This is a genomic window from Pigmentiphaga sp., assembly GCF_033795525.1.
Lineage (GTDB): Bacteria > Pseudomonadota > Gammaproteobacteria > Burkholderiales > Burkholderiaceae_B > Pigmentiphaga.
Map to the genome: position 1 here is coordinate 676,269 of NZ_JARYGM010000001.1, position 113,859 is coordinate 790,127.

100 protein-coding genes and 1 tRNA gene (2 of these 101 running past the window's edge) are annotated in these 113,859 nt (G+C 66.6%); 40 read left to right on the top strand and 61 right to left on the bottom strand.

Going from position 1 to position 113,859, the window contains the following annotated elements:
• The 7 genes from QHC78_RS03255 to QHC78_RS03285 all read right to left on the bottom strand — a co-directional run.
• Positions 1-402: the 5' portion of an ABC transporter ATP-binding protein gene (locus tag QHC78_RS03255; protein ID WP_319742426.1), read on the bottom strand. 312 nt of this gene lie to the left of the window's left edge; only the first 402 of its 714 coding nucleotides appear in the window; the start codon lies at positions 400-402; its stop codon lies beyond the left edge, outside the window.
• The gene (locus QHC78_RS03260) at positions 402-1,184 is read right to left on the bottom strand and encodes an ABC transporter ATP-binding protein (protein ID WP_319742427.1); all 783 of its coding nucleotides are present in this window, start codon (positions 1,182-1,184) and stop codon (positions 402-404) included. The genes QHC78_RS03255 and QHC78_RS03260 overlap by 1 nt, the downstream gene beginning before the upstream one ends.
• Positions 1,185-1,196: 12 nt before the next feature.
• Complete coding sequence (locus tag QHC78_RS03265) at positions 1,197-1,874, bottom strand: DUF2848 domain-containing protein (protein WP_319742428.1); 678 nt, start codon at positions 1,872-1,874, stop codon at positions 1,197-1,199.
• Between the two features lie 18 nt (positions 1,875-1,892).
• Positions 1,893-3,125 (bottom strand): ABC transporter substrate-binding protein, encoded by a 1,233-nt coding sequence (locus QHC78_RS03270; protein ID WP_319742429.1) that lies wholly within the window; start codon positions 3,123-3,125, stop codon positions 1,893-1,895.
• An 80-nt stretch (positions 3,126-3,205) separates the two neighbouring features.
• Positions 3,206-3,592, bottom strand: a complete 387-nt coding sequence (locus tag QHC78_RS03275) for a cupin domain-containing protein (RefSeq protein ID WP_319742369.1) — start codon at positions 3,590-3,592, stop codon at positions 3,206-3,208.
• Between the two features lie 27 nt (positions 3,593-3,619).
• On the bottom strand, positions 3,620-5,098 hold the full coding sequence (locus QHC78_RS03280) for a 4-hydroxyphenylacetate 3-hydroxylase family protein (protein WP_319742430.1): 1,479 nt from the start codon (positions 5,096-5,098) through the stop codon (positions 3,620-3,622).
• A gap of 31 nt (positions 5,099-5,129) precedes the next feature.
• Positions 5,130-5,639, bottom strand: a complete 510-nt coding sequence (locus QHC78_RS03285; protein ID WP_319742431.1) for a flavin reductase family protein — start codon at positions 5,637-5,639, stop codon at positions 5,130-5,132.
• 493 nt (positions 5,640-6,132) lie between these two features.
• On the opposite strand from QHC78_RS03285, the gene aqpZ reads away from it, so the two are divergent.
• The 3 genes from aqpZ (at position 6,133) to ada (ending at position 8,468) form a co-directional block, all read left to right on the top strand.
• Positions 6,133-6,822 (top strand): aquaporin Z, encoded by a 690-nt coding sequence (gene aqpZ, locus QHC78_RS03290; protein ID WP_319742432.1) that lies wholly within the window; start codon positions 6,133-6,135, stop codon positions 6,820-6,822.
• Between the two features lie 108 nt (positions 6,823-6,930).
• Positions 6,931-7,290 carry a VanZ family protein gene (locus tag QHC78_RS03295; protein ID WP_319742433.1) on the top strand — a complete coding sequence of 120 codons (360 nt, stop codon included), beginning with the start codon at positions 6,931-6,933 and terminating at the stop codon, positions 7,288-7,290.
• A 98-nt stretch (positions 7,291-7,388) separates the two neighbouring features.
• Complete coding sequence (gene ada / locus QHC78_RS03300; RefSeq protein ID WP_319742434.1) at positions 7,389-8,468, top strand: bifunctional DNA-binding transcriptional regulator/O6-methylguanine-DNA methyltransferase Ada; 1,080 nt, start codon at positions 7,389-7,391, stop codon at positions 8,466-8,468.
• An 82-nt stretch (positions 8,469-8,550) separates the two neighbouring features.
• On the opposite strand, the gene QHC78_RS03305 is transcribed toward ada, so the two are convergent.
• The 11 genes from QHC78_RS03305 to QHC78_RS03355 all read right to left on the bottom strand — a co-directional run bounded on the left by QHC78_RS03305 (position 8,551) and on the right by QHC78_RS03355 (position 21,403).
• Positions 8,551-8,625: transfer RNA gene (locus QHC78_RS03305), tRNA-Val, on the bottom strand.
• 75 nt (positions 8,626-8,700) lie between these two features.
• Positions 8,701-9,414: a DNA polymerase III subunit epsilon gene (gene dnaQ, locus QHC78_RS03310; protein WP_319742435.1), complete on the bottom strand. Its 714-nt coding sequence runs from the start codon at positions 9,412-9,414 to the stop codon at positions 8,701-8,703.
• Positions 9,415-9,759: 345 nt separating this feature from the next.
• Complete coding sequence (locus QHC78_RS03315; protein WP_319742436.1) at positions 9,760-12,867, bottom strand: efflux RND transporter permease subunit; 3,108 nt, start codon at positions 12,865-12,867, stop codon at positions 9,760-9,762.
• Positions 12,868-12,877: 10 nt separating this feature from the next.
• Positions 12,878-13,984 carry an efflux RND transporter periplasmic adaptor subunit gene (locus QHC78_RS03320; protein ID WP_319742437.1) on the bottom strand — a complete coding sequence of 369 codons (1,107 nt, stop codon included), beginning with the start codon at positions 13,982-13,984 and terminating at the stop codon, positions 12,878-12,880.
• A gap of 288 nt (positions 13,985-14,272) precedes the next feature.
• Positions 14,273-16,639: a xanthine dehydrogenase family protein molybdopterin-binding subunit gene (locus QHC78_RS03325; RefSeq protein WP_319742438.1), complete on the bottom strand. Its 2,367-nt coding sequence runs from the start codon at positions 16,637-16,639 to the stop codon at positions 14,273-14,275.
• Entirely contained in the window at positions 16,632-17,120 is a 489-nt protein-coding gene (locus QHC78_RS03330) for a (2Fe-2S)-binding protein (protein ID WP_319742439.1), read from the bottom strand. Before QHC78_RS03330 ends, QHC78_RS03325 begins: the two co-directional genes overlap by 8 nt.
• Complete coding sequence (locus QHC78_RS03335) at positions 17,117-18,001, bottom strand: FAD binding domain-containing protein (RefSeq protein ID WP_319742440.1); 885 nt, start codon at positions 17,999-18,001, stop codon at positions 17,117-17,119. Before QHC78_RS03335 ends, QHC78_RS03330 begins: the two co-directional genes overlap by 4 nt.
• 18 nt (positions 18,002-18,019) lie before the next feature.
• Complete coding sequence (locus QHC78_RS03340; RefSeq protein WP_319742441.1) at positions 18,020-18,763, bottom strand: ABC transporter permease; 744 nt, start codon at positions 18,761-18,763, stop codon at positions 18,020-18,022.
• Positions 18,764-18,766: 3 nt separating this feature from the next.
• Positions 18,767-19,576, bottom strand: a complete 810-nt coding sequence (locus QHC78_RS03345; protein ID WP_319742442.1) for an ABC transporter ATP-binding protein — start codon at positions 19,574-19,576, stop codon at positions 18,767-18,769.
• The gene (locus tag QHC78_RS03350; protein WP_319742443.1) at positions 19,573-20,412 is read right to left on the bottom strand and encodes an ABC transporter permease; all 840 of its coding nucleotides are present in this window, start codon (positions 20,410-20,412) and stop codon (positions 19,573-19,575) included. The genes QHC78_RS03345 and QHC78_RS03350 overlap by 4 nt, the downstream gene beginning before the upstream one ends.
• A gap of 16 nt (positions 20,413-20,428) precedes the next feature.
• Positions 20,429-21,403: an ABC transporter substrate-binding protein gene (locus tag QHC78_RS03355; RefSeq protein WP_319742444.1), complete on the bottom strand. Its 975-nt coding sequence runs from the start codon at positions 21,401-21,403 to the stop codon at positions 20,429-20,431.
• 426 nt (positions 21,404-21,829) lie between these two features.
• On the opposite strand from QHC78_RS03355, the gene QHC78_RS03360 reads away from it, so the two are divergent.
• The 3 genes from QHC78_RS03360 to QHC78_RS03370 are packed head-to-tail and all read left to right on the top strand — an operon-like array spanning position 21,830 to position 25,301.
• The gene (locus QHC78_RS03360; protein ID WP_319742445.1) at positions 21,830-23,368 is read left to right on the top strand and encodes an amidohydrolase family protein; all 1,539 of its coding nucleotides are present in this window, start codon (positions 21,830-21,832) and stop codon (positions 23,366-23,368) included.
• The gene (locus QHC78_RS03365) at positions 23,365-24,084 is read left to right on the top strand and encodes a GntR family transcriptional regulator (protein ID WP_319742446.1); all 720 of its coding nucleotides are present in this window, start codon (positions 23,365-23,367) and stop codon (positions 24,082-24,084) included. The genes QHC78_RS03360 and QHC78_RS03365 overlap by 4 nt, the downstream gene beginning before the upstream one ends.
• 44 nt (positions 24,085-24,128) lie before the next feature.
• Entirely contained in the window at positions 24,129-25,301 is a 1,173-nt protein-coding gene (locus QHC78_RS03370) for an NADH:flavin oxidoreductase/NADH oxidase (RefSeq protein ID WP_319742447.1), read from the top strand.
• Between the two features lie 61 nt (positions 25,302-25,362).
• On the opposite strand, the gene QHC78_RS03375 is transcribed toward QHC78_RS03370, so the two are convergent.
• On the bottom strand, positions 25,363-26,241 hold the full coding sequence (locus QHC78_RS03375; protein WP_319742448.1) for a fumarylacetoacetate hydrolase family protein: 879 nt from the start codon (positions 26,239-26,241) through the stop codon (positions 25,363-25,365).
• Positions 26,242-26,380: 139 nt separating this feature from the next.
• On the opposite strand from QHC78_RS03375, the gene QHC78_RS03380 reads away from it, so the two are divergent.
• Entirely contained in the window at positions 26,381-27,082 is a 702-nt protein-coding gene (locus QHC78_RS03380; RefSeq protein ID WP_319742449.1) for a FadR/GntR family transcriptional regulator, read from the top strand.
• Positions 27,083-27,139: 57 nt separating this feature from the next.
• Here the strand turns inward: QHC78_RS03380 and QHC78_RS03385 are convergent, their stop codons facing one another.
• Positions 27,140-27,946: a class I SAM-dependent methyltransferase gene (locus QHC78_RS03385; RefSeq protein ID WP_319742450.1), complete on the bottom strand. Its 807-nt coding sequence runs from the start codon at positions 27,944-27,946 to the stop codon at positions 27,140-27,142.
• A 4-nt stretch (positions 27,947-27,950) separates the two neighbouring features.
• On the opposite strand from QHC78_RS03385, the gene gloB reads away from it, so the two are divergent.
• The 3 genes from gloB (at position 27,951) to fabI (ending at position 31,595) form a co-directional block, all read left to right on the top strand.
• On the top strand, positions 27,951-28,790 hold the full coding sequence (gene gloB, locus QHC78_RS03390; protein WP_413816399.1) for a hydroxyacylglutathione hydrolase: 840 nt from the start codon (positions 27,951-27,953) through the stop codon (positions 28,788-28,790).
• 253 nt (positions 28,791-29,043) lie between these two features.
• Positions 29,044-30,585 (top strand): LysM peptidoglycan-binding domain-containing protein, encoded by a 1,542-nt coding sequence (locus tag QHC78_RS03395; protein ID WP_319742451.1) that lies wholly within the window; start codon positions 29,044-29,046, stop codon positions 30,583-30,585.
• Positions 30,586-30,797: 212 nt separating this feature from the next.
• Positions 30,798-31,595 carry an enoyl-ACP reductase FabI gene (gene fabI / locus QHC78_RS03400; RefSeq protein WP_319742452.1) on the top strand — a complete coding sequence of 266 codons (798 nt, stop codon included), beginning with the start codon at positions 30,798-30,800 and terminating at the stop codon, positions 31,593-31,595.
• 19 nt (positions 31,596-31,614) lie between these two features.
• On the opposite strand, the gene QHC78_RS03405 is transcribed toward fabI, so the two are convergent.
• The gene (locus tag QHC78_RS03405) at positions 31,615-33,006 is read right to left on the bottom strand and encodes a sigma-54-dependent transcriptional regulator (RefSeq protein ID WP_319742453.1); all 1,392 of its coding nucleotides are present in this window, start codon (positions 33,004-33,006) and stop codon (positions 31,615-31,617) included.
• Positions 33,003-34,874 (bottom strand): sensor histidine kinase, encoded by a 1,872-nt coding sequence (locus QHC78_RS03410; RefSeq protein WP_319742454.1) that lies wholly within the window; start codon positions 34,872-34,874, stop codon positions 33,003-33,005. Before QHC78_RS03410 ends, QHC78_RS03405 begins: the two co-directional genes overlap by 4 nt.
• Before the next feature lie 273 nt (positions 34,875-35,147).
• Here QHC78_RS03410 and QHC78_RS03415 point away from each other — a divergent pair, with 273 nt between their 5' ends.
• A complete protein-coding gene (locus tag QHC78_RS03415; protein ID WP_319742455.1) occupies positions 35,148-36,500 on the top strand; it encodes a dicarboxylate/amino acid:cation symporter in 1,353 nt (450 codons plus the stop codon).
• 124 nt (positions 36,501-36,624) lie between these two features.
• On the opposite strand, the gene QHC78_RS03420 is transcribed toward QHC78_RS03415, so the two are convergent.
• A complete protein-coding gene (locus QHC78_RS03420; RefSeq protein ID WP_319742751.1) occupies positions 36,625-36,765 on the bottom strand; it encodes a hypothetical protein in 141 nt (46 codons plus the stop codon).
• 60 nt (positions 36,766-36,825) lie between these two features.
• The gene (locus tag QHC78_RS03425; RefSeq protein ID WP_319742456.1) at positions 36,826-37,116 is read right to left on the bottom strand and encodes a hypothetical protein; all 291 of its coding nucleotides are present in this window, start codon (positions 37,114-37,116) and stop codon (positions 36,826-36,828) included.
• Positions 37,117-37,256: 140 nt separating this feature from the next.
• Between QHC78_RS03425 and uvrA the strand changes: the two genes are divergently transcribed.
• Together uvrA and QHC78_RS03435 are read left to right on the top strand one after the other, a co-directional pair.
• Entirely contained in the window at positions 37,257-43,076 is a 5,820-nt protein-coding gene (uvrA, locus tag QHC78_RS03430) for an excinuclease ABC subunit UvrA (protein ID WP_319742457.1), read from the top strand.
• 1 nt (position 43,077) lies between these two features.
• Entirely contained in the window at positions 43,078-43,704 is a 627-nt protein-coding gene (locus QHC78_RS03435; RefSeq protein WP_319742458.1) for an aminotransferase class IV, read from the top strand.
• A 4-nt stretch (positions 43,705-43,708) separates the two neighbouring features.
• Here QHC78_RS03435 and QHC78_RS03440 read toward each other — a convergent pair whose 3' ends face one another.
• Positions 43,709-44,518 (bottom strand): tRNA threonylcarbamoyladenosine dehydratase, encoded by an 810-nt coding sequence (locus QHC78_RS03440; RefSeq protein ID WP_319742459.1) that lies wholly within the window; start codon positions 44,516-44,518, stop codon positions 43,709-43,711.
• Positions 44,519-44,674: 156 nt separating this feature from the next.
• Here QHC78_RS03440 and QHC78_RS03445 point away from each other — a divergent pair, with 156 nt between their 5' ends.
• From QHC78_RS03445 to QHC78_RS03470, 6 genes are all read left to right on the top strand, one after another.
• Positions 44,675-45,874 (top strand): MFS transporter, encoded by a 1,200-nt coding sequence (locus QHC78_RS03445; RefSeq protein WP_319742460.1) that lies wholly within the window; start codon positions 44,675-44,677, stop codon positions 45,872-45,874.
• Between the two features lie 131 nt (positions 45,875-46,005).
• Positions 46,006-46,650, top strand: a complete 645-nt coding sequence (locus QHC78_RS03450) for a gamma-glutamylcyclotransferase (RefSeq protein WP_413816400.1) — start codon at positions 46,006-46,008, stop codon at positions 46,648-46,650.
• 28 nt (positions 46,651-46,678) lie between these two features.
• Positions 46,679-47,317, top strand: a complete 639-nt coding sequence (gene pdxH / locus QHC78_RS03455) for a pyridoxamine 5'-phosphate oxidase (RefSeq protein ID WP_319742740.1) — start codon at positions 46,679-46,681, stop codon at positions 47,315-47,317.
• A 7-nt stretch (positions 47,318-47,324) separates the two neighbouring features.
• The gene (locus tag QHC78_RS03460) at positions 47,325-48,413 is read left to right on the top strand and encodes a DUF72 domain-containing protein (RefSeq protein ID WP_319742461.1); all 1,089 of its coding nucleotides are present in this window, start codon (positions 47,325-47,327) and stop codon (positions 48,411-48,413) included.
• Positions 48,414-48,477: 64 nt separating this feature from the next.
• A complete protein-coding gene (locus QHC78_RS03465) occupies positions 48,478-49,002 on the top strand; it encodes a flavin reductase family protein (protein WP_319742462.1) in 525 nt (174 codons plus the stop codon).
• A 25-nt stretch (positions 49,003-49,027) separates the two neighbouring features.
• A complete protein-coding gene (locus tag QHC78_RS03470) occupies positions 49,028-49,816 on the top strand; it encodes a hypothetical protein (protein WP_319742463.1) in 789 nt (262 codons plus the stop codon).
• Positions 49,817-49,863: 47 nt separating this feature from the next.
• Here the strand turns inward: QHC78_RS03470 and QHC78_RS03475 are convergent, their stop codons facing one another.
• The 4 genes from QHC78_RS03475 to QHC78_RS03490 all read right to left on the bottom strand — a co-directional run bounded on the left by QHC78_RS03475 (position 49,864) and on the right by QHC78_RS03490 (position 53,801).
• Positions 49,864-50,859: an L-threonylcarbamoyladenylate synthase gene (locus QHC78_RS03475; RefSeq protein ID WP_319742464.1), complete on the bottom strand. Its 996-nt coding sequence runs from the start codon at positions 50,857-50,859 to the stop codon at positions 49,864-49,866.
• A 7-nt stretch (positions 50,860-50,866) separates the two neighbouring features.
• Entirely contained in the window at positions 50,867-52,060 is a 1,194-nt protein-coding gene (locus QHC78_RS03480) for a 5-(carboxyamino)imidazole ribonucleotide synthase (RefSeq protein ID WP_319742465.1), read from the bottom strand.
• A complete protein-coding gene (purE, locus tag QHC78_RS03485) occupies positions 52,057-52,593 on the bottom strand; it encodes a 5-(carboxyamino)imidazole ribonucleotide mutase (protein ID WP_319742466.1) in 537 nt (178 codons plus the stop codon). Before purE ends, QHC78_RS03480 begins: the two co-directional genes overlap by 4 nt.
• A gap of 122 nt (positions 52,594-52,715) precedes the next feature.
• On the bottom strand, positions 52,716-53,801 hold the full coding sequence (locus tag QHC78_RS03490; RefSeq protein ID WP_319742467.1) for a YeiH family protein: 1,086 nt from the start codon (positions 53,799-53,801) through the stop codon (positions 52,716-52,718).
• Positions 53,802-53,909: 108 nt separating this feature from the next.
• On the opposite strand from QHC78_RS03490, the gene QHC78_RS03495 reads away from it, so the two are divergent.
• Both QHC78_RS03495 and trxA read left to right on the top strand, forming a co-directional pair.
• Positions 53,910-54,848 (top strand): LysR family transcriptional regulator, encoded by a 939-nt coding sequence (locus QHC78_RS03495; protein WP_319742468.1) that lies wholly within the window; start codon positions 53,910-53,912, stop codon positions 54,846-54,848.
• Between the two features lie 91 nt (positions 54,849-54,939).
• Positions 54,940-55,782 (top strand): thioredoxin, encoded by an 843-nt coding sequence (trxA, locus tag QHC78_RS03500; RefSeq protein ID WP_319742469.1) that lies wholly within the window; start codon positions 54,940-54,942, stop codon positions 55,780-55,782.
• A gap of 58 nt (positions 55,783-55,840) precedes the next feature.
• On the opposite strand, the gene QHC78_RS03505 is transcribed toward trxA, so the two are convergent.
• From QHC78_RS03505 to tkt, 6 genes are read right to left on the bottom strand one after another with little or no spacing between them, the layout of a single operon-like run.
• Positions 55,841-56,725, bottom strand: a complete 885-nt coding sequence (locus tag QHC78_RS03505; protein ID WP_319742470.1) for a phosphoribosylaminoimidazolesuccinocarboxamide synthase — start codon at positions 56,723-56,725, stop codon at positions 55,841-55,843.
• Between the two features lie 28 nt (positions 56,726-56,753).
• Complete coding sequence (gene fba / locus QHC78_RS03510; RefSeq protein ID WP_319742471.1) at positions 56,754-57,818, bottom strand: class II fructose-bisphosphate aldolase; 1,065 nt, start codon at positions 57,816-57,818, stop codon at positions 56,754-56,756.
• 33 nt (positions 57,819-57,851) lie between these two features.
• Positions 57,852-59,300: a pyruvate kinase gene (pyk, locus tag QHC78_RS03515; protein ID WP_319742472.1), complete on the bottom strand. Its 1,449-nt coding sequence runs from the start codon at positions 59,298-59,300 to the stop codon at positions 57,852-57,854.
• Positions 59,301-59,304: 4 nt separating this feature from the next.
• Positions 59,305-60,507, bottom strand: a complete 1,203-nt coding sequence (locus tag QHC78_RS03520; protein ID WP_319742473.1) for a phosphoglycerate kinase — start codon at positions 60,505-60,507, stop codon at positions 59,305-59,307.
• Between the two features lie 2 nt (positions 60,508-60,509).
• On the bottom strand, positions 60,510-61,520 hold the full coding sequence (gene gap / locus QHC78_RS03525) for a type I glyceraldehyde-3-phosphate dehydrogenase (protein WP_319742474.1): 1,011 nt from the start codon (positions 61,518-61,520) through the stop codon (positions 60,510-60,512).
• Between the two features lie 59 nt (positions 61,521-61,579).
• Complete coding sequence (gene tkt, locus QHC78_RS03530) at positions 61,580-63,628, bottom strand: transketolase (protein ID WP_319742475.1); 2,049 nt, start codon at positions 63,626-63,628, stop codon at positions 61,580-61,582.
• 121 nt (positions 63,629-63,749) lie between these two features.
• On the opposite strand from tkt, the gene QHC78_RS03535 reads away from it, so the two are divergent.
• Positions 63,750-64,493, top strand: coding sequence for a 16S rRNA (uracil(1498)-N(3))-methyltransferase (locus QHC78_RS03535; protein WP_319742476.1), 744 nt, complete (start codon positions 63,750-63,752; stop codon positions 64,491-64,493).
• A 24-nt stretch (positions 64,494-64,517) separates the two neighbouring features.
• On the opposite strand, the gene sodC is transcribed toward QHC78_RS03535, so the two are convergent.
• The 6 genes from sodC to QHC78_RS03565 all read right to left on the bottom strand — a co-directional run bounded on the left by sodC (position 64,518) and on the right by QHC78_RS03565 (position 70,502).
• A complete protein-coding gene (gene sodC, locus QHC78_RS03540) occupies positions 64,518-65,045 on the bottom strand; it encodes a superoxide dismutase [Cu-Zn] SodC (RefSeq protein ID WP_319742477.1) in 528 nt (175 codons plus the stop codon).
• A gap of 32 nt (positions 65,046-65,077) precedes the next feature.
• Positions 65,078-65,524, bottom strand: a complete 447-nt coding sequence (locus QHC78_RS03545) for a barstar family protein (protein ID WP_319742478.1) — start codon at positions 65,522-65,524, stop codon at positions 65,078-65,080.
• 3 nt (positions 65,525-65,527) lie between these two features.
• On the bottom strand, positions 65,528-65,950 hold the full coding sequence (locus tag QHC78_RS03550) for a guanyl-specific ribonuclease (protein WP_319742479.1): 423 nt from the start codon (positions 65,948-65,950) through the stop codon (positions 65,528-65,530).
• A gap of 2 nt (positions 65,951-65,952) precedes the next feature.
• The gene (locus QHC78_RS03555; protein ID WP_413816401.1) at positions 65,953-67,203 is read right to left on the bottom strand and encodes a patatin-like phospholipase family protein; all 1,251 of its coding nucleotides are present in this window, start codon (positions 67,201-67,203) and stop codon (positions 65,953-65,955) included.
• Positions 67,184-69,505, bottom strand: a complete 2,322-nt coding sequence (locus QHC78_RS03560) for an NADP-dependent malic enzyme (protein WP_319742481.1) — start codon at positions 69,503-69,505, stop codon at positions 67,184-67,186. Before QHC78_RS03560 ends, QHC78_RS03555 begins: the two co-directional genes overlap by 20 nt.
• A 70-nt stretch (positions 69,506-69,575) precedes the next feature.
• On the bottom strand, positions 69,576-70,502 hold the full coding sequence (locus QHC78_RS03565; RefSeq protein ID WP_319742482.1) for an FAD-binding protein: 927 nt from the start codon (positions 70,500-70,502) through the stop codon (positions 69,576-69,578).
• 247 nt (positions 70,503-70,749) lie between these two features.
• Here QHC78_RS03565 and QHC78_RS03570 point away from each other — a divergent pair, with 247 nt between their 5' ends.
• Entirely contained in the window at positions 70,750-71,916 is a 1,167-nt protein-coding gene (locus QHC78_RS03570) for a pyridoxal phosphate-dependent aminotransferase (RefSeq protein ID WP_319742483.1), read from the top strand.
• Here the strand turns inward: QHC78_RS03570 and QHC78_RS03575 are convergent.
• Positions 71,909-72,889 (bottom strand): lytic transglycosylase domain-containing protein, encoded by a 981-nt coding sequence (locus QHC78_RS03575; protein WP_319742484.1) that lies wholly within the window; start codon positions 72,887-72,889, stop codon positions 71,909-71,911. The genes QHC78_RS03570 and QHC78_RS03575 overlap by 8 nt on opposite strands.
• Before the next feature lie 641 nt (positions 72,890-73,530).
• Between QHC78_RS03575 and QHC78_RS03580 the strand changes: the two genes are divergently transcribed.
• The gene (locus tag QHC78_RS03580) at positions 73,531-75,081 is read left to right on the top strand and encodes a UbiD family decarboxylase (protein WP_319742741.1); all 1,551 of its coding nucleotides are present in this window, start codon (positions 73,531-73,533) and stop codon (positions 75,079-75,081) included.
• Between the two features lie 54 nt (positions 75,082-75,135).
• On the opposite strand, the gene QHC78_RS03585 is transcribed toward QHC78_RS03580, so the two are convergent.
• The 5 genes from QHC78_RS03585 to QHC78_RS03605 all read right to left on the bottom strand — a co-directional run bounded on the left by QHC78_RS03585 (position 75,136) and on the right by QHC78_RS03605 (position 79,524).
• Complete coding sequence (locus QHC78_RS03585; RefSeq protein ID WP_319742485.1) at positions 75,136-75,513, bottom strand: hypothetical protein; 378 nt, start codon at positions 75,511-75,513, stop codon at positions 75,136-75,138.
• Complete coding sequence (locus tag QHC78_RS03590) at positions 75,510-75,917, bottom strand: phage holin family protein (protein WP_319742486.1); 408 nt, start codon at positions 75,915-75,917, stop codon at positions 75,510-75,512. Before QHC78_RS03590 ends, QHC78_RS03585 begins: the two co-directional genes overlap by 4 nt.
• Before the next feature lie 9 nt (positions 75,918-75,926).
• Positions 75,927-76,238, bottom strand: a complete 312-nt coding sequence (locus QHC78_RS03595) for an ElaB/YgaM/YqjD family protein (protein WP_319742487.1) — start codon at positions 76,236-76,238, stop codon at positions 75,927-75,929.
• A gap of 138 nt (positions 76,239-76,376) precedes the next feature.
• Positions 76,377-77,819, bottom strand: a complete 1,443-nt coding sequence (gene dacB / locus QHC78_RS03600; protein WP_413816402.1) for a D-alanyl-D-alanine carboxypeptidase/D-alanyl-D-alanine endopeptidase — start codon at positions 77,817-77,819, stop codon at positions 76,377-76,379.
• A 118-nt stretch (positions 77,820-77,937) separates the two neighbouring features.
• Positions 77,938-79,524, bottom strand: a complete 1,587-nt coding sequence (locus tag QHC78_RS03605; protein ID WP_319742489.1) for a methyl-accepting chemotaxis protein — start codon at positions 79,522-79,524, stop codon at positions 77,938-77,940.
• Positions 79,525-79,663: 139 nt separating this feature from the next.
• Between QHC78_RS03605 and QHC78_RS03610 the strand changes: the two genes are divergently transcribed.
• The gene (locus QHC78_RS03610) at positions 79,664-80,770 is read left to right on the top strand and encodes an S-(hydroxymethyl)glutathione dehydrogenase/class III alcohol dehydrogenase (RefSeq protein ID WP_319742490.1); all 1,107 of its coding nucleotides are present in this window, start codon (positions 79,664-79,666) and stop codon (positions 80,768-80,770) included.
• Between the two features lie 70 nt (positions 80,771-80,840).
• Here the strand turns inward: QHC78_RS03610 and QHC78_RS03615 are convergent, their stop codons facing one another.
• The 5 genes from QHC78_RS03615 to QHC78_RS03635 form a co-directional block, all read right to left on the bottom strand.
• Positions 80,841-82,388, bottom strand: a complete 1,548-nt coding sequence (locus tag QHC78_RS03615; RefSeq protein ID WP_319742742.1) for an acetolactate synthase large subunit — start codon at positions 82,386-82,388, stop codon at positions 80,841-80,843.
• A 140-nt stretch (positions 82,389-82,528) separates the two neighbouring features.
• Positions 82,529-83,686, bottom strand: coding sequence for an alpha-hydroxy-acid oxidizing protein (locus tag QHC78_RS03620; protein ID WP_319742491.1), 1,158 nt, complete (start codon positions 83,684-83,686; stop codon positions 82,529-82,531).
• Complete coding sequence (locus tag QHC78_RS03625; protein WP_319742492.1) at positions 83,683-84,654, bottom strand: Bug family tripartite tricarboxylate transporter substrate binding protein; 972 nt, start codon at positions 84,652-84,654, stop codon at positions 83,683-83,685. Before QHC78_RS03625 ends, QHC78_RS03620 begins: the two co-directional genes overlap by 4 nt.
• A gap of 41 nt (positions 84,655-84,695) precedes the next feature.
• Positions 84,696-85,850 carry a mandelate racemase/muconate lactonizing enzyme family protein gene (locus QHC78_RS03630; RefSeq protein WP_413816403.1) on the bottom strand — a complete coding sequence of 385 codons (1,155 nt, stop codon included), beginning with the start codon at positions 85,848-85,850 and terminating at the stop codon, positions 84,696-84,698.
• A 138-nt stretch (positions 85,851-85,988) separates the two neighbouring features.
• On the bottom strand, positions 85,989-86,924 hold the full coding sequence (locus QHC78_RS03635) for a LysR substrate-binding domain-containing protein (protein WP_319742494.1): 936 nt from the start codon (positions 86,922-86,924) through the stop codon (positions 85,989-85,991).
• A 147-nt stretch (positions 86,925-87,071) separates the two neighbouring features.
• Between QHC78_RS03635 and fghA the strand changes: the two genes are divergently transcribed.
• A complete protein-coding gene (gene fghA, locus QHC78_RS03640; protein ID WP_319742495.1) occupies positions 87,072-87,917 on the top strand; it encodes an S-formylglutathione hydrolase in 846 nt (281 codons plus the stop codon).
• A 20-nt stretch (positions 87,918-87,937) separates the two neighbouring features.
• Here fghA and QHC78_RS03645 read toward each other — a convergent pair whose 3' ends face one another.
• The 3 genes from QHC78_RS03645 to QHC78_RS03655 form a co-directional block, all read right to left on the bottom strand.
• Positions 87,938-89,881 carry an LTA synthase family protein gene (locus QHC78_RS03645; RefSeq protein WP_319742496.1) on the bottom strand — a complete coding sequence of 648 codons (1,944 nt, stop codon included), beginning with the start codon at positions 89,879-89,881 and terminating at the stop codon, positions 87,938-87,940.
• A 102-nt stretch (positions 89,882-89,983) separates the two neighbouring features.
• Entirely contained in the window at positions 89,984-91,273 is a 1,290-nt protein-coding gene (locus QHC78_RS03650) for a sensor histidine kinase (protein ID WP_319742497.1), read from the bottom strand.
• Positions 91,270-91,971: a response regulator transcription factor gene (locus QHC78_RS03655; RefSeq protein ID WP_319742498.1), complete on the bottom strand. Its 702-nt coding sequence runs from the start codon at positions 91,969-91,971 to the stop codon at positions 91,270-91,272. Before QHC78_RS03655 ends, QHC78_RS03650 begins: the two co-directional genes overlap by 4 nt.
• Before the next feature lie 115 nt (positions 91,972-92,086).
• On the opposite strand from QHC78_RS03655, the gene ggt reads away from it, so the two are divergent.
• The 5 genes from ggt to QHC78_RS03680 all read left to right on the top strand — a co-directional run bounded on the left by ggt (position 92,087) and on the right by QHC78_RS03680 (position 99,027).
• Positions 92,087-93,856 carry a gamma-glutamyltransferase gene (gene ggt, locus QHC78_RS03660; protein WP_319742499.1) on the top strand — a complete coding sequence of 590 codons (1,770 nt, stop codon included), beginning with the start codon at positions 92,087-92,089 and terminating at the stop codon, positions 93,854-93,856.
• A gap of 235 nt (positions 93,857-94,091) precedes the next feature.
• Positions 94,092-95,621 (top strand): glucan biosynthesis protein G, encoded by a 1,530-nt coding sequence (locus QHC78_RS03665; RefSeq protein WP_319742743.1) that lies wholly within the window; start codon positions 94,092-94,094, stop codon positions 95,619-95,621.
• A 4-nt stretch (positions 95,622-95,625) separates the two neighbouring features.
• Positions 95,626-97,929 carry a glucans biosynthesis glucosyltransferase MdoH gene (mdoH, locus tag QHC78_RS03670; RefSeq protein WP_319742500.1) on the top strand — a complete coding sequence of 768 codons (2,304 nt, stop codon included), beginning with the start codon at positions 95,626-95,628 and terminating at the stop codon, positions 97,927-97,929.
• 266 nt (positions 97,930-98,195) lie between these two features.
• The gene (locus QHC78_RS03675) at positions 98,196-98,558 is read left to right on the top strand and encodes a hypothetical protein (protein WP_319742501.1); all 363 of its coding nucleotides are present in this window, start codon (positions 98,196-98,198) and stop codon (positions 98,556-98,558) included.
• A gap of 61 nt (positions 98,559-98,619) precedes the next feature.
• Entirely contained in the window at positions 98,620-99,027 is a 408-nt protein-coding gene (locus QHC78_RS03680) for a hypothetical protein (protein WP_319742502.1), read from the top strand.
• 43 nt (positions 99,028-99,070) lie between these two features.
• On the opposite strand, the gene QHC78_RS03685 is transcribed toward QHC78_RS03680, so the two are convergent.
• Positions 99,071-99,949 carry an AraC family transcriptional regulator gene (locus tag QHC78_RS03685; RefSeq protein WP_319742503.1) on the bottom strand — a complete coding sequence of 293 codons (879 nt, stop codon included), beginning with the start codon at positions 99,947-99,949 and terminating at the stop codon, positions 99,071-99,073.
• A 295-nt stretch (positions 99,950-100,244) separates the two neighbouring features.
• Between QHC78_RS03685 and QHC78_RS03690 the strand changes: the two genes are divergently transcribed.
• Positions 100,245-100,487, top strand: a complete 243-nt coding sequence (locus QHC78_RS03690) for a hypothetical protein (RefSeq protein ID WP_319742504.1) — start codon at positions 100,245-100,247, stop codon at positions 100,485-100,487.
• 61 nt (positions 100,488-100,548) lie between these two features.
• Here QHC78_RS03690 and QHC78_RS03695 read toward each other — a convergent pair whose 3' ends face one another.
• A complete protein-coding gene (locus QHC78_RS03695; protein WP_319742505.1) occupies positions 100,549-101,757 on the bottom strand; it encodes a multidrug effflux MFS transporter in 1,209 nt (402 codons plus the stop codon).
• A 251-nt stretch (positions 101,758-102,008) separates the two neighbouring features.
• Between QHC78_RS03695 and QHC78_RS03700 the strand changes: the two genes are divergently transcribed.
• The 4 genes from QHC78_RS03700 (at position 102,009) to pcaG (ending at position 106,922) form a co-directional block, all read left to right on the top strand.
• Complete coding sequence (locus tag QHC78_RS03700) at positions 102,009-104,381, top strand: membrane-bound PQQ-dependent dehydrogenase, glucose/quinate/shikimate family (RefSeq protein ID WP_319742506.1); 2,373 nt, start codon at positions 102,009-102,011, stop codon at positions 104,379-104,381.
• Between the two features lie 91 nt (positions 104,382-104,472).
• Positions 104,473-105,420 (top strand): LysR substrate-binding domain-containing protein, encoded by a 948-nt coding sequence (locus tag QHC78_RS03705; protein ID WP_319742507.1) that lies wholly within the window; start codon positions 104,473-104,475, stop codon positions 105,418-105,420.
• A gap of 114 nt (positions 105,421-105,534) precedes the next feature.
• Positions 105,535-106,266: a protocatechuate 3,4-dioxygenase subunit beta gene (pcaH, locus tag QHC78_RS03710; protein WP_319742508.1), complete on the top strand. Its 732-nt coding sequence runs from the start codon at positions 105,535-105,537 to the stop codon at positions 106,264-106,266.
• Between the two features lie 14 nt (positions 106,267-106,280).
• Complete coding sequence (gene pcaG / locus QHC78_RS03715; protein WP_319742509.1) at positions 106,281-106,922, top strand: protocatechuate 3,4-dioxygenase subunit alpha; 642 nt, start codon at positions 106,281-106,283, stop codon at positions 106,920-106,922.
• A 39-nt stretch (positions 106,923-106,961) separates the two neighbouring features.
• Here the strand turns inward: pcaG and QHC78_RS03720 are convergent, their stop codons facing one another.
• Together QHC78_RS03720 and QHC78_RS03725 are read right to left on the bottom strand one after the other, a co-directional pair.
• Positions 106,962-108,143 (bottom strand): aromatic ring-hydroxylating dioxygenase subunit alpha, encoded by a 1,182-nt coding sequence (locus QHC78_RS03720; RefSeq protein ID WP_319742510.1) that lies wholly within the window; start codon positions 108,141-108,143, stop codon positions 106,962-106,964.
• 88 nt (positions 108,144-108,231) lie between these two features.
• Positions 108,232-109,248 (bottom strand): Bug family tripartite tricarboxylate transporter substrate binding protein, encoded by a 1,017-nt coding sequence (locus tag QHC78_RS03725; protein ID WP_319742511.1) that lies wholly within the window; start codon positions 109,246-109,248, stop codon positions 108,232-108,234.
• Between the two features lie 187 nt (positions 109,249-109,435).
• On the opposite strand from QHC78_RS03725, the gene QHC78_RS03730 reads away from it, so the two are divergent.
• Entirely contained in the window at positions 109,436-110,035 is a 600-nt protein-coding gene (locus QHC78_RS03730; protein ID WP_319742512.1) for a MarR family winged helix-turn-helix transcriptional regulator, read from the top strand.
• Positions 110,036-110,063: 28 nt separating this feature from the next.
• Here QHC78_RS03730 and QHC78_RS03735 read toward each other — a convergent pair whose 3' ends face one another.
• Entirely contained in the window at positions 110,064-110,780 is a 717-nt protein-coding gene (locus QHC78_RS03735; RefSeq protein ID WP_319742513.1) for an alpha/beta fold hydrolase, read from the bottom strand.
• A 3-nt stretch (positions 110,781-110,783) separates the two neighbouring features.
• On the bottom strand, positions 110,784-111,770 hold the full coding sequence (locus tag QHC78_RS03740; RefSeq protein WP_319742514.1) for a Bug family tripartite tricarboxylate transporter substrate binding protein: 987 nt from the start codon (positions 111,768-111,770) through the stop codon (positions 110,784-110,786).
• Between the two features lie 226 nt (positions 111,771-111,996).
• Here QHC78_RS03740 and QHC78_RS03745 point away from each other — a divergent pair, with 226 nt between their 5' ends.
• The 3 genes from QHC78_RS03745 to groL all read left to right on the top strand — a co-directional run.
• Entirely contained in the window at positions 111,997-113,166 is a 1,170-nt protein-coding gene (locus QHC78_RS03745) for a D-alanyl-D-alanine carboxypeptidase family protein (protein ID WP_319742515.1), read from the top strand.
• Between the two features lie 236 nt (positions 113,167-113,402).
• Complete coding sequence (locus tag QHC78_RS03750; protein ID WP_319742516.1) at positions 113,403-113,690, top strand: co-chaperone GroES; 288 nt, start codon at positions 113,403-113,405, stop codon at positions 113,688-113,690.
• Positions 113,691-113,754: 64 nt separating this feature from the next.
• Positions 113,755-113,859, top strand: the 5' portion of a protein-coding gene (groL, locus tag QHC78_RS03755; protein WP_319742517.1) for a chaperonin GroEL. Its footprint extends 1,542 nt past the window's final position; 105 of the gene's 1,647 nt are visible here — the first part of the coding sequence; its start codon is at positions 113,755-113,757; its stop codon lies off the right edge, out of view.

Sequence of the window (113,859 nt, forward strand, 5' to 3'; positions counted from 1 at the left end):
GGGACTCGTGCGCCGCTCGTACAGGTTGGGAAAGATCTCGTAGAGCTCGTCCACGCTCATTCCGGCCCCGGTGCCGCGCAACGCGGGCGGCAGCAGCAGGTTCTCCTCGCACGAAAGGCTCGAGAAGATGGCGCGTTCTTCAGGACAATAGCCGACACCGAAGTGCGCAATCCTGTGCGTAGGCAGATGAATGGTCTCGACGCCACCGATCTTGATCGACCCCTTGCGCGTGACGGCCAAGCCCATGATGGCGCGCAGCGTGGTCGTGCGCCCCGCGCCGTTGCGGCCCAGCAGCGTGACGACTTCGCCCCGTCTGGCCTGGAGATCCACGCCGTGCAGGACGTGGGATTCGCCATACCAGGCCTGCAGGCCGCGAACGTCGAGCGCGACTTCCGCATCCATCAGTGCGCCCCTTTCAATTGGCTGTCGGCGCTGCCCATGTACGCTTCCTTGACCCGGGGATCGGCCGATACCTCTTCATAGCTGCCTTCGGCCAGGATGGCCCCGCGCTGCAGGACCGTGATGCGGTCGGCGACCCGCGATACCACGTTCATATTGTGCTCGACCATCAGGACCGTCCTGCCCGCCGCGACGCGGCGGATCAGCTCGGTAACGAGACCGACGTCTTCGTGGCCCATGCCCTGGGTCGGTTCATCGAGCAACATCAGCTCGGGTTCCATCGCCAGCGTGGTCGCGATTTCCAGCGCCCGCTTGCGCCCGTAGGCCAGATTGGCGGCGCGCTCCGCCGCGAAGGATTCCAATCCCACCTGGCCGAGCAAGGCCATGGCACGGTCATTGAGTACGTCCAGGCTTTTCTCGCTGCGCCAGAAGTGGGTCGACGTGCCCAGTTGACGCTGCAGGCCCACGCGGACGTTCTGCAGTACCGTCAGGTGCGGAAACACCGCCGAAATCTGGAACGAGCGGATCATGCCGCGCCGCGCGACCTGCGCCGGCTTGGCACGCGTGATGTCCAGGCCGTTGAAGAAAATCCTCCCGGCGCTGGGTTCGAGGAACTTGGTCAGCAGGTTGAAGCAGGTCGTCTTGCCAGCGCCGTTGGGACCTATCAACGCATGCACCGAACCGCGCCGCACCGAAAGGTTGACGCGATCGACCGCGGTGAAGCCCTTGAAGGAGCGGGTCAGGTCCTGCGTGCTCAGGATGATGTCGTCGCTCGCGGAAACCATGCTGCCTTCCGTTCAGCCGCGCACCGGCAACACGCGGATGTCATAGGCGGCGGCAATCGTCCGCCCCAGGACCGGGTCGTGGATTTCATACTCGAAACGGTCGCTCGGGCGTATGCCGCCCATGACGGCAAGCGTGCCGCCCAGCATCGCGGTTCCGTCCTCGAAGACTTCGCTGCCCGCCATCTTCTCGAGCAGGTCTGCCGGCGTACGCAACGCCCCGACGCTGCCTTCCTGGTAAGTGACGAGCTTGCCCTGTTCCCGTATGCGCGAACGCAGCTGCAGGCTGTCCCAGTGCCCCTCGACCTCGTCCAGGGGCCAGAGCGTGGCGGCGCACGGCTTGTCGCACATCTGCTTGGAAACGGTCACGCCGTAGGCTTCGACCTCCCGGTCGGTGTGGTCGGAGGCCACGCCGACGTAGATCTTGCCAGCGTGGCGGACCAGCAGGTATTCGACTTCGCCGCTGCTGGCGGGGCCGGTGCTTTCCACGCAGCCCGCCTGCGTCAGGCGCGATGCCGAAACACGATAGAACAGCGGCGTGGACGCCGGCCGCTTGATGCCCAGCGCCTCGAGCTCCTGGATATGGTGCTCGATGGCGGCCATATCGCGGCCGGCCCATCCCGCAATAATGAGGGAATCAATGAGAATGTCGACCTGCTGGCTTCCAGCTTGGCTTTCGATGGTAAATCGCATGGGGGATAGATCCGGAAGTCAGCTCTTGGCAAGCGAGCAGGCGCTCTTGGACAGCGGCATGAAAGCCTTGTCGCCCGGGATGGTCTGCAGCACCTGGTAATAGTCCCAGGCGCCCTTGGACTCGGACGGCTTCTTGACCCGCACCAGGTATACGTCGAACACCATCCGGCCGTCGGCGCGGATGACGCCGTTCTTGGCGAAGAAGTCGTTGACGGGAGTGGACTTCATCTTGGCCAGCACGGCATCCGGCGCATCGGTCCCGGCGGCCTGGACGGCTTTCAAGTAGTGCATGGTCGACGAGTAAACGCCGGCATGGTCCATGGTCGGCATCTTGCCCGCCTTGGCAAAGAAACGCTTGGACCAGGCCCGGGTTTCATCGTTGCGGTCCCAGTAGAAGCTGGTGGTCAGCACCATGTCCTGGGCCGCGTCCAGCCCTGCGCTGTGCACGTCGCTGATGAACAGGTGGTTGCTGGCGAGGACTTGCTTGCCGTCCTTGCCGATCATGAATTGCTTGGCGCTCTTGATGGCATTGATGGCATCGCCGCCAGCGTTGTTCAACGCGATCACCTTGGCGCCCGAGGCCTGGGCCTGCAGCAGGTAGGACGACAGGTCGGCGGTATTCATGGGATGCTTGATGCGGCCGACCAGCTTGCCCTTGTGCTCCTTGATGGCGCTTTCAGCGTCCTGGTCTAGCGAAGCGCCCAGCGCATAGTCGACCGTGACGAAATAGTAGGAATCCTTGCCCATGGCGGACAACGCGCCCACCGTACCGTGCGTCAGCTGGTACGTGTCGTAGGTGTAATGCACCGTATAGGGAGAGCAGTCCTCGTTCGTCAGCCGCGTCGTGCCGCCGCCATTGACGATCACCACGCGCTGCTTCTGCTTGCCGACCTGGGCCACTGCCAGCGCCACGGACGAAGGCAGCAGGTCCGTCACCATATCCACCTGCTGGGTGTCGAACCACTCGCGGGCACGGCTGGCCGCCACGTCCGTCTTGTTCTGGTGATCCGCGGCAACGACCTGGACCGGCTTGCCCAGGACCTTTCCGCCGAAGTCCGCTACCGCCATCTCGGCAGCGATCACCGACCCTTTGCCGCCGATATCGGAGAAGATCGAGGACATGTCGGTCATGACCCCGATCTTGACGACGTCATCGCTGACTTTCTGCTGCTGACCGGCCGCCGGCGCAGCGGCAAATAGCGCGGCAAGCGCGCCTGCAACCATACTGTAGGCAAACGGGTGAATAGCCATGGCATCCTCGATCAATAGGGAAAAATGCGCTGCGTGCGCCGGGCTGCGGCCTGCACCATGGCAAGCCGCCCGGCGCCCCGTCACGCGGGGTCGTAGTAATGGATTTCCAGCAACAGGCATCCGTCGTTGGACTTGAACGGACCGTGCCAGGCACCGGGGGGACGCACGGCGTAGGTGTAGCCGGAGAAGGGCGTGCCGCCTTCGCCGTTCTCGTCATTGCCCACGGTCAGGTCGCCGCTGACCAGGAACACTTCTTCCCAGTAGTCGTGGACGATGGCCTGCTTGGTGTGGAAACCCGGGGGGAAGCGCAGCAGGCGGGTGCGGCTGCCGCGTTTGTTGAGTTCGTCGAGCGAACCGGACAGGATTTTCTCCATCGCCCCGGTGGCCGGGTCGTAGCCCGCGGGCAGTTGCCAGCCGCTCTCCATGTCGAGCGTGTGGAATTCATCGTGTTTCTTGGTGACAGCCATGGAATCCTCTTGCGTCAGGAAGCGGTTTCAAGCGGCGCGGCTGGTGGCCAGCTCGCCTTCCAGGGAATAGCTCTGGAGCAGCCCGTCCACCAGCGCGGTGGACCGCTTCCAGTCGTAGGTGCGGAAAGAATGGCCCTTGACCACGAAGCCCGCGCCCGCGTAGAACATTTCGTACTGCGTATGGCGCGATGCAAATTCCGAGCCAACCGCGTCCCATGCCAGTTTGAAGAATTTCACCCGCTCTTCCGACGATGCAACCGGCGATTGCTGCGTCTTGCCTATCAGTTCGGCCAGCATGGGGTTGCGAAAATCGTCGATGCTCGAGGGCAGCATGATCATGCCGCCGCCCGCGAGATCGCGCAGGCGGGTCAGGATCTGGCCGTAGAGTTGCTGCGTCAGCACCTGGCAGCTGTACAGGATGCTCTTGTTCGGCACGAAATAATCGCCGTACCGTTCGCCCTTTACCTCCATGGCGTCCACCAGGGCAGCCACCATGTTGGCCTCGGCGGCCAGCTGCCCCAACATGTCGCGCACGGGCGGCAACCCGATAATGCCGTTGATCTCGGCGGTCTTGTAGGCGATACCCATCAGGAAGCGCAGCTTGACCGCCAGGCGCACCTGGCACTGGTAGTTCTGGAACACATGCGCGGGCGTGGCATGGAACTGCTTCTGGCACATCGCGACGTCGCCATTGATGAACACGCGGTCCCAGGGCACTTTCACGTCGTCGAAGTAGAGCACCGCGTCGTTCTCGTCGAAACGGCTTGCCATGGGGTTGTCGAAGGATGAAACCGCATGCGCCTCATAGGACTTGCGCGACAAGACCTTCAAGCCCGGGGTGTTCATCGGCACCGCGAACGACAGCGCGTAGCGCTCGTCGCCAGGCTGCAGCGGCTGGATGCAGGACACGAACACCTCGTTCGCCATGATGCCGCTCGTGGCCAGCATCTTCGCGCCGCGCACGGTGATTCCTTCCGCGTCCTCGGAAACCTTGCCCAGCGTCAGGAAGGGATCGGCCTGCTGGTGCGCCGACTTGCTGCGGTCGGCCTGGGGGTTGATGATGACGTAGGTCAGGAACAGGTCGTTATCGCGCGCATGGCGGAAGTAGTTGTCCAGCGCCTCGGCACGTGCCGGGTCGTAGGCGCGGAAGACGTCCAGCCCCATCACCATGCCGCCCAGGCAGGACGCGACGTGATCGGGCGAGCGCCCCATGAATCCGTAGTGCAATTCCGCCCATTGCTCCAGCGCCTGGCGCCGCTCGACCAGCTCGTCGAAGCTCGTGGGCAACTGCCAGCACCGGCTGACCAGCGCGTCCCCGGACGGCGAGGCGAACAGCATCTTCTGCTGATTCTCCGGCCGCGACTGGAAATCGTAGAGAGCGGCATAGCTGCCGATGGAGTTCCGGAAGGCGGGATGCACCGTGACGTCCTCGACGGGCTTTCCGTCGATATAGACAGCCCGGCCATCACGCAACGAAGCAATATGTGCGGCACCGCTCTTGATCATGACTCCGATTCCTCTTTATGCAATGCTTGAACTAGGCGACCTCGGCCAAGGCCGCGTACCGGCCGCCGAAGAAAACAAGGGGACGTCCCGCGCCGCGCTGCTCGACGCGCAGCACGCGGCCCACGAAAATCACGTGGTCCCCGCCGTCGTACTGGGCGAACTGGGCACATTGGAAAGTGGCCAGGCAGTCGTCCAGCGTAAAAGGCAAGTCATCGTGGTTACGGATCGGGACACCCGTCCATTTGTCGCTGCGGGCCTTGGCAAACCGCGCGGAGACATCCTGCTGGCCTTCCGAGAGGACGTTCACGCTGTAGTGGCTGGCGGCCTCGAGCCCCGGCAGGCTGTAGCTGTTGCGCCCTATCGAGAACAACACCAGCGGGGGATCGAGCGACACCGAATTGAAGGATGTCACCGTCATGCCGATGCGGCTTCCATCCGGCGCCTCGGCCGTGACCACCGCGACGCCAGTCGGGAACTGGCCAAGCGCCGACCGGAACTCCAGCTGGTCGATAGGCTTGATCGCTGATGACTCGGTTTGCATTCCATTCCTCTTCTGACCGTGAACGACGGCTCGAGCCATCGCTCCACGCATCAAATTATCTTTATTAAATAGCTTTATTTGCAAGCTATTTTTCAAGCAGAAGAGGAAGGGTTTTCCCTCTGGCGGCAGCAGCCCAAACCATGCCGGTGCAATGCAGCACAAGCCCGGTGCGAAGCGCACCACGCCTGCGCCGGCGGGACCTTCATTTTCGAACATTGCTTTTTAATAAAGCTATTTTTAGAACCTAAGTATTTTCCCGGAAAAGACTGGGCGAAGCGGCCCCGTTCGCGAACCACGCAAAATGCGTACCAGTTTCACCGGCTGGGGGAACCGGCATACCTGCGGGCACGCCGACGCTAAACAATGCCAAACCACTGGGAAGTGTGGCGCAAGAACCTCATAGAATGCCGCGGTCGTTGCGTTCGTAACTATGTAGATGCATGCTCGTCATGCAGCTCAACCATGCAGTCACAACCACAATGAGGGGAGAGGTATGAGTAAGCGGCTTTGTGCTGAATTCCTGGGGACATTCTGGCTGGTGCTGGGCGGATGCGGCAGCGCCGTACTGGCAGCGGCGTTTCCCGAACTGGGCATCGGGTTTGCGGGCGTATCGCTGGCCTTCGGCCTGACGGTCGTCACCATGGCCTACGCGGTGGGCCACATTTCCGGCGGCCACTTCAACCCTGCCGTCACCGTCGGCCTCGTCGCCGGCGGCCGCTTCCCGGCCAAGGACGCCATCCCCTACCTCATCGCGCAGGTAATCGGCGGCCTTGCCGCCGGCGCGGTCCTCTATTTGATCGCCAGCGGCAAGGCCGGCTTCGACGCCGGCGCCGGGTTCGCCTCCAACGGCTACGGGGAGCACTCGCCCGGCGGATATTCGCTCACGGCCGCCATCGTTTGCGAGCTCGTGCTGACGGCCTTCTTCCTGATCGTCATCCACGGCGCCACCGACAAGCGGGCTCCAGCCGGCATGGCCCCATTGGCCATCGGCCTGGCTCTCACGCTGATCCACCTGATCAGCATCCCGGTGACGAATACCTCGGTCAACCCCGCCCGCAGCACCGGCGTCGCGGTGTTCCAGGGAAGCTGGGCGCTGGAGCAGCTCTGGATGTTCTGGGTCGTACCGCTGATCGGCGGCATCGTGGGTGGGCTGATCTACCGCTGCCTGCTCGAAAAGGAATAAGCGCCAGGCGCGCGCCGCTCGCCCCGCCCGGGACGAGCGGCGATAATAGCGGAGGGGTTCTCCCCGCGGCCCGGCCCGGGCCGCGCCATCAGCCTGGATCCGCAGACAATGACTCAACGCTTGACCGCCTTCGGCGGCTGGAAGCCGATGTTCTGGGCGGCCGCGCTCGGCATACTCGTGCTGTCCCTGCTGCCGCCCGCCACGCCCCTGCCCTCTACCGGTTGGGACAAGACCAACCACCTCCTCGGCTTCGGGGTGCTTGCCCTGTTGGCCCGCTTCGCCTATCCCGGTCCCGCGTGGCCCCGGCTGGCAGGCCTGCTGGCCTATGGGGCGCTGGTCGAGGTGCTGCAGTCGCTGACCCCCTACCGATCCGCGGAATGGACAGATCTGATTGCCGACGGCCTGGGCATCCTGATCGGCTGGGGAGGCTCCTGGCTCGCCGCCTACGGTGTCCAGCGCCGCGCCTGAGGCCTGGCAGGCGGCCGGAATTTGAGCGCAAAAGCCGGGGTGCCGGGCGGCGATGGGCCAGCTACATTGGTCACAACTTCCGCTGACGCTCAAGCAACATGAAACTCACTCCTCCTCCCGCCCTCCCAGCCGGTGTCCCGACCGAGCGGGATCCGCGCTGGCAGGCCCTGCTGGCCCGCGACCCGGCGGCCGACGGCCAGTTCGTCTACGGAGTCAAGACGACGGGCGTCTATTGCCGGCCCAGCAGCCCGTCCCGCCGGCCCCGCCCGGAAAACGTCGAGTTCTTCGACACGCCCGAAGCCGCCGAGGCGGCCGGCTACCGCCCCAGCCGCCGGGCAGCCCGCGACCGCACGACGGTAGCGGCTCACCACGCGGCGCTAGCGGCCCAGGCTTGCCAGTTGATCGAAACGGCCGACGCAGTACCTTCCCTGGCCGAACTGGCCGCCCGTGCCGGCCTGAGCATGTACCACTTCCATCGGGTATTCAAGGCCGTGACGGGCTTGACGCCCAAGGCGTACGCCGCGGCCCATCGCGCCCGCAAGCTGCGCCGACAGTTGCACGGCAGCACCACCGTAACCGACGCCATCTACGAAGCAGGCTTCAATGCCAGCAGCCGCTTCTATGAAAGCTCCGACGGCCTGCTCGGCATGCGGCCGACGGACTACCGGGCAGGAGGCGCCAACGCCGTCATCCGCTTCGCGGTCGGCCAGTGTTCATTGGGAGCCATCCTCGTCGCCCAAAGCGAGCGGGGTGTATGCGCCATCCTGCTGGGCGACGACCCCGAGCTGCTGGTGCGCCAGCTGCAGGACCAGTTCCCCCGCGCCACGCTGGTAGGGGGCGACCGCGATTTCGAACAGGTCGTGGCGCGGGTAGTAGGGCTGGTCGAAGCGCCCGCCGTCGGGCTGGACCTGCCCCTGGACGTACGCGGCACCGCCTTCCAGGAGCGCGTCTGGCAGGCGCTGCGCAAGATCCCGCCCGGGACCACTGCCACCTACGCCGAGATCGCTGCCCTGATCGGCATGCCGCGGGCCGTGCGCGCGGTGGCGCGGGCTTGCGGCGCCAACCCGCTGGCGGTCGCCATTCCATGCCACCGGGTCGTGCGTAGCGACGGGGCGCTGTCGGGATACCGCTGGGGCGTCGAACGCAAGCGCGCGCTGCTGGAGCGCGAGGCCGATTAAAGCAAGAAGCGCAGCGGGCAATGGGCGCGCGCGCAAACCGGCCATGCCTGACTGGCATGGAAAAGAAAATGGTAGGGAGGATTGGTGGGCGGTACTGGGTTCGAACCAGTGACCCCTGCCGTGTGAAGGCAGTGCTCTACCACTGAGCTAACCGCCCAAAGACATGGCGAATGCCGGTCTTTGGCCAAAGGCTTCCGCCTTGCGCGCAAGCCCAGCACTATAGCATACTTTCCTATTGGGCGGAAAGCGGCTCCCACTTGCGCCACAGCGTCTGGCCCTTGGACTCCTTGTCCAGCCCCGCCAGGTACGCCTGGTGCGCCGCCAAGTCGGCCTCGCTTACCGCCGCCACCGGCAGGACACCGGGATCAAAGCTGCCGAAGCTGGTCGCAACCTGGCCGCCGGTATCGCCCAGGTCGATCACCAGGCTGTCCTGCCCGCGCGTCATGGCCAGCCAGACTTCGGCCAGCAGCTCGGAGTCCAGCAAGGCCCCGTGTAGCACCCGGTGGGCGTTCGAAATGCCGTAGCGGTCGCACAGCGAGTCGAGGGAGTTGCGCTTGCCGGGGTGCAGCTCACGCGCATGCTGCAACGAATCGACCACGCTGAGGCACAGCCCACGGAAGTCCCCGCGCTGGAGGCGGGCGAGTTCGGCATTCAGGAAGCGGATGTCGAATTCGGCGTTATGAATGATGACGTGGCCGTCCCGCACGAAGTCGAGGAACTCGTCCACCTTGTCCTCGAAGCGCGGCTTGTCGGACAGGAACTCGGTGGTCAGGCCGTGCACTTCCAACGCGCCGGGATCGCTATCTCGATCGGGATTGAGGTAGGTATGGAAGTGCCGCTGCGTGACGCGCCGGTTGACGATTTCCACGCAGCCGATTTCGATGATGCGATGCCCTTGCTGGGGATCGAGGCCGGTGGTTTCCGTATCCAGGACGACGTAGCGCATTGTTGCGAGCACTCAAAGAGAAAAAGCGAAGGCCCAAGTGTAGGGCATTTGGCAGCACCGTCGGCAAGCCGGTTGGGGGGCGGGCAGGCAGGCGGCGCGGCAGGCCCCAACCCGGGCTGGCGAAGCCGGTTCCGGCTGCGCCGGAACTTCCCGCGGCAGGTAGGCAAAACGGGGCGGGCGTGAACTCGCGCGGGGACAGCCCCCCGGGCTGTCCCTAAACCGCGCTCAAACATGCACGCCCTTGCTTCCCCGTTTTGCCTACCCGCCGCGGCGGCTCCGGACAGCCCGGGTTGGGGCCTGCCGCGCCGCCTGCCTGCCCGCCCCCCAACCGGCTTGCCGACTCCCCTACCCCACCGATTCCGGCGCCGGAGCCACCGGGGCCGTGTGCGGATCGGGTTCGACGGGATGGTCACCCACCGGGAGCGGCCGCTTGCGCTTGCCGGCGATCAGCGCGTAGACGCAAGGCACCACGAACAAGGTCAGAAGCGTGCCCAGGCTCATGCCGCCCACGATCACCCACCCGATCTGCACCCGCGACTCGGCGCCCGCGCCGGTGGCGAAGGCCAGCGGCACCGCGCCCAGCACCATGGCGCCGGTAGTCATCAGGATAGGCCGCAGGCGCAGCACGCTGGCCTCGGCCACGGCGTCCAGCAGCTCCTTGCCCTGGTCGCGCAGCTGGTTGGCGAACTCCACGATCAGGATGCCGTGCTTGGTGATGAGGCCCACCAGCGTAATCAGGCCGATCTGGCTGTAGATGGATAGTGTCCCGCCCGAGAACCAAAGCGCCAGCAAGGCACCGGTCATGGACAACGGTACCGACAGCATGATGATCAGCGGATTGCGCCAGCTCTCGAACTGGGCCGCGAGCACCAGGTAGATGAAAGCCACCGCCATGGCGAAGACCAGGTAGATGCTGCCGGACGAATCGCGGAATTCGCGCGACTGGCCGTTGAGGTCGGTCTGGGAGGTGGCGGGAAGCACGCGTGCGGCGATGTCGTTCATGACGTCGAGCGCTTCGCCCAGCGCATAGCCCGGGGCTAGCGAGGCCGAAATAGTGACGGCCCGCATGCGGTTGAAGTGGTTCAGCGTCTGGGGCGACACGCCTTCGCGGACGGACAGCAGGTTGGCCAGCTGCACCATCTCGCCGCTGCGGGCGCGCACGTAGATGTCGGAAATGTCGTCAGGGTTGGAGCGGTCGCGCGGCACGACCTGGACCAGTACGTCGTACTGTTCGCCGTTGTCCTTGAAGCGGGTGACCTGACGGCCGCCCAGCATGGATTCGAGCGTGCGGCCCACGCGGTCGACGTCCACGCCCACGTCGGCCAGCTTGTCGCGGTTGACCAGCACCCGCAGCTCCGGCGTGTTCAGGCGCAGGTCGGTCTGGACGTTCTGCACGCCGGGATACTTGGCCAGCTCGGCCAGGAAAGTGTCCGTCATGGTGGCCAGCTCGGGGTAGGAGACCTGGCTCATGATGACGAACTCGATGGGCGACGATCGCGGCGACTGTCCCAGCGACGGCGGATTCGACGGGAAGGCCTGCACCCCGGGCAGCGCCGCAAAGCGCTGCTGCAGCGAGCGGGCGATTTCCTGCTGAGTACGGGTGCGCTCTTCCCAGGGCTTGAGGCGCAGCACGGCGTTGCCGTCGGTGACCACCGGAAAGCCCGCCACCGACTGGTAAGCGGCCATTTCGGGGATGTCCTTGTAGATGTCTTCCATCCGCTCCAGGTAGCTGGTGGTATAGCCCACCGTCGCCCCTTGCGGTGCGACGACCCGGCCGTAGATGACGCCCCGGTCCTCCACGGGCGACAGCTCGCTCTTGATGGTCTTGAACAACGGCGCGCTGCAGGCGCCCACGGCCAGCCCGAGCACGACCACCCAGCCGCGATGGGCCAGCGCCAGCGACAATGCGCGGCGATAGCCTCGCGTCAACGCTTCCAGCCCGCTTTCGATGAAGTTGTAGACCCGGCCATGGGAGGTCTGGTGGCGCAACATAATGGAGCACATCATGGGCGTAAGGGTCAGCGCGACGAAGCCGGAAACCAGCACGGCGCCGGCCAGCGCCAGCGCGAACTCGATGAACAAGCGGCCGGTACGGCCTGTGGCGAAGGCCAGCGGCGCATAGACGGTGACCAGCGTCAGCGTCATGGCGATGACGGCAAAGCCGATTTCGCGGGAACCGATCAATGCCGCCTGCAGGCGCGACTTTCCTTCCTCGATGTGGCGGAAGATGTTCTCCAGCACGACAATGGCATCGTCCACCACCAGCCCGATGGCGAGCACCATGGCCAGCAGCGTAAGCGTGTTGATCGAAAAGCCGAAGGCATACATCAGCGTGCAGGCGCCGATCAGCGATACCGGAATGGTAACGATGGGAATGAGGCTGGCGCGCAGGTTCCGCAGGAACAGGAAGATCACCAGCACCACCAGCACGATCGCCTCGGCGATGGTGTGAAACACCGACTCGATGGATTTTTCGATGAAGACCGACGTGTCGTAGGACATGTTGAGCTTCATCCCGTAGGGCAGCGTGGTGTTCAGCTGCTCGATCTCGGCGCGTACGGCCTTGGACAGGTCCAGCGGGTTGGCGGTGGACTGCTTGACCACGCCGATGTTGAGCGCCGGCTTGCCGTTGAAACGGGAGGTCACGCGCTCGTCGACAGGCCCCAGGCCGACGGCGGCCACGTCGCCGATACGCACGCTGTAGCCGCCCACATTGGCGATGATGACGTTCTCGAATTGTTCCTTGGTGCGCAGGTTGGTCGCTGCCACTACCGAGAATTCCCGCGCGCTCGACTCGATGCGGCCGGAGGGGATCTCGACGTTCTGCTTGCGCAAGGCGTCTTCGACGTCCTGGACCGTCAGCCGGTAGGCCGCGAGCTTGCTGCGGTCGACGTTGATGCGCATGGCCGGCAGGCGTTCGCCGAATACCCGCACCTCGGCGGCCCCGGGCAGCACCGACAGCCGCGGCTTGATGAAGCGGTTGATGTAGTCGGACGCTTCCATCGAAGAGAGCGAACCGGCCTCCACGGCCAGGTACATGACGGGCTGTGAGTCGGCCTCGACCTTGGCGATGATGGGCTCGTCGATTTCCTCGGGCAGGCGGCCGCGCACCCGCGCTACCTTGTCGCGGACGTCGGCCGCCGCGGCGTCGGGGGACACCGACAGGCGGAAACGGACGTTGATGTTGCTGCGCTCTGCCCGGCTGGTGGAGGTCATGACTTCCACCCCCTCGATGCCGGACAGGGAGTCCTCCAGCGGCTTGGTGATCTGGGATTCGATGACCTCTGCCGATGCCCCCTTGTAGACGGTACTGACCGAAACCACCGGCTCGTCGATCTGCGGATACTCGCGCACCGTGAGGCGGCTATAGGAGATCAGGCCGACCAGCAGGACCAGCAGCGACAGGACGGTGGCGAAGACCGGGCGCTTGATGCAGACTTCCGACAGGACCATGGCGCCGCCTTCAGAGGGTCGAGGCAGCGGTGGCGGCCACTTTCACCGGCACGCCGTCGCGTAGTTTCTGCGTGCCCGCCACCACCACGACATCCCCCTCCGCCAAGCCCGAGGTGATCTCGACCAGGGCGTCGCGCCGCTGGCCGACCTCGACCTGCACGCGCTCGGCCCGCCCTTCCCGCACACGGTAGACGAACTGGTCGTCGCCCACGGGCACCAGCGCCGCCTCGGGCACGGCCAGCGCCTGGGCGGCGGCGTCGAACAGCAGCCGTACGCGGGCGAACATGCCCGGGCGCAATTGCCCGCCCGGGTTCTTGACCTGGGCGCGCATGACGATGGACCGTCCTCCCGTATCGATCAGCGGGCTGATGGCGTAGACCGTGCCATTGAAGGCCTTGTCGGGCAGCGCGTCGAGCGAAATCTCCAGGGTCTGCCCCGTGCGGATCTGCGGCAGGTAGATCTCCGGAATACGGAAATCGACCTTGAGCGGATCGATCGCCTCGAGCGCGACCAGATCCTGCCCCACCGCGACGTAGTCGCCCACCGACACGTTGCGCAGCCCGATCACGCCGCCGAACGGCGCGCGGATGGCGTTCTTGTCGAGGCGGACCTGGGCCAGCACCATGGCGGCCTCCTGCACCTTCATGGCATTGTCGGCTTCGTCCTTGGCCTGCTTGCTGATGAAGCCCTTCTGCTGCAATTCGATGGACCGGTCGTAATTGCTCTTGGCCAGCGAATAGTTGGCCCGTGCCTGCTCGAACTCGGCACGCGGGACGGAATCGTCGAGCCGTATCAACACCTGCCCTTTCTGCACCCGCTGGCCTTCCTTGAACAGGATCTGGCTGATGCGCCCGGCCACCTCGGGCCTGAGCGTGACGGATTCGTCGGACCGCAGGCTCCCCACGGCGGTGATACCGCGCTCGAACGGCCGCCGGGCCACTTTCCGGACCTCAACGGTGATGGCCTGCGGACCTCCGCCCTTGTCCGACGGCGCGGAAGCGGCTGCGCGCGGGGTATCCGGGGGTACGCCCTCTGCCAGGAAGCGCGGGGATAGATAGCCTATCCCGGCCCCGACGGCAAGGGCGAGGACGGCGACGAGGGGAACGGAAGTCTTCATGCTGGCAAGCAGGGAAAGGGCAACAAGGTGTATCGCTCAATGTAGCATCGGACCATGGCGATTGCGCATGTCATGTGCGTCCCGAGGCCCGGAAAATCAGAGAAAAGCTGTTACAGCGCTCGAAGGCGGCCGCTGCCTGCCTGTCGTGCCCGGGTCTTCCCTTAGTCCAGTTTGCCGATGCGGCGGACGATGCCAGCCGTCAGCCGCAAGCCTATGAAAAATACTTGCGGACAACCGGGAGCCAACGGCGCGCCGAAACGCACCAATTGGTATAGAAGACAGACGGCGCTAGCCCAGAACTCCCAATGCGCGCAGCACCCGCTCCGGCGTGAGCGGCAGGCAGTACACGCGCCCGCGGCCCGCCGCCGCCAACGCGTCGTTCAAGGCGTTCATCAAAGCGGCGGCCGCACCCACGGTGCCGGCCTCGCCTACGCCGACAATACCCAGGCCGTCGTCGGTCAAGGGCGGGCTCTCGGCGTGGACGAGTTCTATGTCGGGCAGATCGATGGCCATGGGCATCGGGTAGCTCGACAGCGACGATGCCAGCGCGCGGCCGCGTTCGTCATAGGCACATTCTTCCATCAGCGCCGCGCCCAGGCCCTGGGCCACGCCGCCGCGGATCTGCCCGTCGACCAGCAGCGGATTGACGATGCGCCCGGCTTCGTGCACGACGACGTGGCGCAGCAGCCGGATCTGCCCGGTGTCCGCATCCACCTCGATGCGCGATAGCTGGATGCCGGTACCGCAGCGGTAAGGCTGCGTGAGCGGGCCGTAGGTGGCGCTGGCCACGAGCTGCGGCTGCACACCGCCGAATTCGTAGGGCCGATAGTGAGCAGCCTCGGCCAGGGCTCGCAGTGCGAGCCTCGGCGCACCGTCTTCCCGGCCCACGATGTCGCCGCCGCGGATGGACAACGCGTCGGCGTCGGTGTGGAGCGCGATCGCAGCGAGCTGAAGAATTTCCCGGCGCAGGATCGCCGCCGCTTCCCAGGCGGCTTGGCCGCCTATGGCCATGCCGCGCGACCCCCAGGTGCCGCCACCGTGCGCAGTGGCCGCCGTATCGCCGGTCATCACCTCGACCCGGTCCAACTCGACGCCGAGCGCGTCGGCGACGACCTGGCGCACGCCCATTTCGGTCCCCTGTCCTTGTTCCGTCACACTGGAAATGCAGCGGAACGCGCCGGAGGGCTCCAAGCGCAGCGTGCACCCGTCGCGGCTGGATACCGCCTGCTCGCCCTGGCCATAGAACCATGGACCGCGGGAGGTCTGCTCGACGAAGGCAGCGATGCCCAGGCCCTGGATGCGGCCTTCTTCGCGGGCCTGCGCGATCTCGGCGTGCAAGGCCGGCAGGTCTACCGCGCGCTCCAGCGCTTCCAGGCTCTGGCTGAACGCCAGCCGCTCGAAGCGCGTGCCGGTGGGCGCCACATACGGGAAGTCTCCGGGCCGCAGGAAATTGCGGCGGCGGATCTCGACCGGACCGATGCCGCAGGCCCGGGCGGCTTCGTCCACCAGCGCTTCGGTGACCGCGCACGCCAGCGGATGACCCACGCCGCGATAGTGGCCGGCCATGACCTTGTTCTGGAACACGATGTCGGACGACGCGGCGAAGGCATCGAAACGATACGGCGCCCCGCACAGGCCCATGATTGCGCGCGGCTCACCCAGGCTGGAGCGTGGATACTGCGAATACGGCCCGATGGCATAGAGGTCTTGCACGTCGAAGGCCAGCAGGCAGCCCTCCCCGTCTACCGCCAGCCGGCCTTTCACCTGATGCTCGCGGGCCTGGATGTCGGACAGCATGGATTCGGCGCGATCGGCGATGAAACGCACGGGGCGGCCGAGCAGCACGGACGCGGCGCACACCGCCAGCTCGTCGCCGTACAGCTGCTGCTTGACGCCGAACGCGCCGCCGACGTCGGGGCAGACCACCCGTATCCGGTGGGCGTCGAGCCCGAGCAACTGCGCGAACTCCTGTTGCATCTGGTGGGGGCATTGGTGGCTCAGGTGCACCGTAAGCCGCCGTTCCGACGGTTCGAATTCGGCCACCACGCCGCGCGTTTCCATCGGCACGCCGGTATGGCGGTTGAAACCGAACTCGCACTCGACGACGTGCGCGGCGCCGGCGAACGCGGATTCCACCTCGCCCGAGCGCTGGTCCAGGTGCAGTACCAGATTGTCGGGCAGCCCGGCGTGAATGGCCGGAGCGGTCAGCGCCGCGCGCGGATCGGTCAGCGCCGGCAATTCTTCCCATTCCACGATCACGCGGGCGCAGGCATCTTCGGCGCGTGCGCGGCTATCGGCCACGATCATCGCGACAGGCTCGCCGTTCCACATGGCCTTCTCGATCGCCAGCGGATACTGCACCGGCGCGCGCAGCGCGGGAAACGCCGCCGTCGCGCCCCGGTAGCCGCGGCAGACGGCGGCGATGTCCGCCCCCGTGAACACGGCCTCCACGCCGGGCATTGCCCGCGCGGCCTCGGTGTCGATGCGGACGATGCGGGCGTGCCCGACCGGGCAACGCACGAAAGCGGCATGCAGGCAGGCCAGGAAGGGGAGATCGGCCACGTAGCGGCCCCGGCCGGCCAGCAGCCTGCGATTGCGCGGCGGCGGGACGGCGCCGCCCATGCCTTGGGCCACGGTATGGGAGGCGTCATGCATGGCGGCGCATCCTGGCAGTATCGACGACGGCATCGACGATCGCCTGATAGCCGGTGCAGCGACAGAGGTTACCGGTCAGCGCCCGCCTTACACCGTCACGCGAGATGGACGGCTCCTTACGCAAGGCATCGTCGGCGGTGATCAGCATGCCCGCCGTGCAGAACCCGCATTGCAGGGCGGCGTGGCGGTGAAACGCGTCCTGCAGGTCGGCCAGTTCTCCGCTGGCGGTCAGGCCTTCGATAGTGTCGATGCACATACCCTCGGCCTGGACAGCGAGCATCAAGCAGGCACGGACCACCTTTCCGTCGGCGCGCACCGTGCACGCGCCGCAGGCTCCCTGTTCGCAGCCCAGATGCGTGCCGGTCAGGCCCAGCACCTCGCGCAGGTAGTCGGCCAAGGTCATGCGTACCGGCACATCGTCGGCGCGCGCACGCCCGTTCACAGTACAGCGCAGTCTGAGCGTCATCTCGTCGTAACTCATGGCTGGGGCATTCCGTCCAGGTGCCGGCACAGCGCGGCCCGCGCCCGCTCGAGCAGCGTGGCGGCCAGGTGCAGGCGGTAGGCCGCATCACCGTCGGGCACGAAGCGAGCAAGTTCGGCACGCATGACGGCCCGCGCACCGTCGGCGTCCGTAGGGTGGCGAGCCAGGCCGAGAGCGGTCGTGCCAAGCAGCCGCGGGCGGTCCGACACGCCGCTGAACGCCAGGCGGACCTCGGGCACCTGTCCGGGCCGGCAGCGGGCCAGCAACGCTACGCTGGCGTAGGCCGGCGCGGTCGGCCGGCGGGCGATTTCATCGAAGAAGTGGTAGTCGTGAGGGCCGGCGCAGGGAAGCCGCACTTCGGCCAGATACTCGTCGGAACGGCGCGCGGTGGCGAACGCACCGGTGAAAAAATCTTCTGCCGGCAGGATGCGCTGGCCCTGGCTAGATCTCAGCGTAAAACGTGCATCCAAGGCCACCATTGCCAAGGGAAACTCGCCCGCCGGGTCGGCATGGGCCAAGGCCCCGCAGACCGTGCCACGATTGCGGACCGCGGCGTTGCCGACATGGGCGGCCGCCATGGCCAGCAGCGGCGCATGCGCGCGCACCAGTTCGTGGGTGGCCGCTTCGCCATGCCGCGCCAGCGGGCCGATGCGCAGCTCGAGTCGGTCGCCGCCCTCGCGCGGAGCATGGCCGATACCGCCGGCCCCGGCCAGCTGATTGATGTCGATCACGACGCGCGCCGCACGGCTGCGCAATGCCAGTTCTGGAATCAGGCTCTGGCCCCCGGCCAGGATGGCGGCATCGGTGCCATGCCGCGCCAATGCCGCCAGCAATTCCGTCTCGGTGCGCGGACGCAGATATTCGATGGGTGCGAGCTTCATGCCGAGTCCCGGGCCGCGTCAACGCACCCGGGCGTGACGCGTGAGCCGCCGCTCGGCGGCACCGACCAAGCCCATCATGACCATACCGAGCAGGAACACGATCATGACCAGCGCCCAGAAGCGGGCCATCTCGAAACTATGCAGGTAACTGTCGAAGAGCTCGCCGAAGCCGACCACCGCCACCACGATCTGGCCGATGATCACGCCCTTGATACCCCGCACCACGCTCAGGCGTATGCCGGTCATCACTTCCGGCATCGCGGAAGGCAGCATGATCTTGCTGAACATCTGCCAACGGGTGGCCCCCAGGCTGCGCGCCATTTCGACCAGGGAACGATTGATGCCTATCATCCCTTCGCGCGTGTCGATGATGATCACCCACACCGCGAACAGGAAGACTGTCGCAACTACCGTCGTCTCGCCGATGCCGAGGATAGGCATCAAGGCCGGGACGACGGCGGTGAGCGGCGCCGAGATGAAGACGTTGACCCATACGTTCAGGATGCGGTCGATGGGCTTGAACCGGCCCATCAGCGCGCCGACGGGAATGCCGACCAGGATCGAGAGCAGCATGCCTATCGCAAAGGCGCGGGCGGTAATGACGAGCGCGCTCTTGAACGATTGCAGCCCGGTCAGCTCGAATGCCGTCTGCACCACTGTCGATAGCGGCGGGAACATGTCGTTGGCCGTGTAGCGCGCAGCGAGTTCCCAAAGGATCGCCCAGGCCAGCAGCGACAGCAGAACCGGTTTCTGTTTGGCCATGATTCAAAGAAGATACTGTTTGAGTTGGGACCAGATGTCGTCGACAGCGTCCAGATAGCGCCGGTCGCGGCGGATTTCGTCGGGACTCGCGTCGCGATCCATGCCAGGCCGTACGGTCTTGACGACTTTGCCCGGATGCCGCGTAAGCAGCACGATTTCGTCTGACAGATAAACCGCTTCCTCGATGGAATGGGTGACGAAGATCACCGTTTTTTTCTCGACCCTTAGCAGCGACAGCAAATCCTCCTGCAGCTTGCGGCGCATCTGCTCGTCGATCGCCGAGAAGGGCTCGTCCATCAACAGCACGTCGGCATCCACCGACAGCGCCCGCGCGAGGCCGGCACGCTGGCGCATGCCGCCCGACAGCTCGTTCGGGTATTTGTCCTCGAAACCCGCCAGGCCGACTTCGTGGATGTAGTGGCGCGCAATCTCTTCGCGCTTCTCGCGCGGGGTGCCGCGCAGCTCCAGGCCGAAAGCGACATTGCGCAGCACGGTGGCCCAGGGCATCAGCGCGAAGTCCTGGAACACGAAGGCGCGGTCCGGCCCCGGACCCCGCACGGTCTTGCCGTTCGCGCGGATTTCGCCTGCGGTGGGTTCGATCAGGCCGGCAATGATTTTCAGCAAGGTGGTCTTGCCGCAGCCCGACGGACCCAGCAGCGTGACCAGCTCGCCGCGCGGAATGTCGAGGGAAACGTTCTCGAGCGCCGTGACGCCGTTCGGATAGCACATGCTTATGCCGAGCGCCTTGATGATCGGGTCGGACGCGGGATTGATGACGGCGGGAGCGGCCGCGACGCTGGAATGGGTGGTCATTTCTGGGTATGTAGCTGTCCGAGGGCGGCAAAGATGCGCCGCTCGATGAGTTGCACGGCTGTCAGCACCAGCGTGGCGAGCAGGATGATGGACAGGATGGCGGCGAACATTTCCGGATAGCGCGCAACCGAGCGGTTGTAGCTGATGGTGTCGCCGATTCCGGTGGGCGTGATCAGCAGTTCCGCCAGGACGATGCCGATGAAGCCACCCGAGATGCCGAGACGCAGGCCGGCGAAGATCATGCCGCTCGCATGCGGCAGGATGATCTTGGTCACCTGTTGGCGCCGCGTGCCCATGAAGGATCGGGTCATCTCCAACAGCGAGGCATTGGTCTGCCGGATGCCGCTGTAGCTGTTCATCGCGACCATGGGCAGCGACAAGATCACCACGGCGATGATCTTCGCCGTCACGCCTATGCCGTACAAGAAGGTGATGAGCGGGATGATGGCCGCCATGGGCGCGGTCTGCATGATCACCATCGCGGGATAGAACGCCCATTCGGTGACGCGCGACAAGCCCATCGCGACGCCGCATGCCACGCCGAACACGGCGGTGATGAGCAATCCGGCCAGCAGCGGCGGCAGCGTGTCGGCATAGGCCTTGAACAGTTCGCCGCTGGCCAGCAGCTGGACGAGCGCCACGACCACTTTGGAGAATGGCGGAAACGCCAGGCTGATCGGAATGCGCCCGGCTATTTCCCATAGCCCGAAGAAAAGCGCGAAGGAAGCGAGCTTCCACAGCAACGGGGCATGGCTGCGCCAGCGCGCGATGCGCGCTCCGCCTACGATGTCGGTGGCGGGCGCGATAGCCGCGCCCGCGGTGGTGGTATGCGGCATGATTCCCACGCGTGCTTTATCTGGTTGCAAGAGCCTGCTGCGCCACCTCGAGCGGCTTGAAGTCCCAGAATGTCTCGAGATTGCCGTCCGACTTCAGCTTGCCGGCCTGGCCGAGGAAGTCGATGTCCGCCTGCGCGGCCGTCCTGCCACCGCCGTCCACGGGGAAGATGTTCGCGGCCACGGCGCGCTGGAAGTACGGCGTGATCTCGGCCACTTCCTTGGCCGACAGATCGGGCAACAGGCCCAGTTCCTTGCGCTGCGCGGCCGGCCATGCCGGATCGGCGACGGTGGCCTTGGCAGCCTTCAGCAGCTCCTCGACCAGGATCTGGACGGCACGCTGATTCTTTTGCAGGAATTCGGTGTTGACATAGAAGGTCGAATCCGAGGCGTCCTGGTCCTGCACGGGCAGCGCGCCGAAGCGCTTGGGATCGCTGTCGATCAGCACCTTCGAGCTGGTCAGGTCGAGATAAGTGGCCTTGATGTTGCCGCGCTGCATTGCCACCACGCGCACTTCGGAACCCGGCACGTAGCTGATCTTGCCGAACTTGATGCCGGCCTTCTTTTCCATGATCTGGGCCATCGTCTCCGTACCCGAGCCGCGCGAGTGCACCGCGAAGGTCTGGCCGTTCAGCGACTTCCAGTCGGGGTATACGGTCTTGTCGACCACCGGCACGTAGGCCAGCTTGCGGACCTGGTAGATATTGCGGATAGGCGCCTTCAGATTGGCGATGGCCTCATAGGAATCGCCCACGCCCATGTCCACCTGACCGTTCAGCACGGCCTGGAACGCGATGTCGTCCGACTTCAACGCGGTGACCTGAATATCGACCCCGCGCTGCTTGGCGCGCGCGTACGCGATCAGTTGGGGCAGGTCTTCGGCCGAAAACGAATCGGCCTCGGCAATGCGGATTTTCCCAACGCTTTGCGCGCTGGCAGCGCCCGCGGTGAACGCAATGCCCAGTGCAATACCCACGATATTAAGCAGCTTCATGCATACCTCTCTATGGAATGTTCGTCAGGAAGACGGTGTGGCCGGAATGAGCGAGGGCCGAATCCGGCTACAGGCGAAATACACGACTCGGCTGCCTTGGTACTTGGCATGCAGTTGGTATTCCGGACGTATACCGGTGACATACCTTCGAAAGGCAAGTTGTGTGCCACCGTCGGCGAATCTGCGGCACTCTCTCGTGCAGGGCATGTCGATCGTCTAGAAAATCGATACGGGTCGCATAACGGTGCCTCCATGCACACGTACCGCGCCGCACATGCCCGGAATTGGTGCGTACGTTCCGATTTGTGAGACGAAGCCGTGCGCGACAGCCCGCGCAAGCATTGGCACACGACTTGCATTACGGCGGTATACCAACGGGATACAACCCAGTCCGCCACGCGGCGGCAACTTTGGAGAACCGCGGCGATGGCCGACTCTTTACCCTTGCCAGAAGGCACTACGCTCTGGATCGCGAACGCACGCGTCATGGCCCCGGGCGCCGACTGGCACCAGCCTCCTGTCGCCGACATCGCCATCGCCAATGACGTCATCCTTGGCGTCGCGCCGCGCTATGGCCTGCGGCCCGGCCAGACGCCGCCCGAGAAACTCGACGCAACGGGCCACTTGGTGCTGCCCGGTTTCGTCAACGCCCACTACCACTCGCACGACGTACTGGCGAAAGGTACGCTGGAACAGGTGCCGCTCGAACAATGGCGTCTCTATGCCCTGCCGGCGCAGTACCCGCCACGCTCGAAAGAGGAACTGCGCGCGCGGACCCTGCTGGGCGCGCTGGAGTGCCTGCGCTCGGGCATGACCACGGTGCAGGACATGCTGACCCTGTACCCCTTCGAACCCGAACATCTCGACACGGTGATGCAGGCCTATGAAGACGTTGGCATCCGGGTCGTGTTCGCGCTGCAATACGGCGACCGCAAGGGCCTGGACACGGTCCCCTACTGGAAAGAGGTGTTCCCGCCCGAATACCACCACATGCTGTCGAGCGCGGCCGAGCCCGAAAAGCGGCTGGACCTGCTCGACTACTTCGAACAGGCCTGCCTGAAAGCGCCCGCCAAGGCCCGCCGCCATTGGGCGCTGGGCCCCTCGTCGCCCGAGCGCTGCACCACCGAACTGATGGCGCGCACCATGGACCTGGCCAGACGCTACGACCTGCCGGTGTATTCGCATATCTACGAGTCCAAGGGCATGGCCCTCACCGCGCGCCAGGAGCTGGCGCAGTACGGCGGCTCGCTGATCCGCCGCCTGCATGCCGAAGGCTGCCTCGGCCCCCAGATGAACTTCGCGCACAGCGTATGGCTGGCGCCCGACGAGATCGATCTCCTTGCCCAGACCGGCGCCGGCACGGTGCTGAACCCCCAGGGCAACCTGAAGATGCAATGCGGCCTGCCGCCGATCAAGATGCTGATGCGCGCCGGCGTGCGCATCGGCCTGGGCTGCGACAACTGCAGCTGCTCCGATGCGCAGAACATGTACGCGGCGATGAAGCTCTTCTCGCTGCTGGCGGTCGTCAGCGACCTGCGCAAGGGCCCGCCCCCCGCAATGGAGGCGCTCAAGGCAGCGACCGAAGGCGGCGCTGAAGGCGCGCGGCTGGGCGACACCATCGGCCGCATCGCCCCGGGCTACCAGGCCGACCTGTCCATCGTCGACCTCGCCGACCCGAGCTTCGTGCCGCTCAACAGCGTAGCGCGCCAGCTCGTCAACATCGAGGGAGGACGCGCGGTCAAGCACGTGATGGTCGATGGCCGCTGGGTCATCCGCGACCGCCGCGTCACCACGGTGGACGAGGCTGCCGTGTTCGAGGAAGTCGAAGCCGTCATGCCGACTTTCCGCAAGGACTTCGACGCCATCACCCGGCGCATCGCCACCCTCCAGCCCTGGCTGGACGAGGCACAGGAAAAAATGGATGCGGCCGATGTGGGCATCGAACGCCTGCCGCGCCTGACATGAACGCGGCAATCAAGAGCAAGGATGACGACATGAGCTTTCTGGTCCAGGAGCCCGAACCGCTCGACACCGATGCCGATGCCTCGCCCGAACCGGGCGGCCTGGTGGCGCGCGTACATGCCCAGTTGCACGACATGGTGCTCAAGCACGAAATCCCGCTGGGCACGCCGATCTCCGAGCGCCAGCTCTCGCTGCAGTTGGGCGTCTCCCGCACTCCGCTGCGAGAAGCGCTGCGCCGGCTCGAAGGCGAGGGTTTCATCCGCCGCAGCCGCGGAGTGCTGGAAGTCCGCCGTATTTCGCTGGAAGAATTCCTGGATCTGCTCAAGATCCGCAAGGTGCTGGAAGCCGAGGCGGCCGGTCTTGCAGCCGGGGCCATCGACGCCGCCACGATCGACGACCTGCGCCAGCGCCTGACCGGGCTGGCCGAGGCCGAGCGGCCCGACAACCACGAACGCGTATCGCTCGACCTCGAACTGCACCGCACCATCTGTGCCGCCTGCGGCAACGAGTCCATGGCCAGGCTGATCGAGGAACTGCGCCGCAAGTCGATGCTGTTTGCCGCGCCGCCCCCGCCGCAGGACTTCCGGGCCTCGGTGGCCCAGCACCTGGCCCTGCTCGACGCCCTGGCCGCCGGCGACAGTGCGGGCGCACGCCAGGCCATGGCCGACCACCTCGACAAGACCCTGGCCAACGTTCTTTCCCGTCTTCTCAAGCGCTGAGCGCCCTCGCCCGGCCTCTCCTCCATCCAACCAGCGAATCCATCATGACCGACACCACCACCGAAGCCACCCGGCTTCCCCTGATGTTCCAGCCGATCACGCTTCGCGGCCTCACCGTGAAAAACCGCATCGTCGTCTCGCCCATGTCGCAGTACAGCGCCGTCGACGGCGCCCCGACCGACTGGCACCTGGTCCATCTGGGCAAGTTCGCCTCGGGCGGCGCGGGCATCGTCTTCTGCGAAGAAACCTCCGTCTCGGAACGTTCGCGCAAGACCTATGACTGCCCGGGCATCTACACCGACGCCCAAGCCAAGGCCTGGCGCCGCGTGACCGATTTCATCCGCGGCCAAGGCGCGGCCGCCGCCATCCAGCTCGGGCACGCCGGCCGCAAGGTCGCGACCCGGGCGCCGTGGGACGGCTTCGCGCCGCTTGGTCCGGCCGATGCCGAAGCCGGCCGGCCGCCCTGGTCGGGCCTGGCGCCCAGCCCCATTCCCTTCAAGGAAGGTGCGATGGCGCCCAAGGAAATGGACCGCGACGACATCCGCCACGTGATCCAGCTGCATGTCGATGCCGCCAAGCGTTCGCTCGACGCCGGCTTCGACATCTGCGAGATCCATGGCGCGCACGGCTACATCATCCAGCAGTTCCTGTCGCCGATCACCAACCATCGTACCGACGGCTACGGCGGCGACATCGAAGGCCGCATGCGCTTCGGCCTCGAACTCATCGAAGCCGTGCGCGCAGCCTGGCCCGCCGACCGGCCCCTGTTCTTCCGCGGTTCGTGCGTGGACGGCCGCGGCGGCATCTGGAGCATGGACGACACCGTCGTACTGGCTGGCCGCCTGAAGGAGCGCGGCGTGGACGTGTTCGACTGCTCCTCGGGCGGCATCGAAGGCCCGCTCACGCTGCACGTCGTGCCGCGCGTGCCCGGCTACCATGTTCCCTTCGCGCGCCGCATCCGCAAGGAAGTCGGCATCCAGACCATGGCCGTGGGCCTGATCCGCGAAGCCGAGCAGGCCGAAAGCTACTTGCAGGCCGGCGATTGCGACTTCGTCGCCCTGGCGCGCGAAATGATGTGGGATCCGAACTGGCCCGTGCACGCCGCCGCGGCGCTGGGCGTGCCGAACCCGCACAACCTGCTCCCCCGCAATTATTCGTGGTGGCTGCAAAAGCGCGTGGAAACGCTCGCACTGGCAAGCTCCCAGCAGACGCAGTAAGTGCGCCGCGGCCGGGCCGCCGGCCCTGCCCCTTGCGTACGCGTCAGCGTGCGCGGGGGGCTCAATCCACGGTGTTCTCCAGTGTGCCGATACCGGCGATCTCGATCTTGATCACGTCGCCGCTGCGGACGAACTTCGGCGGATTGAAACCTATCCCCACGCCCGCGGGCGTGCCCGTGGCGATGACGTCGCCGGGCTGCAGCGTAATGCCGGCAGAGATAGTCTCGATCAGGGTCGGGATATCGAAAATCAGCTGGCGGGTGTTGGCCTCTTGCCGCAGCTCGCCGTTGACCCAGCAGCGGACGTCGACGTTGGCGGGATCGATTTCGTCGGCAGTGACCAGCACCGGCCCCATCGGGCAGAAGCCGTCCAGCGACTTGCCCAGGAACCACTGCCGATGGAGCTTTTGCAGGTCCCGCGCGGTGAAGTCGTTGACGATGGTGTAGCCGAACACGTGGTCATAGGCCTGGGCCTTCTTGATGCCTCGCCCCGGCTTGCCGATCACGACGGCGAACTCGGCCTCGTAGTCGAGCTGGGTGGCCACGCCGGAATGCGAGGGAATCGGCACGCCGGGGCCGATGACGGTCGATGCGGGCTTGGTGAATACCACGGGCGCTTCGGGGATGTGTTCGCCTTCCTTTGCGCTGGCATCGAAGCCGGACTTGCTGAACTCGGCGGCATGATCGTGGTAGTTCTTGCCTACGCAGAAAATATTGCGGCGGGGCTGGTCAATCGGCGCCAGCAGCCTGGCCTCGCCCAGGGGCCGGCCTTCTCCCCGCGCCGCCAGGCGCGACTTGATCCCCTCGAAATCCTGCACCAACTGGACCATATCCCCGGCAAAGCCCGGCGCCATTTCGGGCAGCGGCCAGTATCTGCCCTTGTCCGGGTCCACGAGGGCAATGGTCTTGGTATCGGCGGTCTGCACGTTGGCGAATTTCATGATGCTCCGTATGGTCCAATTGGTATTTATATATACCAATATAAAACCAAATTGGATCTACGGCAAGCCTGTACCACCGGCGAATTTGACCAATTGGTACCATTGAATTAAGGTAGCGTCACAACGAGGGACAGCTACCATGGACGACGCAGCGCATAGCCCGATATCACGCGCCCCCGGCGCAAAGGAACTCTTGCAGCACTTGCTGGGGGAGATCTCGAGCGGCAGGCTGCACGTCGGCGTCAAGCTGCCGCCCGAACGGGCGCTCAGCCAGCGCTTTGCCATTTCGCGCGGGTCGGTGCGGCGGGTACTGGCCGATCTCCGCGCCCGCGGCTTGATCGTCCAATCGGTGGGCAGCGGAACCTTCGTGGCCGAAGGGGCGCAGGAACTGGCGGGCGGAGCCGCTCCGGCGCCGGCGATCAACACCAGCCCGGCGGAACTGATGGAAGCACGGCTGCTGATCGAACCGCTGATGCCGGCGCTGATCGCCCGCAATGCCAACGCCGCGGATTTTGCCCGCATGCAGAAATGCGTCGACGAATCGGAAGCCGCGGCAAGCATCGAGGCCTTCGAGCATTGGGACGGCGAGCTGCACAAGTCCTTCGCCGAAGCCACCCACAACGCCTTCTTCCTGCAGATCCTCGAGTTGACGAACCGGATCCGCGAACAAGGCGAATGGGGCCGGCTCAAGCGCCGGTCGCTCACGCCGGAAAGGCGTGCGCAGTACGAGCGCCAGCACCGCGCCATCGTCGAGGCCCTCAAGGACCGCGACGCCGCGCAGGCGCGCGAACTCTTGCTGGCGCATCTACAGCAGATCCGGCACAACCTGTTCGACAACTGAATCAGCGCGGCCGGCGCCTTTTCCGCGGCGGCTCCGCAGGAAGGACTGCGGTGCCGGCTAGCGCCGCCACCGGAGCCACGCGCGGGCAGCACGCAGGGAATGGGCCTCTCGCGAGGCAGCGGCCACGGCGGCGCGCCGGCGGGATGCCTTGCGTTTCTTCCAGGGCGGGACAATGAGCCGCAAGCCGACGGTCCGCTTGATCGCAGACACAATGTACACACCGCCGCATACCGGCCACCAGCGCTCTCCGGCCCGTTCCATGAAAGCATGCCGGCGCAGCCATTTATCGGTGCGACACGGCGGGACGTAGGCACCGAACCGCCCGCTCTCGACCTCGAACGACAAGAGCTTGAGCCAGTCCTTGAGCCGGGCCGGGGACAGCGGTTGTATGCCCGCCGGCAGGAACGGCTCGCGGCGTCCCAGCATGCGACCGGCGCCCCACAGGCTCCAGGGGTTGAATCCGGTGATGACCAGCCGCCCTTCGGGAATCAGCACACGCTCCGCCTCCCGCAGAAGGCGGTGGGGATCGGACGAGCATTCCAGGGTGTGCGGCAAAACCAGCAGGTCCAGGCTTTGCGCGTCGAACGGCAAGGCTTCCAGGTCGGCCACCACGAATGCGTTCCAGTTCGGCCGCAAGCCTTCGGCCGGCAGGGATTCCGCCACATAGCCCTTGAAGGCCATCCGGTTGGCGCGCAGCGCGTCCAGCTGCGGCAAGCCGCCCTGCATGGCGTAGAAGCCGAAGACATCGGACACCGCCTCGTCCAGCCGGGCCTGCTCCCAGGCGAGCGCATAACGGCCGGGATCGGTCGCCAGCCACGCGGCAAGCTCTACAATCGGGGTATCCTGGGCGTCAGATGGCAGCATCGATATGAAAGACTCGGTGAAAGTGAACAAGCGCGCGGCCGGTACGCAGGACGCCGGCACGGCAGCCGGAATAACCGGCATCCCCGCCTTCAATGACAATTACCTGTGGCTGATACGACAAGGTACGCTGGCGGGTGTGGTGGACCCCGGCGACGCCGCGCCGGTCCTGGCGGCGCTGCAGCAGCAACGCCTGCAGCTCCGTGCCATTCTACTGACTCATCACCACAAGGACCATGTGGGCGGGGTTGCCGAGCTGGTCGAGCGCACCGGCGCGACCGTGTTCGGCCCCGCGGGCGAGAAGCTGCCGCACTGCGACCGCCGGCTGGCCCAGGGCGACCGCGTCACGCTGCCTGAACTGGATCTCGATCTGGAAGTCCTCGACGTGCCGGGGCACACAGCGGGCCACATCGCCTACGCCGGCCGCGCGGCCGGGGTCGAGCCGCTGGTCTTCTGCGGCGATACGCTGTTCGCCTCGGGCTGCGGCCGCCTGTTCGAAGGCACGCCGCAGCAGATGAAGGCGTCCTTGGACAAACTCGCGGCGCTGCCCGGCAAGACCCGGGTCTACTGTGCCCACGAATACACCTTGTCGAACCTGGCATGGGCGGTCGCGGTCGAACCGGACAACGCGGCGCTGCAGGTCTGGCACCAGCAGGCGCGCCATCTGCGTGACGAATCCCAGCCTACGGTGCCCACTACGCTGGACCTGGAACGGCAGGTCAACCCGTTCCTGCGCACTGCCGTACCAGAGGTGGCGGCGGCGGCCCAGGCCCACGCCGGCAAGCCGCTGGCAGACGAAATCGAAGTGTTCGCGGCGTTGCGCGAGTGGAAGAACAACTTCCGGTAGAGTAACCGGATCTTGCGCCGATTTCCTTACATAGTCCGGCAAAAGCGCCGAATTTTTGTAAAAGCGGGTTGACGAAAACCGCCCTCGTTCGTACCATCCGGCGCTAAATATGCTGTAAGTCGATCCGGCTTCGAAGCCGCGCTTCTTCCGCCGTTGCCGGGGACTTGCGGCACCCGATTCGAAACTGCCTCGCTTGGCCCCGTCCTCCTCCCGGACGAGGCCAAGCGAGGCACGTGGTCAAGGACATGAAAACATGCAATTGCGCCCCCGCGGCGTCTGGAATCTGCGGGCTGGTGTCCGTATTGGTCGTCCAGCCTTTCCCTGCAAGATTCTGATCGCCGGTTGCGTGATGGTCCTGGCGGGCTGCGCCTCCATGGAGCGCCCCGCCGCCACCGGTCAGAACCAGCACGCAACGACATCCGCCTCCGCCAGCCAGATCGACATCCCGGCCGGCTTCTCTTCTCCCCGAGCTACCCGCGCACCGCAAGCTGTCGTCTCCGGCCGACGGATCGATGCGCCGCTGGCGGTCCAGACGCCCGACGACGGGTTGGAACCGCAGACGGTCGACCTGACCGTGCAGCCGCCCGACATCTGGACGCGTATCCGGCGCGGCTTTGCGGTGCCCAACATCGACACCAGCCTGGTCAAGGAATGGGAGAACTTCTACGCCTCCCGCCCGGACTACCTCCAGCGCACGGCTGAACGCGCCGGGAAATATCTCTACTACATCGTCGAGGAAATCGACCAGCGCGGTATGCCCACCGAGCTGGCGCTCCTGCCTTTCGTGGAGAGCTCCTACGACCCCTGGGCGCTGTCGCGCTCGCAGGCGTCGGGGCTGTGGCAGTTCATTCCCGCCACCGGACGGGGCTTCAACCTGAAGCAGGATTGGTGGCGCGACGAGCGCCGCGACCCCATCGCCTCGACCAAGGCGGCCCTCGACTATCTGCAATATCTGTTCGATTTCCATGGCGACTGGCACCTGGCCCTGGCCTCGTACAACTGGGGCGAAGGCTCGGTCAAGCGGGCCATGGACAAGAACGCGGCGAGAGCCCAGCCGACCGACTATCTGTCGCTCGACATGCCGGACGAAACGCGCAACTACATCCCCAAGCTGCAGGCGATCAAGAACATCATCGCCAACCCGTCGGCGTTCAACATCGCGCTGCCGGCGATCGACAACCAGCCGTATTTCGTCACCATCACCAAGAGCCGCAATATCGACGTCAAGCTGGCCGCGCAGCTCGCCGAAATGCCGCTGGAAGAGTTCAAGGCGCTGAACCCCTCGTTCAACCGCGGCGTCATCCTGGGCAGCCACCAGCCGACGCTGCTGCTGCCGGCTGACCGCATCAGCGTGTTCGAAGCCAACCTGCGCGCCTACAGCGGCTCGCTGTCGTCCTGGCACACCCATGAGATGTCCCGCGGCGAAACGCTGACCAGCGTCGCGAAAAAATACGGCACCTCGGTCGCCACGCTGCGCAAGGCCAATGGCCTGGGCCGGCGCTCCCGCGTGGGCGCGGGAGACATCCTGATGGTGCCCACCGGCAGGCAGCCCGAACCCACGCTGGTCGCCAGCGCCGGGCCCACCCCGGTGCGTACTGCGGCGGAAACCGGCGCCCGCGGCAAGAAACAAGCCCACGTGCGGACGCACAAGGTCCGCAAGGGCGACACCCTGAGTTCGATCGCCCAGCGATACGGCACGTCGGTGCAGCAACTGCGGGCGCTGAACCGGGTCAAGGGTTCTACCCTGAGCATCGGCCGCACGCTGCAGATACCCGGAACGGGCGTAAGGGGCTAGCCGGCCCCGGCCCAGCCGGGCCGCATCGCGCTTCGGTTATAGTCGTGGCCGAACCCCGAGAGTAAGCTTGGGGCAACGCATCAACTCAAGCCTTCCCCCAGCCGCTGCTCCCCTTCCGGGCATGACGGATCCGGCGTCCGCCGATCCGCCACTACCGACGCCGGGAGCGCACGCAGCGTACGAGGAAGGCCCCTTTCTACAGGACCCAACACATGGGCTTTCTCGCCGGTAAACGCATCCTGGTCACCGGGGTGCTGTCCAATCGTTCCATAGCCTACGGCATCGCCAAGGCCTGCCACCGCGAAGGCGCCGAACTTGCCTTCACCTACGTGGGCGACCGCTTCAGGGACCGCATCACCGAGTTCGCGGCCGAGTTCGACAGCCAGCTCATCTTCCCCTGCGACGTGGCCGACGATGCGCAAATCGAAGCCGTGTTTGCCGACCTGGGCAAAAGCTGGACCAAGCTGGATGGCCTCGTGCATGCCATCGGTTTTGCGCCGCGCGAAGCGATCGCAGGCGACTTCCTGGATGGCCTGTCGCGCGAGAATTTCCGCATCGCACACGACATCTCGGCTTACAGCTTCCCCGCCATGGCCAAGGCCGCCCTGCCCCTGCTGCAGGGACCGGACGGCAAGGGTTCCGGTTCGGTACTGACCTTGAGCTACCTGGGCGCCGAACGCGTGGTCGACAACTACAACACCATGGGCGTGGCCAAGGCCGCGCTGGAAGCCGCCACGCGCTACCTGGCGACGTCGCTCGGCCCCAAGGGCATCCGTGCCAATGCCATCTCGGCAGGCCCCATCAAGACGCTGGCCGCCAGCGGCATCAAGGATTTCTCCAAGATCCTGAATTTCGTCGAAACCTATGCGCCGCTGCGCCGCAACGTGACCATCGACGACGTAGGCAACGTCGCTGCCTTCCTGCTGTCGGACCTGGCCGCCGGCGTGACCGGCGAAGTGACCCACGTGGACGCCGGCTTCTCCACCGTGGTCCCCGGCATCGGCGGTTGACGCGCCTGTTCCCGGCGGGCTACCGGGTCCCCACGGAGGCCCTCGCTTCGCCGGGAACGAATTCGCTGCGGTCTATGCCGTGGCGCTGCAGCTTGTCGTAGAACGTCTTCCGGGGAATGCCCAGGGCCTGCAGCGTGGCCTTGACGTCGCCGTGGTGGCGGGCAAGCGCCTCGCGTATCAGGTCGGCTTCGTAACGCTCCACCCGCTGCGGCAGGCTGGCCTCGCCCGGCGGCGCCTCCTGTGCGGCCTCCTCCACGCCCAGCACGACCCTTTCGGCGTAATGCATCAATTCCCGCACGTTGCCGGGCCAGGCATGGGTACGCAAATGCTGCCGGACGGCCGGCGGAACAGGCGGCGTTTCCACCTTGAAGCGCGCCGCGGCGCGGGACAAAAAGTAAGAAAAGAGCAGCGGAATGTCGTCGCGCCGCTCGCGCAGCGGAGGCACGCGTACCGTCACCACGTTCAAGCGATGGAACAGATCTGGCCGGAAGTCGCCGCGTTGGGCCGGATCGCTCAGGTCAATCTTGGTCGCCGCCACCACGCGCAGGTCCACCGGCCGGACTTCGTTGGTGCCCAACGGCGAGATTTCGCGGGTTTCCAGCACGCGCAATAACTTGACCTGGGCCGACAGCGGCATGCTTTCGATTTCGTCCAGGAACAGGGTCCCGCCGCTGGAATGCTCGATGCGCCCGATGCGGCGGCGCTGCGCGCCCGTGAACGCGCCGGCTTCATGGCCGAACAATTCGCTTTCGATGACAGTATCGGGCAACGCGCCGCAATTGAGCCCGACGAAGGCCTGCGCGCGGCGCCCTCCCCAGTCGTGCAGCGCCTGGGCCACCACTTCCTTGCCCGCCCCCGTCTCTCCCAGCACCAGGACATCGACGTCGGCGGTAGCGAGATGCTGTAGCGTTTTGCGCAAGCGCTGCATGACCGGCGTCTCGCCGATCAAGGGCAGGCTCTCGCGCGCCTCTTGTGCCAGCCGCTGCAACCGGCGGTTCTCCAGCACCAGGCGCCGCTTGTCCAGCGCGTTGCGGGCCGCGGTGGCCAGCCGCTCGGCCGGATAGGGCTTGGCCAGGAAGTCGTAGGCACCTTCGTGCATCGCGGAGACGGCCATATCGATGTCGCCATGGCCGGTGATGAGAATGACGGGCAGGTCGGTGTCTTGCTCTCGCAGCCGCCGGAACAACTGCAGCCCGTCCATGATGGGCATGCGCACGTCCGTCACTACGATGCCCGGAAAATCGGCAGGGATGCGTGCCAGCGCGTCGGCCCCGGACGCAGCCACCTCGACCCGGAAGCCGGCCAGCTCCAGCGTCTGGAGGTTGGCCTCTCTCATGGCGGGGTCATCGTCCACGAACAACACGCGGTCGACAGTCGCGGCGGCTGGCGGAAGGGATGGCGATGCGTTCACTTAGCTGCCTCGGAAAGATGAATGATGAATCGCGCGCCGCGGCCGGGTTCGGATTGCACGGCCAGCGTCCCGCCGAACTCGGCGACGATGTCGCGGCTGATGACCAGCCCCAGCCCCAGGCCGCGCGGCTTGGTGGTGACAAACGGGGTATAGAGAGCCGCCATGACGCTCTCGGGCAAGCCGGGCCCGTTGTCGGCGATCTCGATCAGGACCTGCCCTTCGTCGCGCGCGATGCGGATACGAATATGGGGGTCCGGCGTCTGCTCGAGGGCATCGATGGCGTTCTGCAACAGATTGACCAGGACTTGCTCGAGCCGGACGCGCTCGGCCCTGACTTTCAGTCCCGGCTCCGCCGTGACGCGCTCGAGACGGATGCCCTGCCGGCGCAGCGGCGACGCCAGCAGCGTAAGCGCGCCCTCGACGACGGCCTCCACCGGCACGGGACCGATCGGAGCGCCCGCGCTTTTGCGCGAGAACGTGCGCAGCTCGTCGGTAATGACGCCTATGCGCTGCGTGAGCGCAGCGATCGCAGCCATGTTGCCGCGAGCCCGGTCGACCCGGCCGCGATCCAGGTAGGCAGCCGAATTATCGGCATAGCTCCGTATCGCGGCCACGGGTTGGTTGATCTCGTGCGCGACGCCCGCCGTGATCTGCCCCAGGAAAGCCAGCTTGTTCGCTTGCACCAGCTCTTCTTGCAGCTTGTGCAGCTCGGCCTCGGCGCGCCGGCGGTCCTCCATCTCGGCCCGGAGCTGGTCGTTGGCAGTCCGCAGCTCGCTGGTGCGGGCCGCCACCCGTGACTCCAGTTCCTGGCGCGCAGCCTCCTGCGCCAGCACCAGATCATGGGCGCGATGCCGCCGGTGCAGCCAGATGCCGGCAATGAACAAGGCGCCCAGCACCAGCAAGGCGGCGGTGGTACGGGCCGCGGCCGCAGCGCCCGCCATCGCGTCCCGGGTAGCGCCCAACAGGTGGAATTGCCACGAGGTTCCCGGAACCGGCACCTGCACATGGACGAACGATTGCTCCGCGTGGCCCGGCAGGCTGGCCCTGACCCGCTCGCCGGAGGCGTCAGGATCGGGCCGCACCGGCAAGGGCGACAGCGGCGCGTCGCCGAACTGCAAGCTGGCGCGCATCGCTTCCCGCTGTGCCGGGGCCAAGGGCCCGTGGACCAGGAAGCGCCACTCGTTCAGCGACGACAACAGCACGACCCCGGACTCGTCCGTGACGAATACCGGATCGGGAAAGCGCCGCCAGCCGGCTTCCACACCGTCGAATTCGACCTTGACGACGATGACGCCCAGCATGCGGCCGTCCTGCACCAATTGCCGGCTCAGGTACAGGCCGGGGTGATTGCTGACGTTGCCCAGCGCGAAGTACTCCGCCTTGCCGGTCTGCGCCGCACCCTGGAAATAGGGCCTGAACGCGTAGTCCGAACCGACGAAGCTGGTGGGTTGGTTCCAATTGCTGGCCGCGACCCCGCGGCCATGCGTATCCAGCAGATAGATGACGGCCGCCCCCGTGTCCCGGCTGAGGGCCTCGAATTTCACGTTCAAGGCCTGGTAGGCAGCCGCACTGCCCGTAGTCAAGGCGGTCCTGACTTCCGAGTCCTGCGCCAGCACGAAAGGCAGCGACCGCTGCTTGTCCAGCTCGCTGGTCAGCAGCGCCACCTTCAGGGCTGCCGCATTGCGGGCGGCGTCCAGGACGCCGGCATGGGCCTGTTCACGGCCCACTCCTCCCGCCGCCCACCAAGCCGCTGCCAGCAACAGGGCGCCAACCAGGGCGAAGCAAGCCCACGCACGCCGGTGATCCGGGGCGCGCAGCGCGGGGGCCGAGGCCGGCATAACGGTAATTGGCCTAGGAGGGGAAGACATGGCGGGAATCAGGTAGACATGTGCGGATTTTCGCACATCACGCTCGCAAACGAGCGAAAAACCGCACAAACGACGCGTCCATCCGCTGCCGGAGAAAAAATTTCTTTTTACATATCAATGACTTACCCCCCTAACCGGTGACACCCCAAACCGGCACGCCGATTGCATTACCAAGTGCAACGAGGCTCGCCCGAGCCTTGAACCGTTGAAAACGAGGCCTCGTCCCGTCCGCCACGGCCGGGACGAACAGCCGCTGGAAGGGGACATCCCGAAATGATTGACATACCCAGCACGGCGCAGGCGCCGGTGCGCAAGAAGAAGCTCTATCAAATCCTGTACGTGCAGGTGCTGTTCGCCATTGCCGTCGGCATCCTGCTTGGCCACTTCTACCCTCAGCTCGGCGAAGCCATGAAGCCGCTGGGCGATGCCTTCATCAAGCTGGTCAAGATGATCATCGCGCCGGTCATCTTCCTGACCGTCGCCACCGGCATCGCGGGAATGCGCGACTTGCAGAAGGTGGGCCGCGTCGTGGGCAAGGCCATGATTTATTTCCTGACCTTTTCCACGCTGGCCCTGGTCATCGGGATGGTAGTGGCCAACGTGGTGCAGCCCGGTACGGGCCTGCACATCGATCCGGCCACGCTGGACTCCAAGGCCGTCGCGACCTACTCCGCCAAGGCCCATGACCAGACCCTGGTCGGGTTCCTGATGAACATCATTCCCAACACCGTGGTGAGCGCATTCGCCAGCGGCGATATCCTGCAGGTGTTGTTCTTTTCGGTCCTGTTCGGAATCTCGCTCGGTGCGGTAGGCGACAAGGGCACGCCGGTCCTGGATTTCATGCAATCCATCTCGTCCGCCTTCTTCAAGCTGGTCTCCATCCTGATGAAGGCCGCGCCCATCGGCGCGTTCGGCGCCATGGCGTTCACCATCGGCAAATACGGCATCGGCTCCATCGCCAACCTGGCCTTGCTGGTGGGTACGTTCTACGTCACCTCGCTGCTATTCGTGCTGATCGTCCTGGGCGCGGTCGCCCGGTACAACGGGTTTTCTATTCTCAAGCTGATCCGGTATATCCGCGAAGAGCTGCTGCTGGTGCTGGGGACCAGCTCGTCCGAAGCGGCCTTGCCCACGCTGATGGAGAAGATGGAGCGCGCCGGATGCTCCAAGCCCGTCGTGGGCCTGGTCATTCCCACCGGTTATTCGTTCAACCTGGACGGCACCAATATCTACATGACGCTGGCGGCCCTGTTCATCGCCCAGGCCATGGACATCCCGTTGTCGCTGACGGACCAGATCCTGCTGCTGCTCGTGGCGATGCTCAGCTCCAAGGGCGCTGCCGGAATTACCGGCGCCGGCTTCATTACCCTGGCGGCGACCTTGTCGGTGGTGCCGGCGGTCCCGGTGGCCGGCATGGCGCTGATCCTGGGCATCGACCGCTTCATGTCCGAATGCCGCGCCTTGACCAACCTGGTGGGCAATGCGGTGGCCAGCATCGTCGTGGCCCGCTGGGAAGGCGAGCTCGACAAGGACACGCTGAACCAGGCCTTGAACGCCACCCCTGGCGCAAAACCGGCCCAATCGGCGCTGGGCAGAGACAGCGGCCTCGTGGAGATGCAACGGTAGGACAGGACGGGCGCGGATTCCGTGCCCACCACCCGCCGGGGTACCAATAGAAAAGCCACCCATGCGGGTGGCTTTCTTCATTCATGCGTGATGCGCACTGCGCATCACGTCGGGCAAGACGCCATCAGGCGCGCTTGACCTTCTCGAGCATCTTGAAAATGCCCTTGGGCGCCCCAACAAATAGACGTTTGAAGGGCTTGCCAAGGCACCGGCGCTCGAGGGTGTTGCGGCGCGTGCGTTTCTTTTCCGCCATGTCGATCTCCAATCGTTGAATCCGGCAAACCCGGTATTCTAGCCGATATTGGTCCCATGCGGCGATGCCGCGTCACCGCCGGGGAGTGCCGCCCAGTACTTCCGTCGTTTTCTGCTCGGCCATGCCCAGCACCCGGGACAAGGCCTTCTGCGTCTGGTACCAGACTTCGTGCCAGGTGCGGCCGACTTCCGGGACGGTGTGGACCGCCACCGTTCCCGCGAGCAGCGCCAGCGCGATCCCTACCAGCACCGCCACGCGCAGGCTGCGCGGGGGCGGCGGCACGTCCCCCAGGGTGGGCGGCGGGAGGTACATCCCGGCCTCGGCCCCGAGCAGATCGAGAGGGGAGGATTTGCGCTTGCTCATGTCGTTATCCTAACTTGGCGCCCGGGGTACGGCCGGTCTGTCTTGTTACCCACTATTGTCAAACGTTGCGATTTTCGCAGCATCCGCTAAACGGGCTACGATTGAAAGATTGCCGGCCCCTTTCCGGCTGAGAACCCACGATGTCTTCCGCCCCCTCCTCTACCGACCTCCCCCAGGACGCCACCGAACCCGAGATCCGGGTGGTCGGCGCGCGCCAGAACAACCTGAAGAACCTGAGCCTGACCATTCCGACCAACGAACTGGTCGTGGTCACCGGCGTGTCCGGATCGGGCAAGAGCTCGCTCGTCTTCGATACGCTGTATGCCGAAGGCCAGCGGCGTTACGTCGAAACCTTCTCGCCCTATGCGCGCCAGTTCCTGGACCGCATGGACAAACCGCAGGTCGACCGCATCGAAGGCATTCCCCCCGCGATCGCGATCGACCAGACCAATCCGGTACGTACGTCGCGCAGCACGGTCGGCACCATGACCGAGCTCAACGACCACCTCAAGCTGCTGTACGCCCGCGCCGGCCGCCTGTTCTGCCGCCAGTGCGCCCGGTCCGTGCAAAAGGACACGCCCGATTCCATCTATGAATCGCTGGCGCGCCGCTCGGCCCAGGCAGGCGATCCGCGCCTGGTGGTCACCTTCCCGGTGCAGGTCCCGGCCAACTACAGCGAGGACGAGATCCGCGGCTTCCTGGAAAGGCAGGGCTATACCCGCGTGCATGCCCAGCGCAAGGTCGGCTCGGGCAAGAATGCCGTCCAGGTGCTCGACGTCGTGCAAGACCGCTTTCGTTTCGGCAATGCCGAACGGGCGCGCGTGATGGAAGCGCTCGACGCCGGGTTGCGCCTCGGTGCCGGCCGGGTGGACGTGCGCGTGCTCGACGACGAGGGCAACGAGGCAAAGCTCTGGAAATACAGCGACGAGTTGCACTGCGCCGATTGCGACATCGCTTATTCCACGCCTACGCCCAGCTCGTTCTCGTTCAACTCGCCGCTGGGCGCATGCGAAGCGTGCCGCGGATTCGGCCGGGTGATAGGGGTCGACTACGGGCTGATCGTGCCCGACGAAAGCAAGACCTTGCGCGGCGGGGCCATCAAGCCGTGGCAAACGGCAAGCTACAAGGAATGCCAGGACGATCTCGTCAAATACGCCACCCGCGCCGGCATTCCGCTGGACGTCCCTTGGCGCAAGCTGACCGGCGCCCAGCGCGAATGGGTGCTGCAAGGCACGCCGGACTGGAAAGGCGGAAACGAGGCCTGGAAGCACCAATGGTACGGCGTGAAGCGCTTCTTCGACTGGCTCGAGACCAAGGCCTACAAGATGCACATCCGCGTACTTCTGTCGAAGTACCGGGCGTATACGCCCTGCGCGGCGTGCAACGGCGCCCGGCTCAAGCCGGACTCGCTGCTCTGGCGCGTGGGGTCGAAGGCCGAGGCCGACCAGGTGCTGCCCGAGACGGATGACCGCTACATCCGCTTCCGCCCGGTGAACGTATCCTGGAACGAGGAGACGCTGGCCCGGCTGCCGGGGCTCTCCATCCACGACCTGATGCTGCTGCCTATCGAGCGGGTGCGCACCTTCTGCGACGCCCTGCACTTCGACGGCGTCATGGACGCCGCCACCGAACTGCTGCTGCAGGAAGTGCGCGCGCGCCTGAAATTCCTGTGCGACGTCGGGCTGGGATATCTCACCCTGGATCGCCAGAGCCGCACGCTCTCCGGCGGCGAAGTCCAGCGGATCAACCTCACGACGGCGCTCGGCACCTCGCTGGTGAACACGCTGTTCGTGCTGGACGAGCCCTCCATCGGGCTGCACCCCCGCGACATGAACCGCATCGTAGAAGTGATGCACCGGCTGCGCGATGCCGGCAACTCGCTGGTGGTGGTCGAGCACGACCCGCAGGTCATGCTGGCGGCGGACCGCGTGATCGACATCGGACCCGGACCCGGCGAGCGCGGCGGCCATATCGTCTTCAACGGTTCGCCTGCGCAATTGCGGCAGGCGAGCACGCTGACCGGCGACTACCTGTCGGGCCGGCGGCACGTGGCCGCACCGCGGCCCATGCCGGTCAACGGGAATACCCCCCGGCTGATCGTGGAAGGCGCGCGCGAGCACAACCTCAAGAACGTCACGGTCGAATTCCCTCTGGGGCGCCTGGTATGCGTAACCGGTGTGTCGGGCTCGGGCAAGTCCACGCTGGTGCAGGACATCCTGTATCCTGCCCTGCTCAAGCTCAAGGGCAAGCCCACCGAGGCGGCCGGGGCGCACGACCGCCTCCTGGGCGACGACTGGATCGCCGACGTCGTCATGGTCGACCAGTCGCCCATCGGCAAGACGGCGCGCTCCAACCCGGCCAGCTACGTCGGGGCGTTCGACGGCGTGCGCAAGCTTTTCGCGCAGGCACGGCTGTCGAAGGAACGAGGCTACACCGCAGGCATGTTCAGCTTCAATGCGGGCGACGGCCGCTGCCCCACCTGCGGCGGCACCGGTTTCGAACACGTCGAAATGCAGTTCCTGTCGGACGTCTACCTGCGCTGCCCGGATTGCGACGGCACGCGTTTCCGGCCCGAAGTCCGGGAGGTCACCATCGAGCGCAAGGGCCGGGCAGTGTCGATCTCGGACGTGCTGGAGATGACCGTGACCGAGGCGCTCGATTTCTTCGAAGGCGAGCGCGACATCCAATATGGCCTTGCACCGTTGGCCGACGTGGGGCTGGAATACGTGCGCCTGGGCCAGCCCGTCCCGACCCTGTCCGGCGGCGAAGCGCAGCGGCTGAAACTGGCCGGCCACCTGGCCGAGGCAGCGCGATCGGGCATTTCCACCATCGGCGCCAGGCTGTCAAAGAAAGGCAGCCTCTTCCTGTTCGACGAACCCACGACCGGCCTGCACTTCGACGACATCTCGCGGCTGATGGGCGCGTTCCGCAAGCTGCTCGCCGCCGGCCATACGCTCATCGTCATCGAGCACAACCTCGACGTCATCCGCGCGTCGGACTGGTTGATCGACCTTGGCCCGGAAGGCGGGGACGCCGGCGGGGAGATCCTCGCCACCGGCACGCCGCAGGACATCATGCGGCATCCGGCCTCGCACACCGGACAGGCCTTGCGCGAATACGAAGCCCAGATCGGCGGAGCCGCCGATGGGGCGCCGGCCGCGCCGTCCGGAGGCTCGCCCCAGTCCGAAGCCGGCCAGCTCCAGGTGGCCGAACGTTTCGAACCCTACGTGGTGGCCAGCAACGACGCCGATGCCGGCGTGCCGCTGCAGAACCTGCTCTCGCGGCGCCGCCATGCCTCGCGTGCGATCGAGATCAAGAATGCGCGCGAGCACAACCTGAAGAACGTCGACGTCGAGATCCCGCGCAACACCTTCACGGTGATCACCGGCGTCTCGGGCTCGGGCAAGTCCACGCTGGCCTTCGACATCCTGTTCAACGAAGGGCAGCGGCGCTATCTGGAATCGCTGAACGCCTATGCACGCTCCATCGTCCAGCCGGCGGGCAAGCCCGACGTGGATGCCATCTTCGGCATCCCGCCCACCGTGGCGATCGAACAGCGGACCAGCCGCGGCGGGCGCAAGTCCACCGTTGCCACGATGACCGAAACGCACCACTTCATGCGCCTGCTGTACATGAAGCTGGGCACCCAGCATTGTCCGAAGTGCGACATTCCCGTCGAACCGCAGACCTTCGACCTCATCGTGAGCCGGATCATGCGCGAGCTCAAGGGCCAGCACATCGGCGTGCTGGCACCGCTGGTGAGCGCTCGCAAGGGCTACTACACGGACCTGGCGAAATGGGCCGCCAACAAAGGCTATACCCACCTGCGCGTGGATGGCGCCTTCATTCCCACCGCGAAATGGCCGCGGCTGGACCGTTTCAAGGAACATGACATCGATCTGCCGGTCGCCGACTTCGTGGTCGATCCCGCCAACGAGGCGCAACTGCGCGCCGCGGTGCACGAGGCGCTGGAACACGGGCACGGCGTGATGAGCGTGGCCTGGCCGCTGCAGAAGCTCCGGGCCGCGATGGCGGGCGGCGCGGACGCGCCGGCCCCCGAACTCGAACAGCGGGTCTTTTCGGTCAAGCGGGCGTGCCCCTCGTGCGGCCTCAGCTTTCCCGAGCCCGATCCGCGCATGTTCTCGTACAACTCCAAGCATGGCTGGTGTCCCGCGTGCTTCGGTACCGGCGTCAAGCTGCAGGGCTTCGACGCAGAGCAAACGGGCGAGGAAACCGCCTGGAACGCCTGGTACGAAGGCGAGGTTGCGGCGTGCGGCGAATGCCATGGTCAACGATTGAATCGCAACGCGCTGGCCGTGCGCTGGCGCGACCGGTCGATCGCCCAGCTGGCGTCGCTGTCGGTACGCGAGGCGGGCACGTTCTTCCGCGAACTCGAGACCTCGGGCCGCGAGGCCGACATCGCCCGCGACATCCTGGCGGAACTGCGCAGCCGCCTCGAATTCCTGGAGGAAGTCGGCCTGGGTTATCTGGCGCTGGACCGGGCGGCGCCGACGCTGTCCGGCGGCGAGGCACAGCGCATACGGCTGGCGGCGCAACTGGGCTCCAACCTGCAGGGCGTCTGCTATGTGCTGGACGAACCGACCATCGGCCTGCATCCGCGCGACAACCGCATCCTGCTCAACGCCTTGTCCCGGCTGGAAGGCAAGGGCAACACGCTCGTGGTGGTGGAACACGACGAAGACACGATCCGCCGCGCCGAGCACGTGATCGACATCGGTCCCGGCGCCGGCGTGCGAGGCGGCACCGTCGTCGCCCAGGGACGGGTACAGGACATCATCGCCAATCCGGCGTCGTTGACCGGCAAGTATCTCGCCCAGCCCTTGCAGCACCCGCTGCAGCCGCGGCGGCCCGTCACGCCGGATACGCCGCGGATGACGGTGTGCAAGGCGCGGCTTCACAACCTGCGCGACGTCGACGCCAGCTTCCCCATCGGACGGCTGACGGTGGTAACCGGCGTCTCCGGTTCCGGCAAATCGACCCTCGCGCGCGACGTGCTGCTGGACAATCTGCAGCGGCGCCTGGCCAAAGACAGTGCCGGCAAGCCCAACGGCTGGACCGGCTGCGCCGGCATCGAAGGCTGGGAGGGCATAGACCGCGTACTGGAAGTGGACCAGACGCCTATCGGCAAGACGCCGCGGTCTTGTCCCGCCACCTACGTCGGCTTCTGGGACACGATACGCAAGCAGTTCGCCGATACGATGGAAGCACGCATGCGCGGCTGGGCCGCGGGGCGCTTCAGCTTCAACACCGGCGAAGGCCGCTGCCCCGTTTGCGAGGGCCAGGGCATGCGCACCATCGAAATGAACTTCCTGCCCGACGTCAAGGTGCCCTGCGACGCCTGCAACGGCGCGCGCTTCAATCGCGAGACCCTTGCCGTGCACCTGCGCGGCAAGAGCGTGGGCGAAGTGCTGGCCATGGAGATCGACGATGCCGTCGAATACTTCGCGGCCCACCCTTCCATCCTGAATCCGCTGCAATTGCTGCAAAGCGTGGGCCTGGGCTACCTCACGCTGGGCCAGCCCTCGCCGACGCTGTCGGGCGGCGAAGCGCAGCGCATCAAGCTGGTGACGGAGCTGGCCAAGGCCAGGCTGGACGAGGGCACCCTGCGCACCGGCCGCGCCTACAAGATGCCGCACACACTCTATGTGCTGGACGAGCCGACGGTCGGCCTGTCGATGGCGGACGTCGAAAAATTGATCCGGGTCCTGCACCGCCTGGTGGACGCGGGGAACACGGTCGTCGTCATCGAGCACAACCTGGACGTCATTGCCGAAGCCGATTGGCTGATGGACATGGGGCCCGAGGGCGGCGGCGAAGGCGGCCAGCTGGTGGTGCAAGGCACGCCCGAACAGGTCATGGCGCAGCGCGCACGCTCGCATACCGGCCGTGTCCTGGCGGAATTCCTGGCGCCGCACTCCGCCGTGTCCAAGGCGTCCTGACATGCGCCCGGCGCTGATCGAGACCATCCGGGTAGAAACCGACGGCCGCATGCCCTTGCTGCCCTGGCACCTGGAACGGCTTGGCCGCTCGTGCTCGCAACTGGCCTACCGATGGTCCGTGGATGCGATACAGCGGACCATTGCACGGACGGCCGCCGCCTTGCCGGAAGGCGTGGCGCACCGGCTGCGCGTGCAGGTCGCGGACAACGGCGAGGTCGGCATCGAAACCAGCGTGCTTGCCCCCTTGCCCGCCTTGCCCAAGGTCGGCCTCGCGCCGGTTTCGCTGGACTCGGGCGCGCCATTGCTGCGCCACAAGACCAGCTGGCGCCCCTGGTACGAGGAGGCGGCCGGATGGCTGGCCGCCCATCCGGACCACTTCGATCTCCTGTACCTGAATGAACGCGGTGAATGGTGCGAGGGCAGCCGCAGCAATCTCTACCTGCTGCTGGACGGCCGCTGGGTCACGCCTCCGGCCTCGTGCGGCTTGCTGCCCGGCGTGCAACGGGCGGCCCTGCTGGACGACGAACAAGTCGAGGAACGCGTCCTGCGGCGCGAAGACCTGGCGCGCGCCCAGGGGATCCGGCTCTCGAACGCCTTGCGCGGCTGGTTCGACGTCGCGCTCGGATAGTCCTTCAGCGCTCGGCGGGAAAGACCACGCGCAGCACTTCGTGGGCGGCGGCCAGGCCCATGGCCGCCGTCACCGTCACGGCCGAACCATAACCGGCGCAGGACAGTCCCTGGGGCGCCTCGGCCGGCGCCTCCACGTCCTGGGCCCAGGCCGCCGGCAGCCTGGCCGGCTGGTCCACCCATAGCGCGCGTATTTTCATCTTCGGAATGCGCCGCGGCGGCTTGCCGGCCACCGGCGCCGCCTTGGGATAGCCGTGATGGCGCCGCAACTGGTTGCGGATCTTCGCCAGCAAGGCATCGTTGGTGGCTTCCGACAAGTCTCCGGCGCGCAGCGCCAGCGGATCGGTCTTGCCGCCGGCCCCGCCGCAGACCACCAGGGGCGCGCCGGTACGCCGCGCATGCAGAATCATCGCGATCTTGGCGGCCACCTGGTCGGTGCAATCGACCACCACGCTGCCCGGATCTTCCAGCAGCCTCGCCGCATTGTCCGGATCCAGAAAGTCGTCGACCAGGTTCAGGACGCATTGGGGATGGATGTCGCGTATGCGTTCGGCCATGGCGTCCACCTTGGCCTGCCCTACTGTCCGCCCCAGGGCGTGGACCTGGCGGTTGATGTTGGATTCGGCGATGTGGTCCAGGTCGACCAGCGTCAGCGTTCCGATTCCGCAACGCGCCAGGGCTTCCGCAGTCCACGAGCCCACCCCGCCCAACCCCACCACCGTGGCGCGCGCCGCACGCAGGGCGTCGAGGGCGCCCGGCCCGTACAGGCGGTCGAGGCCGCCGAAGCGGCGTTCGGTATCGATGTCGCAACTCATGGCTGGTAGTCGGTGCGGGATCAGGGAAGCGGAATCGCCCCGATAGTAGCAGGCGGCAGGCGGGCCATCGCATTCCCGGCATGCAGCGGTAGAATGGGAACCAACACAAAAAACCATCCGAGACGCCGGCGCCTGCCCCGGTCGCCGCTTCCCATCTTGTCCGACTCGCCCGCGCACCCCGAGATCCCGGTTACCGAGCCGCGCCTTGCGCCGCTCGATGAGCGCGGCGTCGCCATCTTCTGCGTGCTGGCGATCCTGGCCCATCTTGCGCTGACGGGCGGCCGCGTCACCGTCTCGCTCGGTGCGCTGTCGCAGGGCGCGTCCAGCTTCACGGTGGGCGTGCTGATGGCTTTGTTCGCGCTAGTGCCGATGCTGCTGTCGGTCCACGTCGGGCGGTGGGTGGATCATGTCGGGGCGCGGCGGCCCATGCGGATAGCCACGGCCTTCCTGATCTTCGGCAACCTGCTCCCCTTCGCCATGCAGGAAACCGCAGTCTTGTTCGTGTCGAGCGGCCTGACCGGCATAGGTTGCATGGTGTTCCAGATCTCGGTCCAGAACGTCCTCGGCCTGCACGCCACGCCAGACCGGCGCATCCTCAATTTCTCGCGCCTGTCGCTCTCGATGTCGATCTCCGGGTTCGGCGGTCCCCTGGTTGCCGGACTCTCCATCGACCACCTGGGCTTGCGCTGGGCCTTCGGCGTCCTCCTGCTATGCCAGCTGACCGCGCTCGGCGTCCTGCTGCGCAGCCAGCATCTATTGCCGCGTGCCGCCCCGGTGGAGCGCCGGCCGTCCGGCGAACAGGTCGGCGACCTGCTGGCCAGTCCCATCCTGCGGCGGGTGTTGATCGCCACTGGCCTGCTCTCGGGCGCCTGGGACCTGAACTCATTCATGGTGCCCATCTTCGGCGCGTCCATCGGATTGTCCGCGACCACCATAGGTGTCATTCTTTCTTCGTTCGCCGTGGCGACGTTCGTCATCCGCATCCTGCTGCCCTGGATCCAGCGCCGCCTCGCGCCCTGGACGCTGCTTCGCACCGCGATGCTCACCGCCAGCGTGATCTACTTGATATATCCGTTCTTTCGCGACGTCCCCATCCTGATCGCGCTGGGGTTCGTGCTGGGCCTGGCACTGGGCAGCGGGCAACCCAGCCTGATGGCGCTGCTGCATACCCATGCCCCGCCCGGCCGCGCGGCCGAGGCGCTGGGACTGCGCATGGCCACCATCAACGGCGGCCAGTTCGTCCTGCCACTGGCCTTCGGCAGCCTCAGCGCGCTGGCGGGCGTGGGCCTGCCGTTCTGGACCGTGGCAATATGCCTGTTCGCGGGCGGGATATTCAACCGCCCGCCGCGGCCCTAGCCGGGTGCCGGGCAGTAATGGCGTCCGGAGCGGGCAACTTCTACAGCGACGAACCGCACTGAAGACCCGGAGTACACGGGCGGCGACGGGGGCGATAGAATTTCTCCATCGCCCGCTTCCCGCCCCGTACCTTGTCCGCTGCCGCCTACCCCGCCGAATACGCCCCGCTGCTCCTGACCCCCGCCCAGCGCCAGGCCTCGATCGAATCGGCGCTGCGCGGCTGGGACCGGCGGCAAGACGTCTGGCTGTTCGCCTACGGCTCGCTCATCTGGAAGGCCGATTTCCCGCTGCAAGAACGCCGGATGGCGACGGTGCGCGGATACCATCGCTCGCTGTGCCTGTGGTCGCGCATCAACCGGGGCACGCTGGCCGCACCCGGGCTGGTGTTCGGGCTGGACCGCGGCGGCAGTTGCCGCGGGGTGGCGCTGCGTATCGCCGCGGCCGATGTGGAGCCGGTCTTCGTTGCGCTGTGGGAGCGCGAAATGATGATGGGGTCCTACCACCCGCGCTGGTTGCGCTGCGAAACGGCCGGCGGGGCCGTTCACGCCCTGGCCTTCGTCATCGACCGGCGCGGTTCCGGCTACGCCGGCGGCCTGGAGGAACCGGAACTGCTGGGCGCGGTGCGCCGCGGACGGGGCCGCTACGGCGCCTGCCTGGACTATGTGCGCGACACCGCGCATGCGCTGCGCGAGCACGGCATCCGCGACCATCGACTGGAGCGGCTGGTACAACGGCTGGCGGCGCCGCACGAGGCCGGGTCCGACAAACCGTTATAGTGACAGCTGGAATTTCTTCTTCGCGCCGATCATGTCCATTGCCGACATCCGCCAGAATTACCAGCAGGGCGCCTTGCTGGAGGCCGACGCGCCCGCCTCGCCGTTCGAGCTGTTCGGCGCCTGGTTCGGCCGGGCCGTCTCGGATCAATTGCCCGACCCCAATGCGATGGCGCTGGCCACCGTCGACGAACGGGGCCGCCCTGCTGCCCGCACGGTGCTCCTGAAGGGCTACGACGAACGCGGTTTCGTGTTCTACACCAACTACCAGTCCCGCAAAGGGCACGACCTTGCGCACCACCCGTACGCCAGCCTGCTGTTCTTCTGGCCCGCGCACGAACGCCAGGTCCGTATCGAAGGGCGGGTTGAACGTACCTCCGAGCAGGAGTCGGACACCTACTTCCACAGCCGGCCGCTCGGTTCGCGCATAGGAGCGTGGGCCTCGGACCAGAGCATGGAGATCCCCAACCGCGAGGTCCTGCGCGAACGCGAGACCCGACTGCGCGCCGAACTGGGCGAACACCCACCCCGGCCGGCACACTGGGGCGGATACCGGGTCGTACCCGATGCCATCGAGTTCTGGCAGGGCCGCCCGTCGCGCCTGCACGACCGCCTGCTCTATCGTCCGTTGCCGGAGGGCGGCTGGAGCATCGTGCGTCTGGCCCCATGAGCCCGGCATGACCACGCACGGCCGCCCGGGCAAGCGAGAGCCGGCGGCGGATGGCAATGCCACTCCCCCGGCCGGGCAGGGATCGTTTTTCGACGACGCGCCGGCTCCCGTCGCCAAACGCAAGAGCAAGTCCAGCACCGTGCCGGCCGCCGAGCATCCGCCGGCGCTGCGTGAGCTCGCCGCCTCGCTGCCGGGGCGCTTGTACCTCGGCACCTCGTCCTGGGCCTTCTCCGGCTGGAACGGCATGGTTTACGGCGCCAAGGCCAGCGAATCGCTGCTGTCGCGCGAGGGCCTGCCCGCGTATTCCTCGCACCCGCTGCTCAACAGCGTCAGCCTGGACCGGACCTTTTATGCACCCCTGACCGCCGAGCAGTACGCCCACTATGCGAGGCAAGTGCCGGCAGGCTTCCGCTTCGTCGTCAAGGCGCCCAATCTCATTACCGACGCCGTGCTTCGCGATGACCGCGGCGCGCCCACCGGCCCCAACCCGAGCTTTCTGGACCCGGTTCTTGCGAACGACCATTTCGTCGCGCCCTGCCTGGAAGGACTCGGCGACAAGGCCGGGCCGCTGGTGTTCCAGTTCTCGCCCCTACCGGCCGAGATCCTGGCCGATCCGGCGGGATGGGTGGCGCGCCTGTCGGCTTTCCTCGCCGCACTGCCGTCGCTGCCGGCCTCCCGCGGCCACGAACGACCGTTCTACGCGGTGGAGTTCCGCGACCCGCAGGTCGTCACGCCGCGCATGATGAGAATGCTTGCCGAGCGCGAAGTGCGTTATTGCGTCGCCATCCACGCCCGCATGCCCTCCGCCGAGCGCCAGATGCAGGCGGTCGCGGCGACCGGTCCCGGTCCGCTAGTGGTGCGATGGAGCCTGCTGGCGGGACAGCGCTACGAGGCTGCCAAGGCCCGTTTCTCGCCGTTCGACAAGATACAGGTCGAGGACCCCGTGACACGCCGGGTCCTGGCCGAAGCAGCACGCGCGGCGCACGCCGCGGGGCAGCCGGCATGGATCGTCGCCAACAACAAGGCCGAAGGCAGCGCGCCGCTTACGCTCGAGCTGCTCGCGCGGGAAATCGCCGCGCACCGGCCTGCCGGCTAAAATGGAGCTTTACAGCAACATTAGCCGCGCAACCAGCGACCTGGGTGCGTCTGCCCTCCCCTGGATGCCTGCAGCCCTACCGGACTTCGACTCGACCGCCTTCCGCTCCGCCCTTGGCCGCTTCGCCACCGGGGTCACCATCGTCACGGCCATCGGCCCCGAGGGGCGGCCCATCGGCCTGACGGTCAGTTCGTTCAATTCCGTTTCGTTGTCGCCGCCGCTGGTGCTGTGGAGCCTGTCGCTGGCCTCGGGCTCCCTCCCTTCGCTCGAAGGCGCCAAGCACTACACCGTCAACGTACTCGCTGCCGACCAGCTCGACCTGGCCAAGCGTTTCGCCACGCGCGGCAACGCCGCCGACCGCTTCGAGCAGACCCCGTGGCGCCCGGGAAGCAACGGCGCGCCGCTGCTCGAGGGTTGCACGGCCTGGTTCGAGTGCTATAACCGCAGCAGGTACCGCGAAGGCGATCACTGTATTTTCGTAGGCGAGGTCGAGCGTTGCGGCCATACGGATGCCATGCCGCTGGTGTTTCATGCCGGTGGGTTCGACCTCACCCCGCAGCGCTCGCGCAGAACGCCACCCGTTTCCTAATCCGCTACCAGGTCCCAGGCCCGCCATGCACCGCCGCTTCGCACTCGCCCTGATCTGCGCCGTTTCCCTGACCGCCTGCAACGGCTACTTCGGCTCGTCGGAAGGAGACGGCGGCGATGGCGGCGGAGGCGGCGGGGACAACAGTGACGCCCAGGGCATCTGGACCGGCACGGTCACGAGCGACATTCTTTCCCTGCACATGCTCGTGACTCCCACCAATGAACTGTGGGCCATGTCTTGGAACGAAAGCTTCAGCCAAGTGCGGCGGCTCACGCGCGGCACCGGTTCGCTGAACGGCAGGGCCTACTCGGGAACGGGGACGACCTTCGGCACAGGCGACACGACGGCGGAAAACGCCGACATTACCGGCACGGTGACCAGCGCCAGCACCTTCGACGGCAACCTCGGGCAGAACGTGACCTTCACGTCACAATTCGATGGTGTGTATGACCAACCCTTCGACCTGGCGGCGTACGCGGGCAATTGGGTGGGACGGGACAGTGCGAGTGCCAGCGGCGTCAACTTCACGATCCAGTCCAACGGCAATTTCGAGGCCCGCATGACCGTCAGCGGCCGCCCCGATACCTGCAACGTCAGCGGCGCGGTAGCCGAATCCGCGTCCGGCAAGAACTACGCCACCACGACGTTCTCGTTCGGCAATGCGACCAACTGCCTGAGCCAGCACGCCGGCACCAGCATGCAAGGCGTTGCCATCTTGCTGACGCCGCGGGACGAGCCCCCCTTGCTGCTGATGATGGCCACTAACAACGACCAGACCGCGGCCTGGTTCGCCTACGCGCGCAAGCAGCAGTAAGTAGTTTCCCGAGCACGCGAAGGCGTGCCTGCCGGGCGGCCGTCAGGCTAGCGGGTGCCCGACCCCACGCAGGCTCGTCCCAGGCGATCCCGTATGGCGGCCCAGGCCGGCGTTGCGGGCGGGCTCTCGAGCAGCAGCATGTCCAAGCCCTGCCCATCGAGCTCCCGCAGCGTGGCGTACAACGCCTGTGCATACGCCTCCGGCTCGGACGGCGCCGGCAGCCACACAGTGGCACCTGCCGGTTCGCGTGCCGACCAGACGCCTACGGTTGCTCCCTGGCCCCGGGCGGCCGCCACTTCGGCCGCCAGGACATCCGGATCGGCCAGCCGTAGGGCCGTGCGCGGCGCGTAATGCGCCGACAAGGCGCCGGAGACCCGTGGCACTTCACGCCGCGTTTCCATTTGAGCGGGGGTGAGCACCGGGCTGCCCAGCACGGCAGACAACGCCGCTGCCGACACGTGCCCCGGGCGCAGCAGAATGGGAAGCTCGGTAGAGACGTCGACAATGGTGGACTCGATGCCCACGGCGCAGGGCCCGCCGTCCAGGACCAGGGGAACCGTCTGGTCGAACTCCTCGGCCACATGCTGCGCCGTGGTGGGGCTGACCCGGCCGAAGCGATTGGCCGAGGGCGCCGCCAGCCCACCGCCGAAGGCGGACAGCAAGGCTTGCGCCACGGGATGCGACGGGCAGCGCAAACCCACCGTATCCTGTCTGCCGGTCACCGCGTCGAGCACGCCGGGAGCACGCGGGAGGATCAGGGTCAGCGGCCCTGGCCAGAATCCGGCCATGAGCCGACGGGCGGCCTCGGGTATGCGCGCCGCCCACCGCGATAAGTCGGCGCCGGCGGCCACATGGACAATCACGGGGTGGTCGTTCGGCCGGCCCTTGGCAGCGAAAATCCTGGCCACCGCGTCGGCGCTGGAAGCATCGGCCGCCAGGCCGTAGACCGTCTCGGTAGGCATGCCGACCAATTGCCCGGCGCGCAGCAAGGCCGCCGCTTCGGCGATGGCCTCGGTGGAGGGAGGCAGGATGCGGGCGGCCATGTACGTCCTACGGAAAAGCGATGCCCAGCGCGGCCGCTACCTGCGCGGCGCTGCGCTCGGCCTGCGCGCGGTCGGCGCCGAGGCAGGTCACATGGCCCATTTTGCGGCCGCGCCTGGCTTCCGTCTTGCCATAGAGGTGCAGCTTGGCCCACGCGGACTCGAGGGCCCGGCCCCACGGCGGCTCGGCGGCGTGCCCGCCTTGTGCGAACCAGATATCGCCCAAGACGTTGAGCATGACGGCCGGGGCCAGCAGGTCGGTAGCGCCCAGCGGCATGCCGGCCAGCACGCGTACCTGCTGCTCGAACTGGCTGGTGACGCAGGCATCGATGCTGTAGTGGCCGCTGTTGTGCGGGCGCGGCGCGATTTCGTTGACGATGAGGCGGTCGTCCTGCAGGACGAAGAACTCCACGCACAGCACGCCGCAGTAATCCAGGCCGACGGCCACCTGCAGCGCCGCTGCGCTGGCGCGGCGGACGATGTCGGCAGAGGCGCGGGGCGACGGCACGGTGGATACGGCCAGGATACCGTCGCGATGCACATTCTCGGCCACGGGATAGGTGACCACCTCGCCATCGAAGCCGCGCGCCACCACGACCGACACCTCGAACTCCAAGGGCAGCCGCGCCTCCAGTACGCACGGCACATTGCCGAACGATGCGAACGCGGCGCGCGCCTCGGCCGGCGACTCGACCCGGGCCTGTCCCTTGCCGTCGTAGCCCAGTCGCGCCACCTTCAGAATGCCTGGGAACAGCGAAGCCGGCGCACTGGCGATATCGGTCTCGGACCGGATCTCGGCATACGGCGCGACCGGCACGCCGATCGAGGCGATGTAGCTTTTTTCGGCGATGCGATCCTGTGCGATGGCCACCGCACCGGCCGCCGGGCTCACCTGGCAGCGCTGCGCAAGCTTCTCGAGGCTGGCGGCGGGGACGTTCTCGAACTCGGTGGTCACGGCGGTGCAGCGCTCGGCCAACTGCGCCAGGCCTGCCTCGTCATCGTAGGCGGCGCGAATGTGCAGATCGGCCACCGCGCCGGCGGGACAATCGGCAATCGGGTCGAGCACCGCGACGCGATAGCCCATGCCCTGGGCCGCGTGGCAGAACATGCGTCCGAGCTGGCCGCCGCCCAGCAGGCCGAGCCAGCCGCCCGGCTGCACCGTACGCGCTTCGGGCACGCGTATACCCTCTCGCGGTGCGCTCATGCCTGACCTCCCGGCGGCAGCGCCATGGCGCGCGCGGCCGCGGTCTGGCGGGCGCGAAAGGTTTCCAGCTTCTGTCGCAGGCCGGCATCGGTACAAGCCAGCGTGGCCACCACATGCAGCGCGGCATTGGCGGCGCCTGCCTCGCCGATGGCGAACGTGGCGACCGGCACGCCCTTGGGCATCTGGACGATGGAAAGCAGCGAGTCCTCGCCGCGCAGGTATTTGGAGGGCACCGGCACGCCGAACACCGGCACCGGTGTCAGCGCGGCCAGCATGCCGGGTAGGTGGGCGGCGCCGCCCGCCCCGGCGATGATGGCCCGCAAGCCGCGCCGGGTCGCCTCGGCACCGTATTCGACCATGTCGAGCGGCATCCGGTGGGCCGACACGACGCGCGCCTCGTGGCCCACGCCGAATTCATCGAGGATGGCGACGGCGTGCTTCATGATCTCCCAGTCGCTGGAAGACCCCATGACGACGCCGACCTGCACCGCCGCGGAAGAAGGGAGAGGGGAAGAAGAGGAAGGACTGGACATGTATGACCCTGCGAGCGCCCGGTGCGCCGGAGCGCGGGGCGAGCATCTAAAGGCGGGATTTTAACCTGCCGCCCGCCCGGCGGATCGCAGCGCGCCAGCCACGCGCTGCGCCCAGGTCCGCCTTAGCCGAACAGCCGGTTGACCAGCGCGCCGCCGCCCAGCAGCCAGCCGAAGAGGAAAGCGGCGAGCAGCAGCGGCCGCAGGCCGGCCCGGCGAATGGCACCCACGTGAGTCGTGAGCCCCAGCCCTGCCATGGCGATGGCCAACAGCAAGGTGTCGAGATCGAGCGCCAGCGAAACGACCTCCGGGGGCAGCGCGACCAGGGAATTGAATGCGACCATGGCGACGAAGCCCACGGCAAACCACGGGATGCACAAGCCGCCGCGGTCCGCCCCGCGCCCACCCTGCCGCGCGCCGTCCCAGGCCAGCCAGGCCGACAGCGCGAGCAGGAACGGCGCCAGCATCATCACCCGCACCATTTTCGCGATCACCGCCGTATCGGCCGCCTCGGTCCCTACCGCGCGCGCCGCGGCAATCACCTGGGCCACCTCGTGCACGGTCGATCCGACATAGACGCCGAACCCGCGCGCACCGCCGGGCACCAGTTCCCAGGCGGCATTGAGCTGGTACAGGAAGGGGTACAGGAACATGGCCAGCGTCCCGAACACGACTACCGTGGCGACCGCCACGGCCACCTGGTCGGCCTTGGCGCGTACCACGGGGGCCGTGGCCATGACCGCCGCCGCCCCGCAGATGGAGCTGCCGGCGCCGATCAGCCAGGCGGAGGTGCGGTCCAGCTTGAATACACGCGTGCCCACCAGCCAGGCCAGGCCGAAGGTCGATAGCAGCACCACGGCGTCGGTCAGCACGCCTGCCACACCCACGCCGCCTATGTCCTGCCAAGTGAGCCGCAGCCCATACAGCACGACGCCGGCGCGCAGCAGCGTCTGCTTGGCAATGCCCACGCCCGCCGCGCTACGGTCGGCGATGCGGGGATAGACGGTATTGCCGACCAACATGCCAAGCACGATGGCGATGGTCAGGGCGCTGAGGCCCCGGCTGGCGAACGCCTCCCATGTGCCCACGCCCATGGCCACGGCACCGAGCCCACCGGCCAGCAGCAGTCCCGGGCCCGCCTGCCGTAGGAACGCGGCCAGCTTTCCGGAGCCGGCCGAAACCGATGGGGTGGACATAGATGGGTATGGCATAAGCTAATAACTTCCAGCATTAACGCCCTCCACTCTACGCAGCGGCTCCTAACGGGTAAAACGGTTTATTTTTGTATATTCAAACTGCAAAAGTGGTTATTGAGTGATATGGACGCCCTGCGCCTGACCCTACGCCAATTACAGATATTCACCGCCATCGCCGACAGCGGAAGCACCAGCGGGGCGGCGGCGCTTGTGTCCTTGTCGCAATCGGCCACCAGCGCCGCGCTCAATGACCTGGAACGCGCACTCGATATGGCCTTGTTCGACCGGGTCGGCAAACGCCTGGTGCTCAACGACAACGGGCGCGAATTGCTGCCGCAGGCACGCGAGCTGCTGGACCGGGCCGCCGCGATCGAACGATGGGCGCGCGATGGTCCGGGGCATGTCGGCCTGCTCCGGATAGGCGCCAGCACCACCATCGGCAACTATGTGCTGCCCATGCTGCTGGCCGGTTTCAGGCGGGATCTGGAAAGCAGCGGCCAGCCGAGCTGGACCGCCCATGTCGCCATCGCCAATACGCTGACGATCGCCACCCAAGTGGTGAACTTCGAGCTGGACCTCGCGCTGGTCGAAGGCCCCTGCGAACAACCGGAGCTGACGGTCGAACCCTGGCTGGCCGATGAACTGGTCATCGTGGCGGGCGCGCGCGACCCCATCGTGCCGGCGCCGGGCGTCCGCGTCTCCATGGAGCAATTGCGCGCCGCCACGTGGCTGTTGCGCGAGGAAGGCTCAGGCACCCGCGAGACGATTCGGGAGGCGCTGACCCCGCATCTGCTGCACATGAAGTCCGGCATCGAGTTCGGAAACTCCGAAGCCATCAAGCGCGCAGCGGCGGGCGGCCTGGGCATTACCTGTTTGTCGCGCTGGGTCGTGAGCGACATGCTCCAGGCCGGCGAGCTGGTCGAGTTGCCGACCGGCCTTCCCAGGCTGGTCCGGTCGTTCTACCTCATCTCCCATGCGCGCAAGCAGGCAACGCCCGGCGTGCGCCGGCTGAGCGACTACCTGCGGGCGTTTGCCCGGACCTCGCCGCAGCCGGTGCCCTGACCGGGCGACCGGGCGTCCCGCCGCGGCGAGCCGCAAGCCCCAAAATGAAGCACAATCTCCTTTTCGCTTATTGCTTCATAGGATTCCCGGTATGGATGTCACGCTCGCCAATTTCGAGCGCGAGGTATTGTTGGCCTCGCGCGAAAAACCGGTCCTGGTGGATTTCTGGGCGCCCTGGTGCGGCCCCTGCCGCTCGCTCACGCCGGCCCTTGAAAAACTCGAACGCGAGTATGGCGGCCGCTTCAAGCTGGTTAAGGTCAACGTCGACGAAAACCAGCAACTGGCAGCCCATTTCCAGGCGCGCAGCATTCCACTGGTAGTGGCCATCCTCGACGGACGCCCGGTCGACCAGTTCACCGGCGCACTGCCCGAAGGGCAGCTGCGCGCCTTCATCGACCGGCTGCTGCCGCTGCCGCACGAGCAGGAACATCAGCAGGCCCTGGCCGCCATGCAGGCCGGCGACGCCGCGGCCGCCGAGAAACATCTGCGCGCGGCGCTCATGCTGGAAGCCAGCTACGATCCGGCGCGCATGGACTACGTCGAATTGCTGCTCACCACCGGACGGCCGGAAGACGCCAAGGCGCAGTTCGAGCTGCTCACGCCCCAGGCCAAGGCCGATCCCCACTATGCCAACCTGGAAACGGCGCTCAACGCGGTCGAGCAGGCCCAGGACACGCCCGAGGAAACCGAGCTGCTGACTCGCATCCAGCAGAATCCCGACGACCTGCAGGCGCGGCTGGATCTCGCCAACAAGCGCATCGCGCGCCGCGCCTGGGCTGGCGCCATGGACGAACTGCTGGAGATCGTGCGGCGCGACCGCAGCTTCCAGGACGAGATCGGCCGCAAGACCATGATCGCTGTTTTCGACATGGCGTCTGCGCAACCCGAACTGGTCGCGCAGTACCGGCGCAAGCTTTCGTCGTTGCTGTTCTAGCGGGCCGGCGGACCGGACCCGACGCCCGGCCGGCCCCGCGACCTACTTGCGGGGCCGCTCAGGCCCCCACCAACCGGACCTTGGCTTCGCGGTACTTGTCGGAGGTCCGTTCCAGCACGTTCTGCGGCAGCCGCGGCGCAGGCGCGGTCTTGTTCCAGGGCTGGGTTTCCAGCCAGTCGCGCACGAACTGCTTGTCGAACGACGGAGGGCTGGTGCCCGGCACATAGGAGTCCGCCGGCCAGAAGCGCGAGGAATCCGGCGTCAGGACCTCGTCCATCAGGTGCAGCACGCCCTGGTCGTCCAGGCCGAACTCGAACTTGGTGTCGGCGATGATGATGCCGCGCTGGGCGGCGTACTCGGATGCAACCTGGTAGATGCGCAGCGACACGTCGCGGATCTGCTCGGCCAGCTGCGGGCCGACTTCCTTCACGACGTGCTCGAAGCTGACGTTCTCGTCGTGGGCGCCCAGTTCGGCCTTGGCGGCCGGCGTAAAGATCGGGGCGGGCAGCTTCTGCGCCTGCACCAGCCCCTCGGGCAGCTTGATGCCGCAGACGCTGCCGGTTTCCTGGTAATCCTTCCAGCCTGAACCGATCAGGTAGCCGCGCACCACGGCTTCGACCAGCACCGGCTTCAGGCGCTTGACCACGACCGCGCGGCCGGCCACCTGGTCGCGCTCGTCGGCGGCCACCACCGTCTCGGGCGCGATGTCCGTCAGGTGGTTGGGAATGAGATGCCCGAGCCGGTTCAACCAGAAGTTGGTGAGCGAGTTCAGGACCTCGCCCTTGCCCGGTATCGGATCGTCGAGGATGACGTCGAACGCCGACAGGCGGTCGGTCGTGACGATCAGCAGCTTGTCGTCCCCGACAGCGTACATGTCGCGCACTTTGCCGCGACCCAGCAGCGGCAGGGAACGGATGGTGGACTGGTAAAGCGGTGCGGACATGACGCTGCCTTGTGGGGTTGGAGAAGACTCAGTTGACGACTTGGGCCAGCTTGCCGGAAGCGTACTCCGACGCGATCACGGTAAGCGGGATCGGCTTGATCTTGCTGGCGTTGCCGGCCGTGCCGAACTGGGTGTAGCGCTCGACGCAGATCTTCTTGGCGGCCGCGCGCGCCGGCTTGAGGTACTCGCGCGGGTCGAACTTGGAAGGATTCTCGGCCAGGAACTGCCGGATGGCGGCCGTCATCGCGAGCCGGATGTCGGTATCGATGTTGATCTTGCGCACGCCGTGCTTGATCGCTTCCTGGATCTCCTCGACGGGCACGCCGTAGGTTTCCTTCATATCGCCGCCGAACTCGCGGATGACGGCGAGCAGGTCTTGCGGCACGCTGGAGCTGCCATGCATGACCAGGTGAGTGGTCGGCAGGCGGCGATGGATTTCCTTGATGCGATCGATGGCGAGGATGTCGCCGCTCGGCTTGCGGCTGAACTTGTAGGCGCCGTGGCTGGTACCGATGGCAATGGCCAGGGCATCGATCTGGGTGCGTTTGGCGAAGTCGGCGGCCTGCTCCGGATCGGTCAGCAACTGCTCGCGCGTCATGGTGCCCTCGGCGCCGTGGCCGTCTTCCTTGTCGCCTTTCATGGTCTCGAGCGAGCCCAGGCAGCCCAGTTCGCCTTCGACGGAAATGCCTTTCTCATGGGCCATGTCGACCACCTTGCGGGTGACTTCGACGTTGTAGTCGTATTCGGCGATGGTCTTGCCGTCTTCGCGCAGCGAGCCGTCCATCATGACGCTGGAGAAGCCCATGGCGATGGCGCCGCGGCAGACGTCGGGCGACTGGCCGTGGTCCTGGTGCATGACCACGGGAATGTGCGGGTACGACTCGACGGCGGCGGCGATCAGCGCCTTGAGGAAACCTTCGCCGGCATATTTGCGGGCGCCGGCCGAGGCCTGCATGATGACCGGGCTGTTGGTTTCATCGGCGGCCTCCATGATGGCCTGGACCTGCTCCAGGTTGTTGACGTTGAAGGCCGGGATGCCATAGCCATTTTCTGCCGCATGGTCGAGCAGTTGACGCATGGAAACGAGTGCCATTGTGAACTCCTGAAAGAAAAATAGGATGCCGGTTCAGCCGTGCTGGCCTATCCGCACGATTTTTAGAGTATTGGTTCCGCCCGGCGAGCCCATGGGCTCGCCCACCGTGAAAACGACGAGATCGCCAGGACCCGCCACGCCTTTGTCCACCAACAGTTTCTCGGCGGCCAGCAGGGCCGCGTCGCGGTCGCCCGATTCTTCCAGCTGCAGCGTCCGGACGTTGCGGTACAGCGCTACTTTACGCTGGGTCGCCACGCGCGGCGTCAACGCGTAAATAGGTGTTGCACTATCGTGCCGGCTCATCCACAGCGTCGTCGCACCCGAATGGGTCAAGGAACAGATGGCTTTGCATCTCATATGGTGGGCCGTGAACAGCGCCGCATAGGCGATGGACTGGTCCACCCGCTGGAAGGTCTGGTCCAGGAAATCCTTGTCCAGCTCGAAATGCTGGGATTTTTCGGCTTCCAGGCATATCGACGCCATGGCTTCGACCGTCTCCACCGGATAGCGTCCTACCGCCGTCTCGGCCGAAAGCATGACCGCATCCGTGCCATCCAGCACAGCATTGGCCACGTCCGAGACTTCCGCCCGCGTCGGCATGGCGTTGACGATCATGGACTCCATCATCTGGGTGGCGGTGATGACGGTGCGGTTGCGCGAACGCGCGAGCCGGATCATGCGTTTCTGCAGCGCGGGCACCGCTGCAGTGCCGACCTCGACCGCCAGGTCGCCGCGCGCCACCATGATGCCGTCCGAGGCGTCGATGATTTCCTCCAGCACGCCGATGGCCTCGGCCCGCTCGATCTTGGCGATGAGCTGCGGGCGGGCGCCAATGGGGGCGCCGGCGATGGCCACCAGCTGCCGGGCCATCTCCATGTCGGTGCGGTTCTTAGGAAAGCTGATGGCGATGTAGTCCACCCCCATCTGCACCGCGGCGCGGAGATCTTCCATGTCCTTGCCGGTCAAGGCCGGCGCGGTCAAGCCCCCGCCTTGCCGATTGATGCCCTTGTTGTTGGACAGCTCGCCCCCGACCACGACCTCCGTGTGGATCTCGTTGCCGGATACGCGGCTCACCCGCAGGCGGATCAAGCCGTCGTTCAGCAGCAGGATGTCGCCGGCATGCACATCGCGCGGCAGGTCGGGATAGTCCAGGCCGACCCGGCCGGCATCGCCGATATCACACGAGGCATCGAGGATGAACGGCTGGCCGGCCTCGAGCTGGACACGGCCTTCGGCGAATTTGCCGACGCGGATCTTGGGTCCCTGCAGATCGGCCATGATCGCGACCTCGCGGTCGCAAGACAAGGCCGCAGCCCGCACCAGGCCGGCGCGGGCCGCATGGTCTTCCACCGTGCCATGCGAAAAGTTGAGCCGTACTACGTCGACGCCGGCGCGGATCATCCGCGCCAGCGTGTCGGCCGAGCTCGAAGCGGGGCCGAGGGTAGCCACGATCTTCGTGGCCCGGGCGGAAGTAGCGTCCACAGCTTCAGGCGCCGGGCGCGGCGCGCTCCTCCAAAATGGCGACCGCAGGCAAGGCCTTGCCTTCGAGGAACTCCAGGAAGGCACCGCCGCCGGTCGAGATATAGCCCACCTGGTCCGCGATGCCGTACTTGGCGATCGCGGCCAGCGTATCGCCGCCGCCGGCGATCGAGAAAGCCGGCGAGGCCGCGATGGCGCGCGCCAGCGTCTCGGTGCCGTGCGAGAACGCATCGAACTCGAACACGCCCACCGGCCCGTTCCAGACGATGGTGCCGGCCGCCTTGAGCAGCTGCGCCAGGCTGTCGGCCGTGGCGGGCCCGATGTCCAGGATCATGTCGTCGGCCGCGACCGCATCCGCGGACTTGGTCTCGGCCGGCGCGTCGGCGGCAAAGGTCTTGGCGCAGACCACGTCGGTGGGGATGGGCACGGCTGCGCCGCGCTTCTCCATCAACGCGATGATGGCCTTGGCTTCGTCCACCAGGTCGGGCTCGGCCAGCGACTTGCCGATGGGCAGGCCCTTGGCGAGCATGAAGGTATTGGCAATGCCGCCGCCGACGATGAGCTGGTCCACCTTATCGGCCAGGCTCTTGAGGATCGTGAGCTTGGTCGAGACCTTGGAACCGGCCACGATGGCGACCAGCGGCCGCTTGGGCGACTGCAGCGCACGCCCCAGGGCATCCAGCTCGGCTGCCAGCAGCGGGCCGGCGCAGGCCACCGGCGCATGGCGGGCGATGCCATGCGTGGTGGCCTCGGCCCGATGGGCGGTCCCAAAGGCGTCGTTGACGTAGACGTCGCACAGCGCGGCCATCTTGCGCGCCAGCGCGTCGTCGTCCTTTTTCTCGCCCTTGTTGACGCGGCAGTTCTCCAACAGCACCACCTGGCCCGGCTGGACGGACACGCCGTCGACCCAATCGGCCACCAGGGGCACCGGCTGCCCCAGCAGCTCGGCCAGGCGCTTGGCCACGACGGCCAGCGAGTCCGCGGGGGTCAGAACGCCTTCGGTGGGGCGGCCCAGGTGCGAGGTCACCATCACCGCCGCGCCGGCATCCAGCGCCAGGCGTATGCCCGGCACCGACGCGCGGATGCGGGTGTCCTCCGTGATGTTGCCCTGGTCGTCCAGAGGCACGTTCAGATCGGCGCGGATGAACACCCGCTTGCCGGCCAGTTGTCCCTTGGCCGCGAGGTCGGCCAGCGTAATGACCTGGCCCATGCTTATTTCGCCGACATCAGCGCAACGGTGGTGTCCAGCATGCGGTTGCTGAAGCCCCACTCGTTGTCGTACCACGACGAGACCTTGACGAGGTTGCCGTTGACCTTGGTCAGGGTGGCGTCGAAGGTGCTGGAAGCGGGATCGTGGTTGAAGTCCGACGACACCAGCGGCTCGGTCGAGTAGTTCAGGATGCCCTTGAGCGAACCCTCCGAAGCTTCCTTCAGGATGGCGTTGACCTCCTCGACGGTCGTGTCGCGCTTGGCAACGAAGGTCAGGTCGACGATCGAGACGTTGATGGTCGGGACGCGGATGGCGTAGCCGTCGAGCTTGCCGTTGAGCTCCGGCATGACCAGGCCGACCGCGGCGGCGGCGCCGGTCTTGGCCGGGATCATGTTCTGGGTGGCCGAGCGGGCGCGGCGCAGGTCCTCGTGGTAGACGTCGGTCAGCACCTGGTCGTTGGTGTAGGCGTGGACGGTGGTCATCAGGCCCGAGACGATGCCCAGCTTGTCGTGCAGCGGCTTGACCAGCGGGACCAAGCAGTTGGTGGTGCACGAGGCGTTCGAGATGACGGTGTGTTCCGCCTTCAGCACGTCCTGGTTCACGCCGTAGACGATGGTGGCGTCCACGTCCTTGCCGCCGGGGGCGGAAATGACGACCTTCTTGGCGCCACCCTTCAGGTGGGCGCCGGCCTTTTCCTTGCTGGTGAAGAAGCCGGTGCATTCCAGCACCACGTCCACGCCCAGTTCGCCCCAGGGCAGTTCGGCCGGGTTACGGTTGGCCAGCACGCGGATCTTGTCGCCATTGACCACCATGTAGTCGCCCTCGACCGTGACGGTGCCCGGGAACTTGCCGTGGGCCGTATCGAAGCGCGTCAGGTGCGCGTTGGTCTTGGGTGCGCCCAGATCGTTGATCGCAACGATCTCGATGTCGTGCTTCTTGCCGCCTTCGTAATGGGCCCGCAGGACATTGCGGCCGATGCGGCCATAGCCATTGATCGCGACACGGATAGTCATGGTGTTTTCCTTTGACGAGAAGAATTTTTGACGACGTATGGCGGACGGATGCTCCCCGCTCAGCCCACCACCTTCCGGACGGCCTCTACGACCCGTTCGGCGGTAAACCCGAAATGCTTGAACAACACACCGGCCGGCGCGGATTCGCCATAGGTATCGATCCCTACGACCACGCCGTCCAGGCCTACATACTTACGCCAATAGTCGGTGACCCCCGCCTCGACCGCGACGCGCGGCAGGTGGCGCGGCAGTACGGACTGGCGCCAGGCATCGTCCTGCCGGTCGAACGCCTCGGTGCACGGCATCGACACCACACGCACGAAAATGTCTTCCTTGGACAGCGCTTCCTGCGCCGCCAGCGCCAGCGCCACTTCGGAGCCGGTGGCGATAATGATGGCGCGCGGGTTCAGCGCGTCGCGCAGCACATATCCGCCGCGGGCAATGTCCGCGATGGTGGCCTGGTCGCGCTCGACGAAGGGGAGGTTCTGGCGCGACAGCAGCAGCGCGGTCGGACCGCCGGCCTTGACGTCCATGCCCACGCTGGCGGGACGGCTGACCGCCGCCCCCCAGGCCACCGCGGTCTCGGTGGTGTCGCAGGGACGCCAGACGTCGAGGTTGGGGATCAGGCGCAGGCTGGCGGCGTGCTCGACGGACTGGTGGGTGGGTCCGTCTTCGCCCAGGCCGATGGAGTCGTGCGTGAAGACGTGCACCACGCGCTGCTTCATCAGCGCGGCCATGCGCAGCGCGTTGCGCGAATAGTCGGAGAAGGTCAGGAAGGTACCGCCGAACGGCAGGTAGCCGCCATGCAGCGCGATGCCGTTCATGATGGCGCTCATGCCGAACTCGCGCACGCCATAGTTGATATGGCGGCCGAACTCGATGCCGTCCTGGCCGGCGCGTACCGGTGCGACGCCCTTCCAGTCGGTGTAGTTCGAGCCGGTCAGGTCGGCCGAGCCACCCAGCAGCTCGGGCAGCATCCCGGCCAGCGCCGTGATGGCGAACTGCGAGGCCTTGCGGGTAGCGACGGTTTCCTGCTTCTGGTTGGTCTCGGCCACGAACTGCGCGAGCCGGTCGGCGAAGTCCTGCGGCAGCTCGCCGCGCATGCGCCGCTGGAAATCGGCGGCCTGCTCGGGGAATTGCGCGGCGTACTTCTCGAATAGTGCGTTCCACTCGCCCTCGGCCTGGGCGCCCTTGGCCTTGGCGTCCCAGAAGGCATAGACCTCGGCCGGGATCTCGAACGGCGGATAGGGCCAGCCGATGGCAGCGCGGGTAGCAGCGATTTCCTTGTCGCCCAGCGGGGCGCCATGCACCTTGTCGGTACCCTGCACGGTCGGCGCGCCCTTGCCGATGACCGTGCGGCATTCGATCAGCGTCGGTCCGCCATGGCGTCCGGACTGGGCCTTGGCCTGGGCGATGGCGGCTTCGACGGCCTGGGCGTCGTGTCCGTCGACATGGCGGATGACGTTCCAGCCATAGGCTTCGAAACGCTTGGCGGTATCGTCGGCAAACCAGTACTTGATGTCACCGTCGATGGAGATGCCGTTCGAGTCGTACAGCACGATCAGCTTGGACAGCTTGAGGGTGCCGGCCAGCGAGGCGACCTCGTGCGAGACGCCTTCCATCAGGCAGCCGTCGCCGACGAACGCATACGTGTAGTGATCGACGATGGGCAGGCCGGGACGGTTGAATTCGGCCGCCAGCAGCGCTTCGGCCAGGGCCATGCCCACGGCGTTCGAGATGCCCTGGCCCAGCGGGCCGGTGGTGGTTTCGACCCCCGGGGTGATGCCGACTTCGGGGTGGCCCGGCGTCTTGGCGTGCAGCTGGCGGAAATTGCGCAGCTCGTCCATGGGCAGGTCGTAGCCGGTCAGGTGCAGCAGCGAATAGATCAGCATCGAGCCGTGGCCGTTGGACAGCACGAAGCGGTCGCGGTCGGGCCAGGCGGGATTGGCCGGGTTGTGGCGCAGGTGTCCGTGCCAGAGAGCGAGGGCGATTTCAGCCATGCCCATCGGCGCGCCCGGATGGCCCGAGTTGGCTTTCTGGACGGCGTCCATGGACAGGGCGCGGATAGCGTCCGCCATGTTGAGTTGAGGGGCGGCTTGATTGCTCATGAAGACACTCGTTCTGGCGGGAAATCCCGCTGCTACAAAGCTTTCGAGTTTAACATTCGTCCAGGTCCCCCACCCTTCCGAGGGGGCCGGCGCTAGTCAAAAGTTACATCGCTCACGCACCATGCCGCTTCCCCGCTTCCACGTCGACCTTCCGCTGTCCGCCGGCGCCCGTGTGGCGCTGCCCGATTCCATCGCCCATCATGCGCTGCGCGTATTACGCCTGCAAGCGGGAGCAGGGCTGGTCGTGTTCGACGGGCGGGGCGGCCAGTATCCGGCCGTCCTGGAGATCGCCGGCAAGCAAGGCTATGCCGTGCTCGGCCCGCACGATCCTCGCGAGGCCGAGCTTCCGGGACGCATCGTGCTGGCGCAGGCCATCCCGTCCGGCGACAAGATGGACTGGGTGGTCGAAAAAGCGGTCGAGGTAGGCGCCGCGGCCGTGCAGCCCCTCGCGGCGGCCCGCAGCGTGCTCCGGCTGTCGGGAGAGCGGCTGGAGAAACGGCTGCAGCACTGGCGGCGGGTCGCGGTGGCCGCATGCGAGCAATGCGGACGCAACCGCATTCCCGAGGTCGCCGCGCCGCTCACGCTCCAGCAATGGCTGGACCGCCCCGCCGCCGATGGTGCCGTGCGGCTGCTGTGCGACCCGGATGCCGAGACGCGGCTGACCGACTGGGCCGCCGCCCTGCCCGCCGCGCCCGCCGCCCTGGAGCTGCTGGTGGGTCCCGAAGGCGGCTGGTCCGACGCGGAATACGCGCTGGCCCGTCGCTACGGCGTGCGCATGGTCCGCTTCGGCGACCGCATCCTGCGCACCGAGACAGCGGGCACCGCGCTGATCTCCGCGCTCAGCGCCAAGCTCGGCTGGGTCTGACGCTCGTTCGACGGGCGTCCCGGCCTATTGGATGACGCCGCAGGCGGTCCGCGCGCCGCCGCCGCCCAGCGGCGCGGGATGGTCGGCGTGGTTGTCCCCGCCCTGGTGCACCATCAGCGCCCGTCCCTTGATGTCGGACAGGCTTTTCAGCCTCGGCGCCAGCACAGGGTAGTTCGCCTTCCCTTCGGCATCGACGTACAGCGCGGGGAGGTCGCCCAAGTGGGCGCCGTCATCCCACGGCTCGCCATGCTTGCCGGTTTTCTTGGGATCGTAGTGTCCGCCCGCCGCCAGCGCGGCCACGGGCTTGCCATCCTGCTGGCCGGGATCGCAGCTGGGATTGGCGTGCACATGGAAGCCATGCTGGCCCGGCGGCAAGCCCGTGAGCGCCGGCCTGAAGACCAGGCCATAGGCGGTTTCCGTCACCGTGACGGTACCTATGTCGCGCCCCTTGCCCTGGGCGTCGACAGTCGACATGGGGATGGACAGATCGGCGAGCGCCGGAGCGCTGGCCAAGGACGCCGCCAACAACGCGAAACCCACACGGTGCTTCATCGGGGACTCCTCCTGGTTGCGCCAGCCGGTTGTCAGCTGGCGGAAGATGGCCGGGCCGGCGCAGCTGCGCCGTCGGCCCTGTCGAGAACGAACGCGAAGGTCTTGCCGTTCTCGCGCGCGAACTCGACCACGTCCTCGCCTACCTGCGCAATGGCCGGCGCGTGTTCGGCCAGGCCGGGGTCGTCCTGGTGCAGCTGGCGCAGCGCCAGTACCATGCCGACCTTCTGATCCAGGACCGCATCGCACAGGCTGTCGTACAGCGCATCGAGATTGCCGCCGAAATGTTCCGGGAAGTCGAGGGCGTTGGCGATCGCTCGCAGCACGGCCGATTTGCTCTTGGCGCGCGAACAATCCACTTCGAACACGGCCAGCTTCAGGCCCTCGGCAGCACGCCTGAGGGCCTGCGTATCGATACCCTGGCCATGCACGGCGCCCCCGGACTGGAGGCACTCGCTCAAGGTTCTCGAGTTCAAGGACATGGATCACTCCCGTATGCGCCGGAAGGACGCATAGTGATCGGACGTATACCAATATTCGCCGCTGGTGGCCGGATCGCCGGTGTCGCCCTGGCCGGCGACGATGCGCCTGGCCCCGCGATTGCGGGCCCCGGGGGTGGGCACCGTGTACTCGGTATAGTACCCACGAGGACGCAGCGGCAGAAGCCGCTCCCGGTTATAAAACGTCACGCCGTCCCGGGGATGCGTAAACCGGTGGCCCGACTTGATCTGGGCCAGCACTTGCCGGGCCTCGGGCGGCAGGTCGCGCACCGACACCGTTCCGGCTTCGCCCTTGGCACAAGCGGCAGCACCCAGCACCATGGCCAGCAGGCCCCCAGCCAGCCAGGCCACCATCAGGCGGCCGGCGGACCAGGCACGCAGGGATTTTGAAATATTCCTGCAAAACATCGTCATTCCTCGTCGGTGCGGAAGAACGCAAGCACTTCCGCGCTGCGGATGAGCGTATCGCCAAACCCGAGGGCGATCAACTCACGGGTGTATCCCGGCTCGAACAACAAATAAGAGGCCAGGGCCGCGCCCGTCATCCCATCCGGCCCGGACGAGACGCCCATGCTGCGCAGCAACGCCCGCATGGCGCCGGGCAGGCTGGCCAGATGACGGCCGGCGATCTCGTCCAGTCTCTGGCTGGGCGAGATCGAGAGCACCTTGACCGGCCGCAACGGGCCGCGCCAGCGTTCTTCCGGGGACAGGCGCGACAAGGTCTGATTGATGCGCTGGAGGCGCTCGATGTCGGCATCCAGGCTATCCAGAAAAATATTGGAGAGCGCGTGACCGCCGATCTGGGCCAGCGTGGGATAAGTGGCGGCGCCGGCCCGCCGGTCCGGATCGGCTTCCGCGCGGCCTCCGCCTATCACCAGCACCCGCCCGGCTCCCAAGTGGATCGCCGGGCTGATGGGCGCCAGTTGCCGCATGGAGCCGTCGCCGCACCACTCGGGCTCGCCGTGCACGAGCAGCCTGCGCGCGGGAAAGACAAAAGGAATCGCACTGGACGCCAGCAGGTGTTCGACGCCGATGTCGGCCCGCACCGCAATCCGGAGCGAGCGGCGCCACGGCTCGATCTCGTAGGCCGATTGATAAAAGGTGATGTGCTGGCCCGATGTATAGCCGGTGGCGGCGATGGCCAGTGCCTGCACCACGCCATCGGCGAGGTTGGCGCCCAGGCGGTGGAAATCGAGCACGCCGCGCAGCAGCTCGCCCAAGGGCTGATTATCCAGCAGCGAGGGCCGCTTCTTGCGTCCGACGCGTGCCAGCGTCAACCCGAACGACAGCATGGACATCCATCCGCCATTGCCGCGCAAGCCCTCCAGCGTATCGGTGCGGTAGACCTGTTCGGCGTGGAAGTTCTCCCAGACCTGCAGCATGTGTTCGACCGTCGTGGCGAGACGATCGGCGCCGCACGCCAGTACGGCGGCATTGATGGCGCCGGCGGACGTGCCGCACAGGATGTGGAAAGGGTTGGCGGAAAGACCGCCGGGGCGGTCGCTCAGGATACGGACGATGGCCTTGAGCACGCCCACCTGGTAGGCGGCGCGGGCGCCGCCGCCAGCGAGCACGAGGCCGGTGCTGGCTGGCCGCAGCACCGGCAGGGAGGAGACCCCGCGCGAGGGTTCCGGGGAAGGATCAGCGCCCGCCGCCTGCATCCATCCGGGAAGCGTTGGCGTCCATGACGGTCAGCGCCGTCATGTTGATGATGCGCCGGACCGTGGAACTCGCGGTGAGGATGTGGACGGGCGCCTTGCAGCCGAGCAGGATGGGACCGATGGCCACATTGTTGCCGGCCGCCGTCTTGAGCAGGTTGTAGGAAATGTTGGCCGACTCGATGGTGGGGCACACCAGCAGGTTGGCCTCGCCCTTCAACGCGCTGTCGGGCATGATCCGATGGCGGATCGCCTCGTCGATGGCGCAGTCGCCGTGCATTTCGCCGTCGACTTCCAGCCACGGCGCGCGTTCCTGGATCAATGCCAGCGCTTCCCGCATCTTCACCGCGGACGATGCGTTGCTGGAACCGAAATTGGAGTGCGACAGCAGCGCCGCCTTGGGCTCCACGCCCAGGCGCTTCATTTCCTCGGCCGCCATGATCGTGATCTCTGCGAGCTGATCGGCGGTCGGGTTCTCGTTCACGTGGGTATCCACCAACACCACCGTGCGCTGCGGCAGCACGAGGAAGTTCATCGCGGCATACACCTTGGCATTGGGACTGCGGCCGATGACCTCGTCGATGAATTGCAGGTGGTTGCCGTACGGACCCACGGTGCCGCAGATCATGCCGTCGGCGTCGCCCTGGTGCACCATCATCGCACCGATCAGCGTCAGGCGCCGCCGCATTTCGATCTTGGCGTATTCCTTCGTGATGCCCTTGCGCTTGGTCATCTCCCAGTACGCCTGGGAGTAATTGCGGTGGCGCTCGTCGAACTCGGTGTTCGTCACTTCGACGTCCTGGCCCAGGCGCAGCCGCAGGCCGAGCTTCTCGATACGCTTGGCCAGCACGGCCGGCCGGCCCACCAGGATGGGCTTGGCCAAGCCATCGTCGACCACGGCCTGCACCGCGCGCAGCACGCGCTCGTCCTCACCCTCGGTGTAGACGATCCGCGCCTTGCCGCCGTCGCGCACGGTGCGGCGCGCGGCGCCGTACAACGGACGCATGAATGCACCCGAGTGGTAAACGAACTGCTGGAGCTGCTCGACATAGGCGTCCATGTCGACGATCGGCCGCGTGGCCACGCCCGAATCCATGGCGGCGCGAGCCACCGCAGGCGCGATCCGCACGATCAGGCGCGGGTCGAACGGCTTGGGAATCAGGTACTCGGGACCGAAGGAAAGGTCCGACACATCGTAGGCGGCCGCCACGATTTCGCTTTGCTCCTGGCGCGCGAGCTCGGCAATGGCGTGCACCGCCGCGATTTCCATTTCGCGCGTGATCGTGGTGGCACCCACGTCCAGCGCCCCGCGGAAGATGTACGGGAAGCACAGCACGTTGTTGACCTGGTTCGGGTAGTCCGAACGCCCCGTCGCGATGACGGCGTCGTCCCGCACGGACTTGACCACCTCGGGCAGCACTTCCGGCGTGGGATTGGCGAGCGCGAGGATCAGCGGCCGCTTGGCCATCGCAGCGACCATCTCCGGCTTGAGCACGCCGCCGGCCGACAGGCCGAGGAACACGTCCGCGCCTTCTATCACTTCGGCCAGGGTACGCTTGTCGGTCTCCTTGGCGTAGCGTTCCTTGTCGGGGTCCATCAGCGTGGCGCGGCCCTTCCAGACGACGCCGTCGATGTCGGTCACCCAGATGTTGTCGGCGGGCACGCCCAGGTCGACCAGCAGGTTCAGGCAGGCCAGCGCCGCTGCGCCGGCGCCTGAGGTCACGAGCTTGACTTCATTGATCTTCTTGCCGACCACCGCCAGCCCGTTCAGGAAGGCGGCCGCCACCGTGATCGCCGTGCCGTGCTGGTCGTCGTGGAATACGGGGATATTCATGCGCTCGCGCGCCTTGCGCTCGACCACGAAGCACTCGGGCGCCTTGATGTCCTCGAGGTTGATGCCGCCGAAGGTCGGCTCGAGCGCGGCAATGATATCGACCAGTTTTTCCGGGTCGGTTTCGTTGACCTCGATGTCGAAGACGTCGATGCCGGCGAATTTCTTGAACAGGACGGCCTTGCCTTCCATGACCGGCTTGGAGGCCAGCGCGCCGATCGCGCCCAGGCCCAGCACCGCGGTGCCGTTGGAAATCACCCCCACCAGGTTGCCCCGCGCGGTATAGCGGAACGCCGCCGCGGGGTCGTCGACGATGGCCTCGCAGGCCGCGGCTACCCCCGGAGAATAGGCCAGCGCCAGATCGCGCTGGTTGACGAGTTGCTTGGTCGGAGCAATGGAAATCTTGCCCGGACGGCCGGACTCGTGATATTCGAGGGCGGCCTTGCGCAAGTTGGGATCGAGGGGTTGAGCCATTGAAAAATAACGCCCCGGTGGGGGTCACACAAAGTTATGCGAGGGTCGGATTATCCGCTCCCGGCACGGGTTACACAACCGACGAGGGGAAAACGCCCCCTGCGTCGAACGTAGCCTTGACGAAGGCATCGAGCCGGTCGGCGGGAGTCTCCCGCCCCGCGCCGCCGGCTTCCCGAGCCGCCAGCGACAGCGCGGGCGGCGCGATCCCGGCATCCCGCAGCCGCAGCCGGAACCGGGCGGGCCACGCCAGCGTGCCTTCGCTGCCCAGCAGGAAATGCGCGGGATTGGGGACCGGCGTCACGCCCTCCGGGCCCACGCGCGGCGACAGCGCGTCGAGGCGGTATCCCGCCGGCCAGGCCGGCTCCTCCAGCATGGACGCCATGGCCGGATCGCCCGCCAGCTGGAACAACTCGGACACCAGCCGGCTGCCTGCGGCGGAGCGCAGAGGCTGGGTGGAATCGGCCCCGAACGGGCCGAATTGCTCGAACGAGCCGTCGGCCAGCAGCACGAGGGCGGCGTCCAGCCCCGAGTCCGCGCAGCGCCCGGGCAACCAGCCGCGGGTACGCATCAGCCATTCTCCAACCAGTTCCTGATCGTCGGCCGCGTGCCAGCGCCAGGAAGTGCCTGCCAGGCGATCGTGCAATTCCCCCATGGGGCATCCGGCCTGCACCACGGCCAGGCCGCGGCGCTCATCCAGCATTTCGATGGCGGCAAGCCGGGAAAGATCGAGCCGCAGCCAGTCGCGATCCACGGGCAATGCGGCTTCGCGCGCGCCCGGCTGGACCAAGAGGACACCCAGTTCACGGCACAGCGCGGCGGCGTGGTAGACGTCTTCCTCGCGGCCCACGACCAGCCGTGCCCTGCCCGGCACCCCGGGCTCCGCCGTCTCGTCGTGCACCGGGCCTTTCGCCACGCGGGCCAGCCGCTGGCAAAACGCCGGCCACGGCGCATCGGACAGCATGCCGGGGAGTAGGAACGCGCGGCGGCCTGGTTTCATCGCGAGCGGTCCGGCTGGCACCCCGGGGACGCCAAGGACAAAGGCGTCGCCCCCTGCCGCCGCTGGCGGGCACGGTGCAACCGGAAGCAAATCGAGCGTGGCATGCGGCCATTGTAGCGGCCTGGTGCGCAAGCATGGCCACTTGCCCACCCGGCCGCGCCTGCAGTCTGCAGGCGATACGCACTAATATGGAGCCTCTGGCGCCGCCGCCTTCGCTGCCTGCCTCTTTCACTCCGGTTCGTATCCCATGCTACGCCTCTCGCCCCGCGTTGCCCGCATCGCCCCGTTCTATGCCATGGAAGTCGTCAAACAGGCCGCGGCGCTGCAGGCCGCCGGACGGGACATCGTGCAGATGAGCATAGGAGAGCCCGACTTCACCGCCATCCCGGCCGTGGTCGAGGCACTGGAGCGCACCGCGCGCGAGGGCCGGACCCAGTACACGGAAGCCGTGGGCATCGCGCCACTGCGCGAAGCCATTGCCGGTTTCTACCAGACCCGCTTCGGCGTCGGCGTCGACCCCTCCCGCATCATCGTCACTGCCGGCGCGTCGGGCGCACTGCTGCTGGCCTGCGCGGCACTGATCGACACGGGGGCCCAGGTGCTGATGCCCGATCCCACCTACCCTGCCAACCGCCACATCGTCACCGCGGCGGGCGGCGAACCCGTGCTCGTCCCGGCCGGGCCGGCAGATCGCTTCCAGCTCGCCGCCGAACACGTACGGCGGCACTGGACCCCCCGTACTGCCGGGGTCGTGGTGGCGTCGCCCAGCAATCCGACGGGGACCTCGATCGCACCCACTGCCTTGGCCGAGCTGGCCGAGGAAGTACGGCGCCGCCAGGGCTTCGTCATTGTCGACGAGATCTATCTCGGCCTGAGCTACGAAGGCGACCGGCGCTCCGCATTGGCGCTCGGCGACGACCTGGTCATCGTCAACAGTTTCTCCAAGTACTTCCACATGACCGGTTGGCGCCTGGGCTGGCTGGTCGTCCCGCCGCAGCTGGTCTCCGCCTTCGAGAAACTGGCCCAGAACCTCGTGATCTGTCCTTCCACGCTCGCGCAGCACGCGGCGGTGGCCTGCTTTGACCGGGAATCGCTGGAGATTTTCGAGGCGCGCCGCGAAGCGTTCCGGCAGCGGCGCGATTACCTGCTACCCGAGTTCGAGCGCCTGGGCCTGCGCGTTCCGGTCAAGCCGGACGGGGCCTTCTATATATATAGTGATGTAAGCGCGCATGCGCCGGACAGCGCCAGCTTCGCCACCCGGCTGCTGCACGAAGCCGGCGTGTGCGTGGTGCCCGGCCTGGATTTCGGCGCCGCGGACACTGGGTCCTACGTGCGCTTTTCGTATGCCACGGACCTCGCCAGGCTGCAGGAAGCCGTGGCGCGGATGAGCAAGCTGCTCGGTACGGCTACATGACAGCCGGGGCGTCCGGATCCGGGCTCTTCACCGATACCGCCTCGGATGGTTGGGTAGGAATAGGCTGGGCCTTGGCCGAGCGCTCCGCGGCGGCGGGAGCGGCTGGCGCATAACCCGGCAGGTCCGGAGGCAGGCCGGCGGCCGAAGCAAGGCGGCGGCGTTCGGCCAGCACCTTGTCGCCATAGGGACTGGACCCATCCGGCCCTACGCCCACGTACATCCGCAGGCCCGCCGCCAGCGAACCGCCGCGCTCGATGTATTCCTTCAGGATGGAAGCGCCGACGCGAATGTTGGCGACCGGGTTCCAGGCGGCTTGGTCGCCGCCGAAAGGTTCGAATCTTTCGCTATGGACACGCGTCAGCACCTGCATCAGGCCTTGGGCGCCCACGTGGCTTTCCGCGAACGGGTTGAAGCTCGACTCGATGGCAATGATGGCCAGCAACAGAAGCGGGTCCAGCCCCATTTCCTGGCCCACCCCGTACGCGGTAGAGATCAGCATGCGGGTGGCTTCGTTCGACACCCGGTACTTACGGGCGATGTAGCGGCCGAGCGACTCGGTCTGCACCGCGGACACCTTGACCACCGGCAGCTTGCGCGCGACCTGGCCATCGCCCATGGACCCCAGGAAGGCAACCGTGTGGCTGTGGGAATGGACCTGGGTCTTCAGTACGGCAGACTTGGCCGGCACCGGCGAGGCCGCCGGGACAGAGCCGGCCGGTTCGCTGTCGAGCTCGGCCGGAGCGGCGGCCTCTGTCTGGGCCAAGGGCTCGGCCTGCGCCGCCTCGACGCCGACCAGGGCATCGCGGAGTTGAAGGATTTGCGTGCGCGACTGGGGCACGGACACAGCAACGACGGCCGCCACCAGCACGGCCAAACTACCATAACCAATCATTGAGCGAGACCACTTCGCCATACCCTCTCGGACATGAGCGGCAGCCTGCTTGAGCGACGAACGCGACTGCGCGTCGGGCATGCTTACCTCCTTGCATCGGCGGGCCACAAAAAATCCGCATCCGGCGACTGTGTGGAAAACCACTCCGGACGTCAGGCCACGACCTGCTTGGCTGTACATCGCGCCACCGTCAGGACGACGAGCGGCACACCTGCATGATCGCTATCGCAGAGATAGCTCGGGACCATGCCTGTTTCGGGCGGACGGCGCGTTTGCGCCAGAAAGAGAACTCCAGTATGGTGGGCGCCCGATAGCCCGTTGAATCAACCCGGTGGTTTGGTCCGTCCTCAAGGACAGCCAGGGGCATCCTGGACACAACGCGGGTCTACGCTGAAAGTGCCCGGATTGTAGGAATGCGGTTTGGACAGGTCAACCGTAATTCCTCACCATTTTGGTGCATTCCCTGGGAAGCCCCCATTATTGCCATTTTCTATTGGCGATGATGTGACTGTATGCGGAAACATCAGGAAAAGTAAGCGCGTACTACCACGGAGATCGCGTCACAACCTGAAACATGGGTAAAATCTGCCCTATTTCACGGCTGCCGGCGCGTCCGATCGCCGCCGTCCCGCCAGAGCAAAACCCTGCTCGGCCGCCGGCGTACCGCGGCGAGCCGGGTTAAATTGGCGTCCCCTCGTGTTCCCCGAATAGGTGCCGTGCAAGTGAAATACCGCGACCTCCGAGACTTCCTTCGCCAGCTCGAAACCCGGGGCGAACTCAAGCGCATCTCTACCGCGGTATCGACCCACCTCGAAATTACCGAGATCAGCGACCGCGTACTAAGGTCGGGCGGGCCTGCCCTGCTATTCGAGAATGTCTTGCAGCCCGGGCGGGGCAAGGCCGACATGCCCGTGCTCGCCAATCTGTTTGGAACGGCCCGTCGCGTCGCACTGGGCATGGGCGCCGAGGACGTCGGGGCGCTGCGCGAAGTAGGCGAGTTGCTGGCTTCGCTGCGCGAACCGGAGCCGCCGCGCGGGTTGCGGGACGCGCTGGGCAAAGTCGCGATGCTGAAGTCGGCGCTTTGGGACATGGCTCCGCGCGAAGTGCGGGGCGCCGCGTGCCAGGAGGTCGTGCTCGAAGGCGACGAGGTGGATCTGGGCCGGCTGCCTATCCAGCACTGCTGGCCGGGGGACGTCGCGCCGCTGCTGTCATGGGGACTGGTCGTGACCCGCGGTCCCAACCGCAAGCGGCAGAACCTGGGCATCTACCGGCAGCAGCCCCTGGGACGCAATAAACTCATCATGCGCTGGCTGTCGCATCGCGGCGGCGCGCTCGATTTCCGGGACCACATGCTGGCGCATCCCGGCCAGCCCTTTCCGGTTGCCGTCGCGCTGGGAGCCGACCCGGCCACCATCCTGGGAGCCGTCACGCCGGTGCCCGACGCGCTGTCCGAGTTCCAGTTCGCCGGACTGCTGCGAGGCGGCCGCACCGAGGTCACGCGCTGCCTGGGCAGCACCCTGACCGTCCCGGCATCCGCCGAGATGGTGCTCGAAGGCCACCTGCTGCCGCTATCCGATCCGCGCGCCCAAGCGCGGCAAGCCGCGCCTGGCGTCGCGCCCCCGCCCGACAACGGCTACGAAATGGCCCTGGAAGGCCCCTACGGGGACCACACCGGGTACTACAACGAACAAGACTGGTTCCCGGTATTCACCGTCGAGCGCATCACCATGCGGCGCGACCCTATCTATCACTCCACCTATACCGGCAAGCCGCCCGACGAGCCGGCCGTGCTGGGGGTGGCCTTGAACGAAGTGTTCACGCCGCTGCTGCGGCGGCAGTTGCCCGAAATCGTGGATTTCTACCTGCCGCCCGAAGGCTGCAGCTACCGGATGGCCATCGTCTCGATGCGTAAGCAATACCCTGGCCATGCCAAGCGGGTCATGTTCGGCATTTGGAGCGTATTGCGCCAGTTCATGTACACCAAGTTCATCGTGGTGGTGGACGAAGACATCGACATACGCAACTGGCAGGACGTGGTGTGGGCCATTACCACGCGCATGGATCCGGTTCGCGATACCGTCCTGGCGGACCGCACGCCCATCGATTACCTGGACTTCGCCTCCCCGGTATCGGGGTTGGGCGGCAAGATGGGGCTGGACGCCACCAACAAGTGGCCAGGCGAAACCGACCGGGAATGGGGCCGGCCCATCGTCATGGACGCCAATGTGAAAAAGCGGGTGGATGGCCTGTGGAAGGAACTGGGTCTCGATTGAGAACGGCAGGGCGGTCGGCCTCTGGCGGCGCGCGCCGCCATGCCGTACGCGTATCTAGCGCGGACTGCCGCTCCGCGGTGGGCGGTCGTCCTGCTTGAACGCGCGCCAGAGCTTGTACCCCTGGTAAGCGGCGACGGCAACGCCCCCCAGCTTGAGCAGCTTGAAAATACCGCGCCCGCGAACGCGGGCGAGCAGCATTGGCACCGCCGACGATACGATGGGATAACGCCGCAGCATGCGCCACGCGCGCATGGCGGTCGTCACGCCGCCCGCGCCGCCCAGGCGCGGCAAGACCGACTTGAGCATGGCACTGGGCGCAGCCGCCGCCTTGATGCGATGGACATGTGCAGCCAGCTCCATCCGCTCTATGGAGGAGCGGGCGAGCAACAGTTCCTTGCGCGCCTGCATGTCGGTGTGGCGGCCGCGGCTCATGAGCGGTCTCCTCCTCGGTCGGCATCGGCTACCGCGGCCAGCATGTCCCGGTCGCGCTGGAGTTCGGCCAGCGTGTCGTCAAAGGCGATCGGCGCGTGCGAAGCCTGCCGGCGGACCATGAACAGCATGACCAGCCCCACCAGCAGGTAGGCCGCACCGACCAACGCAATGGCGAGATGGCGGTACTCGGTATCCCAGAACACCACCACGATCAGGAACGAGAACATCATCAGGCCGAGCGTCAGGCACAACAGGGCTGCCAGCGCGACCAGCAGCATACCCATCAGCCGCGACTTTTCCTCGGCCAGCTCGATGGCGACGAGCTCGAGCCGCGTGCGAAGGATGCCGACACAGGTGGCAGCCAGCGTGCGCAGCGAGCTCAGCAGGTGCGGCGACTCGGACACGCCGTGCGATCAGCGACGGTTGTTGACCAGGAGGCCGGCGAGAAAGCCGACCGCCGCCGCAATACCGATGGCGCGCCACGGGTTGTCGTGCACGAAATCGTCGGTCGCCCGGGCGGCGGCCTTGCTGCGCTCCAGCATGGAGTCCTGGACGTCGAGCAGCTTCTCGCGCGCACGCTTCAGCGAAGTCAGCGCACGCTCGCGCAGCTCCACGGCGCGGTCGCCGGTGCTGGAGGCAGCTTGCTTGAGCAGGTCTTCCGCGTCGTTCAGCACGACCTTCACGTCGGAGAGAAGTTTTTCTTTGCCTGCGTTGCTGGTATTCATGCTTGCGCTCCCTGCGTTGTTTTTCGGTTGGACGGACCGATCATAGCAGTCGCCCTCGCATATCGAAACCCTTCGGTCGGGCGGGCAGCATCGGGTAACACCTGCAACCGGGTTCTTGCATCCTGCATCACTGCTGCATCACTGGGCGGACAGCCAATCGATCAGTTTGTCGTTGAAACCGTTCGCCTGTTGCGCCCGCTCGTCGTTCACCACGCTGACCACCAAATAGCGATGGCCGCTGGCCGACAGGACGTATCCGGCCAGTGCCCGCACGTCGCGCAGCGACCCGCTCTTCAAATGGGCCAGTCCCGCGGCCTCGGAATCGCGCAGGCGCCGCCGCACGGTCCCGTCGACGCCGGAGATGGCCAGCGACGAGACGAACTCCGGCATCACCGGCGAGCGCCAGGCCGCGGCCAGAAGCCGCGCCAGGCTATCGGCGGAAACCCTGCCGTCGCGCGACAATCCCGAGCCGTTGTCCACCACGAGCTCGGGGAAACGCAGGCCGCGGCCGGCCAGGATGCTTTCCACCGCCCGGCCGCCGCTATCGACCGTTGCCGGCCCCGGTTCATAGTTGGCGCCCAGAGACAGCAGCAACATGCGCGCCATGACGTTATTGCTGAATTTGTTGATATGGCGGACGACTTCCACCAGCGGCGGCGAATCGTGGGTGACGAACAGCACCGCGTCCCCCGGCACGCTGCCCGGACGGATCCGGCCGGTAACGCTGCCTCCCATTTCCTGCCAGAGCACACGGAAAACAGCCTCGGCATGCCGCGGCTGGGACAAGGCCAGCCGGTAGATGCTGAACTCGCCGCAGCCGCCCGACACCGTGCCCGTCAGCCGTAGCGAGACACCCGACGAAGTCAGGAACGGTTCGGTTCCGACCGACGGCGGGCCGGGACACAGGGCGTCGGACCACTTGACGGTACCGTCGACCTCGACGCCAGGCACGGGCGGATCGAGCGTCACCCGCCACCGGCGGGCGCGCGGGTCCGGCGTGAATAGCAGGCGGACGGCACCGAACCCCACCATCCAGGCATCAGGACTGGCGTTGTAGGGCCGCGAGGCATCCCCATCGAAAGCGCCGGGGTCGATGGCAACCGGCCCGAACACCGAGCGGTCCACCACGAGTTCCGGAATCTTGCGCACGCCGCGCAGCCGCAGTTCCCGCAGCAATTGCCAAAGGTCTTCGAGCTTGAACAAGGGATCCCCGCTGGCCCGCAGGTACAGCGGTCCGGACAGCGTGCCGTCGGCAGCAACGGTCGTGCCCGGATCCACGAGCAGCTGGGTGCGCCAGACGTACGCCGGCCCCAGGCTGTCGAGGGCGGCGAAGGTCGTCACCAGCTTCATGACCGAGGCAGGATTGCGCGGCTGGTCGGCGTTGACCGACACCATGCGCGGGCCGTCCACCCGCTCGACGACGACCGACAGCGAGCTCTCGGGCAGGCCGGTGGCGGCCCAGGCGGCCGACAACTCCGGCGGCAAGCCCTGTGCCCATGCCGCCGTGGACACCAGGACCGCCAGGAGCGCCACCGCCGCGTTCCGCGAAAATGACCGCCATTGCCTGCGGAAAACCGTCATTTCCCGACGATCCGTGACCGGACCGGTTTGCTCGCACCCGTGCAGCAACGCTGACTCCCTCTGCCTGTGACGTATTTCGGACAGGCTAGAGCATAACGGTTCCGTGGGCCGGCCTGCCTCAGTGGTAGAGCGAGGTTTCGTAGCGCGCCAGCGATTGCCGCATGTCGCCGACGGTGCTCTTGAGCACATCGGTGGCCTGGGCCAGGGATGCGACCGAGTCGGAAGTGCGTTCCACCTCGCCGGAAATGCCCTCCATGCTTTCCGCCACTTCCTTGGATGCGGAAGACTGCTGCTGCAGCATGCCGGCGATGTTGCGCGCGCGTTCGACCACCAGCGACGAAGAACGGCGCACCCGTTCGAAGAACCCCGCGCTTTCGCGGATCTGCTCGCCGCTGTACTGGACCGAGGTCACGGCCTGCTGCATGGAAGCCGACGTTTCGGTCGCGAACCGGGTAATCGCTTCGAGCGCGTGCCCGATGTCTCCGGTGCTGCCGGCCGTGCGGTCGGACAAGGTCCGGACTTCTTCGGCCACTACGCCGAAGCCCCGGCCGTTCTCGCCGGCGCGGGCGGCTTCGATGGCCGCGTTCAGCGACAGCAGCCGGGTCTGGCTGGCGATCTCACTGATGGCCTGGGTGACGCCCGAAATGGTCGATACCAGGTCGTGCAACGAACCGATCTGTTCGTTCGTGCGGCCGACGGCTTCGGCCACCGAATGCGTTCCCCGCACCGAGTCGCCTATCTTGGCTTCCGCCGTATCGACCTCGTTCAGCGCGGACTCGGACAGCGACAGTGCCGTGCTGGTGTGCTGCGACGCTTCGCGGATGGCCACGCTCATCTGCTCGACGGCCGAGGCAATGCGCCCGAGGCGGTCGCGCTGCTCGTCGATCACTTTGCGGATCGAGGCGATTTCGCCGTCGACGCGGGCGGCGCTGGCTTCGACCTCCCGGGCGACCTGCAGCACGTCGCACAGCGTTGAGCGCAGGTGGATGCGCGTCGACTCGACGCGCATGGGCAATCCGCCGAGGTCGAACTGATGGCGCCCCTCGATAGGGACAGACAGGGTCCCTTCGCCTATGGCCGCCAGCGTTTTCTCGATGCGGCGCAGGGGACCGGCGACCCGCAGCCGCCAGACCGCGACCGCGGCGCCGACCGCTCCGGCCTGGGCGAGCATCCAGCCCCAGTGCGGCAACAGCCATTCGCCCAGGACCGCCCCCAGGGCCACGACCGCCACGCCCGCCCCCCAGGGGGTGGGATGGTGCCACCAGCGCGGGCGGGGCGTCGCGGGAAACGTCGCCTTGCCCTGTGCCACCTCGGCATACAGGGCCTGGGCGGCGGCCACCTCGTCCCGGTCGGGAGCGTTGCGCACCGACATGTAGCCGACGGGCCGGCCGTTCTCGGTCAACGGCGTGACATAGGCCTCGACCCAATAGAAACCGCCGTCCTTGCAGCGATTCTTGACCAGCGCACGCCACGGCTGCCCGCGCTTGAGCGTCTCCCAGAGATCGGCGAAGGCCTCCGGCGGCATGTCGGGATGGCGGACGATGTTGTGCGGCTGCCCGATGAGCTCGTCGCGCGAGAACCCGCTGACTTCGATGAACGCGGGGTTGGCATAGGTGATGCGCCCCTTCAGGTCGGTGGTAGTGACCACTGGACGGTTTTTCTCGACGAACCGCTCGAGCGAAGTAATGGGCAGATTCTTGCGCATGGTTCTTATAATCGACAACGACTCATGACGTTGACGGCAGGAACGCCGCTGACTTGAGGAGTATTTGCCGGATCGTCACCCGCGGCCCGCCGCACTACAATCCCGGGCGAGACCCACGATTGCCAAGGAGCCCCCCCACATGAAGACGAAAGCCGCAATCGCCTGGAAGGCAGGCGCGCCCCTGACCATCGAAGAAGTGGACCTGGAAGGCCCGCGCGCCGGCGAGGTGCTGATCGAGGTCAAGGCCACCGGCATTTGCCACACCGACTACTACACGCTATCGGGCGCCGACCCCGAAGGCATCTTCCCTGCCATCCTCGGCCACGAGGGCGCCGGCATCGTCGTCGACACCGGCGCGGGCGTGACCACCCTCAAGAAGGGGGACCACGTCATCCCCCTCTACACGCCCGAGTGCCGCCAGTGCAAGTTCTGCCTGTCGCGCAAGACCAACCTGTGCCAGGCCATCCGCACCACCCAGGGCAAGGGCCTGATGCCGGACGGCACCAGCCGCTTCTCGCTCGACGGCAAGCCTATCCACCACTACATGGGCACCTCCACGTTCTCCAACTACATCGTGGTGCCCGAGATCGCGGTGGCCAAGATCCGCGAAGACGCCCCCTTCGACAAGGCCTGCTACATCGGCTGCGGCGTCACCACCGGCGTGGGCGCCGTGGTGTTCAGCGCCAAGGTCGAGGCCGGGGCCAACGTGGTGGTCTTCGGCCTGGGCGGCATCGGCCTGAACGTGATCCAGGGGGCCAAGATGGTCGGCGCCGACAAGATCATCGGTATCGACATCAACCCTGAGCGCGAAGCCCTGGGCCGCCAGTTCGGCATGACCCACTTCGTCAACCCCAAGAACGTCGAGAACGTGGTCGACCACATCGTCCAGCTCACCGACGGCGGGGCCGACTACAGCTTCGAGTGCATAGGCAACACCACCACCATGCGCCAGGCGCTCGAGTGCTGCCACAAGGGCTGGGGCCAATCCTTCATTATCGGCGTGGCCGCCGCCGGCCAGGAGATCGCCACTCGCCCGTTCCAGCTCGTCACCGGCCGCGAATGGAAAGGCTCGGCCTTCGGCGGCGCCCGCGGGCGTACCGACGTGCCCACCATCGTCGACTGGTACATGGACGGCAAGATCAAAATCGACGAACTCATCACGCATACCCTCCCGCTGGAACGCATCAACGAGGGCTTCGACCTCATGAAGAGCGGGCAGTCGATCCGTTCGGTCGTTCTCTATTGACGTCGGCCGGGGCGCGGCAACGATGCCGCCGGCGCAGTCCGCGGTTGCGGATGCTGCGCCTTCCCCGGGGTCAGGGAATACGGGCTTCGATAAGGAACGGCCCGCGCCGCGCGCATGCGCCGCGGAACGCATCGGCCAGTTCGGTCACCGTCTCCACGGCGACGGCTTCGACACCTTGACCGTTGGCGAGCGCCACCCAGTCGAGCTCGGGAGCAGCAAGATCGAGCATCCGGCGCGCCTGCTCGCCGGGCTGCTCGATGCCCACGCCTTTCAACTCCCCCTGCAGTATCCGGTAGCTGCGATTGGCCAGGATGATGGTCACTACGTCCAGCCGCTCGCGCGCCTGCGTCCACAGCGCCTGGAGCGTATACATCCCGCTGCCGTCCCCTTCGAAGCAGACGACCTTCCTGTCCGGGCAGGCAACGCTCGCCCCGGTCGCCATGGGCAGTCCGGAGCCTATCGCCCCGCCCGTAATCTGCAGGTAGTCGTGCGGCGCCGCGCCATCCGTAAACCGGAAAAGGGAGCGGCCGGACGACACGGACTCGTCGCACAGGATGGCTTGCTCCGGGAGCAGAGCGGCCATGGTCTGCATGACCGTATCGGCATCGAGCCGGTCGGCGGCAGGCAATGCCGGCGCATCGGCCATGGGGACCGGCTGCGCCGTGCGCGGCAATCCCAACTCGTCCGCCAGCCACGCCAGCGCATGCAGCACGTCGCCGCCCGGTTCGACCAGCGACTGGATCTCGCATTCGGGCGGCGTCTGCATCCGGGGCTTGCCGGGATAGCCGAAGAATGCGGCGGGCGGATGGCTGCCCACGAGAATCAGTACCTCCAATCCGGCCAGCGCGGCGACCGCCTGGTCGACCGCGAACGGTACACGCGGGACGACCAGCCGCCCCCGGCCGCGGGCGAAGCGGCGATTCGATTGCGAACTCATCACCCGGATGCCGGCAGCCGCCAGTCGCGCGACCACTTCGAGGCCGGCCTCTTCGAGGGCCCGGCCGGTGACCAGCAACGCGCAGCGCTTGCCCGCACGCATGGCCTTCACCGCCCGCCGCATGGCTTCAGCCGTGGCCTGGACCAGGGGCGGCGGCGCGGATGCGGCGACCGGCGTGCCGCCCGGGCTCCATGCAGTATCGGCGGGAAGAATCAGCGTGGCGATCTGTCCGTCCCGGCTGCGGGCGGCGGTAACGGCATCCGCCGCGTCCTGGGCGATCTGCTGTCCGGCGCGGCCGACCCGCCACCAGTCGGATGCCAGCGCCGCGGCAGCCGGCACATCGCTGCGCAGCGGGCTTTCATGCTGCAAATGATCGCTGGCGTGCTCGCCGACGATGTTGACGATGGATGACCGGGCCTTGCGCGCATTGTGCAGGTTCGCCATGCCGTTGGTCAGGCCGGGTCCCAGGTGCAGCAGCGTCGAGGCGGGCCGGCCAGCCATGCGCGCATAGCCGTCGGCCGCACCCGTGACGACGCCTTCGAACAGCCCGAGCACGCATCGCATGCCCGGCACCCGGTCGAGCGCGGCCACGAAATGCATTTCCGACGTGCCCGGATTGGCGAAACAGACATCCACGTTGGATGCGAGCAGGGTCCTGACTAGCGACTCGGCGCCATTCATCATGCGGCACTACCTATTAATGAGCGTTGATGACAAGGTCGCGAAGCGCTTGCCTGCCGCCGCGACAACCCGGGCTTTGGATCAGTTCACCGTAATATTCGCATCCCTGATCACTTTCGCCCAGCGCCGGATCCTCGCCGTTACCCCGGCGAAGCTGTACAGCTGGGAACAGGCCTGAGGCCCGCCGCCAGCCACTGCGGCCCCAAGTGCGAAACGCCGGGACAGCCGAGCAACGCCAGCACGCGGTCGATGTCCTCGCGCACCAGCCCGAGCGCGGCCGCCACGCCGGCCTCCCCGGCCGCGGCAAGTCCATACATGGGCAAGCGGCCCATCAATACTCCGCGTGCGCCCAGGGCCAGCGCCTTGACTACGTCGATCCCGCGCCGCACGCCGCCATCCAGCAGGACCGGCCGGCCGCCCGCGGCGTCCACCACCGCGGCCAAGGCATCGAGGCTGGCCATCGCGCCGTCCAGCTGGCGGCCGCCGTGATTGGAGACGATCACGCCGTCGACTCCTTCCTGGCAAGCGCGGCGGGCATCGTCGGCATGCAGGATGCCCTTGACCCACAGCGCGTGCGGCCAGCGACGGCGCAGTCGCCTCAGATCCTCCCAACAAAAGCTCGCGTCCATCCGCCGTTGCAGCAGCGCCGCTTGCGCCTGCGCGTCCCCTGCCGCAGTGCTGGCCAGGTTGGCGAGCTGCGGCGCGCCGTGCCGGCCAACCTGCGCCAGCCAGCGCGGATGGCTCGCCACGTCCCACACGGTAGCGGCGCGCCAGCGCATCGGCAGCGAGAAACCGTTGCGCAGATCGCGCTCGCGCCGGCCGCTCACCGGCACGTCCGTGGTCAGCACGAGGTGGCGATAGCCGGCCGCGTGCGCGCGGTCAACCAAGGCGTCGGCCATTCCCCGTTCGATCACGTACAGCTGGAACCACGGATTGCCGCCCGCGCGGGCCACCGCCTCGAGCGTGCTGCTGGACGCGGTCGACAACACATAAGGAACGCCTGCAGCGGCCGCCGCTCGCGCCGCTGCGATGTCGCCCTGCGGCCAGAACAGGCCCGCCAGGCCGACCGGCGCAATGCCCATGGGCGACATCCAGGTTTCGCCCAGGACCTGCACCTCTTGGCGCCGGGTGCTCACGTCATTGAGCGCACGCGGGCACAGCGTCACTCGCTCGAAGGCCTGGCGATTGGCACGCAGCGTGGTTTCGTCCTCTGCGCCGCCTTCCAGGTAGTCGAAGGCCAGGCGCGGCAGGCGCCGCCGCGCGAGGCGCCGCAGCTCGTGCGCATTCAGCGGCTTCATTCCCCTGGCTTGAAATCAATGCGCCGACCGACGTCGGCCCAATGGCGCAGCTCGCTGGCGACGAAGGCCGGAAAATCCTTGGCCCCGGGTCCGTCGACCGTGGCTCCGTAGTCCTTCCACAGGGCCTTGATCTTGTCGGTGGCGAGCGCTTGCGCCATCAGTGCGCGCATGTGCTGGCTCACCTGGGGAGGCAGCTTGGCCGGACCGAACAGGCCATACCAGGTCGTCACCGCCAAGTCCGGCACACCTGCCTCGGCCAGCGTAGGCGTATCGGGCAAGGCCGGCGAGCGGGCGGCCGAGGTGACCGCGAGCGCCCGCAGCGAGCCGCTGCGGATCTGGCTCAAGGCCATGGGCATGGTCTCGAACATCAAATCGATCTGGCCGCCCAGCAAGTCGGTGATGGCCGGCGCGCTGCCACGATAGTGAACCGCCTGCATTTTGGCGCCGGTCAACAGCTTGAAGTGCTCGGCGGAAAGATGGTGCAGCCCGCCCTTGCCGCCGGTTCCGTAGTTCAGTCCCTGCTGCGAAGTCTTGCCGGTCCGGACCAGGTCGTCCAGGGTCCTGAACGGCGAGTCGCTGCGCACCAGCACGACGTTCGGCACAGTCGCGATCAGCCCGATGGGCGTAAGGTCGGTCGCGGTATCGTAGGGCATCTTGGGATAGGCAATGGGCAGGATCACATGGTGAATGGCCCCGAACAGGAAGGTATAGCCGTCGGGCGCCGCCTTGACCACGTTGTGTGCCCCTATCATGCCGGCCGCACCGCCGACGTTCTCGACAATGAAGCGCCCTCCCGACAAGTCCGACATTGCCTGGGCCAGTGGGCGCGCCAAGGTATCGAGGGAGCCGCCGGCGCTGGCGGGAACGACGAGGCGTACCGGGCGGCTGCCGGGCCAATCCCCCGCGGCGGACGACAGGGCCGGCGCCGCGAGGGCCAGCGCAACGAAGAGGTGAAGGATGATACGCATGAATGTCTCCTTTATAGGTGGTATAGGGATGGAGGCGGCCGCTATCCCTTGCCCTTGCCGGCCGAGGACGGCAGCTTGGCGATTTCCGCGATGGCGGCGCGGTCGGGTTCGAAGCCCAGGCCCGGCTTGTCGGGCAGGTCGAGCCAGCCGCCATGGGGCTGGGGAATGTCGCCGTAGAGTTTTCTCATCATCTCGACTGCCACCAGGTGCCACTCGACCCGCCCCCCATGCGCCAGACCGCCGTGCAGATGCATGTTGTGCAGCGGGAAGGCGCCGCCGTTGGCAACGGGGATGTTGAAGGCCTCGGCCATGCCGGCGATCTTCGCGGCCTGCGTGTAGCCGCCGCTGATTATCACGTTCGGCTGCACGTAGTCGACGGCGCCGGCGACCAGCATGTCCCGGAAGCGAAAGGCCAGGCCTTCGTTCTGCCCCGCCGCCAGCGCCATGCCGGTACGGCGCCGCAGGTCCGCCATCAGGCGCACGTCGTTCTGCGTGACCGGCTCCTCGAAGAAGGCGATGCCGCAATCGCGCACCGACAGCGCCAGCTTCTCGGCATGGAAGCCATCGAGGCTGCAGTTGGCGTCGATATAAAGGGACGGCTCCTCTCCTACGGCGTCACGCACCGCCCGCACGCGGCGGGCGTCTTCGCGGATCACTTCATCCAGTGGCCGCGGTTCGTCGCGCCGCTGCAGCGCGCCATGGCCCACTACCATTTTCAGGTGGCCGAAGCCGTCCGCCACGCATGCCTGCGCCGCTTGGGCCAGCGAATCGCGGTCCAGGAAGTTGAATCCGAAGGTGGTGTAGACCGGCACGCGCGGGCGGGCCCCACCCAGCAGTTTCCAGATGGGCTGGCCCAGCGCCTTGCCTTTGATATCCCACAATGCCACGTCCAGCGCCGCCACGGCATGCATGCCATAGCCGGTCTGCCCGCGCGGGCAGAGCAGCCAGTAAAGGCGGTTCCATGCGGCCTCGTGCTCCATCGCGTCCAGCCCGGCCAGTGCCGGCCCGGCGACCTCATTGACGATGCCCGCAACCACTTCTTCTTCGGTAATGGCGGTCAAGCCGTGTCCAACCAGTCCTTCGGCGGTCTCGACCTCGACATAACAGGCCGATAGCGAGGTCGAGCGGCGCACGCCGCCGGCGGCGTAGTCGAGCGGGACGTTCAATGGCGTGGCATGTACGCGTGCAATCTTCACCGGCATCTTCCTTGGATCGTGATACGAAAGTAGCGGCCGCGCATGGGCAACCGCCCGCTATGCTGACAAAGCCAGCCGCAGGCAGCCATTGCTATTTTTTTCACGCAGGTTTCGCGTTTCGTGTACGCGAGGCGCTCGTCAGGTCTGCAACATCGCGCGGCGTTCCGGCTGCGCCAGGAATTCGGCCACCGACAGCGCCGCCGAGGAAATATCCGGAGCATGCCGATGGCACAGCACGAACTGCCGCCGCGCCCATGGCTCGTCGATCTCGATATGGCGGAATGCCTTGCTCATGGCCAGCCACCGCGCCACGCCGAGCGGCACCAGCCCCACGCCAAGCTCGGCCTGGATCATGGCCAGCATCGTGTCGAAGCTGCGGGCCCGCACCCGCACGTTGAGCTTGCCGTCGTGCCCGGCGGCCAGGCGTACCAGCAGCATCGACAGCGCTGAATCCTCGTTCAAGCCCACGAGGTCGCAAGGCAGGATGTCGGCGAAGCCGACCCGGCTCCGGCGCGCCAGCGGATGCGCCTTGTGCGTGACCAGCACCAGCCGGTCCTCCCGATAGGGGCGGGTGCGCATCATCTCGGGCGGGTTGCTTACCCCGGCCTCGTAGATGCCGACTTCGGCAGTCCCTTGCACCACAGCTTTGATGACGCCATAGCTGGTCCCCTCCTGCGTCTCGATGTCGATATCGGGAAACAGCGCCTGGTGCGCGCGGATATCGGCAGGCAGGAACTGCAGCGCCGCCGACGTACAGGCCGCTACCCGGGCCAATCCCTTGTGTCCCTGGGCATGAGCCACGGCGTCGTTATGCATGCGCTCGACCGACTGCAGCAGCGCACGCGCGTGGGCGAGCAGGCTGCGGCCGGCGTCGGTCAGCACCATGCCGTGCGGCCGGCGCTGGAATAGTGCGACGCCGAACTGGGCCTCGAGCTCGGCGATGCGCCGCGAGGCTGCGGTGACGGCAACGCATTGCTGCTCGGCGGCACGGGTGATGCTGCCGTGCTCGACGGTGGCAATGAACAGGCGGATGGACGTAAGATCGAACCGGATGCGTTCTAGCGCTTTACTCATGGCTTGCTTGTCGGCCCCTGACGATTCCTGTTAGCCTCGCGTGCCAGCACGCGAGGCGCCGGCCCGGCGAAGACCGGGCTGCGGCCTCAAGCGTACCCCGAAAGATTCATCGCTTTGCCGCCCGGCCGGCGGCTGCAAGGATTCCACATGCTTGAACTGATCAGCCTGCACCAGTGCTTCGGCGGCCAGCAACGCTTCTACCGCCACGCCTCGTCCACGATCGGCCTGCCGATGCGCTTTTCCGTATTCCTCCCCACGCACGCGAGCGCCGGCCCCGTACCCGTACTGTTCTACCTGGCCGGCCTGACCTGCACCGAAGAAACGTTCATGATCAAGGCCGGTGCCCAGCGCTTCGCGCAGCAGCACGGCATCATGCTGGTCGCACCCGATACCAGCCCGCGCGGGGCCGGCCTTCCGGGCGAAACCGACAGCTGGGACTTCGGCGTCGGCGCAGGCTTCTACCTGGATGCGACCCAGGCCCCCTGGAACCGCCACTACCGCATGTACAGCTACATCGTCGACGAGCTGTTCGGCATCGTCACCTCGGAGCTGCCTGGCGACCCGGCGCGCGCCGGCATCTTCGGGCACTCCATGGGCGGCCACGGCGCGCTGGTACTCGCGCTGCGCAATCCCGCCAAATTCCGCTCGGTCTCGGCCTTCGCCCCCATTGCCCACCCCAGCGACTGCCCGTGGGGACACAAGGCCTTCGGCGGCTACCTGGGACCGGACCGGCAGGCGTGGGCCCAGTACGATGCCACCGAGCTGATGCGCGCCTCGCACCAGCCGTTCCCGGGCGGCATTCTCGTGGACCAGGGCTTGTCCGACCAGTTCCTGGACGCCCAGCTGCGTCCGGAGGCCTTCGAGGCCGCTTGCCGCGAAGCGGGCCAGCCGCTGGAGCTGCGGCGTCATGCGGGCTACGACCACGGCTACTACTTCATCTCGACCTTCATCGAGGACCACCTCGCCTTCCACGCCAAGACGCTGGCCGGCTGAGGCCGGCGCGCGGCTGGCCGCTATTCGCGCTGGCGGCCGGCGGTGAACATGGCGTAGGATTCCTGGAACAGTGCCTGCGCGTCGCGCTCAAGTTCCCGGTCGTGAGGCGCCGGATGCAGTTGGCCGGCCGCATCGACGAACTCTGTCTGCAGGGCCTTGCCGAAGCCGAGCGTGGCGATTTCGCCGCCGCGCATCAGCGCCACGTCGCGATTGTGGTTGAACAGGGCGTAGCCGTCGTCCCGCCGCATGCGAAGGATGTCGCGTCCGGGCAGCCGCGAAGCATAGGACAGGTGCAGCAAGCCGAGCAGCGTCGGGCCGATGTCGACCTGGCTCGCCAGCGTATCGACGCGCCCCGGCCGGACATAGGCCGGCGCATGCACGATGAAGGGCACGGGGTAGGTCGCCACGGGAATCTTCGCCCGTCCGTAGACGCGTGCGCCATGGTCGCCCGTCACCACCAGGATCGTGTCGCGATACCACGGCCGGGTACGCAGCTCGTCGAAGAACTTGCCCACCGCATAATCGGCATAGCGCACTCCCGCCTCGCGTCCCCCACCTTGCTCGGGCACGCCCGGGATGCCCGGCGGGAAGGTAAACGGTTTATGGTTGGACGTGCTCATCACCACCGAGAAAATCCGCTCGCCGCGCGCTACCTGCCGGTCGAAGACCGCGAGCGCGTTGTCGAGCAATTCCTCGTCGGCGATCCCCCATATGTTGGCGAACTTCGGGGCCGGCATATCGGTACGGTCGATGGTTCGCCAGCCGTTGGCGCCAAAGAATTCGTTCATGTTGTCGAAGGTGCCGTAGCCGCCGTAGATGAAAGTCGGCGCATAGCCGGCCTGGCGCGCCACGGTGGCCAGATTGAACAAGTGTTCGTTGCCCGTGCGCTTGACGACCGCTTCGGGCGGCACCGGCGCCAGGGACGTGGCTAGCGCTTCCATGCCGCGCACGGTCCGGGTACCGCTGGCGTAAAGATGGGTGAAACTGAGGCCCTGCGCGGCGATGCGGTCGATGTTGGGGGTCAGCTTCCGCCCGCCCAGGCTGCCGACGAACTCCGAGCCCATCGATTCCTGCAGCAGGATGATGACGTGCAGCCTGCGAGGCGGGCCGAGATCGCTGTTGTCGACTTGCCGTGCGAACGGCTGGCCGGCCGCGGACGACGACGGGCGCGTATTGGCCTGCGTGAGCAGGTGCCGTACGCGGGCGGCGGCCTCGTTGTCATCCAGGGTGGCGTAGTAGCGGGGATAATCGATATTGGCGTTGTGCAATGCGCTGAAGAATGCGTAGACCCCGTTGTCGGCGAGTTCGCCGGCGATGCGGTTGGTCGATCTTCCCTGTGCCGTTTGCAGATCGAGCCCGGCCAACGACAATGCAATCAAGGCCGCCATCACGGCCATGCCGGCCGTCCGCGCCCGCCATCCCGCCTGGTCCCCGAAACAGGCGGCAATATGCGGACGCAGCCATCGCGTCACCGCCAGTCCGACAAACAACGCGGCGGCCAACGCTTGGCCGACCGGATAAGAATCCCGGATGTTGGTGAAGACCTCTGTGGGATAGATCAGGTATTCGACCGCCGTATAGTTGAACCGGGCATTGAACTCATCGAAGAAGAAATATTCGGCCGCGGCAAGATAGGCGAACCCGGCGGCGGCGAGGAAGAATCCGCCCAGCACCAGTGCTCGCCCCGCGCGTGCGCGAAACAGGCGGGCCGGCGCCATCCACAGATAGAGCGCGAACGGTACGCATATGTAAAGCCCGGTAACGGCATCCATCAGCATGCCCATCGCGAATACGCGCGGCAGCATCGACCACGTCACCAGTCCGGCGTGCAAGCTGACCGCCGACAGGGTGATACGCGTGGCAAACGAGAAAACAAGATAGACCAGCCACAGCATGACGAGCAGCCGCAACCGGCCTGCCGCGGGCGCGCCCACTGCGGCGAGCCGGGTCTTGGTCGACGACATCGACATTCCCCTCTGAAAAAACCTAAGGGTAGGTAGATGGCGGTCGAAGACCCGTCGAAGGCATGTCGAGTTTTTGTCGCGCCGCCATGGACGCGCGGGGGATCAGGAAAAGCGCAGCAGGAACCGGGTACCCCGGTCGGGTCCTTCGCGGCTGGAGCTTACGGCCAGCCGCCATCCTTGCAGGTCGCACACGCGCTTGGCGATCGCCAGCCCCAAGCCGCGTCGCCCGCTGTCTTCGCCGGCATCTGCCGCGCTGTCGCGCAGGCGGCCGCGATAGTAGCGCTCGAAGACGAACGGCAGGTCCTGCGCCGCAATGCCCGGCCCGTCATCGGCCAGTACCAGGCATTCGCCGTTCCACGTCGCCCGCAAGCTTGCCGGCGCCGCATGGTCGACGGCGTTGCGCACCAGGTTGCGCAGGACCATCAACAAGCCGTAGCGATCCAGCGTTGCCACCGCCGCATCGGGAATCTCATTGGTCAGCGTCAGCCCGGCCCGGTGCGCTCGCTCCGCCAGTCCGCTCCAGGCATCGTCCAGGCAAGCCCGCAGCGCGACCTCCTCGCGCGGCCCAGGACGGGCGCTGCTGATGGCGCGCGCGGTCTCCAGGGTCGCCGCTATCTCGTCGACGGCGCGCATGATGCGGGCCACGCGAAGGCCCGTTTGCGGCGGCAGCTCGGTCTCCATCGTCACGAGTTCGGCGTCGGTCCGTATGCTGGTCAGCGGCGTGCGGATCTCGTGGCTCAGATTGGCCGAGAACTCGCGCTCCTGGGCAATGGACTGCTCCACCTTGTCCTGCATCCGGTTGAACGCTTCGATCAGGCGGCCCGCCTCGTCGCTGCGCTCTACCTTCAATACCGGGCTCCCCGGCGCCCAGGCCTCGATCCGGTCCGTAACCGCCACCATTGGACCCACCACGCGCCCCGCCAATGCCCGGGCCGTCCAATACCCCACGAGCGTACAGGCCAGCCACAATCCCAGCAGGACCGATCCGAACTCATAGACCCGCCGCTCGTTCTCGGTGGCGTCATAACGCAGGTACACCCGGCCTTTGCTCGAGTCGGCCACCGCCACGTGCCAGGTCTGGCCATTGGGCGCCAACTGGTACTGGCCCGGCGCCAGGCCGGCAATGACGGACGGCACATCGCCGCCGGCGCCTACCCAGCCTTGCAGACTCGGCCCGAGGAGGATGTCGCCGTTGGCCTGGGTGACTTCTTCCCCCGCCTCCACGCGATGCACCAGACGCTGCGCCTCGGTCAGCACGATCTGGTCGACGATCCGGTCCTCCTGCTCTGCCAGCACCAGATAGGCGACGATCGCCTGCACGCCCACGAAAATCGCAATCGCGGCGGTCAACGCCCAGATGACCCGCTGCTTGAGCGTCGCGGCCCCCGTCATCCACGGCGCTCCTGGCTATCGGAAAGCCGGTAGCCGATGCCGTGCACCGTTTCCAGGCCGTCGAAGCCGGCTTCGGACAAGGCTTTGCGCAATAGGTGGATCTGGCTGCGCAAGGCGTCCGTTTCCGGCACGTCGCGGCCCCACAATGCCGTCTCGAGCTCCGCGCGCGAGACCACCCGGCCCGGATCCCGGATCAGCGCTTCGACGATGCGGTTCGTCTTGGGAGTCAGCCGCACCAGCCGGTCCGCTACCCGTACTTCCCTGGTCCGGGCGTCGTAGGACAAAGGGCCGAAGCGCCGCACCGGGTTGGCAACCGCACCCGCCGCACGATTGAGCAAGGCCCGCACCCTGGCTTCGACCTCGGCCAGCGCGAAGGGCTTGGTGACGTAGTCGTCGGCGCCCTGGGCGAAGGCGTCCAGTTTCTGTTCAAGCGCGTCGCGTGCGGTCAACAGCAGGACCGGGGTCGCCTGCCGCAGTTCGGTGCGCAGCCGGTGGAGGACCGTTACGCCATCCGCGCCGGGCAGGCCGATGTCGAGCAGGATCGCGTCGAAGGTCTCCGTAGCCAGGCGATACAAGGCGGACTGGCCATCGTAGGCGACGTCGACGACAAAACCCCTGGCTTCGAGATAGGCGCATAAATTGGCCGAAATCGTCATTTCGTCTTCGACGACGAGTACGCGCGGATGAGGCGTCGGCATGGCTGGCCGGAACGGAAAGAAACGCTGAGGGGCACCAGTGTAAGCTGCTTTGCAGCCGGCCGATGGTAAGGTCTCGGTCGTACCGGCGGCCTGTCCGCCCCGAAGGAAACTGCCCATGGAATTTCTCGCCCGCGTATCACTGCTGCTCTGCCTGACCGGCGCGGCATGGGTATGCGCACCGGCATCGGCCCAGGACCTGGACGTCGATGCCAACCCCGAAGCCCAGACCGCCTACGTACCCAAAAAGGCGGTTACGGGGCACCGCTTCATGGCCGTCACCGCACATCCGGCCGCGAGCGAGGCGGCTTACCGCGTGCTCGAACGCGGCGGCAGCGCGATCGACGCGGCCATCGCGGCGCAGATGATGCTGGGGCTGGTCGAACCGCAGTCTTCGGGCCTGGGCGGCGGCGCGTTCATCCTTTATTACGACGCCCGCCGCGATCAGGTGAGTGTCTTCGATGGCCGGGAGACCGCGCCGGCCGCGGCGGCCGCCGACCGCTTCATGCAAGGGCCGCGGCCGATGCGCTTTGGCGAAGCGGTGGACAGCGGCAAGTCGGTCGGCGTGCCGGGCGTCTTGCGTGCCCTGGAACTGGCGCATGCGCGCCACGGCAAGCTCCCCTGGCCGACCTTGTTCGACGATGCGATCGCCCGCGCCCGCGATGGTTTTCCGGTATCTCAACGCCTGGCCGCGCTGCTGCGCGGCAACAAGCGGCTCGCCGCCCAGCCGGCCGCTCGCGCCTATTTTTTCCATGCCGACGGCTCTCCCGTGCGCGAAGGCGAAACCCTGCGCAATCCCGAGCTGGCCGCGACGCTTGCGCGCATCGCCCGCGATGGCGCGGACGCTTTCTACCGCGGCCCGCTGGCAAGTGCCATGGTGGAGGCGGTGCGTACGCACGTCCGCCCCGGCGACTTGTCGCTGGACGACATGGCCCGCTATACCGCCCGCGAACGGGCCGCCCTGTGCGCCCCCTATCGTATCTACCTGGTCTGCGGGGCGCCGCCGCCCAGCTCCGGCGGCCTGGCCGTGCTGCAGATGCTGCAATTGCTGGCCCGCACTCCGATCGCCGCGGCACCGCCGGTCTCCGTTACCACGGTGCACTATTTTTCCGAAGCCGGGCGGCTGGCCTACGCCGACCGCGACCGCTACGTTGCCGACCCCGACTTTGTCCAGGTGCCGCTGCAGGCCTTGCTGGACCCCGGGTACCTGGCGCGCCGCGCCGCCCTGATCGATGCGCATCGCTCCATGGGCCGCGCCGCGGCCGGCGAACCGGTACGAGGAGCCTTGGCCCGGCACGGCATAGACGATACGCCGGCCCTGCCCTCCACCACCCATCTTTCCATCGTCGATGCCGAGGGCAACGCGGTATCCATGACCTCGACCATCGAGCAGGCCTTCGGCAGCAAGATCTTCGTCGGCGGCTTCCTCCTGAACAACGAACTGACCGATTTCGCGCTTTCTCCCGTGGATGAGCATGGCGTGCCGGTCGCCAACCGGGTCGAAGGCGGCAAGCGGCCGCGCAGCACCATGGCCCCCACCATCGTCCTGCGCGACGACCGGTCCGGCCCGCGGCTGCGCCTGGTGATCGGTTCGCCCGGGGGCAGCGCGATCGCGAACTATGTAGCCCGGACACTGGTCGCCAACCTGGCGTGGGGGCTGGACATCCAGGCCGCGATCGACCTGCCGCACTATGGCAGCCGCAACCGCGCGACGGAACTCGAGCGCAGCGCCGAGCTGGAAAAGCTCGCCCCCGCCTTGCGCGCCATGGACCATCCGGTGGCCTTCCAGTCGCTGCCCAGCGGCCTCCATGGCATCGAGATCCTGGACACCGGGCTGTTGCGGGGCGGGGCCGACCCTCGCCGCGAGGGCACTGCCCTGGGGCGCTAAGGGAACCAAATCAGTGAAAATTGCGTCCATCAGGGCGAGATTGGCCCCAAGATGGCTACATCCGGTAGTACCTGGTAGTACATCTGCGCAGGCAAAGCTCCCTGGGGACGGCCATACCCTCTAAAATCCCTGTTTCAGAATTCCAAGCCACGCCGGACGTACAAGATCCGTGACTGAATTGTCCCTTCTTTTTCCAAGAGGGCGCGCGCGCGCGTCCCGCACTCTTCTCTCGGCCCTGGCATTGTCAGCAGGCCTTCTTTCGGCATCCCCGGCCGGCGCGTTCGACTTTTTCGACGTCGCGCGCCAGGCCAAACAGCTCGCCGGGGAAAAATACAAGGCCCCGACCAGCCAGTTGCCCAAGGAACTGCGCGAGCTCAAGTACGGCGACTATCAGCAGATCCAGGCCAAGCGCGACAAATACCTGTGGGCGGACAGCCGCTCGCCGTTCCAGATCGCCTTCCACCACCAGGGCATGGCATTCGACCTGCCGGTCAAGGTCAACGAAATCGATGCCGAAGGCGTCCGCGAAATCAAATACGATCCGGCGGATTTCGATTTCGGACCGCGCCAGCCCGACCCCAAGCTGCTGCGCGACCTGGGCTTCGCGGGCTTCCGCATCCTCTACCCCCTCAACGATCCCGCCAAGCGCGACGACGAACTGGCCTCCTTCCTTGGCGCCAGCTACTTCCGCATGGTGGGCAAGGGGCAGGTGTACGGAATATCGGCACGCGGCCTGGCGATAGACACCGCCGTGCCCTCCGGCGAGGAGTTCCCGCGCTTCCGGGAATTCTGGATCGCCCGTCCCGCCAACAGCGACAAGCACGTCGTCGTCTATGCGCTGCTCGATTCGCCGCGCGCCACCGGCGCCTACCGCTTCACCATCCATCCCGGCGAAGACACCACGGTGGAAGTGCGGTCGCGCGTGTACTTGCGCGCCCCGGTCGCCAAGCTTGGGATCGCGGCCATGACCAGCATGTATCTGTATGGCGCCGCGCAACCTTCGGGCACGCTCAATTTCCGTCCCGAGCTGCACGACTCCGACGGCCTGGCTTTCCATTCGGGTAACGGGGAATGGCTCTGGCGTCCGCTGAACAACCCGCGCCGGCTCGCCAACAGTTCCTTCGCGGTCGAGAACCCGCGCGGCTTCGGACTGCAGCAGCGGGCCCGCGACTTCCGCCAGTACGAAGACCTGGACGACCGCTACGACTTGCGGCCCACGCTGTGGGTAGAGCCCAGCGGCAACTGGGGCAAGGGCCGGATCGAACTGGTCGAGATCCCGACTGCCGACGAGACCAACGACAACATCGTCGCGTTCTGGGTGCCGGAGCAACAACCCAAGCCCGGTACCGCGCTCGACCTGAATTACACCTTGCGCTGGACCCGCAACGAAGCCGCCTTGCAGGATCCGACGCTGGCACGGGTGCTGCAGACGCGGCGCTCGACCGGCGAGACCAAGGGCGCCGACCTGATCCGGCGTCCCGACGGCAGCACGGCCTTCGTCATCGATTTTTCCGAACCGGCTCCCGCCAAACCCAAGGACCCGCCATTGCCGGTATCTCTGAACTTTTCCACCGGCGGCAATGCCGACGTGATCGAAAACAGCTTGCGCCGCAACCCTGTCACCGGCGGCTGGCGCGTCACGCTGCGGATCAAGGTCAAGGACACGACCAAGCCGGTCGAAATGCGGGCAAATCTGGTCAACGGGCAGACGCCGGTCTCCGAAACCTGGAGCTACCAGTTGCCCGGCTATGAGACGGGCGAGTGATGCCATGGCCGGGACTGTGAACGACGATTCGGTGCAACAGGGCGAGGCGGCCGCCGTAGAGCGGACGCTGGTCGAGGCCTACGGCCCCGAGCTCGATGAATACGGCGTCATCCGCCGCGACGAGGCCGGCCGGGTGTGCGTCCAGACCGCGCCGGCCATCCAGCGCTCGTCCATGGTGCCCGAGCCCTGGGTCACCAATCCGTTCGTGCGCGGCTGGCGGCGGATGCGCGGCCAGATGCACAAGACGCGCGCCGAGCGCTTGTCCCGGCCGCCCGAGCCACGCTGGAAAGCCGCCGGCCGGCTGCGCCGGATGATCCTATTGGTAGCCGTGCTGGTGCAGACCTCGGTCGCCACGTGGTACATGAAAGCGGTGCTGCCCTACCAGGGCGGGCAGATCCTCGAAATCGCGATCCTGCTTTTGTTCGCGCTGCTTTTCTGCTGGGTCTCGGCGGGGTTCTGGACCGCGCTGATGGGATTCCTGCAGCTGCTGATGGGCCGGGACCGCTACAGCATCTCGGCCACCGTGGCCGAGGGCGTGCCCATCTCGCCCAAGAGCCGCACGGCCGTCGTCATGCCTATCTGCAACGAGGACGTGGGGCGGGTGTTCGCCGGCTTGCGCGCCACCTACGAGTCGGTGGAACGGGCGGGCGTGCTCGACAAGTTCGACTTCTTCATCCTCAGCGACAGCTACAAGCCCGACACCTGCATCCAGGAACAACAGGCCTGGGTGGAGTTGTGCAAGACGGTCAAGGGCTTCGGCCGCATCTTCTATCGGCGCAGACGGCGCCGCGTCAAGCGCAAGAGCGGCAACATCGACGATTTCTGCAGGCGCTGGGGGGGTCAGTACGACTACATGGTGGTGCTCGACGCCGATAGCGTGATGAGCGGCGAATGCCTGAAGCGCCTGGTGGTGCTGATGGACGCCAACCCCGAAGCCGGCATCATCCAGACCGCTCCGCGGGCCTCCGGCATGGACAGCCTCTATGCGAGGGTGCAGCAGTTCGCCACCCGCGTCTACGGACCGCTGTTCACCGCGGGGCTCCATTTCTGGCAACTGGGCGAATCCCATTACTGGGGCCACAACGCCATCATCCGGCTCGAGCCGTTCATCCAGCATTGCGCGCTGGCTCCCCTGCCGGGCAAGGGCAGCTTCGCCGGCGCGATTCTGTCCCACGACTTCGTCGAAGCGGCATTGATGCGGCGTGCCGGATGGGGCGTGTGGATCGTCTACGACCTGCCGGGCAGCTACGAAGAGCTGCCTCCCAACCTGCTGGACGAACTGCAGCGCGACCAGCGCTGGTGCCAGGGCAACCTGATGAACTTCCGGCTGTTCGCCATCAACGGCCTGCATCCGGTGCACCGTGCAGTATTCCTGACCGGGGTCATGTCCTATCTGTCGGCGCCGCTGTGGTTCCTGTTCCTCGCCCTGTCCACCGCCCTGCTCGCGGTGCACACGCTGACGGAACCGCAGTATTTCGTGACGCCCCACCAGTTGTTCCCGATCTGGCCGCAATGGCATCCGGAAGAGGCCATTGCCTTGTTCTCGACTACCGTGGTGCTGCTGTTCCTGCCCAAGGTGTTGAGCGTGCTGCTGGTCTGGGTCAAGGGATCCAAGGGCTACGCGGGGGCCGGCAAGCTGTTGTCGTCCATGCTGCTGGAAGTGCTGTTCTCCATGCTGCTGGCGCCCATACGGATGCTGTTCCATACCCGGTTCGTGGTGGCGGCCTTCCTGGGGTGGAAAGTTCAGTGGAAGTCGCCGGCGCGGGCCAATAACGAAACGCCCTGGAGCGAGGCCTTCAAGCGTCACGGGTTGCAGACCCTGCTGGGCATATGCTGGGGACTGCTGGTCGCCTGGCTGAACCCGAACTTCCTGTGGTGGATGATTCCTATCCTTGCCTCGCTGTTGCTGGCGATCCCGCTGTCGGTGCTCTCCAGCCGGGTAAGCCTGGGCCGCGGCGCCTTCGAGGATGGCTTGTTCTGCATCCCGGAAGAAACCTCGCCGCCGCGCGAGCTCAGCGACACCGAGCGCTACAACGATCAAAACCAGGCGCGCCCGGCGCGCGGCTTCATGGACGCGCTGATCGATCCGGTGATCAACGTCCTCGCGCGTGCCGTGGCAACGGGACGCCACCGCGCAGGCCATCCGCTGATCGAGGCCGCACGCGCCGACATGGTCAGGCAAACGCTCGAAACCGGGCCGGAAAACCTGGATGACACCAGGCGGATGCGGCTGCTGGACGATCCCGACGTCCTCGCGCGCGTACACCGGGCGCTTGTCGAACCGGCTCAGCAAGCCCGGGCGGCCTGATCAGGCCGCAGGAGCCGGGGCCGCCTGGGCGGCCCCGGCTCTACCGATGGCTATCAAAAACTCACCGTGTTGTTGCGATCCGTTCGGAAAATGCCGCGGTCGCTATCGTTTCCCGGCAGCCCGTGCTGAAATGGCGCCGAGGGATCGAATGCCATTGCCACGCGGCGGCGCTTTCAACCGGAGGAAATGTGAGCGGACCACGGACCGGAACACCCCGGCGCAGCCTGCCAAAGGCCGCCGCTACCTGGCTTTTGCCAGGACTCTTGTTGATGGCCTGGGAGGCGCGGGCCGAACCGCCGTGCACCGGCGTGGCCGCCGATCTGAGCGCCGCCCAAAAAGCCGACTACGCGACATTGGTGGCCGAGGTCGTCGGCCATGGCGTGAAGCCTTCCGAGATCGTGCTGTATCGCTACCTGCGCAGTGGCGACTGGAGCGCAGTCCACGCCGGAACACCGCGCACCGATCCCGGCGTTCTCTTCTTTCAAGAAGTCGACGGCCACAAGCGCTTCAAAGAGGCATGGGGCGGATGGGCCTCGCCGTCGGACCAGCCGGCCCTCGCCAAATGGGCGAGACGCCTCGGCGCGCCGACCGACCTGGCCCGCTGTTTCGCTTATGTCGTGACGCACTGATGCGAACGGCACTCATCATGAACGACACGGAGGAATGATGCGACGGTTGCTAGGAGCCTGCATGGCAGTTTGGCTGGCGGCAAGCCTTCCTGCGCTCGCCCACGCGCAAAGCGCTGCCGACATGGACGCGAGACTGGACACGCTTTTCGGCGAACACGTGCCCTATCGGAACTTCTTCGAAAAACTGCAGAAGGCCGTGGCCACCGACGACAAGGCGGCCGTGGCCGCGATGGTGCAATATCCCTTCCGGGCGCGGCTAGGCGGCAAGGCGCACACCATCCGCGACGCCGGGCACTTCGTCGCCGACTACGACCAGATCATGACACCGGAGGTCAAACGCGCAATCGCGGCGCAAACCTACCCCGAGCTCTTCGCCAACTGGCAGGGCATCTCGATCGGTTCGGGCGAAATCTGGTTCTCCGGCATCGGCACCGGCAAGGACATCAGGATCATCGCCATCAACCACTGACCGCGCGGACGCTATGGCACCCCGGGCATCACTCCCCGGGCGCCTACAGGTCCTTCCCGTTTTTCCCCAGCGCATCGCGCCGCAATTGCGTCGGGGTCGCGCCCCGCAGCCGGCGCATCACGGCCGTCATGTGGCTATGGCTCGAAAAACCCGCGGACCTGGCGATCTCTCCCAGCGGCAAGGTGGTGGTCGTCACCAGCCGTTCGGCCAGCGCAGTGCGGACCGTCAGTATGTACTGGTGGGGCGGCTGGCCGCAGGTCTGCCGGAATGCCCGCAGGAAATGGCTGGGCGACAGGCGAGCGACGCTGGCCAGTTGTTCGATCGTAATGTCGTCGGCGATATAGCTGTGGATGTAGTCGTTCACCCGTCGCCAGGTAAATGGCGCCAACCCGCCCTTGGGCCTGGAGCCGCCCCGCTTCGCCAGCGTCGAGTAGTGGCGAAGCAGATGGACTGAGAACAGGGTCAGCAGGGCGTCCACGCACAGGCGGTTCGCGCTTTCGCCGCGCTCCAGCTCTTCCTTGAGCATCTGTGCGAGGGGAAATGCCCGCGCATCGAGCGTTCCCAGCCGGGGCGGGTGCAACTCGAAATCGGTACGGCCGAATTCCAAGCCCGCCAGGGTCGAGAAACGCTGCGGATCCAACGCGACCAGCACGTTTTCTTTTTGGACGGACCACCGGGCGGAAAAATCAGAGCCGGTCGGGATGATCTCCAATGCACCCGATGGCGCCAGGCCCGTCATGCGGCTATCGCTATTCAGAGAGATCTGGCGACCGGGCTGCGGCGTGAGCAGCATCAGGGCCAAATGGACCGGGGGACGAAGGAAAATTTCGTTAGGTCCGGTCCGCGTACGAGTCGCCGCCCCGCCGGGCAGTTCTAGCTTGGGTCCCCATTGATCGGGAATGTCGTCGAGTAACACGGACATCGGAACGCTCCCTCCGCTTCATCGTTCCCCGTGAAATGCAGTGCGAACTGCCCCGCCCCCGCAAGAACAGCAGCACGCTCGCCCTGCAGGCTTCGCACATACCGCAATGTCTCTCCAACGATGAGCTGCCTGCCCTATCAGGAAGCCATCGTTTGTCAGATTCCTATCGTCTTATTTGTCGATCCGGGAATCTATGTGTGAGTGATTGCTACCATTATCGTCCGGGAAATACGGGATGTAAATACCGCTGAGAAATCATGCATTTTCTCAGAACCACACACGGAGATTGAAAACAATGAAAGCTGCTCGCGTTCGGCACCTGGCCACTACGCTCCTCATGGCAACGATGCTTGGAGGATGCGGCGCAATCGACTTCGACAAGATGGAGCGGGAGGAGTACCAGCATGCCTGCGACAATCTGGGGATCGCACGGGGCACGCCGACCTACGACCAGTGCATGCTCCAGCAGCAGGCCATACGGGATTCGGATACCCAGAAGATGCTGGATCGCGAAGCCATGCAAAAACACCGCCACTGATCGGTGTACCGCGGGCAACCAGGCGGGGCCGCAGCGCGCATGGCGCGCTAGCCCACCGCCATCACGGCTTGGCGCTGGCCGCCGCCACCGGCGGCGGCGCCTTGAAGCGCGCGCCCGCCTCCCATAGCGCGATGCCGATCGCCAGGCCGGCGACATGGGTCAGCGCCAGCCCCGGCGCCGTGCCGAACACCAGCGGCGCCACCAGGCCGGAAATGAATGCGAACAACAGCATTTGCATGAATCCCTGCATGGATGCGGCAAGGCCCCGCATCTCGGGAAACACGCTCAAGGTCATGACCATCATGCTGGGCGAGGACAACGACAGGCCGAAGGTGTACACCATGAAGGGAAGCACGGCATACGGCACGGCGGGGGTGAAGATACTGACGTAGGCCAGGCTGCTGGCAACGCCCAGGCCCATGACGGCGAAACCGGCCCGGATCATCCGGTCGGGCGGAATGCGATGCGCCAGGCGGCTGGCGGTGGCCGACCCGGCCATCAGTCCCGCCACCATCGGAATGAACAGCCAGCCAAACGCGGTTTCGGGCTGGTGCAGGATGTTCATGACGTAGGCCGATGCGGAGCCGACGTACAGCGGCAGCCCCGAGAAGACCATGGCGATGCCGCCCGCCATCAACAGAAAGCGCGGGCTGCGAAGCGACCGCAGGTAGTTGGCGCTGATGCTGCGCAGATTGAACGGGGTCCGCTGCTCCAGCGGCAGCGTCTCGCGCAACACGCTGCGGCTGACCGCCCACATGCCGGCGCCGAACAAGGCCAGGAACCAGAATACCGCGCGCCAGCCGAACGCTGCCTGCAGCCATCCACCCAATACCGGCGCCAGCGCGGGCGCGAGGCCGAACACCATCGTAATCATCGCCATCATCCGCTGGGCGTCGCCGCCGCGGAACTGGTCCTGCACCATGGCGCGGGCGATGACCAAGCCGGCTCCGCCGCAGAGTCCTTGCAACACGCGGACCGCGACGAGCATTTCGATGCTGGTCGCCAGCGCCGCCAGCACGGACGTCACCGTGAACAGCAGCAGCGATACCAGCATCACCGGCCGCCGGCCGAATGAATCCGACAGCGTCCCGTAGAACAGCATCATGATGCTCATGCCCGCCATATAGAAGCTCAGGGTCTGCTGGACCGCAAGCTGCGAAGCGCCCAGCGATGCGCCGATGGCATGGAACGACGGCAGGTAGGCGTCTATGCCTAGCGGCCCGACCATGGTCAGCAATGCCAGCACGATGGTCAGGGCAGATCGGGACATGAAAGCAACCTAGGGGAAGGAGGGCGCACATTCTACCCGTAATGCGTCACCGATTAAGGGAAAACCCTTGTCGGCGGCATGGCCAGCCTGCGCGGTCACACACGGTTACGGGGCCAAAGGTTATGTTTGCATGACATAAGAACAAGACGCCAGCAGCGGGCCACGCCGCGGCGCCCGCCCTGCCAGGCGGCTATGCAGGAACCGTGCAACGGGCTTTGCACTCGCGGAAGGCCACCCTCTTGGAGATGTCCATGACCGATCCCGCCTCCCTTCCCCCGCGCCGGGGCCGCAGCCTCCCGCTGTCGATCTTCGGCATCGTGCTGGCCCTGGTCGGCCTGCCCCTCGTCATCGGAGGCGCACGGCTGATATCGCTGGGGGGCTCGTGGTATTACCTCATCGCCGGCCTGGGGCTGGTGCTTTCCGGCCTGATGTATGCCGGCAGGCGGCGCGCAGGTGCATGGCTGTATGCCTTGGTGTTCATCGGCACGCTGCTATGGGCATTCTGGGAAGTGGGCCTGGATTTCTGGCAACTGGTGCCGCGCCTGGTCGGAGTCATCGTGCTGGCGCTGGCGGCAGCCCTGCTCCACCCCCTCCTGAGAAGGCCGGATCGCGCCGGCGGCAACACGCCGGCCTTCACGGTAGCGGGGCTGATGGTGCTGGCGCTGGCCGGCTTTGGCGTGCTCATGTTCCAGCCGCACTTTACCGTGCGCGCCACGGGCGATATGCCCAGCGCCGTGCCGGCGGCGGCCTCGGGCAGAGACTGGCAATACTACGGCGGCGATGCCGCCGGCACCCGCTACGCGCCGTTCACGCAGATTGATAAAAGCAACGTGGGGACCTTGCAGGTAGCGTGGACCTTCCGCACGGGCGAACCGGCGATCAACGGCGCGGAAGACCAGAACACGCCCATCCAGGTCGGCGACACGGTATATCTGTGCACCCCGCACAACCAGGTCTTTGCCTTGGATGCCGAAACGGGCGAACAGCGCTGGAAATTCGACCCCAAGGCCAGCTCGCCTGTCTGGCAGCGCTGCCGGGGCGTCGGTTACTACGACGCCGGCGCGTCCATGCAGAACGCCCCGGCCGGCGCGGCCTGCCGGCAACGCATCGTCCTGAGCACCATCGACGCCCGCCTGATCCAGCTCGATGCCAGGACGGGCCGGCCGTGCGCCGAATTCGGCAACGGCGGAACGGTCGACCTGAAAGCCGGGATGGGCGAAGTCAAGCCGGGCTACTACTTCCAGACGTCGGCGCCCACGGTAGCGCGCGACCTGATCATCATCGGCGGGTGGGTCTACGACAACCGCGCGGTGGACGAGCCCTCGGGCGCGGTGCGCGCATTCAGCGCCCGCACCGGCGAGCTGGTCTGGGCCTGGGATCTGGGCAATCCGGCCATCGTCAAGGAGCCGCCGGCGGGCGGCTCCTATACCCGCGGCACGCCCAACGTCTGGTCCACCCCCGCCTACGACGACCAGCTTGGCTTGCTATACCTGCCCACCGGCAACGCGCCGCCCGACTTCTGGGGCGCCCATCGCAGCAAGGCGGCCGAGGAATATTCGTCCTCGATCGTCGCCCTGGACATCGAAACCGGCCGCGAGCGCTGGAAATTCCAGACGACCCACCACGACCTCTGGGACTATGACGTAGGCACGCCCCCCACGCTGTACGACGTCCCGGACGGCAAGGGCGGCACCGTCCCCGCGCTGATCCAGGGCACCAAGCGCGGACAGATCTTCCTGCTCGATCGCCGCGACGGCACGCCGCTGGCCGAGGTCAAGGAAGTACCGGTACCGCAGGGCGCCCAGGAAGGCGACTGGACGTCGCCCACGCAGCCGTATTCGGTCGGCATGCCGGGCATCGGCACCAAGCCCTTCACCGAGGCCAGCATGTGGGGGGCCACGTTCTTCGACCAGCTCTGGTGCCGCATCGAATTCCGGAAAATGCGCTATGAAGGCGACTTCACGCCTATCCGCAGCGACCGGCGCACGCTGATCTTTCCGGGATACTACGGCGGCATGAACTGGGGCGGCCTTTCGGTCGTGCCGACGGTGGACTACCTCGTCATCAACGACATCCGCATGCCGCAATGGGGCCGCCTCATCCCCCGCCAGGAGACCCCCGACCCGGCCCAGGCCGCCTCGGTCCATGAAGGCTACGCGCCGCAAGAAGGCACGCCCTACGGCATCTCGAAAAACGGCTTCATGTCGCCACTGGGCGTCCCTTGCCATGCGCCCCCGTACGGGACCATGACGGCGATCGACCTGAAGACACGGCAGATCGCCTGGCAGGCGCCGATAAGCACGCTGGAAGACACCGGCCCGCTGGGGATCAAGACCGGGCTGCGGATCCCGATCGGCATGCCGACGCTGGGTGGCCCGCTCACGACTGCCTCCGGGCTGGTCTTCTACGCCGGCACCCAGGACTACTACCTGCGCGCGCTCGACCTCTATACCGGCAAGGAACTGTGGAAAGGCCGGCTCCCCGTGGGCGCGCAGGCCACCCCCATGACCTATGTTTCCCCGGAAAGCGGACGACAGTTCGTCGTTATCTCGGCAGGAGGCGCGCGGCAATCGCCCGACCGCGGCGACTATGTCGTCGCGTACGCGCTGCCAAAGGGGCGTTAGCTCCCCGGCATGATTACGAAGCCGGGCCGGCAGGCATCCTGGCGGCCCGGGCGGGAAGGCCGTACCATCACGGCTTTACCGGTACCCCCGCATGACCTCGCCGCAGCTCAACCGCATCCGCCTGCAACACATCCGCTGCCTGCTCGCCACCGCGCAACACGGCAACATGCGCGCCGCGGCGGAATTCCTGTCCATCACCCAGCCGGCGGTCAGCAAGATCATCAAGGAACTGGAGGAAATCGTCGGCAAGCCGCTGGTGGTCCGCCAGCGCCACGGCGTCGTGTTGACGCCTGCGGGCATGGCTTTCGTCCAGCATGCCCGGCAAGGCGTCATGGCGCTGGAGATGGCGCTGGGCGAAGCGCGCGATCCCGAAGGAGACGCCGTCAAGATAGGCCTGCTGCCGTCCCTGGCGGTGGACCTGCCCCAAGAGATCCTGCAAAGCTGGCGTGCCCGCGGGCGGCACGGGCCGGTCCGCCTCGAGACCGGCCTGAATCCCGAATTGCTGGCGCGCCTGCGCCAGGGCGAACTCGACGTGGTGGTAGGACGCCTGGCCGAACCCGACCACATGCTGGAACTGCGCTTCGAGCCGCTATGGAGCGAACCCTTGGTGGTCGCCATGCATCCACGGCACCCGCTGGCACGCACCGAATGGCCGGCCTGGCAAAGCCCCGGCCATCCAGTGATCCTGCCGCTGCCGGGCACCAGCATCTACCAGGCCGCCGACAGCTTCCTGGGTCAGTTGCGCTCCGGCGCGAGCCATGACCGGCTGGAAACCCTGGCCGTCCCGTTGGCGCGCAACCTCGCGCTGCACAGCGATGCGCTATGGTTCGCCTCCCTCAGCACCGTGAAGGAAGACGTCGAGAACGGCATACTGGTGGCGCGGCGCGTGCCGGGCGCGGCCACCGAGGCCATCGGCCTGTTCACCCAGGCGCAGGCGGGAGCCAGCCGCCCACTGGCCGGCGACATGGCCGACGCCGTGCGCAGTGTCGCGGTGCGCTGGCGCGCCGCCTGCGAGCATCTGGGCTGGGATCCCGCCTGAACCGCCAAGGTATTCCTGAACGTTATACCAAACCGGCAGATTCTTCACTTGCCCCAGTGGGCCGCGGTGACTACAGTTGCCGCTGCAAACATTTCCACACAACGGTACAGAGACATGAGCAATCCCCTTCTGCCTCCCTCGACGACCGGCGTCTTCGTGCAACGCGATCCCGAGGCGCATCCGCCCGCGTACACCCCGGGCTACAAGACGAGCGTGCTGCGTTCGCCCCGCAAGGCGCTGATCTCCAACGTCGGCACCCTGTCCGAGATCACCTCCCCGGTCTTCCGGCCCGAGGAACTCGGTCCCAAGGACAACGACCTCATCACCAACTTCGCCAAGGACGGCCTGCCCGTCGGCGAGCGCGTCATCATCCACGGCTTCCTGCGCGACCAGTTCGGCCGGCCGGTCAAGAACGCCCTGATCGAAGTCTGGCAGGCCAACGCCAGCGGCCGCTACCGCCACAAGAACGATACCTACATCGGCAGCCTCGACCCCAACTTCGGCGGCTGTGGCCGGATGCTCACCGACGAGAACGGCTACTACATGTTCCGCACGATCAAGCCGGGCCCCTATCCCTGGCGCAACAGCATCAACGATTGGCGGCCCTCGCACATCCACTTCTCCATCCTGGCCGACGGCTGGGCGCAACGCCTGATCACGCAGCAATACTTCGAGGGCGACCCGCTCATCCCGCACTGCCCCATCCTCAAGACCATCAAGAACGAAGACCAGATCCGCGGGCTGATCGCCATGCAGGACATCGGCAACTTCATCGCGCTCGATAGCCGCTGCTATCGCTTCGACATCACGGTGCGCGGGCGCACCGCCACCTGGTTTGAGAACTGATCGAGGGCAGGACCATGAGCACCCAAATCACCTTCCTTCCTGAAACCGCCTCGCAAACCGGCGGCCCCTACGTGCATATCGGGCTCGCCCCCAAGCAGGCCGGCTTCGACATCTTCGAGAACAACTTCGACAACAACCTGGTCCAGCCCGAGACCAAGGGCGAGCGCATCCGGCTCGAGGGCCAGGTGTTCGACGGCAGCGGCACCGTGCTGCGCGACGTGCTGATCGAAATCTGGCAGGCCAACGCCGCGGGCAAGTACGCCCATCCGGCCGATACCCAGGACAAACCCATCGACCCGGCCTTCCGCGGCTGGGGCCGCACCGGCGCCGATTTCGATACCGGCTTCTACAGCTTCGAGACGATCAAGCCCGGCGCCGTGCCCGGCGCCAAGCCCGGCACGATGCAAGCGCCCCACATCTGCCTGATCCTGTTCGCGCGCGGCATCAACATCGGCCTGCACACCCGCGTCTACTTCGAAGACGAGAAAGAAGCCAACGCCAAGGATCCCATCATCAACGGGATCGAATGGGAAGTGCGCCGCGACACCCTGATCGCCAAGCGCGAAGAGCGTGACGGCAAGGTCGTCTACCGCTTCGACATCCGTATCCAGGACACGCCCGACGGCGGCAAGGAAACGGTGTTCTTCGACGTCTGACCGAGGTCCGGAGCCGGCAGGACGCCGGCTCCGCCTGGTCTATTCGAGGTAATTCCCTGCGGCAAAAACGATAGGCGGTTGATCCCGATCAAAGCTCACGCCGATCGGGTCGCCACCCTCCGCCACGATATCCAGCTGCTGCTTGAACAGGCGCCGCAGCAGCACCAGGCCACGATCCGAGGTCGCCAGGTGCTCTTCCGAATGCCGGGCGATCGGGCCCTGGCTGACCTGCGCCTCGTAGTCGCCCGGCATGCGCTGGTGCTCTTCCTCGGTCAGTTCCTCCCATAGCTTGCCGTTCATGCGCGAGCGCGAACGCGCGATGTCGCCGGCGCGGCGCACCCGGCCCGCCGTGTAGATCCGGAAACTGGTGTCGTCGATGGGCAGTACCCAGCCCAGCGACTCCACGGTGCCGTAGTGGGCCAGCCTCGGGCTCGGAATCACCCGCAGCGTCGGCAGCGCCGCCTCGCCCACGCGGCGCAGCGTCTTGCCGTCTTCCAGCCGGCGCACCGCAGTGGCGCTGACCCCCGCCGGCGTATAGTCGAACGTCACTTCGGGCATCACGCCCATCTGCGGCACGAATTGCGTCCCGCTGAAACTCGAATGCAGGATCACGACGTGGAAGGGGTCCACCACGTTCTCGAAGTGCTGCAGCCAATTGCACGGGATGATCTGCGGACCGCCACCGCCTATGCTCTGGTCGTTGGCCTCGATGAATTCGCCTTCGGCCAGCGCCTCGAGCGCGGCGTAGCGGGGCAGGACCGGCTTTTTCCCGGGCGGGCCCATGTAGGCGAAGATCAAGCCGTAGCGCTCTTCGACCGGATACCACGGTTGCCGCACGCGGTCGCGCGATGCGCCGCCATTCGGCTCGCAAGGCTGGTCGATGCAATGCCCTTGCACGTCGAACAGCCAGCCGTGGTAGCAGCAACGTATGCCGTCCCGCTCCACCCTGCCGTAGTACAGCGACGTGCCGCGGTGCGCGCAATGCGGATACACCAGCCCGGGCCTGCCCTTGCCGTCGCGGAAAAGTATCAGGTCTTCGCCCAGCGCCCGCACCTTGCGCGGTACCTCGGTAGCGTCGCTCGACAGGCCGATCGGGTGCCAATACCGGCGCAGCAGCTCGCCCATGGGCGTGCCTCGTGTCACTTCGGTCAGGGCGGCATGGTAGCTGGGCGGTTTGCGCTCGTAAGCAGTACCTGTGTCCGGCAGCGTTGCACTCATCATGTTTCGTTTCCTTCGAAGCGGCCTGGCGTTCCAGGCTCTTCTTGCCAAATGCCGAGCCCCGCGCGATGCGTACGGGATCGGCCGTCCCTCAGTTGCCCGGTTTCATGCCCGCGGTATCCACGAGCTGCTTGAAACGGGCATAGTCGATGCGGGCATTGGCCGCGAATTCCTCTGGCGTGTTGGCAACCGGCCTGAAGCCGATATCGACGATGCGCGCGGCTACCTCGGGCGAGCGGGTTGCGGCTTGCAGACTGGACACGAGCTTGTCCCGCACGGCCTGGGGTATGCCCGCCGGCGCATAGGCGCCGATCCACCCCTCCAGCTCGAAGCCCTGGAACCCCTGCTCCAGGAACGTGGGGACGTCGGACAGTATTTCCGTACGCTGCCGCCCCGGGACGCCGAGCACTTTCATCCGGCCGGCCCGGGACATGGTCCGGGCCGTCCCCGGATTCGCCCAGGCCAGATCCAGGCGCCCCGCCTCCATATCCTGGTGCGCGGTGGACTCGGTCTTGTAGGGCACGTGTATCAGGCCGGGTACCGCCTGTTGCTTGAACAGCTCGCCGAACAGGTGTGCGATGGTGCCGTTGCCCCAGGTGCCATAGGTCAGGCTCGGACGCTTGGCAGCGTAGTCCACCAGTTCGCGCAAGCTGGAAAACTGCGCGGCTTTGGGCGCCACCAACACCGGCCCGGACCCGATCGCCAGCTGCGAAAGCGGCTGGAAGTCCTTGACCGGATCGTAGGGCAGCTTCTCGTGCAAGATGGCGTTGTTGATGTGGGTGGTCTGCAAGGTGATGAGCAGGGTATAGCCATCGGCCGGCGCCTTGGCCACCGCATCTGCGGCCAGTATGCCGCTCGCGCCCGGCCGGGGGTCGACCACTACCGGTTGGCCCCATATCTGCCGCAGGCGCTCGGCATAGGCGCGCGCCAGCACGTCGATCGGGCTGCCGCCCGGGCCGTACGGCACGATGCGTACCACCCGTGACGGGAACGCGTCTTCCGCCCCCCGGGCCGGAGCCCAGGCAGCCCCCAGCAGTGCCACGGCAACCACTGCCCCGTACCGGGCGGCGACTGCCAAGCTCCGCCTTGCCTTGCCGATGCTGGCCATGTCTGTCTCCTCCGGGCCATGGCGCTTGGCGCTCTATGCACGAGTCGGCCCGATGTATATGTAATAACAACGAAAACGGAAAATATCGCTATGTCATTGCAATGTCAACGATGTTTGCTCATCGATTCCGTATCGACCGGGCGCCAGACCTCCCCCTATCATTGGGCTTTTCCGCCAGCCCCGCGCCATGCCCGCACCCAAGAAGAAGCCGCCTTCCTTCAAGACGCTTCCGGCTTTCCAGCTGGAAATGCTTGCCGCCCTGGTTGCCAGCCGCAATGAACTGCGGCACCAGCGGCGCTTTGGTCTGCGCAGCGTCGAATGCCACATCCTCGGTATCGTCGGCGCGCAAGCGCCCATCTCGCTGCGCAAGTTGTGTTCCGAGCTTGGACTGGACAAGAGCAATGGCAGCCGGCTGGTCGTCAAGCTCGAAGAACGGGGCTTGCTGGAGCGTTACCCCGACCCGGTCGACAAGCGTTCGTTCTACTTGTTGCTGACCGGCACAGGGACGGAGATGCACGCGCGCATCCACGCCGACGCCGTGGAGCGCAACGCCGAATGGCTCGAGGGCCTGGCGGCATCCAAGCGGGGCGTTTTCCTGGAATGCATTGCACAGTTGACGGCGCACTCGCGGGCAATGCTGGTCCGGGAGGCGGCGGCGTCGGGGCAGCCGGCAGTTGTCCATGAAAGCCATGGCAAGACCGACCCTGCCCAGGAGCTGGTGCTGGTCGAGCGGGCCCGGCTGGAACAATTGCACGCGCAGCTGGGCGCGCTGCTGAAGCGGGGATGAAGGAAGGATGCGGCGGGCCGGCTTTTGCTCAGTCCAGCTCCAGGAGCATCCGGGCCAGCGCATCGGGCGCCGTCACCATGGCGTCGTGGGCCGTGGCCAGTTCGAGGTACTGCCAATCGGTTCGCGCGCGGGCCTGCGCCGCGCTGTCGGCTATCGGCCCATAGGCCGGCGCGGTACAGCGTATGTAGGTCACAGGCAGGCCGTTGCCCAACGGGTTCGACAACTGGAGCGGCGTGGTATAGGCGCCCAGCGGGTGCGGCGTAAGCCGGCGCGCCAGCCAGGCCGCCGCGTGGGGATCCGCCACCCCGAAGGCCTGCGCCGGCGGCGGAGGAATGGCGCCGCCCTGGCCGGCGGCACGCACATCGGCCAGACGCGCCTCCCGTACGTCAGCGGGCAGTGCGTCCCACGCCGCCTTGCCGGGCTCGGGCAGGCCCGCATCGAGCAAGACCAGCCGGCGCAGGCACGCGCGCAGCCGGTCCGCCACCCCGCACGCCACGCGTCCCCCGAAGCTGTGGCCGACCAGGTAGACGTCGCGAAGCTCTTCGGACTGCAGCACATTGGCGATATCCTGCACGAAGGTGTCCAGCGTGATCCCCTCGTGCAACAAGTGCCGCCGTTCGCCCAGGCCGGTCAAGGTCGGCGTGAAGACTGCATGGCCGGCTTCCCGGAGCCGTCCGGCCACGTGGCGCCAACACCATCCGCCATGCCAGGCACCGTGCACCAATACATAATTGCGTCGTGCCATGACCTATTCCAACCGGATGCCGAGCCGCTTGATCGTCGGCGCGAGCGCATCCGACAGCGCCTGCATCTCGGCCGCCATCTGCGCCGAAGACATCACGGTTGCCTCCATGCCGGCACCGGCCAGGCGCTCCTTGACGTCGGGCGACCCGATCACCTTCGCCAGCGCGCCATCGATCCGATCCACCACGGCCCGGGGCGTCTTGGCCGGGGCAAACAGCAGGAAATGCACGCCTCCATACAAGCCCTTCAGGCCGAGCTCACCGGTCGAGGGCAGGTCGGGGAACAAAGGTGAACGTTTATCCTGCATGACCGCCAGGGCCCGCAGCTGGCCATTCTTGATGAAGCCCGCCACCGTTGCCGCCAGGAAACTGGCGAAGTCCACGCGCCCCGCGAGCAGGTCCGCCATCCCGGCGCCGCCCGCCCCTTTGTAGGGTACGTAGACGAACCTGGCGCCGGTGCGCGACATCACTTCTTCGATCGCCAGGTGCTGCTGCAGGCCGTAGCCCGCAATGCTGTAGTTCAGGGTATCAGGCTTGGCCTTCCCGGCCGAGACCAGGTCCCCAAAACTGTTGAACGGGCTCTTGGCCGGTACGACGGTGAGCGTGGGCGTGATACCCACGCTGCCGACCGGCGCCAGATCCTTGAAGGGGTCGTAGCCAAGCTTGGGAAAGCTGTGGACGAAGGTCGCGATGACCGTGCCGTTCATCAGCAGCGTGCATCCATCCGGCCGGGCGCGCGCCACCTCTTCCGTGCCGATGTTGCCGCTGGCTCCCGGCTTGTTCTCCACCACCATGCTCTTGCCCAAGGCCGGCCCGAGGCGCTCGGCCACCACCCGGGCCGCCAGGTCCGCCGAAGCGCCGGGAGAATAAGGAACGATGATTCTCAGCACCTGGCATTGCTGCGGAAACTCCTGCGCCAGGGCCGGTCCGGCGGCGAGCGCGCCCAGCAGCAGGCAGGCGCCCGCTGCGGCACGAGAAGGAAAGGGATTCATGCTGTCTCCTGTTGTTTGTTATAGGTGGGCGCCGTCAAGGGCAGCCGCGCGCCATTATTGCGCCGGTGGCTCCGCAAAGACAGGCACGATCCCGAATTTCTGTTATTGATCTTGTTGATACGGTCGCCATCCGCCGGCCCGCGACTTGCGCAAGGACGCGATCGCGTGGCCTACTGCCGGTGGCGCCGGACATCGGCCCCCCCTGTCAACGACCGTCGAACAACAGATGCCGATAACAAAAATCGCAGCAGGAGCGATTGGCCTCGCCTTGTGCCTGCATGCCGCCTACGCCCAGACGCCTTCCCCGGCCCCCGTGCTCTCCGCCCGCGCGTGGCTGCTGCTCGATGCCGCCAGCGGCGACGTCCTCGGATCACGTGAACCCGATACCCGTATCGAACCGGCCTCGCTTACCAAGCTGATGACCGCCTACGTGGTGTTCGAGGCGCTGCAGGACCGGACCATCACGCTCGATCGCAAGGTCACCGTGTCTAAACGGGCCTGGCAAGTCGCCCCGGGCAGCTCCAAGATGTTCCTGGAACCCGGCACGCAGGTCAGCATCGAGGAATTGCTTTACGGCTTGCTGGTGCAATCGGGCAACGATGCCGCCATTGCCCTGGCCGAGGCGGTGGCCGGCTCGGTAGAAGCGTTCGTGGCGCGCATGAACGAGCAGGCGGGCGAGCTGGGCCTGGTTTCCACCCATTTTTCCAACCCCCACGGCCTGCCCGATCCTGGCACCTACTCCACCGCGCGCGACCTGTCCGTCCTGGCCGTGCGCCTGGTGCGCGACTTCCCCGGGCTGGCCGGCAAGTACGACGCCACCAAGCAATACACCTACAACCGCATTACCCAACCGAACCGCAACCGCCTGCTATGGCTGGACCCCAGCGTCGACGGCATGAAGACCGGGCACACGACATCCGCGGGCTACAGCCTCATCGCCACGGCCCGGCGGCCCGACCACCATGGCCCGCGCCGGTTGATTTCGGTCGTGGTGGGCACCGCTTCCGACCGCGCCCGCACCGAGGAAAGCCGGACCCTGCTCGAATGGGGATTCCGTAATTTCGAGACAGTCAGGGTCTATAAGGGTAACGAGGCGGTCGCCATCGAGCCGGTCTGGAAAGGGGCGCGCAGTACGGTGCCGGTAGGTTTTACACGGGATATCTACGTGAGCGTACCGGCAGGGGCCCGTGTGGAGCGGGTCCTTCGGCCAGCTACTCCGCTGGTTGCACCACTGGCTGTCAACGCGCCGGCGGGGGAGGTCCAGGTACGCGTGAACGGGCAGGCCGTGCGCCGGATGCCCCTGGTTACCCTCCAGCCGGTAAGCCCGGCCTCATGGGCCGGCCGCACCTGGGATGGACTGCGGCTTTGGCTGCGGGCAGTGGCCGGCATGCATTGAGGGCGGTCTCCTGCCCGTTTGGCCCGGGTCGGCCCCCGCGCCCATGACCCCGCTTGAAAGCCCCCTGTCCCGCCCCTATAATTAGCACTCGCTTGCCGAGAGTGCTAACAACGCCTCCGCGGCGTTGCGGTTCCGGCAAGAGGCTGTGTACATCCGCCGAGCGTGATCAAGCCGAACTCCGGCTTTCGGCCTCTTTTCCTACAACTAGACCTCAACTTCGAACATCAGGAGTTTGTATGGCCCTCCGTCCCTTGCACGATCGCGTGATCGTCAAACGCCTGGACAACGAGCGTAAAACCGCTTCAGGCATCGTTATCCCCGAAAGCGCTGCCGAGAAGCCTGACCAAGGCGAAGTGCTGGCCGTTGGCCCGGGCAAGAAGACTGAAGACGGCAAAGTGCTGCCGGTCGACCTCAAAGTCGGCGACAAGGTCCTGTTCGGCAAATACGCCGGCCAGGCCGTCAAGGTCGATGGCGAAGAACTGCTCGTCATCCGTGAAGAAGAGATCCTGGCGGTGATCCAGTAAGGCGCCCCTGGCCCCTGCTGTATAGATCTCCCCTCTTCTGCAACCCACATATCAAGGAATTTACATGGCTGCCAAACAAGTACAGTTCGGTGATGACGCCCGCGCCCGCGTCGTACGCGGTGTCAACGTCCTCGCCAACGCCGTCAAGGTTACCCTCGGCCCCAAGGGC

What these genes read in the sequence shown, in the direction of transcription:
- QHC78_RS03335 (WP_319742440.1), bottom strand. Translation starts at nt 18,001, where the DNA reads ATGAAGCTCGCACCCATCGAATATCTGCGTCCGCGCACCGAGACGGAA.
- QHC78_RS03605 (WP_319742489.1), bottom strand. Translation starts at nt 79,524, where the DNA reads ATGCGCAAGAATCTGCCCATTACTTCGCTCGAGCGGTTCGTCGAGAAA.
- QHC78_RS03565 (WP_319742482.1), bottom strand. Translation starts at nt 70,502, where the DNA reads ATGAAACCAGGCCGCCGCGCGTTCCTACTCCCCGGCATGCTGTCCGAT.
- QHC78_RS03285 (WP_319742431.1), bottom strand. Translation starts at nt 5,639, where the DNA reads ATGCAAACCGAGTCATCAGCGATCAAGCCTATCGACCAGCTGGAGTTC.
- QHC78_RS03625 (WP_319742492.1), bottom strand. Translation starts at nt 84,654, where the DNA reads ATGCGTATCATCCTTCACCTCTTCGTTGCGCTGGCCCTCGCGGCGCCG.
- QHC78_RS03465 (WP_319742462.1), top strand. Translation starts at nt 48,478, where the DNA reads ATGCCTGCAGCCCTACCGGACTTCGACTCGACCGCCTTCCGCTCCGCC.
- QHC78_RS03345 (WP_319742442.1), bottom strand. Translation starts at nt 19,576, where the DNA reads ATGACCACCCATTCCAGCGTCGCGGCCGCTCCCGCCGTCATCAATCCC.
- QHC78_RS03320 (WP_319742437.1), bottom strand. Translation starts at nt 13,984, where the DNA reads ATGAAGACTTCCGTTCCCCTCGTCGCCGTCCTCGCCCTTGCCGTCGGG.
- QHC78_RS03480 (WP_319742465.1), bottom strand. Translation starts at nt 52,060, where the DNA reads ATGAGCGCACCGCGAGAGGGTATACGCGTGCCCGAAGCGCGTACGGTG.
- QHC78_RS03645 (WP_319742496.1), bottom strand. Translation starts at nt 89,881, where the DNA reads ATGTCGTCGACCAAGACCCGGCTCGCCGCAGTGGGCGCGCCCGCGGCA.
- QHC78_RS03280 (WP_319742430.1), bottom strand. Translation starts at nt 5,098, where the DNA reads ATGATCAAGAGCGGTGCCGCACATATTGCTTCGTTGCGTGATGGCCGG.
- QHC78_RS03505 (WP_319742470.1), bottom strand. Translation starts at nt 56,725, where the DNA reads ATGTCCGCACCGCTTTACCAGTCCACCATCCGTTCCCTGCCGCTGCTG.
- QHC78_RS03685 (WP_319742503.1), bottom strand. Translation starts at nt 99,949, where the DNA reads ATGTCCGTGTTACTCGACGACATTCCCGATCAATGGGGACCCAAGCTA.
- QHC78_RS03650 (WP_319742497.1), bottom strand. Translation starts at nt 91,273, where the DNA reads ATGACGGGGGCCGCGACGCTCAAGCAGCGGGTCATCTGGGCGTTGACC.
- QHC78_RS03520 (WP_319742473.1), bottom strand. Translation starts at nt 60,507, where the DNA reads ATGGGCCAGGTCATTACGCTGGCCGACCTCGCGGCCAAGGGACAACTG.
- QHC78_RS03440 (WP_319742459.1), bottom strand. Translation starts at nt 44,518, where the DNA reads ATGAGTTGCGACATCGATACCGAACGCCGCTTCGGCGGCCTCGACCGC.
- pcaG (WP_319742509.1), top strand. Translation starts at nt 106,281, where the DNA reads ATGAGCACCCAAATCACCTTCCTTCCTGAAACCGCCTCGCAAACCGGC.
- QHC78_RS03495 (WP_319742468.1), top strand. Translation starts at nt 53,910, where the DNA reads ATGGACGCCCTGCGCCTGACCCTACGCCAATTACAGATATTCACCGCC.
- QHC78_RS03690 (WP_319742504.1), top strand. Translation starts at nt 100,245, where the DNA reads ATGAAAGCTGCTCGCGTTCGGCACCTGGCCACTACGCTCCTCATGGCA.
- QHC78_RS03610 (WP_319742490.1), top strand. Translation starts at nt 79,664, where the DNA reads ATGAAGACGAAAGCCGCAATCGCCTGGAAGGCAGGCGCGCCCCTGACC.
- QHC78_RS03385 (WP_319742450.1), bottom strand. Translation starts at nt 27,946, where the DNA reads ATGCTGCCATCTGACGCCCAGGATACCCCGATTGTAGAGCTTGCCGCG.
- QHC78_RS03705 (WP_319742507.1), top strand. Translation starts at nt 104,473, where the DNA reads ATGACCTCGCCGCAGCTCAACCGCATCCGCCTGCAACACATCCGCTGC.
- QHC78_RS03355 (WP_319742444.1), bottom strand. Translation starts at nt 21,403, where the DNA reads ATGAAGCTGCTTAATATCGTGGGTATTGCACTGGGCATTGCGTTCACC.
- QHC78_RS03695 (WP_319742505.1), bottom strand. Translation starts at nt 101,757, where the DNA reads ATGTCCCGATCTGCCCTGACCATCGTGCTGGCATTGCTGACCATGGTC.
- tkt (WP_319742475.1), bottom strand. Translation starts at nt 63,628, where the DNA reads ATGAGCAATCAAGCCGCCCCTCAACTCAACATGGCGGACGCTATCCGC.
- QHC78_RS03415 (WP_319742455.1), top strand. Translation starts at nt 35,148, where the DNA reads ATGATTGACATACCCAGCACGGCGCAGGCGCCGGTGCGCAAGAAGAAG.
- QHC78_RS03330 (WP_319742439.1), bottom strand. Translation starts at nt 17,120, where the DNA reads ATGAGTTACGACGAGATGACGCTCAGACTGCGCTGTACTGTGAACGGG.
- fabI (WP_319742452.1), top strand. Translation starts at nt 30,798, where the DNA reads ATGGGCTTTCTCGCCGGTAAACGCATCCTGGTCACCGGGGTGCTGTCC.
- QHC78_RS03270 (WP_319742429.1), bottom strand. Translation starts at nt 3,125, where the DNA reads ATGGCTATTCACCCGTTTGCCTACAGTATGGTTGCAGGCGCGCTTGCC.
- QHC78_RS03545 (WP_319742478.1), bottom strand. Translation starts at nt 65,524, where the DNA reads ATGTCCTTGAACTCGAGAACCTTGAGCGAGTGCCTCCAGTCCGGGGGC.
- QHC78_RS03380 (WP_319742449.1), top strand. Translation starts at nt 26,381, where the DNA reads ATGGACGACGCAGCGCATAGCCCGATATCACGCGCCCCCGGCGCAAAG.
- pcaH (WP_319742508.1), top strand. Translation starts at nt 105,535, where the DNA reads ATGAGCAATCCCCTTCTGCCTCCCTCGACGACCGGCGTCTTCGTGCAA.
- purE (WP_319742466.1), bottom strand. Translation starts at nt 52,593, where the DNA reads ATGTCCAGTCCTTCCTCTTCTTCCCCTCTCCCTTCTTCCGCGGCGGTG.
- QHC78_RS03555 (WP_413816401.1), bottom strand. Translation starts at nt 67,203, where the DNA reads ATGCAGGCGGCGGGCGCTGATCCTTCCCCGGAACCCTCGCGCGGGGTC.
- QHC78_RS03340 (WP_319742441.1), bottom strand. Translation starts at nt 18,763, where the DNA reads ATGGCCAAACAGAAACCGGTTCTGCTGTCGCTGCTGGCCTGGGCGATC.
- QHC78_RS03745 (WP_319742515.1), top strand. Translation starts at nt 111,997, where the DNA reads ATGCCGATAACAAAAATCGCAGCAGGAGCGATTGGCCTCGCCTTGTGC.
- QHC78_RS03595 (WP_319742487.1), bottom strand. Translation starts at nt 76,238, where the DNA reads ATGAATACCAGCAACGCAGGCAAAGAAAAACTTCTCTCCGACGTGAAG.
- QHC78_RS03475 (WP_319742464.1), bottom strand. Translation starts at nt 50,859, where the DNA reads ATGGCCGCCCGCATCCTGCCTCCCTCCACCGAGGCCATCGCCGAAGCG.
- QHC78_RS03435 (WP_319742458.1), top strand. Translation starts at nt 43,078, where the DNA reads ATGCGCCCGGCGCTGATCGAGACCATCCGGGTAGAAACCGACGGCCGC.
- gap (WP_319742474.1), bottom strand. Translation starts at nt 61,520, where the DNA reads ATGACTATCCGTGTCGCGATCAATGGCTATGGCCGCATCGGCCGCAAT.
- QHC78_RS03635 (WP_319742494.1), bottom strand. Translation starts at nt 86,924, where the DNA reads ATGAGTAAAGCGCTAGAACGCATCCGGTTCGATCTTACGTCCATCCGC.
- trxA (WP_319742469.1), top strand. Translation starts at nt 54,940, where the DNA reads ATGGATGTCACGCTCGCCAATTTCGAGCGCGAGGTATTGTTGGCCTCG.
- QHC78_RS03295 (WP_319742433.1), top strand. Translation starts at nt 6,931, where the DNA reads ATGACTCAACGCTTGACCGCCTTCGGCGGCTGGAAGCCGATGTTCTGG.
- aqpZ (WP_319742432.1), top strand. Translation starts at nt 6,133, where the DNA reads ATGAGTAAGCGGCTTTGTGCTGAATTCCTGGGGACATTCTGGCTGGTG.
- QHC78_RS03425 (WP_319742456.1), bottom strand. Translation starts at nt 37,116, where the DNA reads ATGAGCAAGCGCAAATCCTCCCCTCTCGATCTGCTCGGGGCCGAGGCC.
- ada (WP_319742434.1), top strand. Translation starts at nt 7,389, where the DNA reads ATGAAACTCACTCCTCCTCCCGCCCTCCCAGCCGGTGTCCCGACCGAG.
- QHC78_RS03325 (WP_319742438.1), bottom strand. Translation starts at nt 16,639, where the DNA reads ATGCATGACGCCTCCCATACCGTGGCCCAAGGCATGGGCGGCGCCGTC.
- fghA (WP_319742495.1), top strand. Translation starts at nt 87,072, where the DNA reads ATGCTTGAACTGATCAGCCTGCACCAGTGCTTCGGCGGCCAGCAACGC.
- QHC78_RS03460 (WP_319742461.1), top strand. Translation starts at nt 47,325, where the DNA reads ATGACCACGCACGGCCGCCCGGGCAAGCGAGAGCCGGCGGCGGATGGC.
- QHC78_RS03535 (WP_319742476.1), top strand. Translation starts at nt 63,750, where the DNA reads ATGCCGCTTCCCCGCTTCCACGTCGACCTTCCGCTGTCCGCCGGCGCC.
- QHC78_RS03615 (WP_319742742.1), bottom strand. Translation starts at nt 82,388, where the DNA reads ATGAATGGCGCCGAGTCGCTAGTCAGGACCCTGCTCGCATCCAACGTG.
- QHC78_RS03370 (WP_319742447.1), top strand. Translation starts at nt 24,129, where the DNA reads ATGACCGACACCACCACCGAAGCCACCCGGCTTCCCCTGATGTTCCAG.
- fba (WP_319742471.1), bottom strand. Translation starts at nt 57,818, where the DNA reads ATGGCACTCGTTTCCATGCGTCAACTGCTCGACCATGCGGCAGAAAAT.
- QHC78_RS03315 (WP_319742436.1), bottom strand. Translation starts at nt 12,867, where the DNA reads ATGGTCCTGTCGGAAGTCTGCATCAAGCGCCCGGTCTTCGCCACCGTC.
- QHC78_RS03655 (WP_319742498.1), bottom strand. Translation starts at nt 91,971, where the DNA reads ATGCCGACGCCTCATCCGCGCGTACTCGTCGTCGAAGACGAAATGACG.
- sodC (WP_319742477.1), bottom strand. Translation starts at nt 65,045, where the DNA reads ATGAAGCACCGTGTGGGTTTCGCGTTGTTGGCGGCGTCCTTGGCCAGC.
- QHC78_RS03350 (WP_319742443.1), bottom strand. Translation starts at nt 20,412, where the DNA reads ATGCCGCATACCACCACCGCGGGCGCGGCTATCGCGCCCGCCACCGAC.
- QHC78_RS03265 (WP_319742428.1), bottom strand. Translation starts at nt 1,874, where the DNA reads ATGCGATTTACCATCGAAAGCCAAGCTGGAAGCCAGCAGGTCGACATT.
- uvrA (WP_319742457.1), top strand. Translation starts at nt 37,257, where the DNA reads ATGTCTTCCGCCCCCTCCTCTACCGACCTCCCCCAGGACGCCACCGAA.
- QHC78_RS03375 (WP_319742448.1), bottom strand. Translation starts at nt 26,241, where the DNA reads ATGAAATTCGCCAACGTGCAGACCGCCGATACCAAGACCATTGCCCTC.
- QHC78_RS03680 (WP_319742502.1), top strand. Translation starts at nt 98,620, where the DNA reads ATGGCAGTTTGGCTGGCGGCAAGCCTTCCTGCGCTCGCCCACGCGCAA.
- QHC78_RS03720 (WP_319742510.1), bottom strand. Translation starts at nt 108,143, where the DNA reads ATGATGAGTGCAACGCTGCCGGACACAGGTACTGCTTACGAGCGCAAA.
- QHC78_RS03395 (WP_319742451.1), top strand. Translation starts at nt 29,044, where the DNA reads ATGCAATTGCGCCCCCGCGGCGTCTGGAATCTGCGGGCTGGTGTCCGT.
- QHC78_RS03620 (WP_319742491.1), bottom strand. Translation starts at nt 83,686, where the DNA reads ATGAAGCCGCTGAATGCGCACGAGCTGCGGCGCCTCGCGCGGCGGCGC.
- gloB (WP_413816399.1), top strand. Translation starts at nt 27,951, where the DNA reads ATGAAAGACTCGGTGAAAGTGAACAAGCGCGCGGCCGGTACGCAGGAC.
- QHC78_RS03275 (WP_319742369.1), bottom strand. Translation starts at nt 3,592, where the DNA reads ATGGCTGTCACCAAGAAACACGATGAATTCCACACGCTCGACATGGAG.
- QHC78_RS03750 (WP_319742516.1), top strand. Translation starts at nt 113,403, where the DNA reads ATGGCCCTCCGTCCCTTGCACGATCGCGTGATCGTCAAACGCCTGGAC.
- QHC78_RS03725 (WP_319742511.1), bottom strand. Translation starts at nt 109,248, where the DNA reads ATGGCCAGCATCGGCAAGGCAAGGCGGAGCTTGGCAGTCGCCGCCCGG.
- dnaQ (WP_319742435.1), bottom strand. Translation starts at nt 9,414, where the DNA reads ATGCGCTACGTCGTCCTGGATACGGAAACCACCGGCCTCGATCCCCAG.
- QHC78_RS03260 (WP_319742427.1), bottom strand. Translation starts at nt 1,184, where the DNA reads ATGGTTTCCGCGAGCGACGACATCATCCTGAGCACGCAGGACCTGACC.
- QHC78_RS03550 (WP_319742479.1), bottom strand. Translation starts at nt 65,950, where the DNA reads ATGTTTTGCAGGAATATTTCAAAATCCCTGCGTGCCTGGTCCGCCGGC.
- QHC78_RS03570 (WP_319742483.1), top strand. Translation starts at nt 70,750, where the DNA reads ATGCTACGCCTCTCGCCCCGCGTTGCCCGCATCGCCCCGTTCTATGCC.
- QHC78_RS03700 (WP_319742506.1), top strand. Translation starts at nt 102,009, where the DNA reads ATGACCGATCCCGCCTCCCTTCCCCCGCGCCGGGGCCGCAGCCTCCCG.
- QHC78_RS03560 (WP_319742481.1), bottom strand. Translation starts at nt 69,505, where the DNA reads ATGGCTCAACCCCTCGATCCCAACTTGCGCAAGGCCGCCCTCGAATAT.
- mdoH (WP_319742500.1), top strand. Translation starts at nt 95,626, where the DNA reads ATGGCCGGGACTGTGAACGACGATTCGGTGCAACAGGGCGAGGCGGCC.
- QHC78_RS03585 (WP_319742485.1), bottom strand. Translation starts at nt 75,513, where the DNA reads ATGAGCCGCGGCCGCCACACCGACATGCAGGCGCGCAAGGAACTGTTG.
- QHC78_RS03740 (WP_319742514.1), bottom strand. Translation starts at nt 111,770, where the DNA reads ATGAATCCCTTTCCTTCTCGTGCCGCAGCGGGCGCCTGCCTGCTGCTG.
- QHC78_RS03360 (WP_319742445.1), top strand. Translation starts at nt 21,830, where the DNA reads ATGGCCGACTCTTTACCCTTGCCAGAAGGCACTACGCTCTGGATCGCG.
- QHC78_RS03490 (WP_319742467.1), bottom strand. Translation starts at nt 53,801, where the DNA reads ATGCCATACCCATCTATGTCCACCCCATCGGTTTCGGCCGGCTCCGGA.
- QHC78_RS03730 (WP_319742512.1), top strand. Translation starts at nt 109,436, where the DNA reads ATGCCCGCACCCAAGAAGAAGCCGCCTTCCTTCAAGACGCTTCCGGCT.
- QHC78_RS03470 (WP_319742463.1), top strand. Translation starts at nt 49,028, where the DNA reads ATGCACCGCCGCTTCGCACTCGCCCTGATCTGCGCCGTTTCCCTGACC.
- QHC78_RS03575 (WP_319742484.1), bottom strand. Translation starts at nt 72,889, where the DNA reads ATGCCCGACGCGCAGTCGCGTTCGTCGCTCAAGCAGGCTGCCGCTCAT.
- ggt (WP_319742499.1), top strand. Translation starts at nt 92,087, where the DNA reads ATGGAATTTCTCGCCCGCGTATCACTGCTGCTCTGCCTGACCGGCGCG.
- QHC78_RS03735 (WP_319742513.1), bottom strand. Translation starts at nt 110,780, where the DNA reads ATGGCACGACGCAATTATGTATTGGTGCACGGTGCCTGGCATGGCGGA.
- QHC78_RS03410 (WP_319742454.1), bottom strand. Translation starts at nt 34,874, where the DNA reads ATGTCTTCCCCTCCTAGGCCAATTACCGTTATGCCGGCCTCGGCCCCC.
- QHC78_RS03365 (WP_319742446.1), top strand. Translation starts at nt 23,365, where the DNA reads ATGAACGCGGCAATCAAGAGCAAGGATGACGACATGAGCTTTCTGGTC.
- dacB (WP_413816402.1), bottom strand. Translation starts at nt 77,819, where the DNA reads ATGACGGTTTTCCGCAGGCAATGGCGGTCATTTTCGCGGAACGCGGCG.